The sequence below is a fragment of the Chryseobacterium sp. MYb264 genome (genome assembly GCF_035974275.1).
In the GTDB taxonomy this organism is placed as follows: domain Bacteria; phylum Bacteroidota; class Bacteroidia; order Flavobacteriales; family Weeksellaceae; genus Chryseobacterium.
On sequence record NZ_CP142422.1, the window covers coordinates 3632704 to 3748046 of the forward strand.

At 36.5% G+C, this 115343-nt stretch carries 99 protein-coding genes and 1 pseudogene (2 of these 100 only partly in view); 51 read left to right on the top strand and 49 right to left on the bottom strand.

Annotated features, from left to right (window positions below):
- On the bottom strand, nucleotides 1-1211 hold the 5' portion of the coding sequence (locus VUJ46_RS15745; RefSeq protein WP_326981673.1) for an MBL fold metallo-hydrolase. 199 nt of this gene lie to the left of the window's left edge; 1211 of the gene's 1410 nt are visible here — the first part of the coding sequence; its start codon is at nucleotides 1209-1211; its stop codon lies off the left edge, out of view.
- A 285-nt stretch (nucleotides 1212-1496) separates the two neighbouring features.
- On the opposite strand from VUJ46_RS15745, the gene VUJ46_RS15750 reads away from it, so the two are divergent.
- From VUJ46_RS15750 to VUJ46_RS15825, 16 genes are all read left to right on the top strand, one after another.
- The gene (locus VUJ46_RS15750) at nucleotides 1497-3023 is read left to right on the top strand and encodes a helicase HerA-like domain-containing protein (RefSeq protein ID WP_326981674.1); all 1527 of its coding nucleotides are present in this window, start codon (nucleotides 1497-1499) and stop codon (nucleotides 3021-3023) included.
- Nucleotides 3024-3296: 273 nt separating this feature from the next.
- Entirely contained in the window at nucleotides 3297-4520 is a 1224-nt protein-coding gene (locus VUJ46_RS15755; protein ID WP_326981675.1) for a 3'-5' exonuclease, read from the top strand.
- 17 nt (nucleotides 4521-4537) lie between these two features.
- Nucleotides 4538-4741 carry a DUF5808 domain-containing protein gene (locus tag VUJ46_RS15760; RefSeq protein ID WP_326981676.1) on the top strand — a complete coding sequence of 68 codons (204 nt, stop codon included), beginning with the start codon at nucleotides 4538-4540 and terminating at the stop codon, nucleotides 4739-4741.
- 238 nt (nucleotides 4742-4979) lie between these two features.
- Entirely contained in the window at nucleotides 4980-6182 is a 1203-nt protein-coding gene (gene lysA / locus VUJ46_RS15765) for a diaminopimelate decarboxylase (protein WP_326981677.1), read from the top strand.
- 190 nt (nucleotides 6183-6372) lie between these two features.
- Nucleotides 6373-8106, top strand: coding sequence for a thiamine pyrophosphate-dependent enzyme (locus VUJ46_RS15770; protein WP_326981678.1), 1734 nt, complete (start codon nucleotides 6373-6375; stop codon nucleotides 8104-8106).
- Nucleotides 8106-9350 carry an MFS transporter gene (locus VUJ46_RS15775; RefSeq protein WP_326981679.1) on the top strand — a complete coding sequence of 415 codons (1245 nt, stop codon included), beginning with the start codon at nucleotides 8106-8108 and terminating at the stop codon, nucleotides 9348-9350. The genes VUJ46_RS15770 and VUJ46_RS15775 overlap by 1 nt, the downstream gene beginning before the upstream one ends.
- 99 nt (nucleotides 9351-9449) lie before the next feature.
- Nucleotides 9450-9935 (top strand): hypothetical protein, encoded by a 486-nt coding sequence (locus tag VUJ46_RS15780; protein WP_326981680.1) that lies wholly within the window; start codon nucleotides 9450-9452, stop codon nucleotides 9933-9935.
- A 190-nt stretch (nucleotides 9936-10125) separates the two neighbouring features.
- Nucleotides 10126-10863 carry an energy transducer TonB gene (locus VUJ46_RS15785; RefSeq protein ID WP_326981681.1) on the top strand — a complete coding sequence of 246 codons (738 nt, stop codon included), beginning with the start codon at nucleotides 10126-10128 and terminating at the stop codon, nucleotides 10861-10863.
- Between the two features lie 130 nt (nucleotides 10864-10993).
- On the top strand, nucleotides 10994-12433 hold the full coding sequence (gene miaB / locus VUJ46_RS15790) for a tRNA (N6-isopentenyl adenosine(37)-C2)-methylthiotransferase MiaB (protein WP_326981682.1): 1440 nt from the start codon (nucleotides 10994-10996) through the stop codon (nucleotides 12431-12433).
- Between the two features lie 19 nt (nucleotides 12434-12452).
- A complete protein-coding gene (locus tag VUJ46_RS15795) occupies nucleotides 12453-13493 on the top strand; it encodes a PDDEXK nuclease domain-containing protein (protein ID WP_326981683.1) in 1041 nt (346 codons plus the stop codon).
- Nucleotides 13494-13543: 50 nt separating this feature from the next.
- Nucleotides 13544-14014, top strand: coding sequence for a hypothetical protein (locus VUJ46_RS15800; RefSeq protein ID WP_326981684.1), 471 nt, complete (start codon nucleotides 13544-13546; stop codon nucleotides 14012-14014).
- Nucleotides 13986-14783 carry a tetratricopeptide repeat protein gene (locus VUJ46_RS15805; protein ID WP_326981685.1) on the top strand — a complete coding sequence of 266 codons (798 nt, stop codon included), beginning with the start codon at nucleotides 13986-13988 and terminating at the stop codon, nucleotides 14781-14783. The genes VUJ46_RS15800 and VUJ46_RS15805 overlap by 29 nt, the downstream gene beginning before the upstream one ends.
- A gap of 34 nt (nucleotides 14784-14817) precedes the next feature.
- Nucleotides 14818-16107: a sigma-54 interaction domain-containing protein gene (locus VUJ46_RS15810; RefSeq protein ID WP_326981686.1), complete on the top strand. Its 1290-nt coding sequence runs from the start codon at nucleotides 14818-14820 to the stop codon at nucleotides 16105-16107.
- A gap of 20 nt (nucleotides 16108-16127) precedes the next feature.
- Nucleotides 16128-16823, top strand: coding sequence for a hypothetical protein (locus VUJ46_RS15815; protein ID WP_326981687.1), 696 nt, complete (start codon nucleotides 16128-16130; stop codon nucleotides 16821-16823).
- Nucleotides 16813-17364, top strand: coding sequence for an LPS assembly lipoprotein LptE (gene lptE / locus VUJ46_RS15820; protein ID WP_326981688.1), 552 nt, complete (start codon nucleotides 16813-16815; stop codon nucleotides 17362-17364). Before VUJ46_RS15815 ends, lptE begins: the two co-directional genes overlap by 11 nt.
- Before the next feature lies 1 nt (nucleotide 17365).
- Nucleotides 17366-19468 carry a tetratricopeptide repeat protein gene (locus tag VUJ46_RS15825; protein ID WP_326981689.1) on the top strand — a complete coding sequence of 701 codons (2103 nt, stop codon included), beginning with the start codon at nucleotides 17366-17368 and terminating at the stop codon, nucleotides 19466-19468.
- Between the two features lie 34 nt (nucleotides 19469-19502).
- Here VUJ46_RS15825 and VUJ46_RS15830 read toward each other — a convergent pair whose 3' ends face one another.
- From VUJ46_RS15830 to VUJ46_RS15845, 4 genes are all read right to left on the bottom strand, one after another.
- Nucleotides 19503-20111 (bottom strand): DUF4126 domain-containing protein, encoded by a 609-nt coding sequence (locus VUJ46_RS15830; protein ID WP_326981690.1) that lies wholly within the window; start codon nucleotides 20109-20111, stop codon nucleotides 19503-19505.
- Nucleotides 20112-20218: 107 nt separating this feature from the next.
- On the bottom strand, nucleotides 20219-20599 hold the full coding sequence (rnpA, locus tag VUJ46_RS15835; protein WP_326981691.1) for a ribonuclease P protein component: 381 nt from the start codon (nucleotides 20597-20599) through the stop codon (nucleotides 20219-20221).
- 170 nt (nucleotides 20600-20769) lie between these two features.
- Nucleotides 20770-21495 carry a tRNA threonylcarbamoyladenosine dehydratase gene (locus tag VUJ46_RS15840; protein WP_326981692.1) on the bottom strand — a complete coding sequence of 242 codons (726 nt, stop codon included), beginning with the start codon at nucleotides 21493-21495 and terminating at the stop codon, nucleotides 20770-20772.
- Complete coding sequence (locus VUJ46_RS15845) at nucleotides 21488-22114, bottom strand: TatD family hydrolase (protein ID WP_326981693.1); 627 nt, start codon at nucleotides 22112-22114, stop codon at nucleotides 21488-21490. The genes VUJ46_RS15840 and VUJ46_RS15845 overlap by 8 nt, the downstream gene beginning before the upstream one ends.
- A 98-nt stretch (nucleotides 22115-22212) precedes the next feature.
- Between VUJ46_RS15845 and VUJ46_RS15850 the strand changes: the two genes are divergently transcribed.
- From VUJ46_RS15850 to VUJ46_RS15925, 16 genes are all read left to right on the top strand, one after another.
- Nucleotides 22213-22842, top strand: coding sequence for a TetR/AcrR family transcriptional regulator (locus VUJ46_RS15850; RefSeq protein ID WP_326981694.1), 630 nt, complete (start codon nucleotides 22213-22215; stop codon nucleotides 22840-22842).
- Between the two features lie 103 nt (nucleotides 22843-22945).
- The gene (locus tag VUJ46_RS15855) at nucleotides 22946-23941 is read left to right on the top strand and encodes an outer membrane protein assembly factor BamD (RefSeq protein WP_326981695.1); all 996 of its coding nucleotides are present in this window, start codon (nucleotides 22946-22948) and stop codon (nucleotides 23939-23941) included.
- Between the two features lie 41 nt (nucleotides 23942-23982).
- Nucleotides 23983-24306 (top strand): DNA-directed RNA polymerase subunit omega, encoded by a 324-nt coding sequence (locus VUJ46_RS15860; RefSeq protein ID WP_034681463.1) that lies wholly within the window; start codon nucleotides 23983-23985, stop codon nucleotides 24304-24306.
- A gap of 123 nt (nucleotides 24307-24429) precedes the next feature.
- Nucleotides 24430-25632 carry a bifunctional phosphopantothenoylcysteine decarboxylase/phosphopantothenate--cysteine ligase CoaBC gene (gene coaBC / locus VUJ46_RS15865; RefSeq protein ID WP_326981696.1) on the top strand — a complete coding sequence of 401 codons (1203 nt, stop codon included), beginning with the start codon at nucleotides 24430-24432 and terminating at the stop codon, nucleotides 25630-25632.
- Between the two features lie 37 nt (nucleotides 25633-25669).
- Complete coding sequence (gene porD / locus VUJ46_RS15870; protein ID WP_326981697.1) at nucleotides 25670-26575, top strand: type IX secretion system protein PorD; 906 nt, start codon at nucleotides 25670-25672, stop codon at nucleotides 26573-26575.
- A gap of 56 nt (nucleotides 26576-26631) precedes the next feature.
- The gene (locus VUJ46_RS15875; protein ID WP_326981698.1) at nucleotides 26632-28281 is read left to right on the top strand and encodes a DNA repair protein RecN; all 1650 of its coding nucleotides are present in this window, start codon (nucleotides 26632-26634) and stop codon (nucleotides 28279-28281) included.
- 463 nt (nucleotides 28282-28744) lie between these two features.
- Nucleotides 28745-30211, top strand: a complete 1467-nt coding sequence (locus VUJ46_RS15880; RefSeq protein WP_326981699.1) for a DUF5687 family protein — start codon at nucleotides 28745-28747, stop codon at nucleotides 30209-30211.
- Nucleotides 30212-30215: 4 nt separating this feature from the next.
- Nucleotides 30216-30929, top strand: coding sequence for an ABC transporter ATP-binding protein (locus tag VUJ46_RS15885; protein ID WP_326981700.1), 714 nt, complete (start codon nucleotides 30216-30218; stop codon nucleotides 30927-30929).
- A 19-nt stretch (nucleotides 30930-30948) separates the two neighbouring features.
- Nucleotides 30949-31986 (top strand): S41 family peptidase, encoded by a 1038-nt coding sequence (locus tag VUJ46_RS15890; protein ID WP_326981701.1) that lies wholly within the window; start codon nucleotides 30949-30951, stop codon nucleotides 31984-31986.
- A gap of 520 nt (nucleotides 31987-32506) precedes the next feature.
- Nucleotides 32507-32821: a T9SS type A sorting domain-containing protein gene (locus VUJ46_RS15895; RefSeq protein WP_326981702.1), complete on the top strand. Its 315-nt coding sequence runs from the start codon at nucleotides 32507-32509 to the stop codon at nucleotides 32819-32821.
- Between the two features lie 17 nt (nucleotides 32822-32838).
- On the top strand, nucleotides 32839-39351 hold the full coding sequence (locus VUJ46_RS15900) for an RHS repeat-associated core domain-containing protein (protein WP_326981703.1): 6513 nt from the start codon (nucleotides 32839-32841) through the stop codon (nucleotides 39349-39351).
- A 10-nt stretch (nucleotides 39352-39361) separates the two neighbouring features.
- Nucleotides 39362-40048 (top strand): hypothetical protein, encoded by a 687-nt coding sequence (locus VUJ46_RS15905; protein ID WP_326981704.1) that lies wholly within the window; start codon nucleotides 39362-39364, stop codon nucleotides 40046-40048.
- Nucleotides 40049-40054: 6 nt separating this feature from the next.
- A complete protein-coding gene (locus tag VUJ46_RS15910; RefSeq protein ID WP_326981705.1) occupies nucleotides 40055-40741 on the top strand; it encodes a hypothetical protein in 687 nt (228 codons plus the stop codon).
- Between the two features lie 684 nt (nucleotides 40742-41425).
- Entirely contained in the window at nucleotides 41426-41971 is a 546-nt protein-coding gene (locus VUJ46_RS15915) for a hypothetical protein (protein ID WP_326981706.1), read from the top strand.
- A gap of 6 nt (nucleotides 41972-41977) precedes the next feature.
- Complete coding sequence (locus VUJ46_RS15920) at nucleotides 41978-42703, top strand: hypothetical protein (RefSeq protein ID WP_326981707.1); 726 nt, start codon at nucleotides 41978-41980, stop codon at nucleotides 42701-42703.
- 125 nt (nucleotides 42704-42828) lie between these two features.
- Nucleotides 42829-43458: a hypothetical protein gene (locus VUJ46_RS15925; RefSeq protein WP_326981708.1), complete on the top strand. Its 630-nt coding sequence runs from the start codon at nucleotides 42829-42831 to the stop codon at nucleotides 43456-43458.
- Between the two features lie 387 nt (nucleotides 43459-43845).
- Here VUJ46_RS15925 and VUJ46_RS15930 read toward each other — a convergent pair whose 3' ends face one another.
- Nucleotides 43846-44301 (bottom strand): META domain-containing protein, encoded by a 456-nt coding sequence (locus tag VUJ46_RS15930; RefSeq protein ID WP_326981709.1) that lies wholly within the window; start codon nucleotides 44299-44301, stop codon nucleotides 43846-43848.
- Between the two features lie 85 nt (nucleotides 44302-44386).
- On the opposite strand from VUJ46_RS15930, the gene VUJ46_RS15935 reads away from it, so the two are divergent.
- Complete coding sequence (locus tag VUJ46_RS15935) at nucleotides 44387-46591, top strand: S46 family peptidase (RefSeq protein WP_326981710.1); 2205 nt, start codon at nucleotides 44387-44389, stop codon at nucleotides 46589-46591.
- A 320-nt stretch (nucleotides 46592-46911) separates the two neighbouring features.
- On the opposite strand, the gene VUJ46_RS15940 is transcribed toward VUJ46_RS15935, so the two are convergent.
- The 5 genes from VUJ46_RS15940 to VUJ46_RS15960 form a co-directional block, all read right to left on the bottom strand.
- Nucleotides 46912-47229: a hypothetical protein gene (locus VUJ46_RS15940; RefSeq protein ID WP_326981711.1), complete on the bottom strand. Its 318-nt coding sequence runs from the start codon at nucleotides 47227-47229 to the stop codon at nucleotides 46912-46914.
- Nucleotides 47230-47454: 225 nt separating this feature from the next.
- The gene (locus tag VUJ46_RS15945) at nucleotides 47455-48990 is read right to left on the bottom strand and encodes a YifB family Mg chelatase-like AAA ATPase (protein WP_326981712.1); all 1536 of its coding nucleotides are present in this window, start codon (nucleotides 48988-48990) and stop codon (nucleotides 47455-47457) included.
- Between the two features lie 1445 nt (nucleotides 48991-50435).
- Entirely contained in the window at nucleotides 50436-51794 is a 1359-nt protein-coding gene (gene gdhA, locus VUJ46_RS15950; protein WP_326981713.1) for an NADP-specific glutamate dehydrogenase, read from the bottom strand.
- A 190-nt stretch (nucleotides 51795-51984) separates the two neighbouring features.
- The gene (dprA, locus tag VUJ46_RS15955; RefSeq protein WP_326981714.1) at nucleotides 51985-53094 is read right to left on the bottom strand and encodes a DNA-processing protein DprA; all 1110 of its coding nucleotides are present in this window, start codon (nucleotides 53092-53094) and stop codon (nucleotides 51985-51987) included.
- Between the two features lie 37 nt (nucleotides 53095-53131).
- A complete protein-coding gene (locus VUJ46_RS15960; RefSeq protein WP_326981715.1) occupies nucleotides 53132-53899 on the bottom strand; it encodes a rhomboid family intramembrane serine protease in 768 nt (255 codons plus the stop codon).
- Nucleotides 53900-54178: 279 nt separating this feature from the next.
- On the opposite strand from VUJ46_RS15960, the gene VUJ46_RS15965 reads away from it, so the two are divergent.
- Complete coding sequence (locus VUJ46_RS15965; protein ID WP_326981716.1) at nucleotides 54179-55108, top strand: DUF3078 domain-containing protein; 930 nt, start codon at nucleotides 54179-54181, stop codon at nucleotides 55106-55108.
- 434 nt (nucleotides 55109-55542) lie between these two features.
- On the opposite strand, the gene sufD is transcribed toward VUJ46_RS15965, so the two are convergent.
- The 7 genes from sufD to VUJ46_RS16000 form a co-directional block, all read right to left on the bottom strand.
- Nucleotides 55543-56850 (bottom strand): Fe-S cluster assembly protein SufD, encoded by a 1308-nt coding sequence (gene sufD, locus VUJ46_RS15970; RefSeq protein WP_326981717.1) that lies wholly within the window; start codon nucleotides 56848-56850, stop codon nucleotides 55543-55545.
- Nucleotides 56851-56950: 100 nt separating this feature from the next.
- Complete coding sequence (gene sufC, locus VUJ46_RS15975) at nucleotides 56951-57694, bottom strand: Fe-S cluster assembly ATPase SufC (protein WP_326981718.1); 744 nt, start codon at nucleotides 57692-57694, stop codon at nucleotides 56951-56953.
- 66 nt (nucleotides 57695-57760) lie between these two features.
- The gene (locus VUJ46_RS15980; protein ID WP_326981719.1) at nucleotides 57761-58732 is read right to left on the bottom strand and encodes a S8 family serine peptidase; all 972 of its coding nucleotides are present in this window, start codon (nucleotides 58730-58732) and stop codon (nucleotides 57761-57763) included.
- 26 nt (nucleotides 58733-58758) lie between these two features.
- Nucleotides 58759-59172 carry a hydroxyisourate hydrolase gene (uraH, locus tag VUJ46_RS15985; RefSeq protein WP_326981720.1) on the bottom strand — a complete coding sequence of 138 codons (414 nt, stop codon included), beginning with the start codon at nucleotides 59170-59172 and terminating at the stop codon, nucleotides 58759-58761.
- Nucleotides 59173-59206: 34 nt separating this feature from the next.
- Nucleotides 59207-60655 carry a Fe-S cluster assembly protein SufB gene (gene sufB / locus VUJ46_RS15990; protein WP_326981721.1) on the bottom strand — a complete coding sequence of 483 codons (1449 nt, stop codon included), beginning with the start codon at nucleotides 60653-60655 and terminating at the stop codon, nucleotides 59207-59209.
- Nucleotides 60656-60690: 35 nt separating this feature from the next.
- A complete protein-coding gene (locus tag VUJ46_RS15995) occupies nucleotides 60691-61059 on the bottom strand; it encodes a four helix bundle protein (protein ID WP_326981722.1) in 369 nt (122 codons plus the stop codon).
- 41 nt (nucleotides 61060-61100) lie between these two features.
- Nucleotides 61101-61430 (bottom strand): HesB/IscA family protein, encoded by a 330-nt coding sequence (locus VUJ46_RS16000; protein ID WP_326981723.1) that lies wholly within the window; start codon nucleotides 61428-61430, stop codon nucleotides 61101-61103.
- 197 nt (nucleotides 61431-61627) lie between these two features.
- Here VUJ46_RS16000 and VUJ46_RS16005 point away from each other — a divergent pair, with 197 nt between their 5' ends.
- A complete protein-coding gene (locus tag VUJ46_RS16005) occupies nucleotides 61628-62551 on the top strand; it encodes a GLPGLI family protein (RefSeq protein ID WP_326981724.1) in 924 nt (307 codons plus the stop codon).
- Between the two features lie 15 nt (nucleotides 62552-62566).
- Nucleotides 62567-63433, top strand: coding sequence for a GLPGLI family protein (locus tag VUJ46_RS16010; RefSeq protein WP_326981725.1), 867 nt, complete (start codon nucleotides 62567-62569; stop codon nucleotides 63431-63433).
- Nucleotides 63434-63485: 52 nt separating this feature from the next.
- On the opposite strand, the gene ypfJ is transcribed toward VUJ46_RS16010, so the two are convergent.
- The 13 genes from ypfJ to VUJ46_RS16075 all read right to left on the bottom strand — a co-directional run bounded on the left by ypfJ (nucleotide 63486) and on the right by VUJ46_RS16075 (nucleotide 79418).
- Complete coding sequence (gene ypfJ, locus VUJ46_RS16015) at nucleotides 63486-64343, bottom strand: KPN_02809 family neutral zinc metallopeptidase (RefSeq protein ID WP_326981726.1); 858 nt, start codon at nucleotides 64341-64343, stop codon at nucleotides 63486-63488.
- 116 nt (nucleotides 64344-64459) lie between these two features.
- Nucleotides 64460-66538, bottom strand: a complete 2079-nt coding sequence (locus VUJ46_RS16020) for an LTA synthase family protein (protein WP_326981727.1) — start codon at nucleotides 66536-66538, stop codon at nucleotides 64460-64462.
- 121 nt (nucleotides 66539-66659) lie between these two features.
- Nucleotides 66660-67175, bottom strand: a complete 516-nt coding sequence (gene ribH, locus VUJ46_RS16025) for a 6,7-dimethyl-8-ribityllumazine synthase (protein ID WP_326981728.1) — start codon at nucleotides 67173-67175, stop codon at nucleotides 66660-66662.
- A gap of 3 nt (nucleotides 67176-67178) precedes the next feature.
- Entirely contained in the window at nucleotides 67179-67874 is a 696-nt protein-coding gene (locus tag VUJ46_RS16030) for a tetratricopeptide repeat protein (RefSeq protein ID WP_326981729.1), read from the bottom strand.
- A gap of 229 nt (nucleotides 67875-68103) precedes the next feature.
- Nucleotides 68104-68640, bottom strand: coding sequence for an adenine phosphoribosyltransferase (locus VUJ46_RS16035; protein WP_326981730.1), 537 nt, complete (start codon nucleotides 68638-68640; stop codon nucleotides 68104-68106).
- Complete coding sequence (locus VUJ46_RS16040; protein ID WP_326981731.1) at nucleotides 68640-69836, bottom strand: hypothetical protein; 1197 nt, start codon at nucleotides 69834-69836, stop codon at nucleotides 68640-68642. Before VUJ46_RS16040 ends, VUJ46_RS16035 begins: the two co-directional genes overlap by 1 nt.
- Before the next feature lie 50 nt (nucleotides 69837-69886).
- Complete coding sequence (locus tag VUJ46_RS16045; protein WP_326981732.1) at nucleotides 69887-70906, bottom strand: hypothetical protein; 1020 nt, start codon at nucleotides 70904-70906, stop codon at nucleotides 69887-69889.
- Between the two features lie 102 nt (nucleotides 70907-71008).
- Nucleotides 71009-72340, bottom strand: coding sequence for a quinol:cytochrome C oxidoreductase (locus VUJ46_RS16050; protein WP_326981733.1), 1332 nt, complete (start codon nucleotides 72338-72340; stop codon nucleotides 71009-71011).
- Between the two features lie 8 nt (nucleotides 72341-72348).
- Nucleotides 72349-73029 carry a c-type cytochrome gene (locus VUJ46_RS16055; protein ID WP_326981734.1) on the bottom strand — a complete coding sequence of 227 codons (681 nt, stop codon included), beginning with the start codon at nucleotides 73027-73029 and terminating at the stop codon, nucleotides 72349-72351.
- Nucleotide 73030: 1 nt separating this feature from the next.
- Complete coding sequence (locus VUJ46_RS16060) at nucleotides 73031-73552, bottom strand: DUF3341 domain-containing protein (protein WP_326981735.1); 522 nt, start codon at nucleotides 73550-73552, stop codon at nucleotides 73031-73033.
- A complete protein-coding gene (gene nrfD / locus VUJ46_RS16065; RefSeq protein WP_326981736.1) occupies nucleotides 73539-74936 on the bottom strand; it encodes an NrfD/PsrC family molybdoenzyme membrane anchor subunit in 1398 nt (465 codons plus the stop codon). The genes VUJ46_RS16060 and nrfD overlap by 14 nt, the downstream gene beginning before the upstream one ends.
- A 25-nt stretch (nucleotides 74937-74961) precedes the next feature.
- Complete coding sequence (locus tag VUJ46_RS16070; RefSeq protein WP_326981737.1) at nucleotides 74962-78030, bottom strand: TAT-variant-translocated molybdopterin oxidoreductase; 3069 nt, start codon at nucleotides 78028-78030, stop codon at nucleotides 74962-74964.
- 23 nt (nucleotides 78031-78053) lie between these two features.
- On the bottom strand, nucleotides 78054-79418 hold the full coding sequence (locus tag VUJ46_RS16075) for a c-type cytochrome (protein WP_326981738.1): 1365 nt from the start codon (nucleotides 79416-79418) through the stop codon (nucleotides 78054-78056).
- Nucleotides 79419-79603: 185 nt separating this feature from the next.
- Between VUJ46_RS16075 and VUJ46_RS16080 the strand changes: the two genes are divergently transcribed.
- The gene (locus tag VUJ46_RS16080) at nucleotides 79604-80143 is read left to right on the top strand and encodes an SPOR domain-containing protein (RefSeq protein ID WP_326981739.1); all 540 of its coding nucleotides are present in this window, start codon (nucleotides 79604-79606) and stop codon (nucleotides 80141-80143) included.
- A 58-nt stretch (nucleotides 80144-80201) separates the two neighbouring features.
- Here the strand turns inward: VUJ46_RS16080 and VUJ46_RS16085 are convergent, their stop codons facing one another.
- The 6 genes from VUJ46_RS16085 to ricT form a co-directional block, all read right to left on the bottom strand.
- The gene (locus tag VUJ46_RS16085) at nucleotides 80202-81485 is read right to left on the bottom strand and encodes a DUF6080 domain-containing protein (protein ID WP_326981740.1); all 1284 of its coding nucleotides are present in this window, start codon (nucleotides 81483-81485) and stop codon (nucleotides 80202-80204) included.
- Between the two features lie 75 nt (nucleotides 81486-81560).
- On the bottom strand, nucleotides 81561-82514 hold the full coding sequence (locus VUJ46_RS16090) for a T9SS-dependent choice-of-anchor J family protein (RefSeq protein WP_326981741.1): 954 nt from the start codon (nucleotides 82512-82514) through the stop codon (nucleotides 81561-81563).
- A gap of 85 nt (nucleotides 82515-82599) precedes the next feature.
- Nucleotides 82600-84141: a protein adenylyltransferase SelO gene (locus VUJ46_RS16095; protein WP_326981742.1), complete on the bottom strand. Its 1542-nt coding sequence runs from the start codon at nucleotides 84139-84141 to the stop codon at nucleotides 82600-82602.
- A gap of 75 nt (nucleotides 84142-84216) precedes the next feature.
- Nucleotides 84217-86595: a penicillin-binding protein 1A gene (locus VUJ46_RS16100; RefSeq protein WP_326981743.1), complete on the bottom strand. Its 2379-nt coding sequence runs from the start codon at nucleotides 86593-86595 to the stop codon at nucleotides 84217-84219.
- A 6-nt stretch (nucleotides 86596-86601) separates the two neighbouring features.
- Nucleotides 86602-87066, bottom strand: a complete 465-nt coding sequence (locus VUJ46_RS16105) for a gliding motility lipoprotein GldH (RefSeq protein ID WP_326981744.1) — start codon at nucleotides 87064-87066, stop codon at nucleotides 86602-86604.
- Nucleotides 87059-88537 carry a PSP1 domain-containing protein gene (ricT, locus tag VUJ46_RS16110; RefSeq protein WP_326981745.1) on the bottom strand — a complete coding sequence of 493 codons (1479 nt, stop codon included), beginning with the start codon at nucleotides 88535-88537 and terminating at the stop codon, nucleotides 87059-87061. The genes VUJ46_RS16105 and ricT overlap by 8 nt, the downstream gene beginning before the upstream one ends.
- 274 nt (nucleotides 88538-88811) lie before the next feature.
- On the opposite strand from ricT, the gene VUJ46_RS16115 reads away from it, so the two are divergent.
- From VUJ46_RS16115 to VUJ46_RS16150, 8 genes and pseudogenes are all read left to right on the top strand, one after another.
- Nucleotides 88812-90044 carry an OmpP1/FadL family transporter gene (locus tag VUJ46_RS16115; RefSeq protein ID WP_326981746.1) on the top strand — a complete coding sequence of 411 codons (1233 nt, stop codon included), beginning with the start codon at nucleotides 88812-88814 and terminating at the stop codon, nucleotides 90042-90044.
- Nucleotides 90045-90054: 10 nt separating this feature from the next.
- On the top strand, nucleotides 90055-91620 hold the full coding sequence (locus VUJ46_RS16120) for a G-D-S-L family lipolytic protein (protein WP_326981747.1): 1566 nt from the start codon (nucleotides 90055-90057) through the stop codon (nucleotides 91618-91620).
- 85 nt (nucleotides 91621-91705) lie between these two features.
- Entirely contained in the window at nucleotides 91706-92644 is a 939-nt protein-coding gene (locus tag VUJ46_RS16125) for a ribose-phosphate pyrophosphokinase (RefSeq protein WP_326981748.1), read from the top strand.
- A 56-nt stretch (nucleotides 92645-92700) separates the two neighbouring features.
- Nucleotides 92701-93345, top strand: a complete 645-nt coding sequence (locus VUJ46_RS16130; RefSeq protein WP_326981749.1) for a 50S ribosomal protein L25/general stress protein Ctc — start codon at nucleotides 92701-92703, stop codon at nucleotides 93343-93345.
- 290 nt (nucleotides 93346-93635) lie between these two features.
- A complete protein-coding gene (locus VUJ46_RS16135) occupies nucleotides 93636-94856 on the top strand; it encodes an aminotransferase class V-fold PLP-dependent enzyme (RefSeq protein WP_326981750.1) in 1221 nt (406 codons plus the stop codon).
- Nucleotides 94857-95024: 168 nt separating this feature from the next.
- Nucleotides 95025-95657: pseudogene (locus VUJ46_RS16140) on the top strand (nitroreductase family protein).
- 272 nt (nucleotides 95658-95929) lie between these two features.
- The gene (locus VUJ46_RS16145) at nucleotides 95930-97270 is read left to right on the top strand and encodes an IS5 family transposase (RefSeq protein ID WP_326981209.1); all 1341 of its coding nucleotides are present in this window, start codon (nucleotides 95930-95932) and stop codon (nucleotides 97268-97270) included.
- A 132-nt stretch (nucleotides 97271-97402) separates the two neighbouring features.
- Complete coding sequence (locus VUJ46_RS16150; protein ID WP_326981209.1) at nucleotides 97403-98743, top strand: IS5 family transposase; 1341 nt, start codon at nucleotides 97403-97405, stop codon at nucleotides 98741-98743.
- Nucleotides 98744-98750: 7 nt separating this feature from the next.
- On the opposite strand, the gene VUJ46_RS16155 is transcribed toward VUJ46_RS16150, so the two are convergent.
- The 10 genes from VUJ46_RS16155 to hemA form a co-directional block, all read right to left on the bottom strand.
- Nucleotides 98751-98972: a hypothetical protein gene (locus VUJ46_RS16155; protein WP_326981751.1), complete on the bottom strand. Its 222-nt coding sequence runs from the start codon at nucleotides 98970-98972 to the stop codon at nucleotides 98751-98753.
- Between the two features lie 2 nt (nucleotides 98973-98974).
- Nucleotides 98975-99205, bottom strand: a complete 231-nt coding sequence (locus tag VUJ46_RS16160) for a hypothetical protein (RefSeq protein ID WP_326981752.1) — start codon at nucleotides 99203-99205, stop codon at nucleotides 98975-98977.
- A 279-nt stretch (nucleotides 99206-99484) separates the two neighbouring features.
- Nucleotides 99485-100195, bottom strand: a complete 711-nt coding sequence (locus VUJ46_RS16165) for a hypothetical protein (RefSeq protein ID WP_326981753.1) — start codon at nucleotides 100193-100195, stop codon at nucleotides 99485-99487.
- Nucleotides 100196-100208: 13 nt separating this feature from the next.
- On the bottom strand, nucleotides 100209-100433 hold the full coding sequence (locus tag VUJ46_RS16170; protein WP_326981754.1) for a hypothetical protein: 225 nt from the start codon (nucleotides 100431-100433) through the stop codon (nucleotides 100209-100211).
- Nucleotides 100434-100642: 209 nt separating this feature from the next.
- Complete coding sequence (gene hemE, locus VUJ46_RS16175; RefSeq protein ID WP_326981755.1) at nucleotides 100643-101674, bottom strand: uroporphyrinogen decarboxylase; 1032 nt, start codon at nucleotides 101672-101674, stop codon at nucleotides 100643-100645.
- 43 nt (nucleotides 101675-101717) lie between these two features.
- Nucleotides 101718-102401, bottom strand: coding sequence for a uroporphyrinogen-III synthase (locus tag VUJ46_RS16180; protein ID WP_326981756.1), 684 nt, complete (start codon nucleotides 102399-102401; stop codon nucleotides 101718-101720).
- On the bottom strand, nucleotides 102401-103057 hold the full coding sequence (locus tag VUJ46_RS16185; RefSeq protein WP_326981757.1) for a peptidoglycan recognition protein family protein: 657 nt from the start codon (nucleotides 103055-103057) through the stop codon (nucleotides 102401-102403). Before VUJ46_RS16185 ends, VUJ46_RS16180 begins: the two co-directional genes overlap by 1 nt.
- A 4-nt stretch (nucleotides 103058-103061) precedes the next feature.
- Nucleotides 103062-103643: a DUF1287 domain-containing protein gene (locus VUJ46_RS16190; RefSeq protein ID WP_326981758.1), complete on the bottom strand. Its 582-nt coding sequence runs from the start codon at nucleotides 103641-103643 to the stop codon at nucleotides 103062-103064.
- A gap of 22 nt (nucleotides 103644-103665) precedes the next feature.
- Nucleotides 103666-104574, bottom strand: coding sequence for a hydroxymethylbilane synthase (gene hemC, locus VUJ46_RS16195; protein ID WP_326981759.1), 909 nt, complete (start codon nucleotides 104572-104574; stop codon nucleotides 103666-103668).
- On the bottom strand, nucleotides 104561-105835 hold the full coding sequence (gene hemA, locus VUJ46_RS16200) for a glutamyl-tRNA reductase (RefSeq protein WP_326981760.1): 1275 nt from the start codon (nucleotides 105833-105835) through the stop codon (nucleotides 104561-104563). The genes hemC and hemA overlap by 14 nt, the downstream gene beginning before the upstream one ends.
- 394 nt (nucleotides 105836-106229) lie before the next feature.
- Between hemA and VUJ46_RS16205 the strand changes: the two genes are divergently transcribed.
- The 6 genes from VUJ46_RS16205 (at nucleotide 106230) to VUJ46_RS16230 (ending at nucleotide 112637) form a co-directional block, all read left to right on the top strand.
- A complete protein-coding gene (locus VUJ46_RS16205) occupies nucleotides 106230-107255 on the top strand; it encodes a rod shape-determining protein (RefSeq protein WP_326981761.1) in 1026 nt (341 codons plus the stop codon).
- A 28-nt stretch (nucleotides 107256-107283) separates the two neighbouring features.
- Nucleotides 107284-108138: a rod shape-determining protein MreC gene (mreC, locus tag VUJ46_RS16210; RefSeq protein WP_326981762.1), complete on the top strand. Its 855-nt coding sequence runs from the start codon at nucleotides 107284-107286 to the stop codon at nucleotides 108136-108138.
- Nucleotides 108131-108637: a rod shape-determining protein MreD gene (locus VUJ46_RS16215; RefSeq protein ID WP_326981763.1), complete on the top strand. Its 507-nt coding sequence runs from the start codon at nucleotides 108131-108133 to the stop codon at nucleotides 108635-108637. The genes mreC and VUJ46_RS16215 overlap by 8 nt, the downstream gene beginning before the upstream one ends.
- A gap of 10 nt (nucleotides 108638-108647) precedes the next feature.
- A complete protein-coding gene (locus tag VUJ46_RS16220) occupies nucleotides 108648-110693 on the top strand; it encodes a peptidoglycan D,D-transpeptidase FtsI family protein (RefSeq protein WP_326981764.1) in 2046 nt (681 codons plus the stop codon).
- Nucleotides 110690-111937 carry a rod shape-determining protein RodA gene (rodA, locus tag VUJ46_RS16225; RefSeq protein ID WP_326981765.1) on the top strand — a complete coding sequence of 416 codons (1248 nt, stop codon included), beginning with the start codon at nucleotides 110690-110692 and terminating at the stop codon, nucleotides 111935-111937. The genes VUJ46_RS16220 and rodA overlap by 4 nt, the downstream gene beginning before the upstream one ends.
- Nucleotides 111938-112055: 118 nt before the next feature.
- Entirely contained in the window at nucleotides 112056-112637 is a 582-nt protein-coding gene (locus VUJ46_RS16230) for a pentapeptide repeat-containing protein (protein ID WP_326981766.1), read from the top strand.
- Between the two features lie 549 nt (nucleotides 112638-113186).
- On the opposite strand, the gene VUJ46_RS16235 is transcribed toward VUJ46_RS16230, so the two are convergent.
- On the bottom strand, nucleotides 113187-113900 hold the full coding sequence (locus VUJ46_RS16235) for a C40 family peptidase (protein WP_326981767.1): 714 nt from the start codon (nucleotides 113898-113900) through the stop codon (nucleotides 113187-113189).
- Between the two features lie 339 nt (nucleotides 113901-114239).
- Nucleotides 114240-115343, bottom strand: partial view of a glutamine synthetase III family protein gene (locus tag VUJ46_RS16240; protein ID WP_326981768.1) — the 3' portion only. Its footprint extends 1092 nt past the window's final position; the window shows 1104 of its 2196 coding nt (coding positions 1093-2196); the start codon falls outside the window, past its right edge; its stop codon occupies nucleotides 114240-114242.

Consider the following 115343-nt stretch of genomic DNA (forward strand, 5'->3'; position numbering starts at 1 on the left):
CTGATTAAATCTAAAGGTTTATTGTAAGCATTATCAATATGTTCTGCCGAATATTCTGAAATTTTACGAACATCAACTACTTTTGAACTTACATTAAATTGCTCTGCAAATTCAGTCGGAGAAATTCTTTTTACTTCGTCCGTTTCTTTACCCCCGTTTTTCCAGGCTTCAAAACCTCCGTTCAAGTAACCCACAACATTATCAAAACCAACTCTGCTTAGTCTGGTAATTGCTTCTTCTTCAGTTCCTTCGTCTACTATTAATAATAAAGGGTGTTTTACATCTACGATCAACGTTCCTACCCATGGTGCGAAATCACCTTTTAAACCGATATTTACTGAATTAGGAACAAATCCTTTATGAAATTCTACAGGACTTCTCGTATCAAGAATCAAAGCGCCCGTTTCTTCTGCGTAAGCTTCAAAATCATTAACCTCAATTGGTGTTAAACCTTTGTCCATCACGATATCAAGACTTTCGTAACCGCCTTTATTCATGGCTACATTCATTCCGAAATATTTTGGAGGAGCGGTAAGTCCATCAAGAACTTCTCTCACAAATGATTCTTTATCTGGTTGATTAAGAGCGTAATTCGTTCTTTTTTGATTTCCCAAAATATCAACCGTCTCTTTCTGCATATTTTTTCCACAAGCAGAACCCGCGCCGTGAGCCGGATACACTGTAATACTGTCATCCAGCGGCATGATTTTGCTGTGTAAACTTTCGTATAAAATTCCTGCAAGGTCTTCCTGTGTTACGCTTCCTGCTTTTTGAGCAAGATCTGGTCTTCCTACATCTCCCAAAAATAAAGTGTCACCTGTGAAAATAGCAGTTTCCACACCGTTTTCGTCAATAAGAAGGTAGGTTGTACTTTCCATGGTATGACCGGGCGTGTGAAGCGCTTTTATTTTTACTTTTCCGATTTCAAAAATTTGCTCATCTTCAGCAATCGTTGCTTCGAATTCTGGTTGTGCCGTTGGTCCGTAAACCACAGGAGCTCCCGTTTTTTTGCTTAAATCCAAATGCCCCGAAACAAAATCTGCATGAAAATGTGTTTCGAAGATATATTTTAAAGTTACATTGTCTTTTTCCAGACGATCCAGATAAGGTTTTACTTCTCTTAAAGGATCTATAATTGCAGCTTCATTTTCTGATACAATATAATAGGCGCCCTGAGCCAGACAGCCCGTATATATTTGTTCAACTTTCATTGGCTTTATTTTAAAAATTTAGTTAAAGATACGAAGTATTAGATGAATTGTATGTCAAATGTTAAATCTGCCTAATAGTTTATATCAATTTTACTGTGTTGATCGGGTTTAAATTGCTTTAATTCAAATAAAAAGAACAGCCTAAAAGCATACTAAATTAGTAGACTGTTTTTTATCATGTTTGAAAGATAAAAATAATAGTGTAGATATTCACAAAAGAATATTATTTATCAGAATAAAATATCTTACAAAAACTTTTATCTTTAGATGTCTAAAAAAAATCAAATGGCAAATAAAGTGAAATTTATTGAAGAATTAAATGCTAAATACACTCCGAAAGGAGATCATATTATATTAGGAAAGGCAATGCTCAATGGAGAGGTAGTCCCTGAAGTGAATGTTACCATTCCTTTAAAAACCATCAACCGCCACGGATTGATCGCCGGAGCTACTGGGACAGGGAAGACCAAAACGTTACAGGTCTTCGCCGAACAGCTTTCTCATCAGGGAATTCCGTCTTTGGTGTTGGATATCAAAGGAGATTTCTCCGGAATTGCTGAAGCTGGACAGAAAAATGCTTTAATTGAAGAAAGATATTCTAAAACTCAGCTTCCTTACGAGCCACAGGCTTTTCCGGTAGAGTTGATGACCATTTCCGGAGAAAGAGGTGTGAAACTGAGGGCAACTGTTACGGAATTCGGACCTGTTTTGTTGAGTAAAATTTTAGAATTAAATGATACTCAGCAAAGTATCATGTCTATTGTTTTTAAATATTGTGATGATAAAGGGCTGCCTTTAATTGATCTGAATGATTTGAAGAAAGTTCTTCAATATGTCACTGAAAATGCTCAGGGAAAAGCCGAATTGGCAGGAAATTATGGTTCCATTTCTTCAGCTTCTTTGGGAGCTATTCTGAGATCGATAGTCGCATTGGAACAACAAGGCGCGGCAAGTTTCTTTGGAGAATTAAGTTTTGATGTGCATGATCTGTTGAAAACAAGAGACGGAAAAGGCGTCGTGAATATTTTGCGGGTTGCGGATATTCAAAGTAAACCTCAGTTGTTTTCTACATTTATGTTGTCTCTTTTTGCTGAAATTTATATGACTTTCCCTGAAGAAGGTGACAGCGGAAGACCAAAACTCGTTCTTTTCATCGATGAAGCACATTTGATTTTTGATGAATCTTCCAAAGCGCTGCTTTCCCAAATTGAAACCATGGTCAAACTGATTCGTTCTAAAGGAATCGGAATTTACTTTATCACGCAGGTTCCAGGAGATGTGTCGGAAGGAGTGCTTTCTCAATTAGGGTTGAAAATTCAGCATGCGTTGAGAGGTTTTACCGCGAAAGATAAAAAAGAGATTACAAAAGCAGTTGAAAATTACCCGACAACGGAGTTTTATGATGCTTCTACTTTAATTCAGAATTTAGGAATTGGGGAAGCTTTTGTGACAGCTTTAGATGAAAAAGGAATTCCGACTCCGCTGGTTCATACGTATTTAATTTCTCCGGAATCCAGAATGGATGTGCTGAATGATGCTGAAATCTCTGAACTAACAAGTAAATCTGCCTTAGTTGCCAAATATGAAAAAGTAGTGGATAACGAATCGGCTTACGAAATCTTAGTCAACAGAATGGAACAGGCCGCTCAGAATGCAGCTCCGACTCAAAAAACGAAACCTGTAAAAGAAGAACCGGGAATGCTGGAGCAGGTTTTACAGAGTAAAGCGGGAAGAACCTTCACCAGCACGCTGATGCGAGAAGGGGCGAAGGCTATTTTGGGAATGCTTGGTTTAGGTGGCAGAAAGCGATAGAAATTTTAAATAATTTTTATATATTCGTAACAATAGGAATGGTAAGGTTTTTGACCTGTCATTTTCGATTTTAAATAATGAGGGGTGCTGTGTAACCGTTTGAAAACAAAATCATTTGTTGAAGATTGTTATACAGCATTTTTCTGTTTTTAAACTTATTGTATGAGTTTAGATTCAGCCTTATGCTGAGCAGTAACGGGCAAAATTTTTGAAGGAACGAGGAATTCTATGAATTTATGCCTACATTTATAATTAGATTTTAATTAAGTAAAGTTGTACTCCATAATTGATATAGAAAGTAACGGCGCGGGTTACAGAAAAGAAAGTATTATTGATATTGCTATCTACAGATATGATGGGCAAAAAATTGTTGATCAGTTTATTTCGCTTGTTAATCCTGAAAGTGATATCACACCTTTTGTGCAGAAATTAACCAATATTACTCCAAAAATGGTTAAAACGGCTCCGAAATTTCACGAAATTGCCAAAAGAGTTGTGGAAATTACGGCCAATACTACGTTGGTTGGTCATAATATCGATTTCGATTACCGGATGCTTCGTCAGTCTTTTACCAGGTTGGGCTATGAATTTAAAATCAATACATTAGATACGATTCCTTTAGCTAAAAAACTGATTCCCGATGAGGTAAGTTATTCTCTCGGAAAGTTGGTGAAATCGCTGGGAATTCCTTTAACCAATCATCATCGTGCAGATGGAGATGCGCGTGCGACATTAGAATTGTTCAAGCTTCTCATATCAAAAGATACGGAAAACGAGATTATTCAGAAGCAACATGAGGAGTCTAATGCCAAAACTTATATTAATAAGATCAGGCAGTTAACTCAGGATTTGCCAAACGAAAAAGGTTTTGTTTATTTTCAGGACGAGGCTGGGAGAATCATTTTTTCAGATCATGTTCAGGATATCAATAAATTTTCGAAGAAAGTTTTTAATTCCAAATCAAAAAAATGGGACGATATTCAGCAGGGTGTTGAACAAATTAATTTTGAATTGACCGGAACGGATATTATTGCGAAACTTATTTTAAATTCAAAAGGGCTTAAAAAACGAGATACGCTGCCTTTCGGATTATTTTGCCGAAATAATAAATATGTTGTTGAGAAAAATACACTGAATAAAACGGAGAAGCCTCTTCTGAAATTCAGATCTTTCACGCAAGGTTCAAAAGCGGTTCAGTTTATTAATGGGATTGAAGAATATCAGGATGCGAATGTGTTTAAAAAGAAGATTGATTTCAGGAAAAGAAACGAACTTTGGTTAGGACAAGGCCGAAAATTAGGTGAGAAATTATTTATGATCATTGAAAACGGTAAAGTAATTTCTTACGGATTTTATGAGCTGTTTACTCAGATTCAGACACTCAGTAAACTGGCCAAGCTGAAAATAGATTTGCCTTTATCATCTGCGGACCTAAATAATGAGTTGCAGCTGGCTTTGCTTCGCGGTGATTTTGAAACATTGCCTTTGCCGAAATAATTTAATATAAATACAGCATGAATTCCTTTGATAAAGATTCAGAACATTGGAAATTCGGACTTTTTTATTACAATAAAGAAGATAAAAGGATATTTCCGCCCAAAAGATTCGGATGGGGCTGGACGGTAAATTTTGCCAATCCGTTATCTGTTTCTGTATTTTTATTGATATTAATCGCGATTGGGATTATCACTTGGTTGCTTCCAAAGCAGAATTCCTGATCTTGCTGAAAAACAAACACTTTGCAAATCAGTTTTCTGAAAATGAAAAAGAATTAGTATTTTTGCAAAAAATAAAACAAAGCAATGCAAGATTTTAAACAAAATAAAACCGGAAAAAAGGGAGCTGTAAGGTTCTCTAAGGTTTGGAATATTTAAAAGAGTTGCCTTGCATAAAAATAATAATATTGTGGCGGACTCTTTTCGAAGAATCTGCCTTTTTTTATGCTAAAATGAAATTATGAATTCAAATGAATTATTAAAGATTGCCAACGAATTTGGCACACCGGTGTATGTTTATGATGCTGAATCTATAAAAGAGCAATACGAAAAACTTACATCTTCTTTTTTAAAACACACAAAGTTCTTCTATGCAGCAAAGGCATTGACAAACATTAATATTCTTAAGTATGTCAAGAACTTAGGTGCTTCTTTGGATTGTGTATCGATAAACGAAGTGAAACTTGGGCTTAAGGCAGGTTTCTCAAAAGAAAAAATATTATTCACCCCGAATTGTGTGGATCTTGCTGAGATTGAAGAAGCAATGACTTTCGGAGTGCACATTAATATCGACAATATCTCTATTCTTGAGCAATTCGGAAACAAATACGGAAATACATACCCGATTTTAGTAAGAATCAATCCGCATATTTTTGCGGGAGGAAATTATAAAATTTCAACGGGGCACATCGACAGTAAGTTCGGTATTTCCATTCACCAGGTTCGTCACATCGAAAGAGTGATGAAATCTACCAATCTTAATGTGGAAGGTCTTCACATGCATACCGGAAGTGAGATTAAAGATCCTGATGTGTTCCTGCAGGCTCTGGATATTATGCTTGAATTGTCTGAGCATTTCCCGAATCTGAAATATCTGGATATGGGAAGTGGTTTCAAAATTCCTTATCAAGACAGCGAAGAAGAAACAGATGTGAAAACATTAGGTAAAAAAGTAGAAAAAGTAATCGCTGAATTTTCAAAATCTACCGGTAAAAAATTTGAACTTTGGTTTGAACCGGGAAAATTCCTTGTTGGAAAAAGCGGTTATCTTTTAGTGAAGGCTAATGTGATCAAGCAGACTACAGCAACGGTTTTTGTAGGAGTAAATTCAGGATTCAATCATCTGATTCGTCCGATGTTCTATGATTCCTATCACTATATTGAGAATCTTTCCAATCCAAAAGGGGCAGAAAGAATTTATACCGTGGTGGGAAATATTTGTGAAACAGATACTTTCGCCTGGGACAGAAAACTGAATGAAGTAAGAGAAGGTGATATCTTGGTATTCCACAATGCGGGAGCCTATGGTTTTGAGATGAGTTCAAATTTCAATTCTAGATTAAAACCTGCTGAGGTTCTTTTCTTAGACGGAAAAGCTCACCTGATCAGAAAAAGAGACGAATTCGAAGATCTGTTGAGAAATCAGATTGAAGTGATAAAATAAATAACGGAAACTCTGCAGGAAATTGCGGAGTTTTTTTTGTTCTTAATTAAATTTTAATGGCTAAGAATCTTTAAAATATTAATTATTCCTTACATTTGATAGGCAAATATTTTGAACAAAAAAATAGAATGCCTTCAATCCATATTCACATCCGTTTTTTCAGATACATTAACCACCAAAAATATTAATTATGGCTAAAAACATAGCTGAGCAAATAGTTGAGATGCTCGAGAACGCAAATGTGAAAAGAATTTATGCGGTAACCGGAGATAGTTTGAATCATTTAAATATTGCTGTTAAAAAAAGCAGTATAGAATGGATTCATGTGAGACATGAAGAGGTAGGAGCGTATGCAGCGGCGGCAGAAGCTGAACTCGATGGTTTTGCGGTTTGCGCAGGAAGTTGCGGACCAGGTCATGTGCATTTGATCAATGGGGTATATGAAGCGCATCGTTCGCACGTTCCGATGTTGGTGATTGCCTCCACGATTCCGAGTGAGGAAATGGGAATGGATTATTTTCAGGAAACAAATACCATTAAACTATTTGACGATTGCAGTCATTATAACCAAATGATTACAAGGCCCGAACAGGTTCAGAGAACAGTTCAGACGGCCATTCAGCATGCGATTTCTAAAAAAGGAGTTGCGGTAATCGGGCTTCCGGGAGATGTTTCTGAGCTGAATGCTGAAGAGGCTACGACTTCGAATAAAATATTTAAAACAAATCCGGTTATTCGTCCGTCTGATGAAGAATTGAATCAATTGGCCAATTTAATTAATGAAAGTAAAAAAGTAACCCTCTACTGCGGAATTGGCGCGGAACATTCTAATGCAGAAGTTGTTGAACTTTCAAAATATTTAAAAGCGCCGGTAGGATATTCTTTCCGGGGAAAAATGGCAATTCAGCCAAATAATCCAAATGAAGTAGGATTAACCGGGCTTCTTGGGCTTCCCTCTGCATATCATGCGATGCACGAAGCAGATTTGCTTTTATTGTTGGGAACCGATTTTCCGTATGAGAAATTTATGCCTGTTAAAAATAAAATTGTTCAGATCGATGAAAGTCCGGAACGTTTAGGCAGAAGAGCTAAGTTGGAATTGGGTCTTGCAGGTGATGTGAAAGAAACGATTAAGGCGTTATTACCTTTGTTAAAAGAAAAAACAGACGTTAATTTCCTGAATCAACAATTGGAGTTTTATGAAAAAGTAAAAGAAAACCAGTTGATTTATGTGAAAGACCGAGGAACAGAAAATGCGATCCAACCGGAGTTTGTAGCGCATACTTTAGATCAGTTGGCTAAAAATAATGCCATTTTCACGGTGGATACGGGAATGTGTTGTGTCTGGGGCGCGAGATATATTACAGGAACCGGAGACCGTAAAATGCTGGGATCATTCAATCATGGATCGATGGCGAATGCAATGCCGATGGCGATTGGCGCTTCATTGGCACATCCTGACCGACAGGTGATTGCAATGTGCGGCGATGGTGGATTGTCTATGTTGTTAGGCGATATGGCGACTATTTTTCAGTATAAATTACCTGTAAAGCTGATTGTTTTCAACAACAGAGCATTAGGAATGGTAAAACTTGAAATGGAAGTAGGCGGAATGCCGGATAATGAAACCGATATGATTAACCCTGATTTTGCAATGATCGCACAGGCAATGGGCTATACCGGGAAAAATGTCCACAATCCTGACGACGTTGAAAGTTCAATTAAAGAATGTTTGGAGCATAACGGAGCTTATCTATTAAATATTTTCACGAATCCAAATGCATTAGCATTACCTCCGAAAATCGAATTCGATCAGGTATTGGGAATGACGAAATCTATGGCGCAATTAATGCTTGGCGGTAAAATGGAAGAAGCATTAGATACAGTAAAAACGAACTATAAACATATTAAAGATTTGCTATAATGAATGCATCTTTGAAGAAATTCTACATTATTGCTTGGGTTTTCGGGCTTATTTTCTATTTTTTAGATTATGTGATCCGATCGGCACCCGCGGTAATGATTCCTGAACTGGTCAATAATTTTAATACAACCGAACTGAAACTGATCAGCATGGTAGGGACCTATTATTACACCTATTCTACCTGTAGTTTGATTGCGGGAATTGCGTTAGATAAATTTGGTGGCAAAAAATCACTTTTTGTAGGAACGCTTATTTTGGGAATCGGGTGTCTGTTATTTTTAATTTCCAGTCAGGTGGCCGGAGTTTCCGGAAGATTGCTGCAGGGCGCGGGTTGTGCTTTTGCATTTCCTGGCTGTGTATATCTGGCAAGTAAAGGTTTTTCTTCAAAGTCATTGGCTACGGCAATCGGCTTTACGCAATGTATCGGAATGTTGGGCGGAACGGCCGGGCAATTTGTGGTTGGGCCTTGGGTAGAAGAAGGTGTAAATATTGATACTTTCTGGCTTTGGTCAGGAATTGCCACTATTATCACTGCTTTCGGATTGTTTTTCGTTATTCCTAAAGAGAAGAAAGCAGAGGAATCCACAGAGACGGGAGTAAAACCTATGGGCTATCTGGAGCCTTATAAAATTGTTTTTAAAAACCCTCAATCATGGCTTTGCGGAATTATTTCCGGGCTTTTATTTGCGCCAACAACCATATTTGCGATGACCTGGGCAGTTGCTTTTTTTGAAAAAGATAAGCAGTTTGTCTTTCATGATGCTGCGATTACCAGTGCGATGGTTGCGTTTGGTTGGGTTTTCGGTTGTCCGTTATTAGGTTTTATTACTGATAAAATGGGTCGCAGAAAACCAGTTTTGATTGCCGGAGCTGTGGTGATGATTTTAAGTTTACTACAATTAATTTATCTTCCGGAATTATACCCAGCGAAGATCAGTATGTTTATTCTTGGGTTAGGATCCGGAGCGGCAATGATTCCTTATTCTGTTATTAAAGAAGCTAATCCTGATTTTGTAAAAGGAAGTGCAACGGGAGCGATCAATTTCATTACATTCGGAGTTACGACTTTACTGAGCCCGGTTTTCAGCCGTTGGTTCGGAAAGAGTTTAGGAGATTCTGCGGGAGATTTACATTTTCAGCATTCTATTTTATTTTGGATCTCAGGAATTGTTGTGGCCATCATTGTTTCATTAATGTTAAGAGAAACGGGAATTAAAGCTAAAGTTCAGCCTTTACAGGCATAAATTGTTTTAGTTCTTATCGATCAATTAAAAAAACTTCATCATTTTGTGTGAAGTTTTTTTGGTGTAATTTTGTTTTAATTAATGATAAATAAAAAAAATATGAAGATAATAGCGTTATGTATAGGACTTTTTATTTCAAATCTTGCAATGGCGCAATATGATGTTGAAGATAGAGATGATACGCCTGTAACAGAATCTAATAAAAGCATTTTGAAGATAGATATTAAAGAGCCTCTTTTTCAGATTGCTGCTAAAAATTGTAGCGGGTTTAAAGCTGCTGCTTTTGAAGGCGGAGTCACAGTTTACAAGGAAACACTCAGGAAGTTTATGTATGATTATCTAAATTCGGATTTTTACGTACTGAATGGTGAATTTACATTTACTTTAACAATCGATGAAAAGGGAAAAGTAACGGATATTGTAGGTTCTCCGAAAGTGCCGAATAGTGAGTATTTTTATGATGACATGAAGTATGTCGTAAGAAGAATAAAAAAGAACTGGACGCCGGCTTCATGCAATGGTCAGCCTATTGCTTCACAAATCAAAATTAAAATGAACTTATCTTCTATAGCCACCGATTTGTAAGATCATATTGAAGATGTTATCCTGTTTTCTTTTTGAATTTATCTTAAAACCCCGAAGGGGTTAAAATAATGTAATGGAAATTTCAAAGATAAATGGTAGTACATCTGCTTAAAAAAACAAAAGCAAAATGCCAACAGACAATGCTGTAGGTTTAAAATGTATTTTTAAAGTCAAATTTTCCACTGTAATCATGATTAGCAAAATATTTCCTTTATTGGGAGTGGCCCTGGCATTGCCAATGTTCGGGCAGCAGGTAGCATCCGAGTACTATCATTATCCTCATCTCCAAAATCCTTATGGTGATGGAGAAGTACAGTTTTACAAAGATTTTCACCAGGTTTTAATTGATAAAAATCTAAAACCTTGTGATAATAAAGATGAAGTTTTTTATCTTAAAGTTCTTATCGGGGAAGATGCAACTGTAAAATATGTAAAAGACGATACAAATAAAGAGCTCGCTGAAAAAAATAAATGTGCATACAATCTTGGATTGCAGGTTTTAAGATATATGAACAAATGGAATCCTGCAGAAATAGATGGCGGTAAAAAGAAAGCTGTTGCTGGCTTTTTTGTTCTCCCAAACGACTTGTTTGAAAACTATAAGGAAGGATATATTCCTCAGGCAAATCCTGCTTTATTTGAAAATCTGCCTGGTGGCATCAATCAGTTTCGTAAAGAAGTTGGGAAAAAAATTAATCTTGACGGTTTCCAATGGAAAGAAGCTTTTAAACTGGTAGCCATTTTTGTTGTAAAAGCAGATGGTACTATAGGAGATGTAAGTCTAGAACAATCGTCAGGTGTTAAAGATTTTGATGATAGAATTATCAGAGGGATAAAAAGTATCAAAAAGAAATGGAATCCCGCTACAGTAGGTGGTGTACCGGTAAATTACAGGTTTAGATTGCCCCTAAATTTTGGTCCGATGTAATAGCCCTGCCATTCTGTCTCAATATTTTGTATCTTTGCAAATTCAATAAGTTCAAAGTTTACTATTTTGAGTTCAAAGTGATATGCAATGAACCATAAATTTTAGGCTTTAAACCTTAAACAAGACTATCGTGCAAGAAAAATATATAGACGAAACCAAGCAGGGAGAGGCTTTTGCAATTGCAGAGAGACCTGAAAATTCTAAAAAATTATTTTTGGAAAGCTATGGTTGTCAAATGAATTTCTCAGATTCCGAAATCGTTGCTTCTATCCTTAATGAACAGGGATACAACACAACAATGAAGGTTGAAGAAGCAGATCTTATTCTTTTAAATACCTGTTCAATCCGTGAAAAAGCGGAGCAGACCGTAAGAATGCGTCTTTCTCAGTTTAAAAATCTGAAGAAAGAAAAACCGAATATGACGGTGGGTGTTCTTGGGTGTATGGCAGAGAGGCTTAAAACTAAATTTTTAGAGGAAGAGCAATTGGTCGACCTTGTAGTTGGTCCCGATGCTTACAGAGATTTACCAAACCTTTTGAAAGAAACTGAAGACGGAAGAGATGCAATTAATGTAATTCTTTCCAAAGAAGAGACTTATGCAGACATTAACCCGGTTCGTTTAGGCGGAAATGGGGTAACAGCGTATGTTACTATTACCAGAGGTTGCGATAATATGTGTACGTTCTGTGTGGTTCCGTTTACGAGAGGTAGAGAAAGAAGCCGAGACCCACATTCTATTTTGGATGAATGTAAAGATCTTTGGAACAGTGGTTATAAAGAAATTACATTGTTGGGTCAAAACGTAGATTCTTACCTTTGGTATGGTGGCGGACCGAAGAAAGATTTCGCCAAAGCTTCTGAAATGCAAAAAGCTACTGCTGTTAATTTTGCTCACTTGCTTGATTTGGTGGCTAAGGCCGTTCCGGAAATGAGAATCAGATTCTCAACGTCGAATCCTCAGGATATGAGTCTTGATGTTTTCAAGATGATGGCAAAGCACGAAAATATTTGTAAATACGTTCATTTACCGGTTCAGAGCGGAAGCAATAATATGCTTGAAGCCATGAACAGACAACATACGCGTGAGGAATATTTAGATTTAATTAAAAAAGCTAAAGAAATTGTTCCGGATATTTCTTTTTCACAAGATATGATCATTGGTTTTTGCAATGAGTCGGAACAAGATCATCAGGATACTTTAAGTTTGATGAAAGAAGTGGAATATGACTACGGTTATATGTTCGCCTATTCAGAAAGACCGGGAACGCCTGCTCACAAGAAAATGGAAGACAATATTCCGGCAGACGTAAAACAAAGACGTCTGGCTGAAGTTATCGCTTTACAGGGCGAATTGTCAAGAAAAAGAATGGCTGGTTATGTAGGAAGAGTTCACCAGATTTTAATTGAAGGAACTTCCAAAAAGAATAAAAATCAGTGGAAAGGCAGAAACTCTCAGAATGCAGTTTGTGTTTTCGATATGGCAGAAGGACAGAAAATTGGTGACATTGTGAACGTTTTTGTTTATGATAACACGCAAGGCACGCTTTTAGGACGAGAAGTGGAGAATTAAAGTTTTTGATCCTTAGATAATGAGTAACCTACAGTCACAACAACTCATACAGAATATTTCTGCATTATTGGATAATGCCAGAAAGAATGTAGTTGCTGTGATAAGTCATACCATGGTTCTCACTTATTATGAGATTGGAAGAATGATTGTAGAAGATGAACAGAACGGTGAAAACCGTGCGGAATATGGGAAATCAATTCTAAAAGATCTGTCCTTACACCTTACGGGAAGATTTGGTAAAGGGTTTTCAGTTGAAAATCTTGACAGAATGAGGTTTTTCTATAGAACTTATTCTCACCAGATTTCGTCAACACTGTTGACGAATTCTCAAAATAGCTCAGTTCAACACGTTGATCCTGTTAGTTTTAATCTTTCATGGTCACATTATTTAAAGCTGATGCGTATAAAAGATGAGCATGAAAGAAAATTTTACGAAATTGAAAGTTTTAAAAATAACTGGAGCTTAAGAGAATTACAGCGACAATATGACTCTGCGCTCTATGCAAGGTTGTCTTTAAGCAAAAATAAGGAAGAGATTCTTCAACTTTCGGAAAAAGGACAAATTATAGAAAAACCAAAAGACTTTATCAAAGATCCTTATATTTTGGAATTTCTTGGCCTGCCGGAAAGGTCTAATTATTCTGAAAATGATTTAGAAAGTGAATTAATTAATAAGTTAGAGCATTTTCTTTTAGAATTAGGAACGGGCTTTACCTTTGTGGCAAGACAAAACAGAATAACGTTTGATGAAAAGCATTTCAAGATCGATTTGGTTTTTTATAACAGAATTCTGAAATGTTTTGTATTAATTGATTTGAAAATTGGTGAATTAAAACATCAGGATATCGGGCAGATGCAGATGTATGTTAATTTCTACGATCGTGAAGTGAAGTTGGTGGATGAAAATAAAACAGTAGGAATTATCCTATGCCAGGATAAAAGTGAAGCACTGGTGCGATATACTTTGCCGGAAGATAATGAGCAGATTTTTGCCAGCAAATATCTCACGGTATTGCCTAGTAAGGAAGATTTTGTACATATTTTGAATGCAGATCATTAAAGAAAGTGATGAAGGTTATTTATTTTTTAATATTTTTTTCATTTGTTTTGATGTCATGTCAGACAGAGAAAAATGTCAGTAAATATCCTTCAACAGTAGGAAATATTGAATTTGATTCAGAATTGGATGATGCTGATTTTAAAAAGTGTATTCCAGAGAAGCTGGTACCGATTCAATATTATCAAGGAAATCAGGGCTTTAATTATAGAGGAGAAAAAATTGCCATTGAAGAAAAGTTAAAGAGAGAAAATATTTTCTCTAAAAAAGATATTAACGGTTATTTTACCGTCAGATTTATTGTAAATTGTGATGGAAAGACCGGATTATTCAGAGGGCAGCATATGGATTCTGATTTTAAAGAAAAAAATTTAGATCAGGATTTGGAGAATAAATTGTTGCTCTTTACAAAATCTCTTGACGGGTGGATTCCCAAAGAGATGAAAGGCGGTGTTAAAATAGGCTATTATCAATATTTAACCTATAAAATTGAGAATGGAAAAGTTTCAGAGGTATTACCTTAGCTTTTTATTACTTATCGTTTATACCAATACTATCGCACAGGTTAATTGCAATGCGATAGAGGGTGAAGACTGCAAAAAAGCTTGTGAGCAATACAACTGGGCTTCAGACAGACAGGGTTTAAGAGAGTCTCAGGAAGCATTTGATAAAGCAATAGGCTTATGTCCTACTTTTTCCAATGCCTATATGGAAAAAGCAGTTCCCTATCTGAAAAACGGCGATTTTATTACCTGGAAATTACTGATTGATAAAGCAGTTGCTTTAGATCCAAGAATGCACTTAGGATACAGAGGTTGGTGCAGATTTCAATTTCTAAGAGATTATAAAGGAGCAATCGTTGATTTAGAAGAATTTAAGAAATACTATCCCGAAGATCTGGGAAGATCTTTAAACGGAGATTATAATCTTGAAATCATCAGAGCGCTGTCTTATAGTGCTTTGGGAGAAAAAGATAAGGCAGTACACCTTATTGAAAATCTCTTAGCATCAAAAAATTATTTCAAAGGTCTTTTTGATCATTATCAGTTAGGAGTAACTTATTTTGAATTAGGAAGGTATGATAAAGCCTTAGAAAATTTCGAAAAACAAAGCAAAGAATTCGACTTTGCTGAAAATATATATTTTAAAAGTAAAGTTTCTAAAATTAGAAACAAGGATTATTTGGATTTAAAAAGGTTAGCCTTAAGAACGTACGATGAGGGAAAGATCATGAAGGATGCTTACACTCATCATTTCAACAAAGTCTACAGAAAACAGATTGAAGAGTTGTAGATTAAATTTAAATCAATATTCTTAAAATTTACTTATGAGCAACGAGCTACAAAATATAAAAAACCGCTTTGGTATCATTGGGAACTTTCCGGCTTTAAACAGAGCTTTGGAAAAATCCATCCAGGTAGCACCCACCGATATTTCCGTTTTAGTAATTGGAGAAAGTGGTGTGGGGAAAGAATTTATCCCGAAAATCATTCATTCAGAATCAAAAAGAAAACACCAGCCGTATATTGTTGTTAACTGTGGAGCAATTCCTGAGGGAACGATCGATTCTGAATTGTTCGGACACGAAAAAGGAGCTTTTACCGGAGCAACAACGACGAGAAAAGGATATTTTGAAGTAGCTGATGGCGGAACGATATTTCTTGATGAGGTGGGGGAACTTCCTTTACAGACGCAGGTTCGTTTATTAAGGGTGTTGGAAAGCGGTGAATTTATGAAAGTAGGTTCTTCTCAGGTACAGAAAACCAATGTGAGAATTGTTGCGGCTACCAACGTGAATATGATGAAGGCAATTCATGACGGAAGATTCCGTGAGGACTTGTATTATCGTTTAAATACCGTTCAGATCGATATGCCGGCTCTTAGAGAAAGAAAGGGAGACATTCATTTGTTATTCAGAAAATTTGCAATCGATTTTGCAGAAAAATACAGAATGCCTGAGTTGGAACTGGAGCCAAGTGCCGTTCATTATGTTGAGAATTACTCTTTTCCCGGGAATGTCCGTCAGCTGAGAAACCTGGTGGAGCAAATGACGGTTGTGGAAAGAGACAGGTATGTAACGGTTGAAAAACTGGCGGAATATATTCCCATGGAAACGCATCTTCCCATGGTGGTTAATACACCCAATACCCAAAAACAAAACGATTTTGGCAGCGAAAGAGAAATTATGTATAAGATTCTCTTCGACATGAGAAACGATATAAATGATTTAAAATCCTTAACTTCGGAATTAATAAAAAATCGCGGAGGAGGAGATTTAAGCAATCAGGAGAAAAATCTGATCAACAGAATTTATACCCCTGAAGCACAACAGTCTGTAAGCCAGAATTCTTTATTGTATTTTGAAAACGGAAATAATACGCCTGTTGTGCAGAATTCAACAATCATTGCATCACAGGATGAAAGTTATGAAGATATAGAAGATATTGAAATTGAGGAAAATAAACCTGAATCTTTATCCCTTCAGAATAATGAAAAAGATTTGATCGTTAAGGCTTTAGAAAAGCATAAAGGAAGAAGAAACAAAGCCGCGGACGAGTTGGGAATTTCCCAGAGAACTTTATACAGGAAAATAAAACAATATAACCTGGAAGACTAAATTAATAAAATAACACATACATGACGGAACTGAACGCGAAACCAATCGATTTTAAATTTGGGCAATACCTGAGCAACGGATTTGAATTTCTGAAAAATAATTTCGGAAATCTCTTACTCGCTGTTATTTTTTGTATGATCATGACATTTATTCCGCTTTGTGGGCTGTTGGGGATGGGTAATTTGTATAAATATTGCCGGAAACTCAGAAAAGGGCAAACCACATCAGGACCCGGAGAAATTTTTAATTTTGATGATTTTATGCCTTATTTGATGTTGCAGCTGATTATATTGGGTGGTATGCTTCTGCTTTTCATTCCACTATTTTTTATTGCCCTTCTTACAAGGATTGGCGGTGACGATTCTGCGGTAGGTTCAGTGATGGCCGCGGTTTGTATGATTGTTTTTTATATCGCTTTATTTTATGTTATTTTCAGAGGATTTTATATTCCGGCTCTCATTTCATTAGGAGAAGTAAAAGACATTAAAAAAGCTTGGAATATGTCTAAAATAATGACAAAAGGGAACTTCTGGTCGATTCTGGGGTTTGCAATTGTTGTAGGAATGCTTTCTCAATTGGGGATTTTAGCATGCGGAATAGGTATTTTATTGACATTACCTTTTAATTATACAGCCAACTATTTTGCTTTTGAAGATGCAATGCAGCAGATTGAGCATGACGAAATAAAAGAAATCGGACTAAAAAATGAATATTAAATTAAGCCAAATTAAAATAAATCAGCCTATATTTATAGGGCTTTTGTTTATCTGTTTAGGATTTTTGCAGTCTTGCTACAGTTTTACAGGTTCGTCTTTAACGGATGAAAAGACGGTACAGATCAATGAATTTCCGAATAATGCGGCGTTGGTAAATCCGGCGTTGGCACAACAGTTTTCAACCGATATTCAGAACCGGTTTTTACAGAGAACAACTTTAAAAGGGACCAAAGAAAATCCTGATATCCTGATTGAGGGTGAAATTACAGATTATTCTATTTCGCCAACAACCATCAGTTCTACTACCACGAGTAACAATGTGGGAGGTGTTGTTCAAGAATCACAGAATAAGCTCACGATCACGGTGAAGGTGCATTATGAAAATAAAATCCATCCGGATTCCAGCTTTGACAGAACGTATTCTGACGAGGCCGTTTTCAACAGTAGTTTGTCGCAATCGGATATTGAGGCATCTCAGGTGAAAATTGTGACAGACAGAATTATTAATAAAATATTTAACGATATTGTAGCCAATTGGTAAGATGAATCCCAGAGTTTTAGAATTATTAAAGAACCCGAAACACATTCAGTCGGAAGATCTTGGTCTTTTGAAAGAAGAGATTAATTCTTTTCCCTATATTCAGAATATCAGGGCGCTGCACTTGTATGGGGTTCACCTTTTTGATACAGAAAATTACCGGAAAGAGCTTTCAACGACAGCGGCTTATACTACTGATAAAAAGATTTTGTATCAGTTAATTAACGGTAAAATTCAACAGAAAGAAAAGCCAAAACCTGAAGTCGTTGAAAAGGCTGAAAAACCGAAAGAGGAAGATGTAAAAAATAATTTCCAATATGTTTATAAAAGCAGTAATTTCCCTCTGAAAAGAGAAGATAAGGTTCAGCAAATAGAGATTAATCAAGAGGATATCAATCAAAGCTTATCAATGCCTGTTGAGCCGGAAGCGGTAATCGCAGAACCTGAAAAGCCTGAAATTAGTGAAGATCAGGAATCTTGCGAAACTCAGACCTCTCAAATTGATTCAAATTATATTTACGTAAACGGCGAAAGAAACCGGATTTTATTTGAAGGCGAAGAAGATTTCATGAATGAAACACTTGCTGACAAAAATGCTGAATTTACGCCTGAAGTTATCATTAATAATGATCATATTTCTTCAGAAGCGGTGGAAGAAACCGTCAATGAGGAAGAAAATATAGCTTTCCACGAAACAAAAACATTACATCCTGAAACAGAAGCTTTAGGAAATACTGAAGTTGAAGATGAGGAAGTAAATCTAACTCTAACTCAGGAAGAAACCGAAAAAGAAAATATTGAATCTGATTCTGAATTAAATACCACGGAAGAAGAATTAATTATTGAAGAAGAGCATCATTCAGCAGAGGAAAAAGATACCCAATTTACTTCCGAAACGATTATTCATGAGGAAGAAATTACCTCGGACCTCGCTGAGGAAATGATTGTTGAAGATGAGTCCGAATTAAGTTTTCACGGTACGGATTCTTTTCTTCCCGAAGTTAAAATTGAATCTGAACGTATTGAAGCGCCAATCCAAGAGGAGGAGGTTGCTCAACCGAATATCAATAAACATGAAGACGAAATGCGTCGTTTAATTGAAGAGGTTGAAAAGAAAATGAAGGAAACAAAATCAATAGTTTCTGAAACGAAAGAAGAACCTGAGCCTGTTGTAAACCACGATATAAGTTTTGCTGAAACTCAAAATTTTGAGATTAAATCTGAAGAGGTAAAAGAAGAAGATTCTGTAGCTGAAATCGTTGAAACTATTGAAGGAAATGAGCCGTTGCCTTCAGAACAAACTGAAGAAACAAATAGTGAAAATGATGAAGCGGCTTCAGAAGTTGAAGAAGTAAAATCTTCATGGAAACCGATGAATTTTGAATCTCACGTTCCTGATTCTTTATTGTCAAAAAATCAGCAAAATGAAGTATCTAAAACAGAACCTGTAATTGTTGAGACTCCAGAAGCTGAGGAGGTTAGAGAGGAAGAGGAAACAGAAGAAGTTTTACTGATCGCTGAGGAGGATTCTGACTTGATTGAAGATAAATCAAAAGAAATAAATACTCCGGAAGCGCCTGTAGAAGACAAGGAATCATCTGATTCAGATGAAGAAACTCCCGTAATGAATGTTTCTTTCTTTGGTTCTGATATATCCAGCTGGAAACCAGCCGAGCCTGTTACGGAAGAAATTCAGGAAGAAGAGGCGGAGGAAATTAAACCTGCTTCGGAAGAAAAGAAATTACCCAATATTCTGGACAGTAATGTTCCGGGATTTATCAATACCTGGCAAAGTTGGCTGAAGATTGACAGACCCGAGGAGGAAGAAAAGCAGAAAACACAGACCAAAGCCAAAGCAATAGAGTCCTTTATTGAAAATAATCCCAGAATCAGTCAGTTAAAAGATGAAAGCTCCTATGTGGTTAAAGAAAAAACCGGAGATATTTCCCACCTAATGACAGAAACACTGGCCAATTTATATACAGAACAGAAATTATATACCAAAGCCATTAAAGCTTTTGAAATACTGATCAAAAAACATCCGGAAAGAAAAAAGCATTTCGAAGCTAAAATTCAGGAAGTAAAAGATATAAGAACAAGAAGTTAATAGCAGAAGTCCCGGTTTTTAAGATCGGGATTTTTTATGGAGTGCTGCGGGCTGTGTTTCTTGTTTTTAATTTTTTCCAAAATTTTCGTCCCGAAACTAAAATAAAGATTACTAAAATAATAGCGCAAATACCCGCTAAAATAGGTAAAATCATTGCTAAAACCGCCATAATCCCTGCTCCTGCAGTTTCTGTGGTGCCTACGACTGAATTTCCCAGTCCCCCCGTAGTCATGGTGGAAGCGGCCCGGATTCCGGCAAACCCTGAACTGACGGTAGCTGCCGTTCCTCCTCCGGCAATAAGCGCCAGCGCCCATTGAGGAAAAGTTCCCAAATCTGCAAACTGACTGGCAAAAAGTACAGATCCCGCAATAGTCGCCAGTGGAATGGATAAGGTGTCCAAGAGATGATCTACAAAAGGAATATAATAGGCTAAAACTTCCACGATGGTTGCAATTCCTGTGGTTATTAGCGTGGGAAGTCCGGAAAGCCATTCAAAGTGTTCGTTCATTGGAATCCAACCCATAAAGGAAGCTAAACTTACGGCAAATAGGGGAAGGAATACCCGAAATCCTGTGGCTGCTGCCAATCCGATTCCAATAAAGGCACTTATGACATAAGGTAAATAGGGAATTTGGTCTAACATTTTAATTTTCAGATTAATTGTTTTCCCTAAAGTTACAAAACCCAACAATATAATTCGAAATAATGACAGGTTAAATTGACGAAAAAAATGCTAGGCAAAGGCAAAGATTAATTTTTTTTCTGGTGTTGGGCCTGGCAAAGTTTGATAAACTGCACTTCAACCTCCTGAAATTTCTGTGGTAATTCCGGGGAAACCCAAAACAGCATCGCCGCTGTTTTTTCACCAAAAGCTTCTTTGAAAATTTCTTTGTTTAAACGATAACATTCACGCAAAAGTCTTTTGATACGATTTCGGTGAACCGCTTTTTTGAAATATTTTTTAGAAACCGAAACTGCAAATTTAGTACTTTCAACAGGCGCTGAAGGCTTATCTTTTAGCACAATAATTCTCAAATTCCCATTCGTTTTCCATTTGCCTTTTTCGAAAAGCAAAGAGATCTCTGTGTTTTTTTTGAGTTTTTCGGCTCTGGGATATTTGAAATTTGTCATTTACGGACTGTAAATATAGGGGAAATTTTCTTCTTTTTTGATTTTAATAGATATGCTTCGGGTTCGCTCAGCATGACACCACTACAATTTTACTGCTAAAATAAGACAGTTGGTATTAGAATTGTCAGGCTGAGCAAAGTCGAAGCATCTTTAAATATAATAGAAAAATATTATTTTTTTTCTAATAAATAAGTAATTACTTCAGAAGCTGTGTACAGTCCGAAAATAGCTGGCATATAACTGATGGTTCCGTAGAAAGATCTCTTATAATTGGTTCCGTCTGTCATTTTTAAACTTTCTTCATCCTGAATATCGTTAGCGAAGACACAACGTACGCCTTTGTCGATCTTTACTTTTTTAAGTCTTTTTCTTACCTGTCTTGCAAGGTGGCAATGTTCGGTTTTGCTGATATCTCTAACCATAACTTTGCTAGGATCTGTCTTTCCGCCGGCACCCATAGAGCTTACGATTTTTATCCTTCTTCTTTTTGCTGCAATAATTAAAGTGAGCTTTGGGGTTACGCTGTCGATACAATCCAAAACGTAATCGAATGTGTCGGAATCTAAAACTTCATCCATCCTTTCAGGATTCAGAAACTCATTGATTTTAGTGAGATTAAGATCCGGATTAATATCCAAAAGTCTTTCAGCAACTACCTCTACCTTATGTTTTCCTACAGTAGATCGTAAAGCGGGGAGCTGTCGGTTGATGTTGGTGATATCTACGGTGTCGCCATCTACAATGGTCATGTTTCCAACACCGGCTCTTGCTAAAAATTCTGCGGCAAAAGACCCGACCCCTCCTAATCCTACTACCAGGACAGTTGCTTTGTTCAATTTTTCCAGACCTTCTTCTTTAACAAGAAGCTCTGTTCTCTCCAACCAGTATTTATCCATTTTTTATTAACTCTAAATTTTCTGCAATTTGTTTATTTAAATTTTCCAAAGAAATCTGCTTAATTTCTGAAACCTTCAGATATAATTCTTCGATAGGGAAGTCTTCATTATCGGTTTCTAAAAAGATCCTGTCTAAAGGAATCATTTTCAAAGTATTTTGCAAAGATAAATTATACAAAACGGCTTTTCCAAAACTCAGATAAAAATTATTCTTAAGCAAATCATCGGCAATGCTTTGTTTTTTATTAAAACCATGAATAATCATTGGTTGTCGCGAATACTTTTTTAAAGAGATGACTTCATAAAATTTCCTCACACAATGAATGATGATGGGTTTCTTTATTTCGTTGGCGAGCTGTATCTGTCTCAGAAAGATCCTTTCCTGAATTTCCTGATCTGTTTCTGCAAAGGAATCCAACCCGCATTCTCCAATGGCAAAACAGTTTTCGGTGATATTGTTGTTTAACCAATTTAATTGATTGTCAATATTCTGAGTATCAATGTCTTTTGGGTGGATGCCAATTGAATAAGAAAAGTCCGGCGGAACGGTATTGATATCAAGATTATAGATTCCGTTGCGGGTATATTCTTTATGATGATGAAAATCAAAAAAATCCATAGCCAAAAATACGACTAATTTAGATTTAACGTAAATTTCTTAAACGAACGTTTATAAATTTCTTAAAAATTTCTTAACTTTACCTGAATGCCATATGTATGAGAAAAAAATTCACAGAAAAACAGATCCACATTTTAGATATCGCTGAAGAGCTGATTGCTAAGAAGGGATATGAGGGAACATCGGTAAGAGATATTTGCTCAAAGGCCAATATTAATGTTGCCATGATATCCTATTATTTTGGTTCAAAGGAAAAAATGATGTCCTATCTCTATCAGTATCGCGTGCTGAAGACCAGAGAGAATTTTTCTGAATTTGCAGACACCATAAAAGACGGGAAACCGGAAATGCAGATGAAGGAAATTATTAAATATATCGTTTCTCAGTTATTTAAGTATAATTATTTCCATGGTTTTGTGACGCAGGAGCTTCGGCATACCGAAAACCTAAAGGATGAACTGTTGGATTTCTATCAGCTATTTGTAAAAAAACTGGATGATGTCATCAAAAAGGGTGTAGCATCAGGGGTTTTTACCTATACTCCAAGACCGGAAGACATCTTGACAACAATTATAGGTTCTACTTTATTTGTGATCAGGAATAAAAATTTTTATGAATTGTATGTTCCGAGCAAAAATGAGGAAGCTTACGCAAAAGAAGCAGAAAAAAAAGTGAGAATGAATCTTTTAATGAGTGTTTTTGCTATTTTGGGATACGCAGCAGACTAAAATTACGTTAAATATTCATAAAAAAAAATCTATTGACAAAAAAGTTATATTTTTGCAAATTAATAGATCGGTTATAAAATCCGAAAACTGTTGAACTTTTTATATGAAAAAATATATTTTAGGTCTTTTTGCTGTAGTTGTGGTGTCATCATGTATCAGTCAGCAAGACAAAGCAATGAAAAGTGCTGACAAAGCTTACATCCTGAAAGTAGCCAACGAAAACTTCGCTAAAAAGAAATGGAAAAATGCTTTGGCACTGTATGACAGACTTGCGAATCTTGTTGCCGGAACAGATGATTTCCCTAATGTTGCTTATAATACGGCTTCTGCCAATTATTATGACAAAAATTATAAATTGGCAGGTCATCAGTTCAAAAACTTTGCGATCAATTTTCCAAAAGATCCGAGAGCTGAAGAAGCCGCTTATTTATCGGCACTTTGTTATTATGAAGGTTCAATGGATTATAATCTGGACCAGTCCAGTACAGAGTTGGCTATCAACGAGCTCCAAAGCTTTTTGAATGAATATCCGAATTCTGAAAGATCTAAGAATATCAATACCATGATTGATGAATTGTCTTACAAGCTTGAATTTAAAGCTTTTGAAAATGCAAGACAGTATTTCAAAATGGGTGAATATAAAGCTGCAAATGCCGCATTGGAAAATGTACTGAACGATTTCCCAAGTACTAAGCTGCGTCCGAAAATATATGGTTACATCATGGATTCCAGATACCAGCTTGCTGTGAAATCTGTTTATGATTTGAAAGATGAACGTATCGAAAGTGCTCTGGCATTTACAAGACAGGTTGAAAAAGACCTTCCGGATACAGAATATGCGAAAACAGCCCTGGATCTTAGAAAGAAACTGGAGAGAGAAAAGGCCAATTTTGTTATTGTTAAAAAGAATACGGAAGAAAGAATAGCAACATTAACGGCAAAACAGAAAAAAGAAGCGGATGAGCTCGCGGCAAGGCAGAAATCTGTTGATCAGGAGAAAAATCAGATCGATGCTCAGAAGAAAGCAATGCAGATCCAGAGGGATAGTGCAGCGATTCAGACCCCTCCGCCGGCAGCGACTTTCAAAATTCAAAGATAATTCGTAAATTTGCCATCTTAAAATAAAATAAATTTCTCAAAATGAGTGTAAAAGATACAAAAGCAGAAGTAAATACGATTACTTACGATAAGGATAAGATTGAAGATAAAGTAGGTTCAATCTATGAGGCTATTGTTATCATGGGAAAGAGAGCAGAGCAGATTAATGCTGAAATTCGTACGGAGCTTCATAATAAGCTGGACGAATTTGCTGTTCACAATTCTACATTAGAAGAAGTTTTCGAAAACAGAGAGCAGATCGAAATCTCCAAGCACTACGAAAAACTTCCGAAGCCGACTTCTATCGCAATTGAAGAGTGGTTAAATGAAGATGTTTACTTCAGAAAAACTGAAGAAAGAAAATAAAATACAATATGTTTTTTATAGATGAGGGTCATAAAGGAGTTATTTCTTTTATGACCTTTGTCATTGTATAAAGCTGCGTTCTGAGAAAAAATAAGTAATTTAGTGTTCTAAAATTAAAACTACATGAGCGTTTCAGGGAAAAAGATTCTCATAGCTGTTTCGGGAGGTATTGCAGCCTATAAAATTCATTTTCTGATAAGAGATTTTATAAAAAAAGGTGCGGAAGTACAGGTTATTATGACACCTGATGCGGAAAACTTCGTTACCAAGCTCAGCTTATCCACTTTATCCAAAAAACCGGTGTATTCTGATTTTTACAGTGATAACGGAACGTGGAACAGCCACGTGGAAATGGCGCTCTGGGCAGATGTAATTCTTATGGCTCCATGTACAGCGAATACTTTGGCTAAAATGACTCACGGGATGTGTGATAACTTGGTTATTGCGACCTATATGTCTGCAAAATGCCCTGTTTTTATCGCTCCGGCAATGGATTTGGATATGTACCAACATCCGTCTACAAAACAAAATCTGGAAATAGCGGAAGATTTCGGACATTTTATTATTCCTGCTGAAAGCGGAGAACTGGCGAGCGGATTGGTAGGCCAGGGAAGAATGGCTGAACCTGAAACCATTGCAAAAGCAGTGGAAGATTTTTTTAATTCAAATGAAAATAAAAGTCTTGAAGGAAAAACAGTTTTGATCACTGCCGGACCTACTTATGAAGCCATTGATCCTGTGAGATTTATAGGAAATCATTCATCCGGTAAAATGGGGTTTTCCTTAGCTGAAGAAGCCTCTAAAAGAGGAGCGAAAGTAATTTTGGTTTCAGGACCTAGCTCGCAGACGATTCATCATAAAAATATTGATTTACATAAAGTGACTTCCGCCAAAGAAATGCTGGATAAAGTTTTTGAATTTTATGAAGATGTGGATATTGCAATAGGAAGCGCTGCTGTTGCAGATTATGCTCCGAAGGAAGTTGCAAAAGAGAAGATTAAAAAAAATGATGAAAGCCTGACGATTGAACTGATTAAAAATCCGGACATTCTGAAGACGATGGGCGAAAAGAAAAAACAGCAGTTTTTAGTTGGTTTTGCCCTGGAAACCCAAAATGAAGAAGAAAATGCAAAAGGCAAGCTGGTAAAGAAAAATCTGGATATGATTGTTCTGAATTCCCTTCGGGACAGTGGTGCGGGCTTCAAGAACGATACCAATAAAATAAAGATATTCACCAAAACAGAAAAAAAAGAATTTGATTTAAAATCAAAGGATGATGTGGCAAAAGATATTCTGGATTTCGTTGAAACTCAACTTTTAAAATAATTTTAATAAATTTCCGTTTTCAATTTTTAGTACGACAATGAAAAAAATTATAAGTTTATTTTTACTGCTTTTCATATTTACGACAGGTTTCTCTCAGGAATTACTGGCTACCGTTCAGGTGAATTCTCAACAGGTGCAGGGGAGTAATACCCAGGCATTTAAAGCGTTGGAGAAAAGTCTGCGTGATTTCATTAATAATACAAGCTGGACAGGAAAAAGGCTTCAGAATTTTGAGAAGATCAAGTCGAATTTTGCAATTGTTATTGCGGAAAGAGACGGAAACAGATTCAAAGCCAGTATAGTGGTTCAGGCAGTTCGTCCGGTTTTCAATACCAATTATGAATCTCCTTTAATCAATCTTCAGGATCAACGATTCTCTTTTGAATATGTTGAAAATGAAAATCTTATCTTTAATGAGAGACAGTTTTCAGGTAAAAACCTGATCGATGTGGTGAGTTTTTATGTATATCTGATCTTAGGATACGACGCAGACAGTTTCCAGTCGATGGGAGGAACACAGTGGTTTCAAAAAGCTCAACAGATTGCCCAAAATGGAGAATCTCAGAATAATTATGATGGATGGAAGCAGGTAAATGAACCAAGAAACCGTTCCCAATTGATAAGAGAGATTCTTAACCCTAATATGGCACAGCTTCGTTCTTCATTTTATTCATATCACAGAGCCGGAATGGATAATTTATTCAATCAGGATCAGACTCAGGCTAAAAAAGTGATTTTCGATGCCTTGATGCAGCTGAAAATGTACGAGAACTCATTTACACAGAATTATTTTTTCGATCTTTTCATTACAAATAAGGCAGATGAGATCTTCAACGTTTTCAACTCAACGAATAACGGAGGCATTAATATTGCGGATCTTAAACAGTTGATGATGATGTTCTCACCTAAGAATACGGATGCCAGATGGAGCAAGTGGAAATAATTTTTTCCCGTTCTAAAGTTCTATATTTGCAATATCTAAAGTAATTAGCTTAATCGATGCTGTCAAGAATTTATATTAAAAATTTTGCATTAATTGATACGCTTGAAGTATCATTGAAAAACGGTTTACAGGTAATCACCGGTGAAACGGGAGCTGGTAAATCTATTATTCTGGGAGCACTGAGACTGATTTTAGGAGAAAGAGCAGATGTAAAATCCATTGCAAAATCGGAAGATAAAAGCGTAGTGGAAACGGAATTTGCTTTAAATAATCAGTTCAAAAAGTTCTTTATCGAAAATGATCTCGATTACGAGCATCAGACCATTATCCGCAGGGAAATTTTACCTTCTGGAAAATCAAGAGCGTTCATCAATGACGTTCCGGTAACGCTGGATATTTTAAAAGAGCTTTCTTCTCAGCTGATCGACATTCATTCTCAGTTTGAAACCTCTAATCTTTTTACCTCTGAATATCAGTTTAAAATAATCGACGGGCTTTCGGAAAACAAAAAACTGATCGATGAGTATCAGTTTGAATTTTCAGAATTCCAAAGTTTAAAAAGTCAGCTTAAAAAACTCCAGACTCAGCTGGCTGAAAATAATAAAGAGAGTGATTACAAGCAGTTTTTGCTGAATGAATTAACGGAACTGAATCTGGATGATGTCGATTTTGAGGATCTTCAGAACCAGTTATCTGTTCAGGAAAATGCTGAGATGATCTCGGAAAATCTGAGCCAGGTATTATCGAGATTTCATCAGGAAGAAATCGGGATCCTGTCATTTTTTAATGAAGCCAAAAGCAAAATTTCGAAGATCGCGGAAGTGTCCAGTGGTTTTGCAGAGCTTGACGAAAGGCTGGAACAGTCTTTTGTTGAATTAAAAGATATTATTTCCGAGCTTGAAAATGAATCTGAAAAAATAGAGATTAATCCCGCCAACCTTTTGATTTTAACTGAACTTAATAATAAAATCAATAGCTTATTCATTAAACATAATGTTTCTGATATCAATGAATTAAAAGAGCTCAGAGATCAATTATCGGGTGAACAGAAAGGGGCTTCCGAATTGGAGGAATATATTATAGAAATTCAGGAGAATATTATTAAAAAAGAAAAATCTTTACAGGTTTTAGCGGACAAGCTGGCTAAAAACAGAAATAAAAGCGTTCCTGTATTTATTGCTAAAGCAGAAAAGCTGCTGAAGCAGTTAGGTCTTGAAAAAGCCAAAGTTGATATAGAGCTGCAAGATGCTGCAGAATTCAATCAATTCGGAAGAGAAAATATCCAGCTGCTGTTTCAGGCGAATTCTGGCTTCCCTCTAAAACCGATTCAGACGGCAATTTCAGGAGGTGAAAGATCCAGAGTTATGTTGGCTGTGAAAAAAATTATTGCAGAAAGTGATGATCTTCCCACTTTAATTTTGGATGAAATTGATACCGGTGTTTCCGGAAAAGTGGCTGAAGAAATCGGAAATCTAATGCGTGAAATGTCTAAAGATATGCAGTTGATCGTTATTTCTCACCTCGCGCAGGTTGCAGCCAAAGGAAATAATAACTACAAAGTGGTGAAGCAGGATATCGCCGGAAAAACGCAATCTAATATTGTTCCTTTAAGCGATGCTGAGAAACTCAATGAGATTGCACAGTTGCTTTCAGGAAGCAAAATTACCGAGGCTGCTTTGGCACAGGCAAAAGAGCTTATCGGTTAAAATAAAAAAAATAATTTCAAAAATATATGAAGACTTCTAATTAAGGAGTCTTTTTTTGTTTAAAAGGCTATATTTTTACTAAAAAACGGATTAAGTACAAAAGTTGAGGACTAGGCAAAAGTTTAGATACTATAAGATGAAATTTTTTGCTCTCGCAGATTTTGCAAATGATGCAGATTCTTTTCCTTACACTCTACATATTGAACACGAAGCCACCCCCAATTTTTTTGACAATTCCCGTTTTAAGTCTCACCAAACCGTTCTACCTATAAAAGACCGGAAAAGATAAGCAAAGAAAATCAACGATATCATCTGTGGAAGATCTGCGATCTGTGGGAAATAAAATATTCGCGCATTCGAGTCAAAAAATACATCTAAATAATTTCTCCCCAAATTTTAAAACTGATCCTAAAAAACTGTAACATATTTCACAAAATCGTAACTAATACCTAAAAACTCAACTATGTTTATAAAATTTTTACGGTTAGAGATCAAAAGTTTTTTTCGTGGATCCTCCGTCGGGATGAATCTTGCCATGAAGATCTTCAGATTACTTGGGATTCTCTATTTTATGGCATGTCTTGTGGGAGGGGCGTTTGGGGCTTATTATTATGTTCATAAGGAAATGAGCGCCGATCCCGTAAAAATCGTTTCCCGGTTTTTAATAATTGTCTGGCTCGTCGATCTCATTTTCAAATATATGATGCAGCAGCTGCCAACGCAGAATATCAAGCCTTTTCTGACCATGAATATTTCGAAGAAAACATTGGTCAATTACATGTTGATTAAAACCTTTCTATCTCCTTTCAGCTGGCTGAATTCACTGTTCTTCATCACATTTTCAGTCATTGCCTTGTGGAATGGCTTCAGCATTGTAGGAATGTTAGCCTGGCTTGTTGGTGTTTCTTTATTCTTTTACCTGAATAATTTCATCAATATCCTTTTAAATGAGAAAGAAAAGATAGCTATAGGAATCGGAATTCTGATTGCAGGAATCGCCGCACTGGGATATTATAATATCTTTCCGGTGCTCTCTTATGCTGAAATATTTTTCTATAATTTTTACGAAAGACCTTATTTTATTGTGATTCCCATTTTGCTTTTTTCAGGACTGTGGAAAATATCTTTTAATTCAATTTTTCAAGAATTTTATCTTGATCAGGGGCTTGAAGCAAAAAAAGAAGTCGGTAAAACGGAAAATATCGCTTTTCTGAATAAATACGGCGTTATCGGGACGTTTATCAACAACGATATTAAAATGCTGAGACGTAACAAAGTCACCAAAGGTATTCTGATCGGAAGTTTCTTTTTCCTGTTTTACGGAATGCTGATGTTCTCGTCTCCCATTTATAAAACTCCGGCCATGATGATGTTTATGGGACTTTTCGTAACGGGTGGTTTCCAGTTTTTATTTGGGCAGAGGGTTCCTGCCTTCGACAGTTCTTATTATCCTTTGATGATGACATTGAATGTCCCTTATAAAGAATATATTAAGGCAAAATGGTGGCTGATGAATATTGTAACGGCTGTTTCTATCGTGCTTGCGCTATGTTATGCCTACTTCGGATGGGAAATTTATATTACATTTTTGGCGGCGGGAATTTACAATATCGGTGTTAATTCACAGTTTACCCTATGGTCCGGTGCTTATAACAAAATGCAGATCGATCTTAATTCCAAGGAGAAAAGATTCGGGCAAAAAAATAGTTTCAATATAAAATCTCTGATTCTGTTGATTCCTAAAATGCTTTTACCGATGGCTGTTTTTGCAGGTGCAAAATATTTCTTCGGAATCACCGCAGGTGTTGTAAGTATTGCTGTTGTAGGCTTAATAGGATTTTTACTGAGAGAAAAGATCTTCGATATCATTGTAAGACACTATAAAGTGGAGAAATACAGCACCATAGACGCATTTAAAAATAAAGCTTAAACTCATGATCACAATACAAAATTTATCTAAAACATACGGAAATGCTACCGTTTTAAATATAGAAAATCTCGAAATCCCTAAAGGAGAAACCTTCGGATTGGTAGGAAATAACGGAGCCGGAAAAACAACACTTTTCAGTCTGATGCTTGATCTTATCCAACCAACAACAGGTTTTGTGAGTGTGGATGGAATTAAAGTCAATGAATCAGAAGCCTGGAAAAGCAAAGTTTCGGCGTTCGTGGACGATACTTTTTTGATTGGCTATCTTACGCCTGAAGAATATTTTTATTTTATCGGCGAACTGAGAGGCCAGAACAAAGCTTCTGTAGATGATTTCTTAAAACAGTTTCATGATCTTTTCAATGGGGAAATTTTAAACTCAGGGAAATATATCCGTGATCTCTCAAAAGGAAATCAGAAAAAAGTGGGTATTGTGGGTGCCATTATCGGTAGCCCTGAAATTATTATTCTGGATGAACCTTTTGCGAACCTTGACCCTTCAACACAAATTAAATTGAAGAATTTAATTAAAGAATTATCAAAGCAGGATGGAGTAACCTTCCTTATTTCCAGTCACGACCTTTCGCATACGACAGAAGTCTGCAACCGGATCGTAGTGGTAAATAAAGGGAAGCAGGTAAAGGATATTCAGACGAATCCGGAAACATTGAAGGATCTGGAGCAATATTTTGCAGATCAGGTAAGTTTACCGGTTTAATCCTCAAAAACAGTATTCTATGATTTTAAAACGAATAGCAATTGTCTTTTCAGTTATCGGATTATCCGTTAGTATCAAGGCTCAAAGGGCCAAAACATCAAAAGACAGTATTCAGATATTTTATCGTCAGTTATTTTCTGACCTTAAAAAATCGTATGTAGACCGAAAGTCTGTGGACTGGAAATTGGTGGAATCGGAAACCAATGAGCATTTGAAAGAATATGATCATTTCATGAGCTCTTTAGAGGAGATAAAAGTACTCTTTGGTAAAATTAATGCCACTCATTGCATTATTATGAAAGGAGAGAATAGATATGCCTTAAAATCTGATATACCTTCGAAAGACAAAATGAGTGAGCAGTTTATCAGTAAGTTTAATACCAAACCCGGCTTTGAAGTTAAGGTAATTGACGGTGAGTATGGATATATTCTGATGCCATCTATTTCATCCCTTGACCAGACTTCTGATAAGATCCGTAAAATAGCGCAGCCGCTGTATGATCAGATTGCGGAAACAAAAATTAATAATAAGCTGAAAGGGTGGATTGTTGATTTGCGATTCAATACAGGCGGAAATTCTGAGCCTATGCTCTTGGCCTTATATGATTTTTTAGGAGATCATGAGGTTTGGGGTACGCTTGACTCCGACAGAAAAGCAGGGGATAAAATAAAACTCAGCAAAGGAGCTTATATCTATAATGGGAAAAAAAACTCTGAGATCATACCTAAAGGGGAATTACTGGACCAGACAAAAGTGGCGGTAATTACAGGCTTGCTTACCGCGAGTTCCGGAGAGGTAACCGCATTGGCTTTCAAAGGGAGACCTCATACCATCATGATCGGGGAAACTACTTTAGGATATACTACAAGTAATATCCTTACAAAACTGCCTTTTAATTTTGATATGGCTTTGACTGTGGGCTACGATACAGATCGAAACGGTATTTTTTATGAAAAAATTGTTCCCGATATAGCGGTTACAAAAGGGGATAATTTTGAAAATTTACTCATGGATAAAAATATTCAGGAAGCCATTAAATTCTTTAAGAGCGTATAAGGCTTAAAATAGAAAAGGTCGGAGAAAACTCTCCGACCTTTCTTTTTTTGAAATCGCTTAATCGGGTTTTGACATCGAATTGATATTAAAATATTGAAAAATGATATCCTTCCTACGTTATTTGGTGAAGCTAAAATTTCTAAAATGACGATTTTTTGAAATTTTAGGGATAAATTTCTATTTATGCTATTTTTTTAGACCTTTTTTTACGAAAAAAAATGTGTTTCTTGTTTTTTTCTATAAATTTTAAATTGATCAATAATTTCTGCTTTTAAAAATTCAAAATATTAAATAAAAAGCATTTATTTGTGGTTTTAATTTGTTATTTAGTTTAAATTGTTGTGGAAAAACAAATTTAAATCTAGTAATAATGAGGAAAAAATTATTTTCGCTAATGTCCTTGTCTGTGGTGTTCTTGGGATTTTCACAGACCCATGTATATTTTAAATATGATGAGGCAGGTAACCAACGGTATCGAGGTATAGATTCTAATACTAAACAAGCTATAGATGACAGGAAGATGGTATCTCATCTAAAATCTTCAGCTCAACCTCAAACAATCGATGAAAAAGAATTCTGGAAGCAAATTCGCTTATATCCGATTCCTGTAAATGATGTACTGACCATAGACTGGTCTGAAGATCTCGATCATATCATAGAATCTGTTTCGCTTTATCAACACAATACCTTACACTGGAAATTTCAACAACAAAATATTCCAAGTTTGAATAAGAAATTGCAGATCAATATGACGGGTTATCCTTGGGGTATATATGTATTGAAATTTACGCTAAAAGACGGAAGGACATTTACTAAAAACATTACTAAAAGATAATTTAAAAAAACACCAACATGAATTTTTATCACAAAATAAAGAGATTCTTAGGGTCTCTTATCCTGTGCTGCATTTCTATTGCAGGCATAGCACAGACAATAGAACCCCCAAAATTTTACGATACAAGAGGCAATGTGGATGTAAATACAGCAGGCCAGCTTGTATTTAATCTACCTATTGCTCTGCCACCCGGAATAAAAAACATTGCTCCAAAAGTGGATCTCGTTTATACCAGTGGAGCTTCTAATGGAATTGCAGGATATGGCTGGAATATAGCCGGGATCCATGCTATTTCAAGAGTCGGAAAAAATATTGAAAAAGATGGTGAAATGAAGGTGATTGAATTAGATTATTCTGATTTTTATGATTTCAACGGGCAGAGGCTGATTCTGAAATCAGGAGAATACGGAAAAGAAGGGGCAGAATATGTGACGGAGAATTTTTCCAATACAAAAATAAAATCTGTGGGTGCAGTCGCAGGACAGCAATGGAAAGGACCCGAATATTGGGAAGTAACCTTTGCAGATGGTACACAGGCCTGGTACGGAGCCATAAGTTCGGGGAATAGTAATGCCCGAACACCATTGGAATATAACATTGTGAAATCGAAAGATGTGCAGGGCAACTATATCACTTATACTTATGCACAACCCACAGGAAAAAATGTGGCTGTAATTTCTTCTATTAAATGGGGAGGAAATGAAACTTTAGGGAAACCGCATTTTAATGAGATCTTGTTTAATTATAATGTGGGAGTGAACCGTGGAGTCATAGAACAATCGTATTTGAATGGGGTATCATTTGTTCAGGATAGGCTGTTAAGTAATATCGTTGTAAAAACTAAAAACTCACAGTATAGAAAATATGCGATTATCTATAAAACTGAAGATACGAAATATCAATTTGTAGATAAGATACAGGAATACAATGCGGAAGATCAACCCGCAAATCCGATTGAATTTATCAGACAAGAAAATAGGCCAAATAATGGTAATGTCGGTGCTTCAGAACACATACATGAGCTCTTTTTATCCGGAGATTTTCGTGGAATGCATAGAACGGATTTTATTATAAAACGACAAACAGCCAATGGACAGTATCATTATTATCTGCAAAGTACCGAAGGGGAGCGCTATGTGGGACCGCATGATATTTTTAGAAATGCCGCTGCCATTACTATTAAAGATGCTAATGGTATTGTTGATAGCAAGCAGGGAATTGTTGCTTATTCGGTAGATAATACAACGAGAAATCTCACGATTACCTATTATCTTATTGATTTTACAAAACCGGCTAATGTTAATTCACTTTACGTTGTAGCAACAAAAGTGATCCCCCGTAATCAATGGGATGAAAGTGAAGATAATTACGGGCAGGATTCCAACTACTCCTATGACAAAACAACAATTATCCGAAAAATCATTTCGTATGATATAGATGGGGATGGAGTGCCGGAGGTTCTGATCGAAAAACATAATAATACCGAAACCAGGAGATGTACTCCTTTCTCGGAAAATCACATCCCTACTGAGGAAGAATGCCAAAGAGGTAATTATAATGAGTATAAATATATAGTTCTTAAACAGCAGGATCATGCTTTTCCTCACTTTGAATTTATTTTTGATAATAGTGATAAGGTCTTTTTTGGTGATTTTAACGGGGATGGAATTTCTGATATCGGAAAATCTATTGGTTTAAACTCTAGTACTCTGATAAATGGAGAAACTGTACCTCTCAACAGCTTCAGTGCTTTTAATCTTCGAAAAAATGCACAAGGGAATTTAGGTTTGGTACAGGTTTTTTCTGCCGATTTTTCGGGAGTTTCTTCAGAGACTCAAATCGGTGATTTTAATGGAGATGGGCTTGCTGATCTTTTTGTTCGGACAAATGTTAAGGATCATTATATCATCAATTTAAATACAGGGAAAACTTTTGTTAAATTACCATATTTTACGGGTTTTAATGCCACGGAGAGCTCTGTAACACAAAAAAATGGCTACTATTCAGTTGCTAAAGTATTGGATATTAACAGGGATGGAAAGTCGGATATTGTCAATTTCAGTTCCAGCTATAATATTACATCTTCAGGTTCTGCAACTTCGACCTATACAATTAGAGTGAGCCAGAATGAGGGGTATGCTAATGATAAGATTAAATTCAGCTCCAATACCCCGTTTATATCCAATTATAATGCCCCATTTATTTTTAGAGACATTGTGGGATTAAGCCAAAATGATTTCCATATTTATACTCCTCCCTCTTCACAGAAAAGTTTAGGAAGAATTTTTGAACTTTATTACCCTTCCAATCTTAGAGAATCGCCAATTATGGGGATTAAACAAGGTAATATCGAAACAAGGGTCGAGTATAAATCTGATGCAATACTATATGCGCGAGCTTATAAGCCCATAAAAAAACAGCAGTATCCTTTGATGGAATTGGAGAATACAAATTCACAGATGGTATCGGCAATATACCAAACTCATCGGGGTGACAATTCTCGTAGTACTGGCAGAGCAAAACATTTCTGCTATCGTGGGCTTATCATCAACCTGCACAATAAGAGAATGGTTGGATTTCAACAACAGGCAAGCTCTTCATGGTATTTTATCGCTTACGGATTGCCCCATATTCCGGTATGGTCCGGTATTGAAACAGATCCTCTGAAAGAAGGAGTGCCTGTAAAAGAATGGTCTATAAGAACCAAGGATAAAGATAAAATTTTCCCGACAGATATTTCTGAAAATAATACTCAGCTATTAAGTTTTAAGGCAACTACCTATCAAATAGACAAGCTCCTGAATGGTCAGGTTGTAACAACTATTCCCACAACCGATAAAGCGAAGATCGTGACCGCTGTTCTTCCTAAAACGAATAGAGGAAAAGATTTCTTAACAGGCAATATCGCAGAGGCTTCCACAACGTATGGCGAGTTTTATCTTCCGTCACAAACGGTTTCCAGGATCAATAACTCTTATGCTGTAACGACATCTAATTATCTATACAGCAATAATCCTTCTGGTACGGGAACCGCCTATTATATAGGACGTCCCATATCCAAAACGCAAACCGTTCAGGCGTACGGAGATACCCAATCTGCCAAAGAAGAATATACCTATGAAAACAATCTGCTTAAAACCCTCAAGACCTGGAGTCGTAAAAATACCGACTATCTCCTTGAGACCTATCATTACGATGGTTTTGGAAATATGAGACAGAAAGTACTCGGCAACAGTATCGATTCCCAAGTCCGCACGATAACCTCACAGTATGATTCCAATGGAAGATTTGTTATAAAACAGACGGATCAATTGGGGTTGGAAACTGTTTTGGGGTATAATGATTGGGGACAGGTCATAAAAAAAATCGATCCTTTGGGAAATGTACTCACCAATACCTATAACGGCTGGGGTAAATTAATATCCTCCCATCATAGCTTAGAAGGCGAAACGTCCTACACTTATACAAAAGACGGAGATAATGCCGTGGTTACCAGTACGACCCCCGACGGTAACATATCGCAGGTGTACACCAATGTCTGGGGAGATGAATACAAAACAAAAACCAAAGCCTTCGGACAGGGAAAATTTAGCGCTAAAGAAATACAGTATGACGACCTTTTCAGAAAAATTAAAGAATCGGAGCCGTATTTTGAAGGGCAAACTTCCAGACAATGGAACGAGATTGCTTATGACGATTCAGTATTTCCGTCAAAAGTAACCGTCACTGCATTTAATGGAAAACAAACCCAAACCTCTGTTTCGGGCTCTACTACCATCGTTAAAGAGATGAATGGATATGGAAGAACGACGTCTAAAACAGCGGATGCCCTCGGAAATATCATTTCCACTTCGGATCATGGCGGAACGGTTCAATTCTCATACAATGCAGCAGGAGAGCAGATTCAGGCAAAATATGCAGAAAATATAGTGACGACATTATACGACTCCTGGGGAAGAAAGAAGGAGTTTAATGATCCCTCAAACGGAATATACAAATATGAATATGACGGTTTGGGACAGGCAACAACAACCATAAGCCCGAAAGGAAGGAAAAAATATACCTATAACAACATCGGGCAAATTATTTTACAGGAAGAGCGATCAACAGTAGATGGAGGGCAAGCCACCAATAAGACCATTCATTTTACTTACAATCAGAAAAAAATGCTCACTGCAAAATCCGGAACGGCAAATGGAGAATCATTTTCGAACAGTTTTTCTTACGATTCTGCGGGAAGACTGCTATCGATGGTAGAAAATAGTTTTGGGAAAAAATATTCTCAAAAAGATATTATCTATGACAGTAAAGGAAGGATTGTTTCCTACGAAAAAGAACTGCAGTCTTCGGGGATGGTCACCAAGGTTCAGATTGAGAATGTGTACAGCCCGTGGAGTGGCGACCTTTACCAGATAAAAGATAAGATATCGGGGAACGTGCTGTGGGAGCTCCAAACTGCAACAGCGAAAGGAGAAGTGCTTACTTCAAAACTGGGGAGTACCACGATCACAAATTCCTATCATCAGAATACCGGGTTTTTGGCAGGCATTAACCATTCATCGCAGGTAAAACCATCCATTCTTCAGATATCCTATTCTTTTGATGCCTTGAAAAATGAACTCAAGAGCAGAACTACAGGAGGAGATTTCAATATTGTAGAAGCCTTCGATTATGATGAGAACAACCGTTTGATCAACTGGACAGATCCGGTGACCGGGACAAAACCTTCTGCCAACAGAAATACCTACGATGTCAAAGGCAGGATTACGGCAAACGATCAGGTAGGAAACATCAGGTTCGAAAATTCGGCAAAGATCTACCAACCTACAGGAATGACCCTGAATGCTGCAGGAACTCAAAACTATAATGGTGATCTCATCCAGACGGTGATGTACAATGAGAATAATGATCCTGTGCATATCTTCGGTGAAAAAAATCAGGTCGCTTTTCAGTATGGGTTGGGCAATATGAGGCAACGTGTAGATATCACTAAGAAAGTAAGCTACGGAGGGGAGCCTATTTCGGCTTTCAAAGCACCACGGCATGATGATGAGATTTGGGATCCCAACAATCACTGGAGAGGTACTTTTACTCATTTCTATAATGAGGATGGCAGCTTTCAGATTGTAAGAGATCAGAATACCAATCTCGAAAAGCATATTTTATATATTGGAGGGAACCCGTATGATGCCAATATTGTATATTTGAAAAAAGAAACAGAAAGCAGTGGATCTTATCGGTTTCTCCATAAAGATTATCTCGGAAGCATCCTTGCCATAAGTGATGAAGCCGGGAATAAGCTGGAGCAGAGACATTATGATGCCTGGGGCAGTTTTACGCATCTTCAGCTGGCAGGAGGTCCTGTGGTGACCGATAAAAATACCATTGCCAATGCTGTTTTAATCATAGACCGAGGATACACCAGCCATGAGCATTTCCTGGGTGTGGGGATAATTCACATGAATGGCAGATTGTATGATCCGCTTCTGAGAAGATTTTTAAGCGCTGATGAGCATATACAGGATCCCGCCAATACCCAGAATTATAATAAGTACGGGTATGTGCTGAACAACCCTTTGCTGTATAACGATCCCAGCGGTGAATATTTGGGCTTTATCATCGGGTTTGTCGCAGGAAGCTATATATCGGGAGTACAGGCGAATGGCGGAAATATGAACCCTTTCACCTGGGACTGGAAGAATTCATGGTCTGCTGTTGTTGGAGGAGGTTTTGCGGGTGGAGCCATTGGGGCGGGCATACAGAATATCTCTGTTGCCGGAACCAAATTTATCCAAAACTCCATTGTTGGAGCCGCAGGAAGTATCTTCAACGGGATTGCCAATGGACAGAATGTCTTTAAAAGTGCCTTTATAGGATTCTCCGGATTAAGCTACTCTTTTAATCTCTCCGGAAATACCCAAACCTCTACCGATGCTACAAGTGCAGGATATCGGTATATCATTTCTCCGGATTATAATGCCGATACAAGGGATTACGGAAATGATGGACCACATCCTTTTACTAGATCGGAGATTAACATATTGTTAAGTGGTGGGCTTATAACAGCAGCCACAGCAAAGGTTTTATTATCCGGAGTAGCGTTAGAAGGAATAGGAGCCGGTACTGTTGCGACAGGAGCTGTCTCTTCTTCTATGACTTGGGGAACTTTTGCAACCGTACTTACCCGAGCACTTTCTATAGGAGCATTATTATCTATTAAAAATGATGCTCCACCACAAAGATATTATGTGTATGGAATTGCAGGAAAAGACGAAATGGCGAAATTTGGAGTTACAAAACAAGATGATCCAATAAATCGACCGCAAAGTCAAATTCCAGGACTGAATAGAGACTATGCAGCATTTGGTCCCCATAGTTGGAAATTCTTAAAAGGACCTGTTGATAGGAATACAGCATTCATTTATGAAAAGTATTATGTGTGGGCATATACTGAAAATGCTGGTATTAAGCCATATGCTCAAAAATATCCATATCCTGATGCTATTATAAGATTTAATAAGAAACATTAAATAAAAATAAATGAAAAATATTTGGTTTACCATGTATGTATTACCTAAGCACAATGATAAATATATTAGATTGGGTAATTATAGGACATTGCTTGAAATTCTTATGATTCCAGCTATCCAGAATAAAATTAATAGAAATAAAAAAGCTCAAAAAATTATGTTTTGTCTTATTCCAGAAATGGATGAAGATTTAATAGATAGCTTCCGCTCTAATTATTTTAATAAGGAAAGGCTAAATGGAGGTATTATCAATTTTAATGCAACATCAAAAGGAATAAATTGGAATAGCTATACAGATCAAGAAAGGAAAGATTTTCTGATTGAAAAATGGAAAGTTCTATTCGCAAATTTATCAGATGATTATTTTGTAGTAGATAAATCTGAGATCATCGATTCATTAGAAAAACTGAGAAAAGAAGATTGGAAGCAAACCAGTCTCTTATTCAAGAAAAGACTAAAGTACAACAGAGAAGCTTACAGTGTTGTCATGGATATTTCGGTGGAAAGAGCAAAGCTTGCTTTGGTAAGAGATTCTGATGAAAAATGTTTTGTTCTTAAAGAATATGAAGAAGTCTGGAGAATAATGACAGATGCTAATTTCAAAAATTTCAAGCTTGATGGAGATATTTTATCATTTGAGAATAAAACCTTCTTTTTGGAACCTGAAGTTTTTGATTTGAGAGAACTAATAAAATGATGTTGAATGAGAAATATTTGGTTTACAATATATACAGGTTCAGTTGAAAATTATTCTGGAATAGCTAATTACCGTACTCTGCTTGAGAAGCTACTAATCTCCGTTATTCAGGATAAAATCAATAGAGAAAAAAAGATTCAAAAGTATATATTGATGTTTTCTAATAATATTGAGGTCGATAATATTGAACTTTTTAAAGACCTGCATTATGAAAAGAAAGTAAGAGATGGGATAGTTAGTCTCGATGTCTCCACAAAACATATTGATTGGAATAACCTTTCAGAACAGGAAAAAAAAGATTTTTTAATCGAAAAATGGAAGGTTCTTTTTAATAATCTTTCAGACGATTATTTCTTAACTGATAAATCAGAAGTAATTGCATCTTTAGAAGATCTTAAAACTCAAGAATGGCGAATAACAAGTTCGCCATTCAAAAAAAAGGTAAAATATAATAAGGAGAATTATTCAGTGGTGATTGATCTGTCAACGCAAAGAGCGCAATTGGCTTTGGTGAGAGATTCGGATCAAGAATGGTATGCCCTCCGAGATTTTGAAACAAGTATGATTCATACCAATGCTTATTTTAAAGGTTTTACATTGGAAGGAGATAAGTTGACTTTTCTTTATAAAAATTTCTTTAATGCGATGTTTAAATCCCCGCCGGTATTCAATTTAAAAGAGTGTATTGTATAGATCATTTGATTTACCTTATAAACCCCGCAGGGGTTAAATATCAGTAGCGTCGGGTGAAACCCGATGTATACGTATTCCATGATGTTATAACCCTGAAAGGGTTAAGTAATTTAAAGGAAATTTCAAAGATAAAATGGTATAAAATGTCGGAGAAAACTCTCCGACCTTTCTTTTTTGAAATTGCTTAATCGGGTTTTGACATCGAATTGATATTAAAATATTGAAAAATGATATCCTTCCTACGTTATTTGGTGAAGCTAAAATTTCTAAAATGACGATTTTTTGAAATTTTAGGGGTAAATTTCTATTTATGCTATTTTTTTTAGACCTTTTTCTACGAAAAAAAAATGTGTTTCGTGTTTTTTTTCTATAAATTTTAAATTGATCAATAATTTCCGCTTTTAAAAATTCAAAATATTAAATAAAAAGCATTTATTTGTGGTTTTAATTTGTTATTTAGTTTAAATTGTTGTGGAAAAACAAATTGAAATCTAGTAATAATGAGGAAAAAATTATTTTCGCTAATGTCCTTGTCTGTGGTGTTCTTAGGATTTTCACAGACCCATGTATAAATATACTAATGGGGGTTGGGAAGGTTTGACAAAAAATATTTTACTTAATTATATTCAAAGTAATTTCTGCCCAGAATGTTCATCTGGTTCTCTTCAACGAAAAGCGGGTCTGATGTTTGAAAGTGCTTTTAATGCTATTATGACTACAGATTTGGCTTCATTTAATTATACGAATAATAATAATAGAATTGGAGGAATGTATAAGAACAGACCGAGAAATACAATTCCTGATGGAGTCTACGATTTGGTGCGGGATGAGATAGAATACAGAAAGGATAATTTTAAATTAGGTCCTTTTAATATTAGAATTCCTATTCCTACAGGAATAAATACGCAAAAGTTCCCAAGTGTACTGTATGCTGAAGTAAAGGCAATGGATGGTACTTTATATACCAGCTCCAATCAGGGGCAATTATCAGCCATGATTACCTCAATGCATACTAATAATGGGGTTAATAGCTATGGAGGACAGTTTTTGATAGGGACAACTTCCGACACTGTAATTTCTTCAGGTATTTATTCATTAGGAGCCAGCTTCGGTAAAAGCGCCATTAGTATTGTTCACATGACCAGCCAATACAGGATAATATCAGGAGCGATGCAGATCAGGTTTTCTCAAGGGTGGTTCGGAACAACAAGTGCAACCTTTCTTAAATAATTTATTATGAAAAATATATTAATAGTATTTCTTTTTTTAATTCTAAAAACAAATAGCATAATGGCACAAGACAATTTTAAGGTTTTAACAAAAGATGAAGAGCAAGCAAAATATAATTTAAGGGATTTAAAATTTTATAAGATGTCCCCATATAATGAAAGTCTTGCTTACTTTATTGATGATCGTAGTTTACTTGTTCTGCAAAATTTTCCGGCAGCTGAACATTCTTTGATACTCAGTATTTCTGATTTTGACCATAATAAATTTCCTTTACTCCCTGAAAATGATACTCCTTACTATGGATGTAAGGAATTAATCAATAGGGAAAATTTCACAAAGGAAAATATGTTGAAGATCTTAAATGAACTTAATTTTGTCTATGATGAAGAAACGTTGTATATGGATGCAGAAAAATTTAATAAGAAGCTTTCTCGAAATGATAAAATAAAGTTTTTTATTCCCATGTTATATTTTATCGGTGAAAACCTACACAAAATTTGTCCGAATGCAGAGTGGCAATTTTATACTCTTAATTATTTTCATCCATTTTGTGAAGCAGGTCTTTATTATGAGAAACGACAATTTTCCTTCTATGATTTAAATTTATTGTTAGAGGATAAACTTTTACGTGATAAGAATTTAACATTTAGAAGTATCTACAAAAAAATTCAAAAAAAATTATTAAAGGATAAAGAATTATGGTGGGACTTTGGGAATGTTAAAGGTGACTGATCTAAATTAATTCCATACAGCAAAAGTGGGTAAATCCTGCTTTTGCTTTAATTTTAAAATTTAATATTGTGATGAGTCAGAAATACATAACAATCAATAAAGAGTAAGCTTTTAATAAATATCCTTTGGAAGCTCTACAGATAATAGAGCGTCAGTCAGAGTATAATCTTGCAACAGCAACTCTAGTTGAAGATAATTTATATCTACTAGAACCGATGGAAGGAGATCTAAGTATTTTGGCGTCTAAAGAAGTATATGAGAAAATGTTTTCCAATAATAGTTTCCCTTTATTCACAGATAATAATACTCCTTATTACAGGTATAAAGCATTGATGAATAAAGAAGGATTTATAAAAGAGAATATGTTGAGGATATTAAATGAACTCAATTTTGTATATAAGCCGGATACATTCTATGCCGATGCGGAAAAATTTGTGAAAACACTTTCCATAGAAGATAAGATTAAATTTATTATTCCCATTCAATATTTTATGGGTGAAGACTTCCGTAAAATAAGTCCCGAAGCAGAATGGGAATTTAATATCCGATGTTATTTTCAACCTTTTTTTGAGCCATGTCTTTATTATAAGACCTATAATTTTGATTTTTATGATATCAATTTGTTGTTAAGGGAAAAATTGTTTAAAGATCGAAACATAACATTTAAAACTATTATAAAAAAGGAAAACTTCAGATTTCTTCGAGGTTTTCCGGTATTTATTTTTATAGGTCACAAGATACTTTCATATTCATAAAATACGGTTTGAAACGGATTTATCGCTTATTTTTTCTCTCGCAGATTTCTCCGATTTGGCAGATGATGAAAAATAAATCTGCTTTATCTGTTAAATCTGCGTGAATAAATACTTTGTCAATATGTATTTAACGTGAACTCGATGGTATTTCCCTTGTTTTCAGTTTGTTAAATTTAATGAATAGTGAATTTTGCTTTACAAGTGAATTTACGCACGGCTAAGATTGACCATTGACTCGAAGAAATTCACGATTCACAATTCACCAACCCTCATCTGTTGGGTCTTAAAGGGCTACTTTTTCGTTCTGTTGACAAGAAAAATCCAGCTTCCAACTTCTATCTTCCAGCTCTTTAACTCATGTTTTTTTCATCGAATTCACGTTAAATATTAATCCCAATCAGCAGCAATAAATTTCATTGAATTTCCCTGAGGATCCGTTAATGTTAAAAAATGACCTTCCACTTTAAAATTTGTGATGTTTTTAAATGTTTTTGAAAAATCATTTTCCAGTTTCATATCTTGACAAGCTTTCTCTGTAGAACCTATTCCTGAAATCTTCACTTTACCATTGTTTTTAAATTCAGAAGTAAAAAATATATTGTTGCAGCCAACAAATGCGTTTCCATGAATTTTTCCATCTTTTGCGGATCCGGTTAAATTTATTTTAGCATTCATCTTAATTAAATCAGCTTTAGTAAAATTTTCAAAAGCAATCATCATCCATTCTCGTTGAAGATGAGGGTTTTTTGCCGTGTTTATTGAGTTTTCGGGCATCAGAGAAGAGCAGTTTAGCAACATCTGTAAAACTAAAATCGTAAAAATTGATAAAAGCAGTTTTTTCATAAGTCTCAGTATTCCATTTTTGTACCACTTGAAAACAGAATATCGTAAAAATTAGTAAATTAGCGACACAAAAATTTTTTATAAAATGAAAAGACTATTTCTACTATTCACTTTTCTATTGGGCTTCGCTCAGATGAGGGCGGATGAGGGGATGTGGCTGTTAATGCTCATCAAAAGACTTAACGGTGTCGACATGCAAAAAGAAGGTTTGCACCTGACGCCTGAGGAAATTTATTCCGTAAACAATTCCAGTATGAAGGATGCTATCGTAAGTTTCGGTGGTTTCTGTACGGGAGAGATCGTATCTGACCAAGGATTGATCTTTACCAATCACCACTGTGGTTACGGTGCTGTTGCGGCGGCTTCTACTCCGGAGAAAGACTATTTGAAGAATGGTTTTTGGGCAATGAAGCAAAAAGATGAATTCAACGCAAAAGATCTTTATGTAAGATTTTTAGTAAGAATGGATGATGCTACGCAGAGAATCAATTCTAAACTAAACAACAATATGTCTGCTGACGAAAGAAAAGCTGTAATTGAGGCTGAATCGAAAGCAATCCAGACAGAAAACTCAGAAAACGGAAAATATACAGTAGTAGTAAGAGATTTCTTCAACGGAAATGAATTCTATTATTTCGTTTACCAGGATTATAAAGATATCAGATTAGTAGGGGCTCCACCTTCATCATTGGGTAAATTCGGAGGAGATACTGATAACTGGGAGTGGCCAAGACATACGGCAGACTTCACGGTTTTCAGAGTGTATGCCGATGCTGCAGGAAATCCTGCTGAATTTTCACCAAGCAACAAACCATTGAAACCTAAGCATTTCTTACCGGTTTCTTTGAAAGGAATTAAGCCTGGTGATTTTTCTATGATCATGGGTTATCCAGGAAGAACAAATCGTTATTTGACTTCTTACGGAATTCAACAAATGGTAGGTAAAGATTATCCGGCTTGGGTTCAGGCTTCTAAATTAGCAATGGATGTTATGAAGAAGTATATGGATAAAGACAAAGGAACTCAACTTAATTATGCTTCTCAGTATGCTTCAGTAGCCAACTACTGGAAAAACAGACAGGGAACTATTGATGCTGTTATTAAAAACGGAACAATTACCGACAAGCAGCAACTTGAAGAGAAATTCAGAACTTGGGCTGTACAACCGGAAAACGTTTCTCAATATGAGATGGTTTTAGATGATATTGCAACATACTACAAGCAATCTTCTGACAGAAATGTTGAAAGAAATTACTATTCTCAATTGATGAGAAATTCTAAATATTTCTCTTTAGCATTACAAGTAGGATCTGTTCTTAAGGCTTATGCTGAACAAGATATGGCTGGAAGACTGGCAATGAAACCAAAAGTGGATGCTGCTGTAAAAGCTGCTTACGAAAACATCAATACAAATCTTGAAGGTGAAATGATGAATTCTATGGTTGGTCTTTATCAATCAAAAGTAAGCAAAGATGTGGGTTCTGCTACCATTATGGGATTAGATTCAAAAAATCTTTCAAACGTAGCTTACTCATCTATTTTCGCTAATAAAACTTCGGTTACTAACTTTATTTTAAACCCAGACCGTTTAAAATTAGATGCTGATCCGCTTTTAAAAATCGCTAACGGAATTGTTGCCGATCAAAAAGGATCTAACGAAAGATTTGTAAAAATCGACGATAATTTTGCTAAAAACAGTCGTCTTTTCTTAGCTGGTTTAATGAAAGCTATGCCTGAGAAAAAATTCTATCCAGATGCTAACTCTACCATGAGATTAACGTACGGAACTGTTGATAAATTACCTATCAGAAACGATAGAAATTACTTCGGAGTTACTGATAACTATTATACAGATATGGCTGGTCTTGTTGGAAAATACAAGAAAGGCGACGAAGAATTTGATCTTCCACAAAGAGTGATCGACCTTTACAACATGAGCGACTTCGGTCAGTATGCTGATGCTAAAGGATATATGCCGGTAAACTTCCTTTCAAACAACGATATTACGGGAGGTAACTCTGGTTCTCCCGTTATCGATGGAGACGGAAACCTTATCGGTATTGCATTCGACGGAAATAGCGAAGCATTAAGTGGGGATATCGTTTTCGAACCAGAATGGCAAAAAACAATCAACGTAGATATTCGTTTCGTTCTTTGGACGATCGACAAATATGCGGGAGCAAGAAGAATCATCGACGAACTGAAATTAGTAAGAGATGAGAACACTCCGGCTGATACAAAAACACGTGCTGCTAAGCCTGATCACTTAAAAGCAAAAAATAAAAAATAGTCTTTATTGATCTATTTTCAGAAACCGTGAAAGTTTTCTTTCACGGTTTTTTATTTTTTAAGACTGCGTTTACAAATCAAAGATCTATCTGGTATAATACTGTTTTCTTTTTGAATTTACCTTAAAAACCCAATATCAGTAGCGTCGGGTGAAACCCGATGTATAAGTATTCCATGATGTTATACCCCTGAAAGGGTTAAATAAATTAATGGAAATTTCAAAGATAAAAAGGTATAATCTTGGAATAAGGATTTTGGTGTAATTTTTAAATGATTAAAAAGTATTGAAATGCTGTAAAAAGGCTCAGCGTTCATTTTTATTCACTTAAATACAGTTACGTTATTCAGATTTATTTCAAGATCCTGCTGAATCCCTCCGTTGGTTATAGCCAAAACGCCTTTATGATGAGCAATAGTAGCTCCAAGATCATTTTTTATTTCTTTAAAGTATCCTTTGGATTCGTAACTTTCATTTCGTTGCCATAAAAAATCAGCCATCAAACCTGTACTGCTTTTAATGGATAAGGATTTAAGGGTATTCTTGAAATCAAATTCCACAATATTGATTACAAAACTCTCATGCGCTGCAAATTTTTTACTGAGGATCTGAATAGGCTGATTTGAACCGGTAGTATTCACTGATATTGTTTTAATAGACAAAAATCGATCCTGTATACGACAAAACTTGACGTATAAAATAATATTTTAATAAAACTTTTACACTCTGCTATTCTGCCAATAGCGCTCATGAATATATATTCCAGTACCCGGGAGCGAGAAACGGAAATGAACAGATATTATAAGCAAACCGGATAAAAAACTGATCATTGAATGCTGCTTTGCTTTAACTAATCATGGATTATATTATACATTCCAGAACTCCCGGTCTAAACTCCGATATTGTATAGCTTCAGAAATGTGGTCGGATTTTACAGTTTCAGAATTTTCCAGGTCCGCAATAGTTCTGGCAACCTTTAAAATCCTGTCGTAGGCTCTTGCGGAAAGATTCAGCTTTTCCATAGCCACCTTGATGAGGTCAAAGGAAGCCTGATCCAGCGCACAGTATTTTTCAATTTCTCTTGAACCCATCTGAGCGTTATAACTTATTTTCAGGTCTTCATATCTTTCTTGCTGAATTTCACGAGCCTGTAAAACACGCTGTCGGATATCTTCGCTTTTTTCACCTTTTCTTCTTGTTGATAACTGTTCAAATTCTACCTTCTGCACCTCAATATGAATATCGATCCGATCCAGTAAAGGGCCGGAAAGTTTATTCATATATCTTTGCATCTCAAAGCCGGATGAAGTATTATTGGGATCATCCGGAAAATAGCCGCTGGGACTTGGATTCATGGAAGCAACAAGCATAAAGCTGGAGGGATAGTTAACCGAAAACCGGGCTCTTGAGATGGTGACCTCCCGATCCTCAAGCGGCTGCCGCATCACCTCAAGAACTGTTCTTTTGAACTCCGGCATTTCGTCCAGAAATAATACGCCGTTGTGTGCGAGAGAAATTTCACCGGGTTGGGGATAGCTGCCTCCACCTACCAACGCGACATCCGAAATTGTATGATGGGGATTTCTGAAGGGTCTTGTTGTCATTAGGGATGTATTTGCTCCCATTTTTCCGGCTACGGAGTGAATTTTGGTGGTCTCCAGTGCCTCTTTAAGTGTTAAAGGCGGTAATATACTGGGAACCCTTTTTGCCAGCATGGTTTTGCCACTTCCAGGAGGTCCTATCAGGATAATATTATGTCCGCCTGCTGCGGCTACTTCCATGGCACGTTTTGCGGTTTCCTGCCCCTTAACTTCCGAAAAGTCAAAAGGAAAATCATTGATTTTGTCCCGAAATTCTTTCTGGGCATCAATAATCACTTTCTCCAGCGGTTTATCTTCATTAAAGAATTCAATAACCTGTTTTATATTTTCTGCAGCGTATACATCAAAGTTAGTGACAATGGCGGCCTCACGGGTGTTCTGGACAGGCAGTATAATGCCCTTAAATCCTTCTTCTTTAGCCTGGATGGCAATGGGAAGAACCCCTTTTATAGGCTGCAGGCTCCCATCCAGAGAGAGCTCACCCATGATGATGTAGTCATGGACTTTTTCCGTTTTAATCTGATCGGAAGCGATAAGAATTCCAAGGGCAATACTGAGATCGTAGGCTGCCCCTTCTTTTCTAAGATCAGCAGGAGCCATGTTAATGGTAATTTTCTTTCCGGGGATTTTATAACCTACATTTTTTAAGGCGGCAGAAATCCTGTAGCTGCTTTCTTTAATGGCATTGTCAGGAAGGCCAACAAGATGATAGCCTACACCTTTTGTATCAACATTTACCTCGATGGTAATGGTCTGTGCTGAAACTCCATGGATTGCGCTTCCGTAAATTTTTACAAGCATGTTTGTGTTTTAACGTAAATGTAATTTATTTTTTTTAATTCGTAAAATACCGGAGTGGATGATTATTCTTATTTTCTATGAGAGTAAATGAATAGCATTCTAAACAAATCGTGTATGAATTTCTATTTTACATCATATTGAATAACCTTTGGAAAATTGGAAAGATCTTATATTTTTTGAAAAAAATGATCGGTAATTTTTTGAATAAGTTGGCTGATATGAATGGTGAAAATAAGGATGGGACGAATGACTGATGTACGTGGTTCTGTATCCAGCCGCGTATTTTTTGTAAGAAATTCGGATCAAGTACAAAAGTTGGGGGAGTAGGCAAAAAAGTTTAGATACTATAAGATGAAAATTTTTTGCTCTCGCAGTTTTGCAAATGATATAGATTCTTTTCCTTGTACTTTACATATTGAACATGAAGCCACCCGAAGTTTTTTGACAACTCCCGTTTTAAGTCTCACCAAACCGTTCCACTTATAAAGGGCCGCAAAGGTTAAACAAAGAAAATCAACGATATCATCAGTGAAAATCTGTGCGATATGTGGGAAATAAAAAAATTAGTGCATTCGTGGCGATAATATGCAGCGCTCAATTTTATCTTTGATAAAAATCCTTGCGCCTTAAAAACATCAGGCATTAAAAATATCTTTGCGCCTTTGCGAAAACCAACAGAAACAGCCTCATCCACGAAAATCTGTGCGATATGTGGGAAATAAAAAAATTCGTGCATTCGTGGCGATAATATGCAGCGCTCAATCTTATCTTTGATAAAATCCTTGCGCCTTAAAAACATAAAGCATTAAAAATATCTTTGCGACTTTGCGAAAATCAACAGAAACAGCCTCATCCACGAAAATCCTATCAATCTATGGGAAATAAAAAAATTAGTGCATTCGTGGCGATAATATGCAGCGCTCAATTTTATCTTTGATAAAATCCTTGCGCCTTAAAAACATCAGGCATTAAAAATATCTTTGCGCCTTTGCGAAAAACCAACAGAAACAGCCCCATCCACGAAAATCCTATCAATCTATGGGAAATAAAAAATTAGTGCATTCGTGGCGATAATATGCAGCGCTCAATTTTATCTTTGATAAAATCCTTGCGCCTTAAAAACATCAGGCATTAAAAATATCTTTGCGCCTTTGCGAAAAACCAACAGAAACAGCCCCATCCACGAAAATCCTATCAATCTATGGGAAATAAAAATATTCGTGCATTCGTGGCAAAAAATACATCTAAACAATTTCTCCCCAAGTTTTGAAACTGATCCAGAAATTCTGCAAAGCAGTTTCCGCATTTTACGAAAAGATGTCTAAAAAAAAAGCGTTGAATACTCAACGCTTTCTCCTTTCACTTTTTACTTTTATCCCATTTATAAATCCCGGGAACAGGCTGTATGAAAAAAGGTCGGGAGTTTTTACCCCAACCTTTGTATTTTATACGACTCCTTGAGCTAACATAGCTTCTGCAACCTTTACGAATCCGGCGATATTAGCACCTTTTACGTAGTTTACATAGCCATCTTCCTCTTTTCCGTAGTCTCTACATGCTTTGTGGATTCCGATCATGATCTCTTTCAGTCTTGCGTCAACTTCCTCAGACGTCCAGTTTAGACGGATCGAGTTTTGTGTCATTTCGAGACCTGAAGTGGCAACACCACCTGCGTTAGATGCTTTTCCGGGAGAGAATAATACTTTATTGTCAAGGAAGTAGTTGATGGCATCTAAAGTGGAAGGCATATTGGCTGCTTCAGTTACACAAAGACATCCGTTTTCCACAAGGATTTTAGCATCTTCAAGATCAAGTTCGTTTTGAGTAGCCGAAGGAATGGCTACGTCACACTTCACTTCCCAAGGGCGTTTTCCTGCATGGAATTCTGCAGACGGATATTTTTTAGCATAGTCTTCGGCTCTGTTATTTCCGGAAGCTCTAAGCTCTAATAAATAATCAATTTTTTCACCATCGATTCCGTCTTTATCATAAATATACCCATCCGGTCCGGAAAGCGTCACCACCTTACCGCCAAGCTCAGATACCTTCTTAATAACCCCCCAGGCTACATTTCCGAAACCTGAAACCGTTACTGTTTTATCTTTGAAGGTTTGTCCGATGGTCTTAAGCATCTGCTCCGCGAAGTAAACAACTCCGTAACCGGTAGCTTCAGGACGAATTAATGAACCTCCATATGCCAATCCTTTTCCGGTAAGAACTCCGGTAAATTCATTTCTTATTTTCTTATATTGACCGAATAAATATCCGATCTCTCTTGCTCCCACACCGATATCTCCCGCAGGAACATCCGTTTCAGGACCAATATGCTTGCACAGCTCTGTCATGAACGCCTGGCAGAAACGCATCACTTCCATATCAGATTTGCCTTGCGGATCGAAGTCTGAACCTCCCTTACCACCACCCATTGGGAGAGTAGTTAATGAGTTTTTAAATACCTGTTCGAATGCCAGGAATTTCAGAACCGAAAGGTTTACAGTCGGATGGAAACGAATCCCTCCTTTGTAAGGTCCGATAGCAGAGTTCATTTGAATTCTGAACCCTCTGTTTACCTGAATTTCTCCCTTATCGTCAACCCATGGAACTCTGAAAATGATAATTCTCTCCGCTTCAGCCATTCTTTCAAGAAGCTTCATGCCAGTATATTCTTTCTTATTCATGATGAACGGAATTACGGTAACGGCAACTTCTTTTACGGCCTGTAAAAATTCCGGTTCGTTCGGGTTTTTTGCCTCTATTTTTGCAATAAACTCTTGTATTTTCTGGTCAATATTATATTGTTCCATATAGTAGGGTTGAATATTATTGTCAACAAATTTAATTTTTTTTTCAAAATTCACAATAGCTTAATTGAAGATTGTTGAAAATTTAATAATAATGTGTTCAAATATTATTAAAATAATAATTTTGATGTAAATGTTGTTAAAAATTAAAAGTTCTCTCTTAATTAATGTAGTATTAAGAAATCATTAATTATCAAATTATCATAAATTGCCTCCCGGAAAATGATTTTACTTTCCCTAAAAGTTCTAACTCTAAAATTATTGATAGAATTTTATGAGAAGGAAGGGAAATTTTATCCGCCAGGTCGTCCAGGCTGATACGTGGGTGGTCGGCAATTATACGGTATATAAGATTTTGATTTTCAGTAAGCAAAAGATTGGTTTCACTTTCAGGGAATAATTCTTCTATTTTGTCTGCAGGCTTATTAAATCCTAATGAATCCACGAGATTTTTAAGGGTTGAAATGGTTGTTGCTTTGTTCTGAAAAATGAGGTGATTACATCCTTGACTGTATTTATCCGTAATTTTTCCGGGAAGCGCAAAAACATCCCTGTTGTAATTGTTGGCGAATGTGGCCGTGCTGATAGAGCCTCCCCCAAATGCTGTTTCCACAATGATGGTAGCAGGAGAAAAACCGGCAACGATTCTGTTTCTTTGGATAAAATTTTCTCTGCCCGGCTTTTGGGAAGAATTAAATTCAGTGAAGAGTGCTCCTCCCTGTTCAATGATATTTTCCGATAGCTTTTTGTTTCGGGAAGGATAAATCATCTGAAATCCGTGAGCTAAAACTCCTGCTGTAGGAATCTGAAAGTGAATAGACTGCTCATGAACCTCCTGGTCCGCTCCCAAGGCAAGACCGCTGATGGATATATATCTGGAATGCCGGGTTTCCTGAAAAAAATCCTGGATAAATTTCTTCCCGTAGGAGGTCATATTTCGTGTGCCAACGATGCTTACTGTTGTTAAGGAACGGTCGAAGTTCCCTTTTTGGTAAAGGATTACGGGAGCATCATCACATTCATGGATAAGACCCGGAAGGTTTTTCAGGTGTCTAAGATGAATCAGGATATTATTCTTTTCGCAAAATTCTAATTCTTTTTCTGCAAATTTCAAATGATCCGGGTTTCCAATGTCGGAAACTGTTTTTCTGCCGATGCCGTCTGCTTTTGGATACTCTTTTTTAGCATAAAGCCATGCTTCTTTAGCGCTTTTAAACGTATGGATAAGTTTGATGAAATTAATATCACCAACCAGATTGCATTCACGCAATGCGATGGAATAAAGATGTTCTTCGGAATACATTCGTGTTTTTTTGTGTAACAAATGTAGCAATTAAGTTTTACTTTTTCCTTAATTCTTCCAAATGATCCCAAATATCATCTCTTTTTTTATAAGGGAGTTCCAGGAAATCTTCGGGATGATTTTCTTTATATTCCTGCCATAGTTTATCGTCTTTTTCACTGTAATAATGTGGAAATTCCCAAATGTATTTTTTCTTTCGATCTCCCACATTCTTAAACATAAAGGCAATAATACTTCCGACAACTGCGCCAGAGAGGTGTGCCTGCCAGGAAATCTTACTTGGCTCCTGCAGATTATAGAAAAGTTCTTCAGGCAGCATTCCCCAAACAAGGCTTCCGTAATAAAGAACAACAAGCAGTGAAATGGTGAGAAGCTTCATATTCCACCTGAAAACTCCGCTGAAAAAAAGAAAAAATGCAAGAACATACACCACGCCGCTTGCTCCTATGGTGCAAGTATACATATATTGTCCGGTCATGATATCGATAGGAGGGAGCATCCATACCAGAAGCCCCGTGGCCAGCCATCCGAGGATAAATACTTTGTTCGCTACCATAGGATAAAACTGGTAAAGCAGAAACATTAACGCTCCAATGGGAATGGAATTTCCTATAATATGATCTATATTTCCATGTAAAAGCGGAGAAGTCACCACGCCCAGCAACCCTTCAGGAACCAATGGAATAATGGCTCCGAAACAGCTGCTGAAAAAGCCCATGGTTTGCAGAAAATATCCGAACCACATTGCTGCCAGCATGAATAATGGGTAGATGACTGCTCTTTTGGAGATTATATTTTTAATCATAATTGATATACTAGGAATAGGAGACCACAAATCAAAAGCCAATACACAATTTCGGAAAATTTGGCGATGATTTCCTGTGAAAGAAATAATTTTAAGCCAAAAGGTAATGATTTTTACTATTTTTGAAATTATAATTAAAATTTTGGCATTTACTTTTCTAAAGTGGCTTGTTTTTAGCTGGTTAAAGAAAAGTTTGATGTAAATATAGAATATGCCTGAGGCATACTTTTTTTAACAAAAATTATATTTATACTTTTGTAATTGATAATCTTTAGTCTTATGAAGAAGTTTTTATTCATTCTTTCCCTTACGTTAGGGATTTTTGCCAGTGCTCAGGTGGTGGTTATTGATACCGGATCTGTAAAAATTGATACAATAAAACATTGGTCGGTATTGGGAAAACAATCCGTAATGATTAATCAGGCTGCATTCTCAAACTGGGTTGGTGGTGGTGCCAATAATGTAGGTTGGCTTGCTGCAATTGATTATAATATTACATATGAGAATGATAAAGATCTCTGGGAAAATATTATTCTTCTTAATTACGGACAGAATGATACAAAGGGAATAGGTGTCAGAAAAACCCAGGATGTTATCAACATTTCTACCAATTATGGTCGGAAGATCTCCAAAAGCTGGTATCTTTCTGCCGGAGCTGGCTTCCAGTCGCAGTTTGCAGTCGGATATGAGGACGGAAACAATCCTTTAGCGAAAAAATTGTCGAATTTTATGGCTCCGGGATATCTGAATCTCGGTCTCGGTATCACTTACCGGCCAAATGATAATATTAATATCAATCTTCGTCCTACCAATGCCAGATGGACGTTTGTGCTGGATAAAGATCTTCAGACCGCAGGAAGCTATGGTTTAAAGGCTGATGGAGATACTTCGCTATTGCAGTTCGGTTTTCTGGGGACGGCTTCCTATAAATTAAAGATTATGGATAATGTAAACATGACAAATACGGCTTCTGTTTTCTCTAATTATCTGGATCATCCCGAAAGGCTGGTATTAGCGTACGGAATGGTTCTGAATTTGAAGGTTAACCGATTTATTTCTTCCAATATTACAGTCGATGTTCTTTATGACCATAATCAGATCCAGAAAACGCAGCTTAAACAAACGCTTGGAGTTGGTTTAGCTTATACTTTGAATAACGGTGTAAAACGATCTGAAAGAAAAGACAGCCAGTGGTGGTTGAAAAAGTAATTATTTAAGTACTTAAGCTAAATAATTTTAAATAGAAATTGAAATCAATATATCAATAGGAGCGGACTTTAGTCCGCTTTTTTTATACATGAGAATCTTGGCTTTAGCCAAAACTTATATTTTTAAACACAAATAACACAAATGTTTTTCACGAATAACACAATTCTCAGCCATATTCTTAGTAGTGAAATGGCTTTATGAAACTAAAAATATTTAACATCAAAAAAGTTCAATGATCTTTTTTGCGTTCAAAATTTAAGTTTGTTATCCTATTTTCAGCTATCATTCGCTGAGTGAAACGCCTTCGCGAACAAAAAATATCCTCAATCATTTCAAAAAAACTGGCGATCTTTAGCATCAAGAAGAATATGAGGACAGCTATAAAAACAAAAAGCACCTCAAAGAAGTGCTTTTTTATTATCAATTATATATTGTTAGAACTCTATATCTACTTCAAGTTTCTCCGCCAAAAGCTTTGAAATTTTCTCTTTTAAAGGCTCAATGTCAATATTCTGCATCGCATCATTAGCGAACGCATATAAAAGCAGTGCCTGAGCTTCTTTTTTTGAAATACCTCTTGCTCTTAAATAGAATAACGCATCTTCGTTCAATTGTCCGACTGTACAACCGTGAGAACACTTTACATCGTCTGCGAAAATCTCCAACTGAGGCTTGGTGTCAATTGTGGCGCCTTCGCTTAGTAAAACGTTGTTATTTTGCTGGTAAGCATTGGTTTTCTGAGCAATTTTATCTACAAATACTTTCCCGTTGAAAACCCCGTGGGATTTCCCGCTGAAAATACCTTTGTAGTTCTGATAGCTTTCACAATTCGGCTGATTGTGGTGAACCGCCGTGTGGTGATCTACCAGCTGGTCTTTCCCGATAATCGTGATTCCGTTCATGAATGAATTGATATTCGATCCGTTTTGAATGAAATCCAGGTTATTTCTTACCAATTTACCTCCGAAAGAGAATGTATTTACAGTCGTTAAACTATCTTTTTCCTGCTTTGCGAAAGTATTATCAATTAAATAAGAAGTATCGTTATCGTTTTGCAATTTATGCCAATCTGCTTTTGCATTCGGATAAGTGAAAATTTCCGTCACAGAATTGGTCAACACGTATGTATTGTCAAAATTGTGGTGACTTTCAATGATTTCCACTTTTGCACCTTCTTCTACGATTAATAAATTTCTCGTGTTGTAGAAAGTGTTTTCTTCCTGATTTTGAGAAATATAGAAGATATGGATGGGCTTTTCAATGACAACATTTTTAGGCACTTTCAAAAAGAAACCATACTTGCAGTAAGCCTGATTTAAATTGGTGAAAGCTGACTGATCCGCAGCAATTGTGTTGAAATATTTATCGAAAACATCTTTATGCTTCTCATCATTCAATGCATAATTAAATGAAAGAAACTCAACATTTTCAATCGAAACTTTTGATAACTCTTTACGAAGTTTACCGTTTACGAAAGTAATCCAGTCAAAATTTTCTTCTCCCAAATGTAATTCATCCAATTGTTCTTTGGTGATGTTATGACTTTCCTTTGGGAAAAAGTTGTATCCTTTTTCAGTAATTTCCTTTAGGTTGGTATATTTGTATTCTTCGTCTTTTTTCGTAGGAAAACCAAGATTTTCAAATCTTTGAAGAGCTGCTTTTCTACCGTCATCCAGAAATCTGTGACGAAGGCTCTCCAAAAATTCACTGTGATTTTCAATAATCTGTTGTTGTAATGCCATTACTGGTATATCTGTGGTTTGCACCATTTTTTCTTTTTTGTTTGGCTGAAATTGTTAAACTAAGAGATCATCTGAATCTCTGAATTTCTTAATCTTTTAATTAATTTAAAAGCCAGTCGTACCCTTTTTCTTCCAATTCAAGAGCAAGAGATTTATCACCTGTTTTGATGATTTTTCCGTTTGCTAAAACGTGAACGAAGTCCGGTTGAATATAATTAAGCAATCTTTGATAGTGAGTAATCAGAAGAACTGCATTACCTTCATTTTTAAATGCGTTTACACCGTCTGCAACGATTCTTAGAGCATCAATATCTAATCCTGAATCGGTTTCATCGAGAATAGCCAATTTAGGATCAAGCATCATCATCTGGAAGATCTCGTTTCTTTTCTTTTCACCTCCTGAAAAACCTTCATTCAATGATCTTGAAAGGAAATCTTTTTTAATACCCAATTGCTCAGATTTTTCACGAATTAAAGCCAACATTTCTTTTGCAGGCATTTCACCTAATCCGTTTGCTTTTCTGTTTTCGTTCATCGCAGCTTTGATAAAGTTGGTTACAGAAACCCCCGGAATTTCTACCGGATACTGAAAAGATAAGAAAATACCTTTGTGAGCTCTGTCTTCAGGAGCATCTTCGATGATATCTTCACCTCTGAAAATGATTTCTCCGTCAGTTACTTCATAATCTTCTTTCCCCGCGATTACCGAAGAAAGTGTAGATTTTCCGGCTCCGTTCGGCCCCATGATCGCATGAACTTCACCCGGTTTTATTTCTAGATTGATTCCTTTTAAAATTTCTGCGCCGTCTTCAATTTTGGCGTGCAAGTTTTTTATCTCTAACATTTTAATTTATATAAAATTATCGCAAGGCTAAACCAACATTGCGTATATGTTTCACTACAATTATTTTTAATAACCTGAATTTTCCTTTTCCAGGATCTTCTTCACATTCTGTTTACTGATCTTATTTTTTACAATAAGTTTTGAAAGCTTTCCTGTAATGTATGGCGCAGCCACGGACACGCCGGAAACTGTTTCTTTTTTATTAAGAGCCATTGTTACGGCAATATCCTCAGAAGGAGCATAGAGATCTATGTTTTTTCCTTCATTGGAAAAGTCTGCTCTCTGTTTCAGATCTTTATCAAGACCACCAACCACAATTACGTTGGGCAGTACAATATTGGCAGGCACATCCTGAGATGTTTCTATATTTTTCCCGTCATTTCCGCAAGCTACAACAAACGTTATTTCGGGATGTTCCTTAAAATTCTTTTCTAAAGAGCTTTTAAAACTATTAAGCCACTTTTGGGAATTCTGAGTTTGTTCTTCCAGATTTTTTCCAAAATTAGGATTCTTTTCTATAATTCCTTCAAGAGTCTGCCCAAAACTTATGTTCACAAGCTGGATCTTATTTTTACTAAAATAATCAATCGACTGCCCGATAAACTGATCCATTCTTTCCAATTCCTGTGGCAGCTGCTTTATCCTTTCTTCAACAGAAAGCTGTAACAAACCTGATTTTTCAAGTCTTTCCGTTGTATAAACAAACCCTGCTCCGTACAATTCAACATTTGGGTTTTGTTGAAGGATCACTGAGGCGATTGCCGTTCCATGATCGTAATCGTCCTGATTTCCTTCGTTGGCCACAAATGTTTCCGGAACCAATTTTTCAAACTCATTAAAGCCAATTCCGTGAATATCGTCTACATAACCGTTTCCATCATCATCTTTAGCATTGATGCTTTCTTTTGTGTTCGTATAAACACTGTTTTTCGGAAGCGAATTCACATCAAACCTTTCCCAAATTCCTACTTTTACCTTTTGTGATAAAAGTAAGCTGCCTTTCAGAGCTAATAATAAGAAAAAGCTTTTATAATTCATAGTAAAAGATCTTCTGCTTTTTTATTCTAACTTCCTCTATAAGTAGAATATCCAAATGGTGATAAAGAAATAGGCACATGATAATGCTCTTTGTTCTTTACCTGAAATATAATTTCAATACTCGGATAGAAACTCTCTACTTTTTGAGCTTTATAATAATCTCCGGTTTCAAAGATCAGTTTATAAGTTCCGTTATTCTGATCTCCCTGAGCATAAGGCAGAAAATCGCCAATTCTCCCGTTGCTGTCTGTATACTTCTTGCCCATGGGAACCCACTTTTTGGTGTTTTCGTTAAACTTTTCCAGCGATACTCCCACCTGTCCTGCTGGGTGCCCCTGCGAGATGTCAAGAATATGGCTTGAAAGCTGATAAGTACCTTTTTCCTGAGCTGAAAGCCCAAGGCATAAAACACCAAAAAATACTAATAAAAATTTTTTCATCGTCATCATTACAATTTACAGTTTATGGGATTGATTACCCTACGGATCCTTCCAGAGAAATCTCAAGCAATTTTTGAGCTTCAATGGCGAACTCCATTGGTAATTTATTTAAAACCTCTTTACTGAAACCATTTACGATCAAAGCAATTGCTCTTTCTGTGTCGATTCCTCTTTGGTTACAGTAGAAAATCTGGTCTTCACCGATTTTTGAAGTCGTAGCCTCATGCTCCAGCTGGGCAGAAGGATCTTTGATCTCTATATAGGGGAAAGTATGGGCACCGCATTCGTTACCCATCAATAGAGAGTCGCACTGAGAAAAGTTTCTCGCTCCTTTTGCTGTTGGCATTACTTTAACCAAACCTCGGTATGAATTCTGAGATTTTCCTGCAGAAATACCTTTAGAAATAATCGTAGATTTTGTATTCTTACCGATATGGATCATCTTTGTTCCTGTATCAGCATATTGGTGATTGTTGGTCACTGCGATAGAGTAAAACTCACCGATTGAATTATCACCTTTCAAAATACAAGAAGGGTATTTCCAAGTTACAGCAGAACCAGTTTCAACCTGAGTCCAAGAGATTTTTGCATTCTTTTCGCAAAGTCCTCTTTTCGTTACGAAATTGAAAACTCCACCTTTTCCTTCTTCATTCCCTGGATACCAGTTTTGTACAGTTGAATATTTAATTTCAGCATTATCCATTGCGATTAGCTCAACAACAGCCGCGTGAAGCTGATTTTCGTCTCTTGATGGTGCTGTACAACCTTCTAAGTAAGATACATAACTTCCTTCATCTGCAATCACAAGTGTTCTTTCAAACTGACCTGTACCTGCTTGATTAATACGGAAATATGTAGATAATTCCATCGGGCATTTTACTCCTTTTGGAATATAGCAGAAACTTCCGTCAGAGAAAACTGCGGAATTCAATGCTGAATAAAAATTATCTCCTCTCGGAACTACTTTTCCAAGATATTTTCTTACCAAATCAGGGTGGTTTTTAATCGCTTCAGAGATAGAACAGAAAATAATTCCTTTTTCCATCAATGTATCCTGAAAAGTTGTTTTTACAGAAACTGAGTCAATTACGATATCTACCGCAACTCCTGAAAGTCTTTTTTGTTCTTCGATATTGATTCCTAATTTTTCGAAAGTCGCCAATAATTCAGGATCTACTTCGTCTAAACTTTCAAGCTCAGGTTTTGCTTTTGGTGCAGCATAATATTTAATGGCCTGGAAATCCGGTTTTTCGTACTTAATATTCGCCCATTCCGGCTCCACCATTTTCAACCAGATTCTGAAAGATTCCAAACGCCATTCTGTCATCCATTCCGGCTCTTCTTTTTTAGTAGAAATCGCGCGGACGATGTCTTCGTTTAAACCCGTCGGGAAATCTTCATAATCGATTTTCGTCTCCCAGCCGAATTCATATTTTTTATTTTCTAAGTCGACGCGTAAATCGTCTTCAGTGTACTTTGACATTAATTAAATAATTAAAAAATTAAATGATTAAAAAATTAGTTTCGTTTTCTAACATCTGTTTTAGAGAGATAATCAATAAATTTTGATAATTGTCTTGAAACCAATTTGCAATCATTAATTAAATCTTGTGTGTCCTCTTCATATAGGATTGAGCAAAGATGTAACATATTTCTTACTTCGCCACAACTGCCTTTAGAATATTTTAAAAATCTAATGAATTGTGCATTGTTGTTATACTCGCTCCCTTCTGCAATATTGTTTGAAATTGATAAAACCGCTCTTTTTATTTGGTTACTCAATTCAAATTCTTTCTTGTATTTATCTTGACTTAAAAGATTAAAAACATTCTTAGTAAGATTAATGGCTAATTGATAAACTTCAAATTTTTCGAATTCAACAGCCATTGCTAATTTTTAAATTTTTTAATCCTTTAATCTTTTAATAATTACAAGCTAAAAGATTCTCCACACCCGCAAGTTCTGGATGCGTTCGGATTGTTAAAAACAAATCCTTTTCCGTTCAAACCTCCTGAATATTCAAGAGTGGTTCCTGCTAAATAAAGAATGGATTTTTTATCTACAACAATTTTGATCTCGTTATCTTCAAAAACCTGATCTGTATCAGATTTCTTATTGTCAAATCCCAAAACATATTCTAATCCGGAGCATCCTCCGCTTTTTACTCCCACTCTTATATAGTCTTCAGCAGCGTTGAAGCCATCCTCCGTCATCAGTTGGATTGCCTTTACTTTTGCATGATCTGATACTTTTATCATTGTATTTATTTAGAATGATTTAATGATGCAAAAATACAAACTAATTTCCGCAATCTCAAATCGATGATGTCTATTTTAACGATTTTACGTTCAGATAAGTTTCTGAGTGTTAAAAATTCTATAATTTATTTTTTACAAATCATAGCATTCTGTTTTTGATTTAACTTTGAAATATAATTTTTATCTATACAGTATAAATGGAAAAAAAACTATATTCCTTTTTTGTGTTGCTATTGGTAGTGGTGGCTTATGGGCAAACCACGAGATTTGTCTATGATACTTCAGTGAATCCGGATTCGATTAATCTGGTAAGTCTGAAGAGTGAAAAAACGTTTCTCGATGTTAAAGACAACCGGTCATTATTTATCAGCGAAAATAAATTGATCAAAGATTCTCTTTTTGCTTTTTTTAAACCTGAAGAAAAAGAAAATAATAAGAAAGAAAGGAAAGAACTTTCGAAGCCGGGAGCTAAAAAAACGACTGAACCGACTTTTTTTGATTATTATATTACCAAAAATATTGCGGAGCAAAAAGTTTATTTTCATGATCAAATAGCCAGCAGACAAATTTATTATCAGGAAGATCGACCGGTAAAATGGGAGATAACCAATGTTACGGAACAACAAAACGGATATCCTTCACAAAAAGCGACTGCATATTTCGGAGGAAGAACCTGGACGGCCTGGTTTACAAAAAGTATTGCCATTTCTGACGGACCGTATAAATTTTCAGGTTTACCCGGTTTAATTGTGAAGCTGGAAGATGATAAAGGGGATTATAAGTTTGATTTAATTAAAAAAATCAATATTAAAAATGCTTTTGAAGAACCTGTTAATTCTGATGCTAAATTAAGTACAAGAATTGATTTTAAAGGAGACATGGCTGCGTTAGAACTGGAAGCGAAAAGTAATAGAAGAGCTTTTTCTTCGAGTGATCGAGGTGGAAAGCGTGGTGGCGGAATGTCAGGTGGCGGTATGAGAGGGAATGGACCTCCTAACGGAATGGGAATGCCTCCCGGCGGAAATGACGTTGATGGAATGATGCAGATGTCGAATTCAAGTGTGGGAAATTCAACTTCTTTCACGAGTGAAGTCGGCCAAAATCCAATTGAATTAAAATAAAAAATCATAGATATAATGAAAAAAATAGGAATTATTGTGTTAGGGCTGTTCATGCAGACTGTCTTTGCACAAACCAACAGATTTGTGTATCAGGTGACCATGAAGTCTAATGCATCAGATAAAAACGACGTGAAAACGGAGAATGCATATTTAGATATTTCAGCAGAAAAATCACTTTTTTATTCGGAAAATAGAATTAAAAGAGATTCTATTATGCAGCAGAATTTCCAGAGTGGTGGTGCGAGAGGTTTCAACAGAGATCAAATGGAAAGTTTAAGATCAAACATCAATTATACGGTTGAAAAAGATAAGGCAAACCAGAAAACATTCTTTAAAGACAGATTGGGACGAGATGTTTATCAATATGAAGAAGATCGCTCGATCAGCTGGAAAATTTTATCTGAAACCATGAAAATCGGAGATTATAAAGTACAAAAAGCAGAAACTGAGTTTGGTGGCAGAAAATGGACGGCTTGGTTTACTACAGATTTACCTTATCAGGACGGCCCTTATAAATTCGGAGGGCTTCCGGGGTTAATCGTAAAAGTGGAAGATGCTCAAGGAGAATATTCTTTTGATTTGATGAAAAACTATAAAATTTCAGATTTTCCTTCGATGAATCAGTTTGGAAATACAATTAAAGTAAAAAGAACGGATTTTGTAAAACAACAGGAAAAATTTAAATCAGATCCTGTTTCATTTATGAGTAATCAAGGAGGTGGATTTAGCCAAACCCGAATGGGGGCAGGTGGCGGAATTGCTGCCCCAAGATCCAGCGGCGGTGGAAACCGTGGTGGAAATGGCGGTGATTTCAGGAAAAGAATGGAAGACCGGGTAAAAGAAGATGCTAAGAATAACAGCAACCCGATTGAATTAAAATAAAACAAAACCCCTGAAGAACTTCTTCAGGGATTTTTGTTTTATGGTCTAACAATTATCTTAAAAGCTGATTGAAAGTATCACCTTGCTTGATATCTCCGGTGTTGTAGCCTTTCATAAACCATTCTTTACGCTGGGCCGAAGAACCATGTGTAAAGCTTTCCTGATTTACATATCCCTGAGATCTTTTCTGGATATTATCATCACCCACAGCTTCCGCAGCTTCAATGGCTGACTGAATATCTCCGGGTTCTAAAATATGCTCTCTGCTATCGGTTTGTTTTGCCCAAACTCCGGCATAAAAATCTGCCTGAAGTTCTGTTGCCACAGAAACCTGATTCATTTTTGCTTCAGAAAACCTTCCGCTTCTTCTCATATTATCCACTTCCTGAGTAGTTCCCAAAAGAGTCTGAACATGATGCCCGACTTCGTGAGCGAGTACATAAGCGATTGTAAATTCTGTAACTTTTGCACCAAATCTAGATTGAAGTTCATTAAAAAAGCTCATATCCATATACACACTTTGGTCTGCAGGACAGTAAAATGGTCCCATGGCAGATTGTGCAATTCCGCAGCCAGATTGGGTGGTGTTTTCAAAAAGAATAATTTTAGGAGCCCTGTAAGTCATTCCGTTTTGTTGGAAAATTTTGTTCCATGTTTCAATATTCCATTTTCCCATCATATTTACCATTTCTCCAATTTTTTGCTCATTGGCTGTTAACTGTCTTTGTTCAGTTCTTGGAGCGTTCGCACCAGCACCAGAGGAAAGAATAGAGGAAGGGTCTCCTCCCAGGAAAAATATAATAGCAGCAATAATCAGTGTTCCCAAACCGCCTCCAACGAGGGCGCCTCCGCCCCCGCCGGAACCTCTTCGGTCCTCTACATTACCACCTCTGTCGTCAGTCCATTTCATAATAATAAATTTTGTAAGTAAATTTAAAATTAATATTAAAGTGAATTCAGTATTTTATTAAAAAAATAATCAGAATTGATGAAAATTTAAAATTTAGCCTAAAAAAGATTTGTTAATCAACGATTAAGCTGATTTTTTTTCAACCAATAAGAAGTCGATTGATACGCTGATATCGTTTGATCTACTAAATTTTGTTGTGGAGTTTTCACCGCATTTTCATCATAATAAATATTGAATGCCGGAGCGAGTTTGCTTTCCTGTTGCTTTAATGCATATTGTTTTACCTTTCTTACTGGTGAAATAATCGTTAAATGATCGTCTTTTACAAAACCTAAATCCTGATAAGTGGCGATATATGCTTTCGGTTGGAAATATTCTTTAAAAACATCCTGACCTAAAAATTTAGACTGATAATTAAAATTCAGCAATCCGAAAAGGGTAGGCATCAGGTCGATCTGAGACATCAGCTTATCAAATTTCTGAGGCTGAACAAATCCTTCAGAAAAAATCATCGCCGGAATTCTGTATTTATCCATCGGTAATTCGGTTCCTCCGGCACTTGAAGCACAGTGATCGGCAACAATCACAAAGACTGTATTTTTATACCAATCCTGTTTTTTAGCCATTTCGAAGAACTTTTTAATTGAATAATCGGTATACTTTACGCCACCTTCTCTTGATTTTGCATCTCCCGGAATGTCGATTCTTCCGTCAGGATACGTGAAAGGTCTATGGTTGGAAACTGTCATCCAGTGGTTGAAGAATGGTTTTTCGGATTTTGCTTCCGCATTCATCGTCTGAATGGCTTTTTTAGCCATATCTTCATCAGCAACACCCCAAACGTTGGCGAATGAGATTTCTTCAGGTTTAAAATTATTTCGGTCAACAATTCCGTAGCCGTTTCCTTCAAAGAAATCCTGCATATTATCGAAATAACTGTAACCGCCATACAGGAATTTTACATCATATCCTTTTGATTTGAAAACGCTTCCTGTGGTAAACTTATTTTTGTTGTTTTCTCTTTTAATAATGCTTTCCCCGGCTGTCGGTGGGATACAAAGTGTTAAGGCTTCCAAACCACGAACGGTTCTGTTTCCGGTTGCATATAGATTGGTAAACATCATCGACTTGTCTGCCAGGCTATCCAAAAACGGAGTTATCTTTTGTGTGTTTCCATAATGTTCAAGAAACTCTGCCGATAAACTTTCAATAGAAATTAAAACTACGTTTTTCTTTTGTTCAGGCTGTTCAGTAACAATATTTCTCGTTAATGTATGTTCCGGATATTGGCTTAGGAAGTTTTTTTCTGCCTGGTTTTGATCAATTTGAGAATAGAACTGGAAATAATCAAGTTCATTATGGGTAAAGGCCCAATAGAATTTCGGAACTCCGTTGGCTTCTATTTCTTCGGCAAAGACATTGGATGATTTTATCTGCATCATCGCAGGAATCACCAATAAACTTGTTCCAACCAAAACAGCAAATGTCCCCAGTAAAATTAATTTCTGTTTAAAATTTGGAAGCGTTAAAAGCTCTTTTTTTGTTTTTTTAAAGATCAACCACGTAATCCCGAAAGTAACCGCAAAAATGACTAGGAATAACGGGACTACAGGATAACTTTCCATAATATTCCCGATCACTTCATTGGTATAAATAAGGTAATCTACCGCAATGAAATTGTATCTCAATCCAAATTCGTTATAGAAGAAGTATTCACTCATTGCATTGAAAACAATGGATAAAACATATAGAAATAAAGTGATGAAATATAATGTATTACGAATTTTTATTCTCTTTGAAGGCAAGAAAAGCATCAATCCGAAAAGAAGAGTTTTCAAACCGACAAAAATTAAAGCAATTTTTGTAACCGAACCTCCGTACTGTTTAAAAATATTATTCGGAATGACTAAAATATAGAGGAAAACTAACAAAAGAACCCCGAAAATAATATATCCGTAAGGTTTATTGTATTTTGAGTTTGATAAAAATAAAAAGTAAAGCGCTAAAATAGAGCTTGCCAGGATGAAAACAAAAATATCATTCACAAGCCCGATGGATAAAACTTTTATGACTTCAAAGAAGCCAAAGCTGACATTGGTGATCGGATGAAAGAAAAATACAATCCTTACCAGCAGTGAAATGATAAGGTAGAAGATTCCCAAATACAGAAAAGGTTTAATTTTTTGCGTAAACATTTTATTAACTGTGTATTAATTTATGCAAAGATAGTTTTTATTTACTTTCAGGTCGGAAATGTTTGAGCATCAAAAAAGGACTATCCTGCGATAGTCCTTTTGTATGCGTTAGGCTTGGCAATTAATGTCCGAAACCAATGTTGCCTTTTTTACCTGAAAGATTTTTTCTGAAATCGATCATTTTTAGAGCTGTTACAGCTGCTTCCACTCCTTTATTTCCGAGATCTCCGCCACTTCTCGCGATAGATTGCTCTTTCGTATCGTCCGTTAGTACACAGAAAATAGTAGGGGTATCTGTCATAATATTACAGTCTTTAATGCCCTGTGCTACGGCAGAACATACATAATCGAAGTGAGGTGTCTCGCCACGAATGACACATCCGATAGAGATCACTGCATCATACTTTCTTTCTTTACAAAGCTGCATGCTTGCATAGTTTAGTTCAAATGCTCCGGGAACAGGGAAAAGTTTAATGTTTTCCTTTTTTACGCCTTCTTTTTCAAGAATTTCCAGAGCTGCATCACGAAGATTATAGGTTACAAAATCATTCCACTCAGAAAAAACAATGCCGATAGAAAAATCTTCGGCATTCGTTATATTCAGTGGCTTGTAATCTGAAAGATTAACTGTTGCCATTTTTTAATAATATTTAGTCATTTCAATATAAGAATCAGACATTCCGTTGTCGTAGTCCTGATATTTTTCGCTGATTGCAGCAAAATATTTCTTAGCGTCAGCATTTTTCTTTAATCCTAAAGCTAAAATACCTGCTTTTCTAGTAAAATAATAAGTCGTATACGGATCATCAGAAGCAGAAGCTGCCTTGTCCAATAATTGTAAAGCGTCGTCATTTTTGTTTAGCCCTGACTGAGCGTCAGCCATAGCTCCATATTTCATGGCCATCATCGTTTTGTTGTCCGATGAAAATTTATCCAAAAGATCGAATGCCTCCTGGAATTTTCCTTCTTTAAATTTCAATAAACCTGCATTGTAAGCAGACAATTTACCGATAGAAGTAGAAGAATATTCGTTAGCCGTCCCGATAAATCCTGGATTAGCTGCAGAAGTTCCTCCCAGCGCTTCTTTATCTTTACCGGTGGTAAGATTTTTCTGTGCTGCAAGGAAGCTTTTTACCGCTTCAGCATTTTGAGGTGCCACTACGAATTGCTTATATGCGAAAAAGCCTAAAACTCCCAATACCAAAGCACCGAAAACTATTCCCAATTGCTTAGAATATTTTTCAAGAAATCTTTCTGTGTTTAAAGCCTCTCTGTCAAGATCTTTAAAAAACTCTACTGTTTCTTTACCTTCCTGATCTTTTGTAAGTTTTGCCATAAATTCTTAAAAATTGAAATGCAAATTTAATTGTTTCTGAATGATTTACAAAATACTTTGTACGTATTATTGATGAAATTTTGTCAATTGTGAATCGTGAATGATGAATTTTGTGAAAAAAGTTGCTCCGTTGTGGCTCGGCATGACATTTTTGAGACCAATTTCTTCATGTTAAGGTAAATTATTAGCATTGTCATGCTGAGCTCGTCGAAGTATTTGTATTTTTAGTTTAATATTCTAAAATGTGATAGATCTCGGCATTGAATTTCTTCAGTTTTTCATCACCATTCAAGCCTTTTAAAGCGGTTAAGAAACTGAACTGAGCAACGGTAGCTCCTTGTTTTTCAACCAATTTTGCAGCGGCTTCTGTAGTTCCTCCCGTTGCGAGCAAATCATCATGAATAAGAATTCTTTGTCCGGATTTTATTTGTCCTTCGCGGGTTTCGATGATGGCATTGCCATATTCCAGATCATATTCTTCAGATATAACCGGTGGCGGAAGTTTTCCTGCTTTTCTGATTAAGATAAAGGGCACTTCCAAGGCTACTGCAATGGCAATTCCGAAAAGATAACCTCGGCTTTCGATTCCACAGACAGCGTCTACTTTTCCTCTGCTGAACGCCACCAGATCCTGGATTACCTCTTCGTATAATTTCGGATTAAGAAAAATAGGAGAGATATCTTTAAACTGAATTCCGGGAATCGGAAAATCAGGAATATTCTCGATCGTTTCTTGAAGTTTTGTGATGAGTCCCTGTGAAGCCATTAAGGATTTATTTTATAGCTGGAAATTTTCCAGTCTCCGTTTACATTTTTAAGTCCGAAAGTTACCTTCAAAGAAGTTGTTTTTCCGGATTTATCCGTTACATCATAGGTTGCGTTTACACTTGCATTATTGGTGTTAGTCGCATTGGTGTTGATGTTTTTTACATTTACATTTTTTACAGAGCCAAAACCTGAAGTCGGGTTTGAGAAAGATTCATAGCTTCCCCAACTCGGGTTGTTGGATGCGTCAAATGCTGCTTTTAAATTCTGAGAACTCACATTATTTAAAAACTTACTTATTGTAGCTTTCGGATCAGCAGCCGGTTGTTTCGGTGTTACAGGCGCTGTCGTTGCATTTGGATCTGCAGATACGGGAGGGTTAGCTGTATTTACAGGACTATTCGGATCCACTGCACTTGGATCCTGAATGACTGCGGTAGAGTCTACTTTTGGCGGAGCAGCAACTTTCAATGCAGAAGGGTTTACCTCCAATCCGATTTTAGACATTTTAAAAGTCTTCGCTGTTGTTTTTACAGAAACCGTGATGTCGATTTTGTTATCCACTACTTTCTCAGCAAGAATAGAAGAGAATTTTAAGTTAAATCCTTTAAAATTATTGTCTGTCATTAAGTTTTTGGAGGTAGATAGACGAACCCCATTACTGAACACTTCCAATGTTGTTTCCAGGCCGGCACCTGTAAATGAAACAGGATTTCCGGCGTTGTCGACAAGTCTTGGGATAATCTGAATGGCTGTCGCGCCGTTTCCATCGTCAGCAGAAGGTCTGGTGATGATAGAAAGTGAGTTTGCTTTTACATCATTCGGGTCACTTTCTTTGGCTTTTTCGTCACCGAAAATATTCATTTCACCTAATGAAGGAGGAGCGGTACTTGCCCATTCAATTCCGTTTTTTTGTGCAACTTCGTCTGCCATGGTTAAAATTTCGGGAACTTTTTTCCCATTAACCAATTGTCCGAGTGCTTTTAATTCCGCAACGTCACCGTCAGCTTCCACGCCAAAAGTTTTTAGAATGTAAAGCGCTTCATTAAACTTAATCTGCTTAATAGTCGGCAAACTGGACGTCATATCGTTGATACTTGACTGTAAAGTTTTGGTACTGGTAGCATCCACCGAGTCTTTTTTACAAGCGGTGAAAAGCAACAAGCTGAAAACTAGAAGAAAAGATAACTTTCTCATTTTTATTCTGTTTGCTACAAATTTAATAAAACCTTTATTAATAGTAGATTTTATTTTTTATTTTGTTGTTCTTTTAGATCATCCTTGAAAAACGAACTGAAAATCTGCTGCATATTCGGGAAGTCCTTGCTTTCCCAATATTTTGAAGTATAATTGCTGTTATCGGTATTGAATTTTACTTTTTCAACTGCGTCATCGTTTCCTAAATCTAATTCTATTGGATAAAAATTACTGTAAGTTGCGATAGAATTAAATTCGGGTTCGCTTTTGTGCTTCATTTTTAAAAATTCAATTTCATTATATTCTAAAAGGTCTTTCAATGTTTTTTTTGAGTTTTGTTCATAAGCCATATTTAAGATGGTTCTGAAATCGAAAAATCTATAGCCGAATAAAGCGAATTCCTGTTTTTGCAGAAACTCTCCGGTAACTTCCACTTCATCTTTTCTATCTCCTTTTAATTCTTTGAAAACAGTGTTTTTATTTTTTTTATATTCATCTACATTTCGGACATTTTTAATTTTCGGAATTTCTAAAAACTGGTCATAATCCCAGGAAGACATTTTCTTTCGATCCATTTCAGGATTTTCTAATCTAAAAATGCGATATTGTTCAACTTTAGACCTCTTTAATTTTTTTGATTTATTGTCGAATACATACATAATAATTCCATCGGCATAGCAGTTCAATTTGTCGTTCACGGTGACATAGGTGTTGAAGTTCCCTTTTAAGAAAACATACTTAGCCGGTTTCTTACTTTTAATGACCACGGTTTCGATGTCTTTTACACGATCATTGATTGTAATGATTTCTTTAGTAAAATCAGAATAGGAGAGTGTGGCTACCGGAAAGTTATCATACACCAACTGGAATTTTTCCTGTTCGGGTTTTATCGTTTTCCTATCAATTTTACCATCAATGTCTGAAAAAGCAACAATGTTTCCGTCTTTTCCAAATACAGAAACTTTAGCTAGAGGTTTATTTGTTTTTTCTGAAACGAATGTGATGGATTGAGCGTAAGCAAAATTTAATCCTAATAAAAATAAGATTAAAATGAGAAGTTCCTTTTTCATTATAATTTTTTTATGTGTTTTTAAATATTTTGATCTGCATTAAAAGCAAAAAAGACTGATCATTACAATCAGTCTTTTTCAATATTATTTTGTTACAAGTCCTTAGAAAGGATACTCATAAATTTCAGATTCGTGTAGGTAAGGGTTACCTGTAGGAATCAATTTAAGTTTAGATAATGCAGTAAGCACTGTAAACATAAATAATCCAACTACGAATAACACAGCTCCAACAACAAGAAGGAATACTTCTGGAGTGTTCCAGAATGGTCCTACTGTTCCCGGCATTACCATGTTGAAGTAATCTAAAAGGTGACCTAAAATAACAACTACTGCCATTGTAGTAACCACTTTGTAATTTCTTTTGATGCTGCTGCTCACTAATACCAATAGTGGTAATAAGAAGTTCACGATCAACATTGGTAAGAACGTTACTCCATAATGCTGGAATCTTCCAAAGAAGTAGTTTACCTCTTCCGGTACGTTGGCATACCAGTATAACATAAACTGAGCAAACCATGTATATGTCCAAAGCATACTTGTAGCGAAAAGGAAAACTCCTAAATCGTGTAAGTGATTGTCATTGAACTGAGGTAAGAATCCGTTTTTCTTTAAGTAAACGCTTAAAAGGATGATTACCGCGATACCACTTGAAAGGCAGCTAACCATTGAATACCAGATATACATTGTCGAATACCAGTGAGGGTCAATAGACATCAACCAGTCCCAAGCCCAAGCTGCAGAAGCAAACCCGAAGAATGCGATATATCCAACAGCCCATCTGTAAAGGAATTGATACTCAACTAAAGATTTTGTATCATCTACTTTTTTAGATTGAGCTTTCAGTTTCCAAGCAAAGAAAGAAGCTCCAATTACATAAATGAAAGTTCTGATTGCATAGAAAGGAATATTTAAGAATCTTTTCTTTTCAAACAAGATCACATCGAAATGAGCAGAGTTAGGATCTGTAAGATCCGGATCCATCCAGTGGAAAAGATGACCTTGGTGAAGGATGTTTAATAACATGATGATTACTAAAATAGCACCTCCGTAAGGGATGTAGGAAGCAATAGCTTCCATTACTCTGGTAATGATGATTGGCCATCCTGCGTGAGCAGCGTGCTGAATACAGTAGAAAAACAATACCGCACAGCTCACTCCGAAGAAAAATACAGCTACAAAATGTATTGATGCCAACGGTGAATTATGAACCTGCAGCGTAGCATGTTCTAAATGTGCCGCGTGATCCTGAGGTCCTACCATTTCACTTGAGTGAGTAGGCGCATTATGACCGGCAGAATGTACTGCCTCCATCATGTGCTCTATTCTTTCTGTAGAGATTCCTTTGTTCATAAAGAAACCAACAGCAAATAGAACTAAACCTACAACAAGAAGTATTATAGAAGTTGATTTTAATTTTGGTGAAAAACTATACATTTCTTTTCTTATTTTTTAGTTTCGGTAGTCTCAGTTGTTGCTGGCGCTGCTGCGGCTGCAGGTGCTGCTGCTCCTTTTTTGAAGGCATTCATCACATACATTGCCACTCTCCATCTGTCTCCTGCATTCAGTTGTCCTGCATAAGACCCCATCGCGTTTCTACCGTTTGTTAATACATAATGAACAGATCCTACAGTAATTTCTCTATCAGCATAGTTTGGTACACCAGAGAAAGCGCCTGTTTGTACAATTGGTCCTTGTCCATCACCTCCAGTACCGTGACATGCTGCACACGTTTTATCGAAAAGCATTTTACCTCTTTCAATATCTTTCTCAGCATTAGCAGGGTTCAACGGAGAAACCGTTAATTTCTTAGAAGCATCATAGCCTGCATTGTACTCATCCGGAGTTCTTGGAAGTAAACCTTCTTCGAAAATACCGTCTTTATTTTGAGCCACTGATCCCTCTACCGGAGAAAGACCTGTTGCAAAGCTATTTTTAACGAAAGCAGGGATTTCATTTTCATGATCTGAATAGGCGTCCTGAGCTTTCATCAAAGGATCGTATGCCACAGGGAAATACATATCCGGGAAATAGACTAATGGTGCGTTTTCTTTCGGTCCGCAAGAATTAAGTAACACTGTTGCTAAACCTAAAACTGCTGTAATTCTTAATACGTTCTTTTTCATTTTAAGCGTCTTTAACAGTTATTTCTTCAACTCCAGTTTCAATAAGTAACTGTTTTACAGATTCTACATCTTCAGTTACAAATTCCATCAGGAACTTATCATCCGTTGTTCTTGGATCAGGGTTTTGTGCAGGAGCTCCAGGATACATTTTGTTTCTTACTAAGAAAGTTAATGACATCATGTGAGCGGCACAGAATACCATAAGCTCAAACATGGGTACTACGAATGCCGGCATATTGTGTGCCCAGTCAAAAGCTGGTTTACCACCAATATTCTGAGGCCAGTCATGATTCATAACATACCATGTTACAGTAGCACCTATGGTAACACCATAAAGAGCATAAAGGAAAGCGGCATCAGAAATTCTGGTTTTCTTCAATCCTAAAGCTTTGTCAAGTCCGTGAACCGGAAACGGAGTATAAACCTCGTTTATAGCGATTCCTTTATCGTTGAATGCTTTAACGCCGTTCATTAAATCGTCGTCGTCAGCATAAAGTCCGTATACAATTTTAGTGGTGCTCATCTCCTTCTTTTGCTTTATAAGTTTCACCTGAGATTTTCAGAATCGATTTCAATTCGGCCTGTGCAATTACAGGGAATGTTCTTGCGTATAATAAGAATAATACAGAGAAGAACCCGATTGTTCCTAAGTATACACCCACATCAATGATCGTTGGTTTAAACATTGTCCAAGATCCTGGTAAGTAGTCTCTGGAAAGGTTGATAACGATGATATCAAAACGCTCGAACCACATACCGATGTTAATAATTAATGCAATGATAAATGTTGCAATAATATTTGTTCTTACTCTCTTGAACCAGAATAATGCAGGCACTACAAGGTTACAGATAATTAGTGACCAGAAAGCCCACCAGTAAGGTCCAACAGCAGCACCCGGAGAAAGATACGTAAAGTCTTCGAATCTTGAACCGGAATACCATCCGATGAAATATTCAGTTGCATAAGCTACAGTTACCATACCCCCTGTCAATACAATTACGATGTTCATAATTTCGATATGATACATTGTAATATAATCTTCAAGGTGACATACTTTTCTAGCGATTAACAATAGGGTTTGTACCATTGCAAATCCTGAGAAGATTGCTCCGGCAACGAAGTAAGGAGGATAGATTGTAGAGTGCCATCCTTTAATCACTGAAGTTGCGAAGTCAAAAGATACGGTGGTGTGTACTGAGAATACAAGTGGAGTAGCCAAACCTGCAAGAACCAAAGAAAGTTCTTCGAATCTTTGCCAGTGTTTTGCTTTACCACCCCAACCGAATGCTAGGAATGTATAAATTTTCTTAGTCCAAGGTGTTTTTGCTCTATCTCTGATCATTGCAAAGTCAGGGATAAGACCCATGAACCAGAATACTGTAGATACTGAGAAATACGTTGAGATCGCAAATACGTCCCAAAGTAGAGGAGAGTTGAAGTTCCCCCAAAGAGAACCAAACTGGTTAGGAAGAGGGAATACCCAATATCCTACCCAAACTCTACCCATGTGGATAACAGGGAAGATTGCTGCCTGTACAACCGCAAAGATCGTCATTGCCTCTGCAGATCTGTTTACAGACATTCTCCATCTCTGTCTAAATAATAATAATACCGCTGAGATTAAGGTTCCGGCGTGACCGATACCTACCCACCATACGAAGTTGGTAATATCCCAACCCCAGTTAATAGTTCTGTTAAGCCCCCATGCTCCAATACCTGTTCCGACAGTATAGGCAATACACCCGAATCCATAAATGAATAGAACTAAGGCTGCATATAGTGATACCCACCATAATTTACCTGCTCTTTCTTCGATAGGTCGTGCGATATCTTCCGTAATATCGTGATAAGTTTTGTGACCAATAATTAGAGGTTCCCTTATCGGAGCTTCGTAATGTCCTGACATTTTTTACCTATTTATTATTTAAACTTTATTTTTCTACTCTGTTTCTTACTTTAGCGTGATAGAACACATTTGGTTTTGTTCCGATCTCTTCAAGTAAATAATATCTTCTGTTGCTAGAGTATAATTCTCTTACTTCAGATTCTTTGTCATTCATGTCTCCAAACGTCATTGCTCCGGTAGAACAAGCAGCAGCACAAGCACAAGAATTTTTGAATTCGTTGTCAGTTACTTTTCTGTTTTCTCTCTTAGCAGCTAAAATGGTAGCCTGAGTTTCCTGGATACACATAGAGCATTTCTCCATTACCCCTCTCGTTCTTACCACAACATCTGGGTTTAGAACCATTCTTCCAAGGTCGTTATTCATGTTGAAATCGAACTTGTCGTTTAGGTTATAAGTAAACCAGTTGAAACGTCTTACTTTGTACGGACAGTTGTTTGCACAATATCTAGTACCGATACATCTGTTGTAAGCCATGTGGTTTTGACCTTGCTTACTGTGTGATGTAGCCGCAACCGGACATACTGTTTCACAAGGAGCATGGTTACAATGCTGACACATTACCGGCTGGAAGATCACATCTGGATTTTCAGCGGGGTTATTCAATGCACCTTCACCTCCGAATGCTGTTCCGTATAATTCTGGAACGGCCAATCCTTCTTTTAATCCTTCGTAAACTTCTACTTTCTGAGTCGAAGAGTAGTAACGGTCAATTCTTAACCAATACATATCTCTTGACATTCTGATCTCTTCTTTACCAACAACAGGAACGTTGTTTTCTGCCTGGCAAGCAATGATACATGCTCCACAACCAGTACAAGAGTTCAAGTCAACAGATAAGTTGAAGTGAGGCCCGTCCGTATCATCGAAAGCATCCCAAAGGTCAATCTTTCTAGCTGGAAGTGCACCGCTGATCGTGTGATATTCCAAAGGCTTGTTCCATCCTTTGTGCTCATCATCGAATGCTACGTTTAAGTAATCTGCCAAAGGAACTTCTTTAGCGATCTCATAACGTCCCATCAAAGTATTTTGAAGCTGAATACCCGCAAACTCGTGATCTTCTCCTGTTTTTTCGATCTTAGCTCCTGAAACTGTTAAGTTAGAACCATCGAATAAAGGATAAGCATTAACACCAGTATCTGCTGTAGCTCCAGAATCTTTTTTACCATATCCAAGGGCAAGACCTACAGAACCGTCTGCCTGACCTGGCTGGATAAATACAGGAACATCTTTTATTGTTACTCCGTTTACCGTAAGATTTACGATAGAACCGTCTAACTGCATTCTTGCATTAAGATCGTTTTCAATACCTAATCTTTCAGCATCTTTAGGAGAAATAGTCAAATAGTTATCCCAAGCCATTCTCGTGATTGGATCCGGCAATTCTTGTAACCAAGGGTTATTTGCCTGCGTTCCGTCACCAATAGAAGTCTTAGTGTATAATACCAATTCTAAATCAGAAGCTTTGAAGTTTCCTAATTCTGCAACAGCCTGAGCAGCGTTTCCACCTGTGTAAGATAGAGTAGAACCTCCATCAGTAGTTACGATACCGTTATATAAAGCTTTGTTGAATGAAGTTCCTCCTAAAAGAGAAGCTGCATTAGCTTTTAAATAATCGTAGTAGTTGTTAGCAGAGCTGTTTTTACCGTTTTTCCAAACCAATAAAGACTCTTCAATCTGTCTTGATTTATAGATCTTTTGGATCGTAGGCTGCATTAATGCATAAACTCCACTCTGAGGTTGCATATCTCCCCAAGATTCTAGCCAGTTAGCTACAGGAATTACAGCTTTAGCTGCTTTATACATTGCATTTTTCTTATCAGCAACTGCAATTACATAAGGAACATTTTTAATCGCTTTTTCAAACTCAGCTCCTTTGTAGTGAGAGTAAATAGGGTCTACGTTGTTTGTAATCAATACACCAACCTGTCCTGCATTTACCCATCCTAAGAATTCCTGATATCTTGCTTTATCAAATTCTTTTAGGAAGTTTGCTTTACCGGTGAAAGCAACTGAACCTAATTTTTGATTGATTAAGTGAGCTAAAACCTGAGCACCTTTAGAACCATCAGCGAATACTACCGCTTTGCTTCCTTTAGCCTGTAACTCTTTTACGATTTCAGCAGCAGCTTTGTTTGAAGGAGCCGCTCCTGTAACGATTGCGTTGTAAACATCTACTAAAGCTTTGTTTACATCACTTGGTTTTAGTCTGTATCTTGAATCTGAGTTAGCACCCGTTAAAGACATGTTAGACTCCACTTGGATGTGTCTCAACATGTTTGCTCCCGGTTTTCTAGCCTCAGCATAAGATGTTTCTAAACTTGCTGCGTTGTAATCCCCTAAGAAATCAGCCTGGAAAGAAACTACCAATTCAGTACCTTTTAGGTCATAAACAGGTAATGCTCTTGTTCCGAATACTTCCTGAGCTGCATCTAATGCTGCAGAATGAGGATAAGCATCATACGTTACTAATTCTGCTGTAGGATATTTAGCTTTAAAATCAGCAAATAATTTTTTGAATGTAGGTGAAGCAAAAGATTGTGATAATAACACAATTCTTTTGTTTCCTGCCTTCGCTTCTTCCAATCCTTTAATAACAAAACTATCTACTTTATCGAAAGTTTCGTCTTTCCCTTCAAATTTAGGCTGCTTTACTTTATCATTATCATAAAGAGAAAGTACTGCCGCCTGAGCTCTTGCATTAGTTTTACCTAAATCGCCAGCTGCCGGGTTAGGATCAATTTTGATGGGTCTACCTTCTCTGGTTTTTACTAAAACACTGGCGAAGTCGAAACCGTCAAAATATGTTGAAGCGTAGTAGTTTGGAACTCCAGGAATAATATCGTGAGGTTTTACTACGTAAGGAATCGTTTTAATTACCGGAGCTTCACAAGCAGCAAGTGTTACCGCTGCTGTAGAAAATCCTAATAATTTTAAGAAATCTCTTCTTGAAGTACTGGATCCGTTCTGTTCAGCATCTCCAAGGAAATCTTCTACCGGAATTTCTTCCTGAAACTCTTTTTGAGCCAGCTTATTGTTTAAAGCCGGGTCTTTAAGTTCATGAATACTTCTAAATTGTATTTTGTTTGAAGCCATTTATACTTCTAATTTTTTAGTTATTAATAATGACATTTACCACACTCAAGACCTCCAATTGCGTCTACAGTAATCTTACCACCATCTTTAGGGTATTGCTTCTTAAGCTTGTCATGTAGATTCTTGAAGTATTCTTTATTATAACCGTTGTTCATATCAACTTCAGTAGTTCTGTGGCACTCAATACACCATCCCATAGTGAAGTCATTAGCCATTTGAACAACATTCATTGTGTCAATTTTTCCGTGACAAGCTTTACATACAACATCAATTTTGTTGTCAGGATTCTTTTTGTTGAAAGAACTGATAATTGCCTGCTCACCTGCTACAACGTGCTGAGAGTGGTTGAAGTACACGAAGTCTGGCATGTTGTGGATTCTTGTCCATTCTACCGGCTGTGTTTTTCCTGTATACTGTTGTTTAGCAGGATCCCAACCTGTAGCTGCGTAAATTTTCTGGATCTCTCCATCATAGAAAGCCTTGTCTTTTCCTGGCTCCATGTAATGATCTGCATTGTACTCAGAAATCGTTCTGTGACAGTTCATACATACGTTCATTGATGGGATTTCAGAAACTTTACCGTATTTAGCACTGGAGTGACATAATTGACAGTCAATTTTCTGTTCTCCAGCGTGAATTTTGTGTGAGAAATAGATAGGCTGCTCTGGCTTGTATCCTTTGTAGACCCCGATCCACATGATCCAGTTCCAAATTCCGTACGTTGCCAAAAGTGCCAGGATTGCGATTAACCCTTTACCAACATAGTGGTATTTTGCGTAGATTTCACTGAAAGATTTTACTCTCGTTTCATTGAGTCCCGCTAAGTCTTCAGATTGCCCCAGTTTCACTAATTGTCTTAGTTTTAAAAGGATCCATACTAATAAACCTGCGATGGCTAAAAGTGAAATGATTACTACATTTGTCGTGGTTTTGTCTGCAGGGCCTGCATTTGCTCCGGCTGCAGGTGCAGCTGTCGCGTCATCCTTCTTTGCCGGTTCCGGCTCTGGTGGATTAGTTGTAAAAGCTAAGATATCATCGATGTCCTTCTCAGAAAGATTCGGGAACACCTGCATCTCAGTTTTGTTAAACTTTTCAAAAATCTCATTGGCGTATTTATCCCCAGAAGCTCTTAAAGCTTTGTTGTCTTTGATCCACTTATGAAGCCAATCTCTGTCCACACCACCTTCAGTTTTCACTCGTTCTACAACCCCCTTCAGCGGTGGTCCTACAACTTGTTTGTCTAAAGCGTGACATGCCGTACAATTTGCCTTGAAAAGTTTCTCTCCATTCTTAGGATCGCCGTCTTGCCCGTAAATTGAAGCACTGGTTGATAGCAATAAGCCTATTGCGATCAACGTTTGTCTATAATGCTTTCTCCAACTAATCATTTAAATTATCTTATGTTAGTAAAATATTGAACATTCAATCAATCCCGCAAAAATAATATTTTTAACAGGAATTTAACGGCTTATGGAAAGGTGAATATATCATTTCTGTTTAATTTGTAATTATTCTAAATAACTGGGTTTGGTATAAGTTTTTAATTTGTATAAATTTGCGGAAACAAGTTTAAATGAAAAATTTAATCAAAATATTTTCAGTCGTATCATTACTGGCTTTTTATCATATTGATGCACAACAGGTTGTAAAGAGAGATACGTTGAGCGGGACGGAACTTATTATTTCTATGGATCCAAAGGTGGACGCTGCTTTGGGAAGCATTGAAGATAAATGCTCCAGGGTAGCTGTTAACACGTCTACCAGGGATACAGATAGTGACAGTGATTATACAAAACCGGCGAAGATTTTTGTTCCAAGTCGCGAGCTTACGAATGCGGAGATCTGTAGAAAAAATCCAAGAATTTTAGGGTTTAAAATACAAATTACGACCGTGAAAAGTAATGATGAAGCGAACGAGGTAAAATCATATTTCAGAAAGAGGTTCCCCAACCTTAAAGTGGAGACAGATGCTTCTTTACGACCGAACTATAAGATTTTAGCAGGAAGTTATTTCACAAAACAAAGTGCTTCTTCGGACTTATCGAAAATCAGAGAATATTTTAAATCTGCTGTAGCGGTTCAGTATAGAATTTTCTGTGCAGAGGCAAAATAATATCAACAAAATATAAAATAATAAAGCTGAGAATTTTAGGGTTCTCAGCTTTATTATTTTACAGATAATATTGATTTAAAAACCAGAAAAATTCCGTCATCCTGTAATAATTGTTAAATGCCAGATAAGTAAAGAGAATTCCTGTGATGACCACCAGAATGGAAGTTATTTTTACTGATGAACGATAAGTGAAAAAGAGCCATCCCAACAGTAAAGGATAAACAAAAACAAAGTGACCACCGTAGATGTAAGAAGTATGAAGTCCAAACCTCATCAGGCAATGGATGATGATGTCAATAATAAAAGAAATCATCAACATTTGTACTAGTTTGTTTTTGAAATTTTTATAATAACTCCAACTTATTAATGCTAATAAGGTAATGATGAAAATATACGGGATCCATGATGAGTAAACGTACATGAGCAAGGCTTTAAAGTGAAAACCCTTCATATTGTGTTTATTTCGGATAATAAAATCTGAGAACAGAATATTACCTCCAAAAAAATAGGAAGAGATCATGTCCCATGCGGGCGTATTTTTTACATTTGAAAATTTCTCATACTGCTGACTTGTTTTGCTGAAAATAGTTTTATACTTAAAATCAATTCTATTCAAATAAAGTAAGACAAAGCATATGCAAGTAATTAATCCTCGTATAGCTGCGTTTAATATTTTTTTCCAGTCCTTAAAAAGATCGTTTTCAAAAATAACTGGGATAAATACTTTAACGATATTGGTAACGGTCAATCCTCCAATCGTAACACCGGCAAATGCCAAAGGCAATGCAGGAATTTTTTGATCAGACTTAATTTTAGTCGCTGCATAATGGTTATACAGACTCAATAAAAATAGGGTATAAGTGAAATTTTCCGGAGTGAAAGAAAGAAGAATATTTGTTGAAAAAGCCCCGAAGAAAAAAATTAATAAAAGGCTAATATGATCGGGAAGGTTAATGATGTTCTTTAAATATTTAAAAACCTGTAAAATACTTAAACTAACCATTAAATTACTCATCCAGGCTAAAGCCAATCTGAAAACTGCATTGGTTTTGCCGTCGGAAAGATATAATGCAATTTCTCTTATCCAATTGAAGAAATAATAGGAAAGTGGATGTCTTTCGAAGCTTCCGCCCGTCATAACAATCGCTTTATTGTCAAAACTGAAATACGCATCCCAGGGGATTCTTTCATCGTAAATAATATGGTAATCTAAAGCGATATACCATCCTAAAATTCCATAAGAGACTAGAAAGAATGTGAACACTCCGAGCTCCGTATATGAAGAAGGGAGAAGGAGTCTGAAAAAGCTGTTCAGTTTTGATTTAATTGTAGGAATAAACACCTTCGAAAATTTTTACAAAAGTAAAATAAAAAACTCACCAATTTTGGTGAGTTTGTAAGATTATAATAATTGAAATTATTGCTTGATAATTTTTTCTGAAGTTTTTGTTCCGTCTGCAAATTCAACTTGTAATAAGTAGGTTCCTTTTGGAAGTGCAGATAAGTCGGCGTTAGCGGTATTCGTGTTTAATAAAGATCTTCCTGTCATATCAATAACAGTAGAAGATTTAACCTTTTTATCTGTTTTAACGGTTACTTCTCCTTTCGTAGGATTAGGATAAACAGAAACTTCTGATTTTGATTTTGAGATTTCGCTGGTCGCAAGAACTCCTGATGTTGTTACTTTTACATCATCCAACATAAACATATATTGGTCGGAAGACATGTAATTGAATCCAATTCTAACGGTTTGCCCTGCGTAAGCATCTAAATTAATTGTTACCTCTGTCCAATTCGCATAAGGTGCTGTTAACGTAGCTGGTGTTGAGATTGTTGTAAAGTTGGCAGATGATGTTGGTGTTCCTGTTCCTGTATAAATTCCTACTTTGTAATCTTCAGTGAAATCAGGAGATAGTGCTTTCACCCAGAATGTTAAAATGTTTGAACTGGCTCCTAATGTTAAAGAAGGAGTGATAAGCCAGTCATTATTCGCGTCATCTGGTGCTTCAGGTACTCCCGCCCAAGATACAGCGCATTTTTGTCCGCCATGAGGGCTGAAATTTCTAACTTCTTGATCACTAGGTGTGGAGGTCGCGTTGTTAGTGGCATTGCTATTTGTAAGATTGAAAATTTGGAAAGCCATAGGATCTCCTGCATTGTCCCAGTTAGGTAGAACTGTTGTCGTTCCGTTAACTACGGGACCTCCTCCCGTGTAGGTATCTAGTTCATCTAGATCTAGAGTTAACCAGCTTCCAAAACCTGAAATAGAAAAATCAGTGTAATTTTCAAATCCTTCATCCAATAAGACGGTTTGTGCTTGAATAAAAGCTCCTGTAAGTAGTAAGCTTAAAGACAGTAGAGTTCTTTTCATAAAATATTTTTTATAAATTTAATAAAAAATATTGATTTAAGGTTGTGATTTGGTGAAAAATATGTGTTAAAAATGTATTTTTGATTTAAGAACTACAAGAAAGCATAGAGCATCCCGAAACATCATCATATTTCGAAGGGCGTTTTTTAGAAAATTCAGGATAGATTTCCTGGTATGGATTTTCCAAAGCTTTGGTTAGCTTTTCTAAAAGTTCTGTTTTTCCGATATTAATTTCTTCAATACATTCAAAAAGTAAATAATTTCTCAGGATGAATTTCGGATTTGCCTTTTTCATCAATTCAATAGAGTCTTCTTTTGAGATTGCATTCTTTTCAAGTCGTTTTTGATATGTTGTTAAAAAATGATCCAACTTTGAAAGTTTTTCCTCATCCAATAATAGATAAGAAACATTTTCAAACTGAGATTTTAAATCAACTGAATTATTGAATCTTTCCAGTTGAGTGAAAAATAAAGTGTAATCTAACTGCAATTCCTGCATCAAGCCTTGCCAATTGGTGAAGAAATCTTCATCATCTTTTAAGAGTACGTCAAAACCGAATTTTTTACAAAGCATCTGGTCGTGCGCATTCCAGAAATAATCTCCGAAATCGTTTAATGTTTTCTCTAAAAACTGTTCATCCTTAATAATAGAGTGGAGTGCATTGGCAAGTTGCCAAAGATTCCATTGTGCAATCTGGCCTTGTTTTCCGAAAGCATATCTTCTGCCGGGAAGATCGGTTGTGTTGGGGGTGAAATTCAGATCATATTCATCCATCATTGAATACGGACCGTAATCGATCGTTAATCCTAAAATCGACATATTATCGGTATTCATCACTCCATGCACAAATCCTACGCGATACCATTCCACCATAAGATCGGCAGTTCTTTTGCAAATGTCTGAAAAGAAGTCTTTGTATTTTTGAGATCCCTCGGAAGCTATTTCTTTAAAATAATTTTCAATGGTAAAATCAACCAGATCCATCAAAGTATTAAGCTCTTTTTGCGCAGACATCAATTCAAAATGCCCGAAACGAAGAAAACTTTCTGCGGTTCTCACCACTACAGCTCCTTTTTCTGCTTTTGGATCTCCGCTGTACATGATGTCTCTTACTACATCTTCTCCCGTAAATGATAAACTTAATGCTCTCGTGGTCGGAATTCCTAAATGAAACATCGCTTCACTCATCAGGTATTCGCGAACTGAAGACCTCAGCACGGCTCTTCCGTCAGCGTGTCTCGAATAAGGGGTTGCTCCGGCGCCTTTCCATTGGATTTCGTTTTTCTGACCTAAACTGTTGGTGATTTCTCCAGCTAAAATGGCTCTTCCGTCTCCCAATTGTCCTGCCCAGTTTCCAAACTGATGTCCGGCATAGGCTGTTGCATAGGTTTTTATATTTTCAGGCAAATTATTTCCAACCAAAAAATCAAGGTCTTTCTCTTCAAATTGTCCCAATCCGATTTCCTCTGAAAGTTTTTCATTAAAAGCAATCAGTTTAGGCTGATCAAAACCAACTGGTGAAATGGTGGAAAATAAAACTTTTGGCGTATTTCTCTGAATGGTATTTCCTGAAAAATCACCAGGAAATATTTTTATAAAGGGTTGTTGAATGTTTTCAATTTTCATAATCTCAAAGATAGTGATAATAAAAAAAGACCTTTCAATTTGTTTGAAAGGTCTGATGTATTTCTAAAAGAGAATTTATTTATTAAAATCTATTTCTTCTGATGTATTTAGATTTTCGTTTACATTTTCTTCTTTTTTACCTGAATTGTTTTTTGGAGTTGGATCTGCAGGTCTAGGATTTTTGATCTCATCGATTGTCTGAAGGCCTCCATCGTCTCCATAACCTCCGCCAAGTCCTTTTAATCCTGTACATCCGTCTTTCCATTCAGAAGGTTTGATGAATTTATCGTCTGGTGAAACACCAAGCGTTTTATCTGCCCAAACTTTCTTCATATAGATCGCCCAGATTGGCAATGCCATTTTTGCACCCTGACCTTCACCGGTTCCAAAGAAGTGGGTGGCTCTGTCTTCCCAGCCTACCCAAGCTCCTGTTGCCAGTTTTGGAGTGATCCCCATAAACCAACCATCGGAGTTGTTCTGTGTAGTACCTGTTTTCGCTGCAATTTCCACTGCTTTTGAAATTCCTCTTCTTCCCAATTCTCCGGAAGCTGTTCCGTACTGTGCAACACCTTTCATCAGTTCGATCATCGTGTAAGCATACAGAGGATTCATTACTTCCTTAGGTTCTACATTTACTTCTTTAATCACTCTACCGTTGGCGTCTTCAATTCTCCAGATCATTTCCGGTTTATTGTGGTTACCGTAGTTGGCAAACGTACTGTAAGCACCAAGCATTTCAAAGATGGTAATATCTGACGAACCTAAAGCAATGGTATTGTTTCTAGGGATGTCTTCTGTTACCCCTAAATCTCTTGCCGTTTGAATTACTGCATCAACACCCGTCATTTCAATCAATCTTGCTGCAATAGGGTTTTGAGAGTGTGCCAAACCGTCTTTTAAGGTTAACATTCCTCCTCTTCCCGGAATATGCCATCCTTTATGATCATACGTTGCATTGGAAACTGCTGAACAAGGGGTCATTCCTAGTTTCATAATAGCAGTAGCATATACGAAAGGTTTAAATGTGGAACCTACCTGTCTTTTTCCTTGTTTGATGTGATCGTACTGGAAATGCTGCCAGTCGATACCTCCAACCCAGGCTTTAATTTCACCCGTTCCCGGAACCATAGACATTAGACCTGCCTGAGCAATTTGTTTGTGATATCTGATAGAGTCCCAAGGAGACATTTCTACCTCTTCTTCTCCGCCCCAAGTGAAACGGGAAGTTTTGATCGGCTTGTGGAATTCCATTAAGATTGAATCTTCAGAAACGCCCGCCGCTTTTAACTGCTTGTAACGCCCGGTTCTTTTCATTGCCTGAGTCATTACATCGTTTACCTGCTTATTGGTTAAGTAATAGAAAGGTCTGTTTTTTCTGCCTCTTTGTTCGGCATCAAATCTTTTCTGAAGATCTGTTAAATGCTCACGGATTGCTTCTTCTGCGTACTTCTGCATTTTAGAATCAAGCGTCACATATATTTTTAAGCCGTCTTTGTAAAGGTTTAATTTTTTACCCGTCTGCTTCTCGTAATCTTTAAGGTAATTATCAATCTCTTTTCTTAAATAAAACTTATAGTAGGCAGAATAATCATCACTGATATTTTTGATAGGGTGATAATCTACTACTACCGGAGCTGATATTGCTTTTTCGTATGTTGCATTGTCAATATAGCCTGTTTCAAGCATCTGAGTTAAAACTACATCTCTTCTTCTTTTTGCTCTTTCAGGATTTCTCATGGGATTGTTGGCAATAGGTGCTTCAAGCATTGCTACAAACATAGAGGCTTCCGGAAGAGTCAATTCGGAAGTTGTCTTATTGAAGTATATTTTAGATGCCATTTCAATACCATTCGCATTATATGTAAAATCGAATTTATTGAAATACAAAGTGATAATTTCTTCTTTGGTGTATAGTCTTTCAAGGCTCACCGCAACAGACCATTCTTTTAGCTTTTGAATAACTCTTTTCACTGGATTTTTGGAAGGTTCCTTTGTAAATAAAAGTTTAGCTAGCTGTTGAGTAATTGTAGAACCTCCACCTCTGTCTCCTCCATATCTAAGGGCTCTTAAAATAGATTTTAAATCAATTCCTGAATGCTCTTTGAATCTTTCATCTTCTTTTGCCTGTAACGCATAAATAAGATAAGGAGGGAGTTGCTTGTATGTGATAGGTTGGGTTTTTTCTTTCTCAAATTTACCCAGTAATACACCATCTGAAGAATAGATCTCAGAGGCCACGTAGATGTCAGGATTTTCCAGCTCCTTTACATCGGGCATTTCTCCAAGAAAACCTTGGGAAACCGCAAAGAAAAGTCCTGAAATTCCTAAAACAACAACAATGAGCCCAAGCCATACAAACCCGACCCACCTTTTCCATGCGTTGCTTTTCTTTTTTTTAGGAGGAAGCGGGAATTTTTTTCCTTTGCTTCCGGCATTTTGTTTGTTTACTTCCATATAGGGTTACGGTTTAGCCGTTTCTATTTTTACGCCAATATCTTCAATTCCGGGGAGGTTGTCATTTCTCATGGCCTGTACCAATCCAATTTCGTACTTTCCTTTTGCCGGGAATTTATAATTCAGTTTATACTGAAAGAGAGTTTCCTTCGTGTCACCAAATCCTGTACCAAGCCATTCGCCGTTAGGTTTAGCCAAAACATAGTTCATTGTGTCGGTCTCCTTTTTCTTCGTTTGAAGATCAGTGAAATTCACGATGAATCTTATATTGCTGTATGGATATTCATTGTTATTTCTTACAACAAATATAATATTTTTAGGATTCTGCGGATCTGAAATTTCAAGATTAAATTTTTGTTCACTCTTCTTATCCCATTTATTATCAACGGAATTCATTGTGACTTCTCCTTCTGAGGAAGAAGTACAGCTAAAGAAAAGGATAAGGGTAAATAATCCTAAAATTTTACGCATTATTATCTTTTTTTGGAGGAAACTTCTTTTTGAATTTTTTCTTGTTTGCGTTTGGCTTTTTTTCACCGTCAACGGATGCTTTTTCTACCTGAGCTTTCGGCTGTTGCTGTTGTTGCGGCTTTTGCTGTCTGGATTGGTTGTTGTTAGACTGTGCATTCGGTCTGTCCTGTTTTTCCTGTCTTTCCGGACGAGGCTGCCTTGCTGGTCTGTCAGATCTTTCTGGTCTTTCCGCTCTCTCAGGACGATCGGTTCTTTCCGAACGCTCCTGTCTTTCAGGGCGGTTATTTGGTCTGTTGTTTCTATTTTGACCTTGCTGTTGACCCTGATTATTCTGATTGCTGTTCGGTCTGTTCTGATTTCTGTTTTTGCTGTTCCCTCTGTTTTTCTTTTCGAATCGGTCAACACTGTTTTCCTGAATCAAATCGATGGTTGCCAAAGGAATATCCGGTTGTTTAAGTTCTTCAAGAGGCAGTGTTTTTTCGCCTCTTTTGTTTTTAGCAATGAGTTTTTTTACCAGATCAATATCAAAGTCGTACCAAGCCATAGAGCTGTCTACATAGGCAAACCACATTTTCTTTTTGAAAACGTCGATTTTAATACAAAAAGCTCTTCCTTTCTCGGTGTCCAACATTGTAGATGAAGACGGGAAGTTGCTTAAAGCATCCAGATAGCTGTCTAATTCGTAGTTTAAACAACATTTTAGTTTACCACATTGCCCAGCCAATTTTTGAGGATTGATACTCAGTTGCTGATATCTTGCCACATTGGTGTTTACCGATCTGAAATCCGTTAACCAGGTTGAACAGCAAAGTTCTCTTCCGCAGGATCCAATTCCTCCCACCTTTGCAGCTTCCTGTCTGAAGCCGATCTGTTTCATATCGATCTTCGTGCGGAAGGCACCCGCATATTCTTTAATCAGCATCCTGAAATCTACACGATTATCAGCGGTATAATAAAACGTAACCTTAGAAGCATCACCCTGATATTCAACGTCCGTGATCTTCATTTCAAGCCCTAGCCTGTGAGCGATCTTTCTCGCATCAATTTTTACGTTATCTTCTTTTTTTCTTGCTTCCTGCCATACCTCAAGATCTTTTTGGTTGGCCTGTCTGTATATTTTAAGGGCAGATTCTTCAGAAAATTTCTTCTTTTTCATCTGAATCTTTACCAATTCACCGGTGAGACTTACCACACCTACATCATGTCCGGGACTAGATTCTACTGTTATTACACTACCTATATGTAATGGGATATTATTTACATTTTTATAAAACGATTTTCTGTCATTTTTAAATCTAACTTCCACAAAATCACATCTGTTAGATGCGGGATTGTTGATGTTAGAAAGCCAGTCAAAAACACTTAATTTATAACTATTACCACAGGTATTTACATTTTCACAGCCATTCGCGGTTTTCTTGGGACCGCAAGAATGTGCAGAATCGCCGGATGTTTTGCATCCACAACTCATATATTATATATTTAATCTTGCAAATTTATGATTTTTATCTTTATGAGGTCTAAAATAATCAAATATTAAGAAACTCTGTTGTTTAATATTAAACAGGTGTTAGGTATGTCAACTTGATTTTAATTAAATATTTAATAATGTTTGGTTTAAAAGGAATTTAGATGAATATGTTATTTTAAACATAATTTTCTTTGAGGGGGATGTTTAAAAATTTAAGATTTATTAACAGCTGTAACCAAAATAATTTTATATTTGGGTTATATAATAATAGTCTATGAAAAAAATCTTAGTATCAACTGCATTGTTGGCGGGTGTTTTATCGTATGCGGGAGGCTTCAGGGTATCTTTGCAAGGGGTAAGACAGTTGGCAATGGCACACACCAGTGCGCATGCTGAGGATGCAAGTATAGCATTCTTCAACCCGGCGGGTATGTCCTTTATTCCTTCGAAGCTTAGTATTGCAGTCGGAGGTTTTGCGGCAGGTAACAAAGTGACTTTCCAGAATACAAATACGCTACAGAGTACAGAAACGGATAACCCTATCGGGACTCCTATTTATGCTGCGATCGCGTACAGACCTGTGGAGAAATTATCAATCGGGTTCAGTTTTTCAACACCTTTTGGTAGTACCATTAAATATCCGTCTGATTGGGAAGGCAAGGAAATGGTGCAGAAGTTAGAGCTGAAAAGCTACTACTTCCAGCCTATGATTTCTTATAAATTTAATGAGTGGTTTGCTTTCGGTGCCAGCTATATCTATGCGAGAGGAGATGTTAAGTGGGATAAGGCTGTTACACAATTCAGTGGCTCTCTCAATTTAGACAGTAAGGCCAGTGGACAAGGATATGGTTTTGGATTTTATTTCAGACCCGATCCTAAATTAGACGTAAGTATCGCTTACCGTTCACCGGTTGATATGAAGGCTAAAGATGGTAAGGCAACATTTAACGTACCTACAAGCGTTTTCCCTTCTTTAGGACTGAACAGCTCGGGGCAGGATAGCTTTTCGGCAACTTTACCATTGGTTGAAGAATACACGGTAGGGTTGACCTATAAAATTACTCCTAAATGGTTGGTTTCGGCAGATTTCAACTACCATGGCTGGGAAAGATACAGCCAGTTGACATTAGATTTTGGTCAGGCTCCGGTTGGTAATTCACCATCAGATCCCACAAAGTCAATATCTCCTAAAAACTTCAGAAATTCAAAGACTTTCAGATTAGGTACTCAGTATGCGTTTACCAATATGATTTACGGACGCTTAGGTGCTTATTATGACGAATCTCCATACTCTGATCAACACTTTATCCCGGAAACACCTTCGTATAATACCTATGTGTTTACTGGTGGGGTTGGATTTAAATTAAAACAGTTCGGGATTGATATAGCCGGCGGATATGCTTTGCCTCAGGCAAGAGATGTGAAAAATGATAATCTACAGTTCTACGGACAATCTACTGCAACTGCATTTTATTTAGGTTTAGGTTTATCTTACAATCCTTTTTAATTGAAAAACTATGAAAAAAATTATAATTTCAACATTAGCTGTTTCTGCTCTTTTTTTTGTGACGAGCTGTGAACATGATTTTGATACGGATGTAAAAGATATTACGGTAACAAGTGGCGAAGCAGATTTTACGACCTATGTTTCTTTAGGGAATTCATTAACATCGGGGTACCGAGATGGTGCGCTTTATAGTTCAGGGCAGAATGAATCCTATCCGAGCATGATTGCCGGACAAATGAAGCTTGCCGGCGGAGGTGGTTTTACTCAACCTCTTATGCCTAATGATACCGGAGGATTTGTGGGTTTTAAGGGGTTTCCAGGAAAACTGACTCTACAGGTTGTTAACGGTAGTCTGTCTCCCGTAGAGAGCCCGGCTGCTGCGGCATTAGATAATGTGTCAGCAGGAAGACCTTATAATAATATGGGGGTCCCGGGGGCTAAATCTTTTCACTTAGTAGCTCCTGGATATGGTAGCGCCGCAGGATTGACAGAAGGAACAGCGAATCCGTATTTTGTAAGATTTGCCTCTTCAGCATCCGCGAGTGTTTTGGATGATGCTAAACTCCAGAAACCGACATTTTTCTCTCTTTGGATAGGAAATAATGATGTCCTTTCTTACGCTACTAACGGAGGAACAAATTCTCAAACAGTGGGAACGGTAACCACTTACTCGGCAGCAACGGTTCAAAATGGAAATTTAAATCCAGCGACTTATAAATCGAATGACATCTCAGACCCTAATGTTTTGGCAGGTTCCATCAAAAATGTTTTGGATGGGCTTAAAAGTGTGGGGACAACAAAAGGAATTATCGGAAATATTCCGGATGTAACAAGTATCCCTTTCTTTACCAGAGTGCCGTATAATGCAATTCCTTTAGACGCTACAACGGTTCAGAAACTGAATACGAGTCTTTATGGCCCTTTAAAGGCTGCTCTGACTTTCTTTGGACAAGGAGATCGAATAAATCCTGTTGCGGTAGGAAATAATCCTGTTTTAATTAAAGATAATAAATTAGCTAATCTTTCTCCTCAGCTTACGGCAGCATTAACGTCTGCCGGATACCCTGCTGACCAGGCTGCTTTTATAGGGAACGCTTTCGGGCAGGCGCGCCAGGCAAAACAGGGAGAGCTAATTCTTCTTACAGCCAGTAAGGTTCTCGGGTTGGATGCTACAACAAATCTGCCTCCTACTGCCAGCTCTGTATTTATCTATGGGGCGAGTTTTCCAATTGGAGACGAGCTTTCCTTAACGGCGGATGAAGTGAATAATATTTCAACAGCAGTAAAGGCATATAATGTAGCCATTAAAGGATTGGCAGATTCTTATAATTTAGCTTTTGTGGATGCCAATGCTAAAATGAAAGAACTGGATTCTAAGGCAGGGATTACCTGGAATGGGGTGAAGTATACGGCAACTTTCGTTACCGGAGGTGCTTTCTCCTTAGATGGAGTACATTTAACAGGAAGGGGATATGCTATTATTGCGAATGAATTCATAAAATCCATTAATGCAAAATACAAATCTACTTTGCCACAGGTAGATCCTAATAAATATTCGGGAGTAAAATTTCCGTAATAATTGATAAAATAAAAACTTAGAAACCACAGGATAGATTCTTGTGGTTTTTTTTTAAATTTGCAAAATCTTTTAAAAAGTAAAAATGGCCGATCAGTTAAGTTATCTATTTTGCACAAGAACGAGTAAGGACTTGGCAGAAAAAATTGCCCATCACTATGGGAAAGAATTAGGAAAAATCAACTTTCAGACGTTCAGCGACGGGGAATTTGAACCTGTTTTGGATGAATCTGTAAGAGGTGGAAGAGTATTCCTAATCGGATCTACGTTCCCTCCAGCAGACAATTTGTTAGAACTTCTTTTAATGATTGATGCAGCGAAAAGGGCTTCTGCTAAGAGCATTACAGTAGTACTTCCTTACTTCGGACTTGCAAGACAGGACAGAAAAGACAAACCAAGAGCCCCAATCGGAGCGAAATTGGTGGCAAATCTTTTGACAGCTGCAGGAGCAACAAGAGTAATGACTATGGATCTTCACGCAGACCAGATTCAGGGGTTCTTCGAAATTCCGGTAGATCATTTGTATGCATCTACCATCTTTGTAGATTATATCAGAGATCTGAATCTTGAAAATCTTACCATCGCTTCTCCGGATATGGGAGGTGCAAAAAGAGCGAAAAACTATGCAGGACACCTTGGTGCAGATGTAGTAATTGCTTACAAAGAAAGAAAAAAGGCAAACGTAGTTGAAGAAATGTTCCTTATCGGAGATGTAGTAGGAAAGAACGTGATCCTTATTGATGACATGATCGATACTGCAGGTACGCTTTGCAAAGCTGCAGATATCTTAATGGAGAAAGGAGCAAAATCTGTAAGAGCAATGGCTACTCACGGAGTGCTTTCAGGGAAGGCTTACGATAATATTGAGAACTCAAAATTATTGGAAGTTATTGTAACTGACTCAATTCCTGTTAAAAATAATTTGTCAACTAAAATAAAAGTGCTATCTTGCGCCCCATTATTTGCGGACGTTATGAAGATGGTTCATGAGCATCAATCAATTAGCAGTAAATTTGTTATTTAATTGATATTTAGAAGTTTGCAAATTTAATTTGAAACAATTTTTTAAATTTTTTATAAATGAAATCTATTACAATTCAAGGTACAAAAAGAGAAAGCGTGGGCAAAAAGTCTACAAAAGCTTTACGTGATGCTGAATTAGTTCCTTGTGTTGTTTACGGAGGTGGCGAGCCATTGAACTTCTCTGCAGAAGAGAGAGCTTTCAAAGGTTTGGTATATACTCCTGAAGCACACACGGTATCTATTGAAATCGACGGACAGGTAATTCCTGCTGTTCTTCAAGATATTCAGTTCCACCCAATTACAGACAGAATTCTTCACGTTGATTTCTATCAATTAGCTGACGATAAGCCAGTTGTTATGGAGGTTCCTGTAAGAATCACTGGTCGTTCTAAAGGTGTTGTAGCTGGTGGTGTTTTACGTCAGTCTTTCAGAAAATTGAAAGTAAAAGCTATTCCTGCAAACTTGCCAGATGAGGTAGTTGTAGATGTTACTCCATTAAGAATTGGTAACAAACTTTACGTTGGAGGTATCAAAACTGAAGGATATTCTTTCGTACACCCAGACAATGCAGTTGTTGTAGCTGTTAAGATGTCTAGAAATGCAATGAAAGGTGGAGCAGCAGCTCAAGATGATGAGGATGAAGAAGAAGGTGCAACTGAAGAAGGTGCAGCTCCTGCAGCTGAAGAAGCTTCAGCAGAATAAGAATTACTTATTTGAAAATATGAAACCTGTCAATTTTTTGGCAGGTTTTTTTATTTAAAAGGTGAGTATAATCAACTTTTATAAGTGAAACGCCCTTGCGAACCAAAAATATTCACAATAAAATTTCCATTCTCCATGATCTTAGCGTTAAAAATTAAGTTTAAAGTTAAAATCAAATCCATCGAATCTTTCTATCAACCAACAACAATCAACTCTCAACCACAATCCGAAAAAAAGCCGTAAATTTGAAGTGTTCTAAATAAGAGCGTTTTAATTTAAAATTGTAATAAATGTTTGACATTCAGGAAATCAGAAGTCAGTTTTCTATATTAGATCAGAAGGTGAACGGTAAGCCGTTGGTTTATCTAGACAATGCAGCAACATCGCAAAAACCGAACTCCGTTTTAGAAGTTTGGAATCAATATTATACAGAGCTTAACGCCAACGTACACAGAGGAATCCATACTTTGAGCCAATTGGCAACTGAAGAAATGGAACTTTCAAGAAGAAAAGTTCAGAAATTCATTAATGCTAAACATGATTTCGAAGTAATTTTTACGAAAGGAACGACAGAAGGATTAAACCTCATCGCTTATATTTTAACTCAGAAATTAAAAAAAGACGATGAAATCATCATTTCTTACCTTGAGCATCACTCGAATATTGTCCCTTGGCAAATGCTTTGTGAAAGAACCGGCGCGAAACTAAGAGTAATCCCAATCGACGAAAACGGAATTCTTCAATTAGAAAAATTTGATGAATTTTTAAACGAAAAAACAAAAGTTGTTTCTGTTAATCAGGTTTCTAATGCTTTGGGAATTGTAAACCCAATCGAGGAAATTATTGCAAAAACAAGAAAAAATACAGACGCATATATTGTAATTGATGGCGCTCAATCTGCGCCTCACTTTACTATTGATGTTCAAAAAATGGATTGCGATTTCTTTGTGTTTTCAGGGCATAAAATGTACGCTCCGATGGGAACCGGGATTTTATATGGAAAACAGGAAATTCTGGAAGATTTGCCGCCTTTCCATGGAGGAGGAGAAATGATTGCAACGTGTTCTTTTGATGGAACAACGTATGCTGGACTTCCGTTTAAGTTTGAAGCAGGAACGCCAAATGTAGGTGGAAATATCGCTTTAGGAGCTGCCATTGATTTCATTCAAAAAGTAGGGCAGGAAAATATTCAAAATCATGAAAATGCTTTGTTGGAATATGCTCAAAGACAACTTTTAGAAATTGAAGGAATTAAAATTTACGGTGAAAAAGCAAACAGAACAGGGGTGGTCTCTTTCAATTTGGAAGGGGTGGGAATTGCTTCTGATGTAGGAATGATTTTAGATAAACTAGGGGTTGCGGTAAGAACGGGGCATCACTGCACGCAACCAATTATGGATTTCTTTAATATTGCAGGAACGGTAAGAGCCAGTTTTGCGGTTTACAATACTTTCAACGAAATTGACGTATTGGTGGAAGGCGTAAAGAAAGCTCAGAAAATGTTGTCATAAAATAATCACGATATACATTGAACTCCTGAAATTCAGGAGTTTTTTGTTTTTTAATACTGTTATTTAGATTAATTTTAAATAATAGATATTAACAATGAGTCAAATTTAAAAATCCATTCCTTTTATTTCTTTGACTTCCTTTAATTTTGTCCGGTCTAAATATAACACATGGAATTAATTGAAAAACTAAACTGGAGATTTGCTACCAAAGCAATGAACGGTCAAAAAGTACCACAGGAAAAAGTGGATAAAATATTAGAAGCAGCAAGATTAGCGCCTACTTCAAGCGGTCTTCAGCCTTTCGAGATCGTCGTGGTGACGAATCAGGAGATCAAAGAACAGATCAAACCTCACGCTTGAAATCAGCCACAGGTTACAGATTGTTCGCATCTTTTGGTCTTTGCCGCTTGGGATAATTATACGGAAGAAAGAATCAACAAAATGTTTGATTTAACCAATGATATCAGAGGTTTCAAAAACGAAGGCTGGGAAAATTACAGACAGATGTTGTTGGGAATGTATCCTCAAAGATCTGCTGAAGAAAACTTCACACACGCAGCAAAACAAGCTTATATTGGTTTTGGAGCAGCAATTATCGCAGCAGCTTTCGAAGAGGTAGATACAACGCCAATGGAAGGCTTTGTACCTGAAGAAGTGGATGCTATTTTAAATTTAAAAGAAAAAGGTCTGAAAAGTGTAGTTCTGCTTCCAATCGGTTACAGAGGCGCTTCGAATGACTGGTTGGTAAACCTTACGAAAGTGAGAAAACCAAAAGAAGATTTCATTACTGAAATCAACTAATTATTAATTATTTTACTCATAAAAAACACCCTTTCAATTACTGAAAGGGTGTTTATTTTTCTCGATCTATTTTTTCAAGATTTTGCCTTGTGTCAAAAACGTCGGCAATTTTTAACCATTTTCTTCATCAATAGAATAAATGATCTTATAATTAGTCATTCCTTAAAAACCAAGTAATATTTTGATTATCAGTTTTATGCACTTATATTTCGTAAAAAATCGTTGTAAAAAATTGCAATAAATTGTATTTTTAGGATATAAAAAGTGGCAAAATGTTAGGCAAAATAAGAGAGGATTTACAGCAGAATTTATTCAAGACCAGGCTTACGGAGCTTATTAATATGGAGCATCCGGTGGTAAAATTAGCTGGGGAGATTTCCTGGGATAAAATGGAGTCAGAGTTTGAGAAATTATTTTCAGAAAACGGAAGACCTTCTATTGCTATCCGTAAAATAGCAGGAATGCTTTTGCTCAAGGAAATGTTTAAAGAAAGTGATGAAAGTGTAATAGAGAGATGGATTGAGAATGCGTATTGGCAATATTTTACCGGAGAAACCTTTTTCCAGACAGAGCAGCCTTTCGATCCGAGCAATTTTGTACACTTCAGAAAAAGAATTGGAGATAAGGGTTTGGAATTTCTTTTGGGACAAAGCGTTTCTCTCCATCCCAAAGCCAAAACAGAAGATGAAGTTCAGGTAGATACGACGGTTCAGGAGAAGAACATTACCTTTCCTACCGATGCCAAATTAGCAAAAAAAGTAATCGACAATTGTAGAAAAATAGCAGAAAAAGAGAGCGTTGTACAAAGACAAAGCTACAGAAGAGTGAGCAAACAATTATTGCGGGACGCTTTTTTTGGACATCATCCCAGAAGACAGAAGAAGGCAAAAATGGCGAGGAAAAAGCTCAGGACGATTGGTAAAAGAGTTCTTCGGGAATTGGAAAGAAAACTTCCTAAAGATGTTTTGAAAGGCTACGAAGACGTTTTTAAAATTTACCTTAAAGCACTCACCCAAGAACGTACCACGAAAGATAAAATTTACAGTCTTCACGAGCCACAAGTTGCGTGTATTGCGAAAGGAAAATCGGGAAAAGCATACGAGTTTGGGACAAAAGTAGCAGTAGTAAGAGGTCGGAAAACAGGGATCATCAGCTCGGTAAAGAGATTTTCTGGCAATCCTCACGATAGTAAAACTCTTGAAGAATCATTGGCACAGAGTGAGAGGGTAAGAAAATCCGTTGGCGGAACAAGACCTACGAAAGCCACTACAGACAGAGGATTTAAAGGAATCAAAGAAGTGGAAGGAACAGCAATTTTGCTTCCCGCAAAAAAAGAAAAAACAAAATATGGGCAACAAGTAGCCAGATTAAGATTCCGGGCAAGAGCAGCCATAGAACCTTGTATCTCTCATTTAAAAAGAAACCACTCCTTAGGATTAAACTTCCTGAAAGGAGTGGCTGGAGATATTAATAATGCATTATTAGCAGGGATTGGATACAATTTGAAGATGAGATTGAATCAAATCAAACAACAAATTCTTCTTTGGCTCGAACTTGTTCTCCGAATCTTTTTAGGCAAATATAATTTTCAAAGTCAAAAAACAGCTTTTTAAGGAGCGACTAATTAGTCATTCCTTAAAAACCAAGTAATATTTTGATTATCAGTTTTATGCACTTATATTTCGTAAAAAATCGTTGTAAAAAATTGCAATAAATTGTATTTTTAGGATATAAAAAGTGGCAAAATGTTAGGCAAAATAAGAGAGGATTTACAGCAGAATTTATTCAAGACCAGGCTTACGGAGCTTATTAATATGGAGCATCCGGTGGTAAAATTAGCTGGGGAGATTTCCTGGGATAAAATGGAGTCAGAGTTTGAGAAATTATTTTCAGAAAACGGAAGACCTTCTATTGCTATCCGTAAAATAGCAGGAATGCTTTTGCTCAAGGAAATGTTTAAAGAAAGTGATGAAAGTGTAATAGAGAGATGGATTGAGAATGCGTATTGGCAATATTTTACCGGAGAAACCTTTTTCCAGACAGAGCAGCCTTTCGATCCGAGCAATTTTGTACACTTCAGAAAAAGAATTGGAGATAAGGGTTTGGAATTTCTTTTGGGACAAAGCGTTTCTCTCCATCCCAAAGCCAAAACAGAAGATGAAGTTCAGGTAGATACGACGGTTCAGGAGAAGAACATTACCTTTCCTACCGATGCCAAATTAGCAAAAAAAGTAATCGACAATTGTAGAAAAATAGCAGAAAAAGAGAGCGTTGTACAAAGACAAAGCTACAGAAGAGTGAGCAAACAATTATTGCGGGACGCTTTTTTTGGACATCATCCCAGAAGACAGAAGAAGGCAAAAATGGCGAGGAAAAAGCTCAGGACGATTGGTAAAAGAGTTCTTCGGGAATTGGAAAGAAAACTTCCTAAAGATGTTTTGAAAGGCTACGAAGACGTTTTTAAAATTTACCTTAAAGCACTCACCCAAGAACGTACCACGAAAGATAAAATTTACAGTCTTCACGAGCCACAAGTTGCGTGTATTGCGAAAGGAAAATCGGGAAAAGCATACGAGTTTGGGACAAAAGTAGCAGTAGTAAGAGGTCGGAAAACAGGGATCATCAGCTCGGTAAAGAGATTTTCTGGCAATCCTCACGATAGTAAAACTCTTGAAGAATCATTGGCACAGAGTGAGAGGGTAAGAAAATCCGTTGGCGGAACAAGACCTACGAAAGCCACTACAGACAGAGGATTTAAAGGAATCAAAGAAGTGGAAGGAACAGCAATTTTGCTTCCCGCAAAAAAAGAAAAAACAAAATATGGGCAACAAGTAGCCAGATTAAGATTCCGGGCAAGAGCAGCCATAGAACCTTGTATCTCTCATTTAAAAAGAAACCACTCCTTAGGATTAAACTTCCTGAAAGGAGTGGCTGGAGATATTAATAATGCATTATTAGCAGGGATTGGATACAATTTGAAGATGAGATTGAATCAAATCAAACAACAAATTCTTCTTTGGCTCGAACTTGTTCTCCGAATCTTTTTAGGCAAATATAATTTTCAAAGTCAAAAAACAGCTTTTTAAGGAGCGACTAATTAGATTCAACAATATAATGATATTCAACCTCTCGATTTTCTAAAAGAAATTCTCTTTGACCAATTTTAGGATTATGAATTAATTGATCTGGAGCCAACAGAATTTTAGTGATGATTTTTAATGCAACTCGATAACTTTTAGAACTTTGTTTATAATAATTAAAGATATCATCAATTTGTTTTTCAGAAAATTCCGACCAGATAACTTTATATTTCACTATTAATATTTTGAAAGAAGATCGGAAGTTGTTTTAAACTTTTTATTTTTAAAATCATTTTCCGATTGTGAAATTCTGTTATTCAGTTCTTCGACAGTCAATGGTTCCAACGTATTTCCTGCTTCAATGTTTTTAGCATTCCTGAGGAGTTTTTCAAACTGAGCAATAACTTCCTCACTTTGTAATTTGAGGAAATCCTGTATGAATTCTAATTTTCTGGTTTGAATATCCATTTTATAAATATTTGATAATCAAAATTATAAAAAATATTTTAAATCTGGAATCTGTTTAAATTTTATTATGACAGTCTGTTGGGTATCATGGCATTAATAAATTAGGTCATATAAATATTTTGACAAAAACAAGCATTCATTTAGTCTTATTAATAGTCTGTGATTTTATAATTTTTTATTAACTGTTCTTTTATTGGGCTTTCAGACCACTCCGACCACTCTCCTAAATATGGATTATATCCACATTTTAAAGGTTTAGATAAATCAATACCTTTATGGTCAGTATTTTTTTGTTCTGTCTTTCATTAACTTAAATTCTATTTCTTTGTTATCTATGGTTTTAAAATTCATATAGACAAACCCATAAATTTTGTTGTAATAAAAGACTGAATTTGTTTCTCCTAATCCATCAATTTTCGTATTTGCGGTAATTTTGATACAATTTATAATATCGTCATTATATTTAAAATTTATAGAACCGTCTACAGTGTAATTGCTTACAGAGGTTTTAAATCCATTCCAGGTTTTCCACTTTATACTACTAAAATTATCTCCAAAGGTCACTTTATATTGCCAAGTGTCTACATCACCTCTGTAAAATGGAAATGCATTTAGCTCAAGTATCTTAAAATTATCAGATCGGGGAGGGTGTATGTAATAGGAATTATCGGATTTTCGCAGACCTGTATTTTCATAATGAGAATAATGTATTAGACCATTTTCTTTCTTTTCGTATTTCTTGTCGCAATCTACCAAATTATCACAATAATCATAAAACATTATTTTTTGATCAGTTCTTGAATCTAAAATGTTTGTTGATTCAAATCGTAAAATTTTTTTTGTGCTAATGCTGCTGTCAGCTTTAATAGAATAAAACAGAACTAGACTTGTATTATCCTTATTTTGTGATAAGAGAATAGACGAGGTATTAAATAACAATAGAAGAAAGAATATATTCCTCCTTCTATTATTGTGTGTTGAATTTTTCATCAAAATACAAAAATTAATCCCAATCTGGATATTCAACTCCGCTTCCTTGTGTCCAGGTTCCTGTACTAGTGTCTAATGTGCCACTGCATCTGCCTGTACATGTCCATGTAGTAGCCACTGCGATCGGGTGATTATTAGCAGCAGCGCCTATACCTCCAATTATTAACGCGAGATTAATCTTGCTCAATTTTTTCAAAGATGAAATTTTTGCTACCTTTTTTTCTTTTTTTGTTTTCATTATTAGGTGAATTTAAGGCGTAGATGTAATAAAAATATTCAGATGCTACAAATATAAATATTCGTAAATATTTTAATACTGTATTTGATTTGTAAATATTTGATTCCGCGTGTTTTGTATTTTATTTAATCGAAGTTTTATCTTGAAAAATTCAAGATAACCATGAGCTATTTTTGTATATTTAGTTGTTAAAAAGATTTCAATCTTATTTAAGGATTCGGTTTCCAATCCACCACCGCTCTGATAAACGCTTCTGCATTTTCCAAAGGAATATTAGGTAAAATTCCGTGTCCTAAATTGGCAATATATCGGTCTTTTCCAAAACGGTTAATCATTTCAGTCACCATTTTCTTGATCGTTTCTGGTGTAGAATGCAACCTTGCAGGATCAAAATTTCCCTGAAGCGTCATGGTGTGATTCGTCAGCGTTCTTGCGAATTCCGGCTTGATCGTCCAGTCAACACCTAAAGCTGAAACCGGAGACTGTACCATGTCTTCCAACGCAAACCAACATCCTTTTCCGAAAACAACAACGTGCGTTAACGGACTTAAAGCTTCAACAATCTGGTTGATGTATTTCCAAGAGAATTCCTGATAATCAGCTGGAGAAAGCATTCCGCCCCAAGAATCGAAAACCTGAACGGCAGAAACGCCTTTTTCAACTTTTCTCTTCAAATAAGCAATCGTAGTATCTGTAATTTTCTGCAATAACAAATGCGCTGCTTCCGGTTGTTGGAAACAGAAAGATTTAGCAATATCAAAAGCCTTGCTTCCTTTTCCTTCTACGCAATAGCAAAGAATCGTCCAAGGTGAACCTGCAAAACCGATCAATGGAATTTCGTTGTCTAATTTCTGTAAAGTCAGTTCAATCGCATCAAAAACGTATCCTAAAGTATCATTCACATCCGGAACAACTACATTCTGCACATCTTCCATTGTTCTGATCGGATTATCCAACCACGGACCCACGTTTTCCTTCATCTTAAAATCAATCCCCATCGCTTGCGGAACTACCAAAATATCAGAGAACAAAATCGCAGCATCCAAAGGATATCTTCTGATGGGTTGTACCGTGATTTCGGAAGCCAATTCCGGAGTCTGACATCTTGTGAAGAAATCATATTTATCGCGCAGCGCAATGAATTCCGGCAAATATCTTCCGGCTTGTCTCATCATCCAAACGGGTGGTCTTTCTACGGTTTCTCCGCGAAGTGCTTTTAAATACAGGTCGTTTTTAATCATAATTTATTAGACTAATATTGCCACGAATGACAATTAAAATATATCAATTTTTGTTTACAATTTCCCTTTTTATTACATCCAAAACGGAAATCAAATTGTTTCCTTCTGAAGTAAAAATAGGTTTTGAAGTATGCTTTCTCAGCTCTCGGGAAGTAGTTTCTCCAATCGAAAAAAGCATAATATCCTGCAGGGAATTTTGTTTTGCAAAACTACGAACTCCGCTCGGACTAAAAAATACAGCAGCATGATATTTTTCAGTTATTATAGGATTGGTTTCTTCGGTATTGTAAACGGTAACTTTTTTATATTGAATGTTTTGCAACGGAAGATCATTATCCAGCACATTAATGGCTAAGTTTCCGCAAAAGTGAATAAAGCTTTCGTGCTGGCAGTTTCCGATGATAAATCCCGAAAGCGTTTCAGCGTTTTTTAATACTTTAAAAGTTCCGAAGCCGTGTTTTCTGAGTTCACGTTTTGTTTTTTCGCCAACGCAATAGATTTTATTGTAATTTTTTGCCGTAAAATCTTCATTGGGTTGAAATCCGTTTTTGAAAAAAGAAATAATTCCATTTACGCTGGTGAATATGAGAGAATGGTTCTTCAGATCAAAAGAATTTACTTGTATAGGAGTGGTTTTAATTACCTCAACACAATCAACCGAAACTTCTTCTCCCAAAGATTTAGAGATAACAGTTTGGTCTATATTTTTGGTAAATAAAATCTTCATTATGGTTGGTCTTTTAAATGTAAATCGGAGACTAAAAGTCTTACTTTATTCATAAAATCTTTTCCGGGGTCTTCTTTTATGGTGAAATAATTAGGATCTGTCTCTTTCCAAAGCTTGGAATTTCTGAAAGCTCCGTATTCCGAATGCCCGATGAGATATTCTATATTGTATTTCTTGGTTAAATATCTTACCAATTGTGCATTGGCAGTAACTTGCTGTTCGGTAAGCGGTTGTTTTTTGCTTCCGATGTTTTCAATCCCGATGGCGCAATAATTTAAACCAATGGTATGTCTCGCAAACATGTTGGGTTCCATCATCTGATAAATCGTTCCGTCTCTGTCTATAATATATTGTGAGGAAACATTCAGTGTACTTTGCTTTTTCAAAGTATTTCTGGCGCTTTCCAGATGGGTTTTATTAAAGTATTTAAAATTAGTTTCCACCGTTCCGCCTGCTGTATAATGAAGAACAATCATTTTTGGCGAAATGGTTGCTGTATTTTGGGTAATATTATAATGAGATTTAAGATAGTCAATACTTAAATTTGCCCTTTCAGCAGAATAATTTATTGGCTTTTTAATAATTTCAGGGTCACCTTTCTGAGCGTATGTAAAACCTACGATCGATAACAACAAAAAGCAAATAATAGTCTTCATTCTTTTATTTAGGATATTGATAATGTCCGGTGATGGTGAATTTGAAAAGGCAATCTTCAATCACTTGTCCGGCACCGATATTATGTACAATTAAATATCTTTTCCCGTCCGCCGATTTCTTATTCACCACAATTCCGATATGCGTTAAATTTCCGGGTAAAAGCCAGGTTACGATGTCTCCGGGAACATAAAGTTCCGGTTTTGTTTCTGTAGGCTTCGATTTCCCGAATTTAGCAAAGAAAACTCTCAGGTTCGGAACTCGGCGGTGGTCAATATTGGTATCTGGTGTTTTCAGTCCCCATTTTTTCGGATAAGATGAAAAGTTTTTCTTCATATCTTCATGTACTTCCTTTTGAAGATCGATTCCTAATTTTCGATACGCCCGAATCACCACGTCAGTGCAAACGCCTTTATCTGAAGGAACATCTCCATTCGGATAATTAATGACGAAATAAGCGGGATCATAAGTTACCCTGTCTTTCGTTAAGCTTAAAGCTGCTGAAGACAATTTCTGAGCAAACTGATTTTGTGCTTTAGCGGTAAAAGCACAACATATAATGATAAGGATAGTGAAATACTTTCTCATTACGCGCGAAATTTAGGATTAATTAAATCTGACTCTTAATCTCGGCCATCAGCTCCTTCCCACCATTTTCAAGAACTATGTTTGCGAACTTTTTCCCGAAATTTTCTTCTTCATTATAAACGAAACTTTCATCGGTCGCGATGCAGTTTTTGCCGTCCAATGAGCAAAGTGCCGCCTTGAAGCGGATCTGATCTTCAAAGATCTCAGCAAAAGCCCCGATAGGTGCTGTACAGCCTCCTTCCAGTGTATTCAGGAAGGTTCTCTCCATTTCTACACAGATTTGGGTCGGTTGATGATTGATTGAACTAAGAATCTCGTTGATGGCTGGTTTGTCTGAATGTCCTGCCACTGCGATTACCCCTTGTGAAGGTGCCGGAATTAAAAACGGAAGCATTTCATGATCAATGTCCATTTTCATTCTTTTGATACCTGCCAAAGATAAGATCGTTGCATCAAAGTCACCATCTTCCAATTTCTGAAGACGTGTCTGGATATTTCCGCGGATGTCAGAAAATTCGGCATTTGGAAAATTCTTTAGCCAAAACGCTCTTCTTCTCAAACTGCTTGTTGCCAGTTTAAGCTCGTGGAATTCTTTATTTTTTGCAGATTCTTTTCTGATCAGGACGTCCTGAGGGAAGTCTCTTTCCAGATAAGCAATCAGTTCTATCTTTTCGGGAAGTACAGTCGGTACATCTTTTAGGGAATGCACCGCAATGTCGATCTCGTCATTCAGTAATGCGATATCTAAATCTCTTGTGAAAACTCCCGTGATTCCTAAAGCGTAAAGCGGCTGACTAAGGTTTTTATCACCCGAAGATACAATAGGAACAATTTCCGTTAAATAATTATTGTTTTGAAGATGCCTCGCAACTTCTCTCGCCTGCCAAAGGGCAAGTGCGGAATTTCTGGTTCCGATTCTAATGCTTTTCATTGAATTCGTTGTTTGGTTGTTCAACTAATATTTCGTGCATTAATTTACTAATTTCTTCAGCTTTTAACGGATTATCGATGATATATTTTGCAAAACGGTTGGTGATTTTCTGAATCATTTTATCGGAAAGTTCCATGTCCGTGATGTTTATGTATCTGTTTTTTCTGTAAAAATTGTGCATTTCGTTGCGTTCCATATTTTTTAAAACCGCTTTGAAATGATGAATATTGGGAGCCAATTTTCTTTTTTTCTCCCATTCAAGGAAGTCTTTTGTCATTTCCTTGATGATTTTTTCTGCTTTCGGAATTTCTTTTTCTCTTTGCTGAATAGTCTCCTGAATCTGTTTTGAGAGCTCATCAACATCAATCAACGTTACATTTTCATTTTCCGTTACATTTTTTTCAACGTTATGCGGAATGGAAAGGTCGATTACCAAAGTTTCTTTTCCATTCGGGAAATGAGATTTGTTAACGATCGGGTGTTTGGCCCCGGTGGCAACAATCAGGATGTCGGTATTTTTTAATTCCTGATCAAAATCTGCATAATTGATACTCGGAATATTATATTTTTCAGAGATTTTTGCCGCTGTTTCCTGAGTTCTGTTGGCAATCTTTATTTTTGGCTGGTAAACATGTTTTACCAGATTTTCAACGGTGTTCTGGCCAATTTCTCCCACGCCCAATAAAAGAATGTTTTTTTCAGCAATTCTTTTCTGACTGTTTAAGATATAATGAACCGCCGCATAAGAAACAGAAGCTGCTCCGTTGGAAATCCCCGTTTCATTTTTAATTCTTTTGGAAATCTGAATCGCAGAATTAATAGATCGCTCCAAATAAGGATTAGAATTCTTTCTCTCTTTTTTAAAACGGGCGTAGGCTTTTTTTATCTGTCCGATAATTTCAAAATCCCCGATGATCTGGCTTTCAAGACCTGCTGCTACCCTGAATAAGTGTTTTAATGCTTCTTCCTTTGTCAGGATGTTGGCAAACTGTAAAAAGTCCATCAGCTGTACGCCAATGGTTTTACAATATTCTTCAGCAACTAAAAGATAATTGGGAGAAGTGGTGTAGATTTCAGTTCTGTTACATGTGGAAACCACAAATGCATCCCCTAAGTCTTCATTATGAATTCGGGTAACAAAGTTTTTGATATTTTCATCGAAGAAGGCAAACTTACCTCTCGTTTCTACATCGGCTTTTTCGTAGCTGATAGAAAGAACGGCAAAGTTTGACGTTTGATGTATGTTGGAATACTGTAACATAAGCGGGGCAAATTTACATCTTTTTTAATAAAATAAATTCTGATGCTGTATATGATAATTATCGTAAAAAACTATTTTGGGATGGTTCTAAATAGCGGATATTACGATTTTGTTTTTACTATTCTATCAGAGGGTGTTTTATTAAATTTTGTTAAATATTTTAAGGTGTAAGGCTTTGTCTTATCATTAATTTCAGTTCTTTTTTGAAGTATTTATTTCTCCAAAGCGCGAATGTTAAATTTAGTTGAACTCAAAGTTCGTAAATATCTAAAGTAAAAGTTAATAGATTATTGGAAATTTTAATAAAATTTTAACCAAATTATATGCTTGTGGAATTTCTTCGGTTGCCTTAAATTTATATCTTTGTAAATCTTTAAAAAATCAGAAGGAAAATATGAGTTTATTCGATATGTTTACGCAAGAAATTGCGATAGACCTTGGTACTGCCAATACCCTAATCATCCATAATAATAAAATTGTTATAGATCAGCCGTCAATTGTTGCAATTGAGCGTTCTACGGGGAGGCCTATTGCCGTCGGGGAGCAGGCGAAGCATATGCAGGGTAAAACTCATGAGGATATTAAGACTATTCGTCCACTCAAGGACGGGGTGATTGCAGATTTCCATGCTTCTGAACACATGATTAAAGAATTTATCAAAAAAATCCCTGGAATTAAAGGTAAATTTATTCAGCCTGCATTGAGAATTGTTATCTGTATTCCTTCTGGTATCACTGAGGTTGAAAAGAGAGCGGTTAGAGATTCTGCTCAGAAAGTAAACGCTAAAGAAGTACGTCTGATTTACGAACCAATGGCTGCGGCAATTGGAGTTGGAATCGATGTTCAGAAACCTGAGGGTAATATGATCATCGATATAGGTGGTGGTACTACGGAAATTGCTGTAGTAGCATTGGGAGGTATTGTTTGTGACAAATCTGTGAAAATTGCAGGAGATGTATTTACAAATGATATCGCTTATTTCCTGAGAACACATCATAATTTATACATCGGAGAAAGAACGGCAGAGAGAATTAAAATCGAAGTGGGTTCTGCTGTTGAAGATCTGGATGTGGATATCGAAGATATTCCGGTACAGGGTAGAGACCTTATTACAGGTAAGCCAAAAGAAATCATGGTAGGTTACAAGGAGATTGCCAGAGCATTGGATAAATCAATCATCAGAATTGAAGATGCGGTAATGGAAACTCTTTCTCTTACGCCTCCGGAATTGGCAGCTGATATTTACAAAACAGGTATTTATCTTGCTGGTGGTGGTGCTTTACTTAGAGGTCTTGCCGACAGATTACACAAAAAGACCGGTCTTCCCGTATTTGTTGCAGAAGATCCGTTGAGAGCTGTAGTTCGCGGAACAGGAATTGCCCTTAAGAATATGGATAAATTCAATTTCTTAATTAAATAATACTAACCTTTTACGAATACACATCTGAATGGGATTTTTGCTGAGATTATTTTCAAAGAATGCGCTTTTTGTCTTCTTTATATTCCTGCAAATCATTGCTCTTGTTCTGATATTCTCTAAAAACTCTATGCAGAAATCCTGGATTGCGGGCCAGTCGGCTGCGGTGAATTCGTGGGTTTCGGGATATATTGATGAAGGAGTTTCATACCTTAAGCTGAAGCAGATTAACGAAGATCTTGTTGCTCAGAATAAAGATCTTATGGTGAAGCTTTACGGAAAACAGGGTGCTGCAGATCCCCAATTCAGAAAAGTTCATGATACATTAGGAGGAGGACAAATTTATACATTTGTAGATGGGGAGATTGTTTTCAACAGTATCAATAGAAGAAACAATTATTTTACGATAAATAGAGGTAGAAGAGACGGTGTATTTCCTCAGATGGGTGTTATGGCGCCACGAGGAATTGCCGGTATCGTGATTAATTCTACCGATAGTTATGCATTGGTTCAGTCGGTTTTAAGTGTAAATAAAATCAGGATCAATGCAGCGCTTAAAAACTCCGGATACTTTGGAACATTAACCTGGAATGGAGATAATTCCAGAGTAATGCATCTGGCTGATATTCCTAAATATGTGGCCTTGAAAGTAGGAGATACCGTAGAAACAGACGGTAAATCTGCTATTTTCCCGAAAGGTGTAATGATTGGAACAATTGCTGGATATTCTGTTGATAATAAAACAGGTTTCTGGGATATTTCAGTGGAATTGAGCGAAAAAATGGGTGCCTTAAACAAGGTTTTCGTTGTTAAAAATCTTAAAAAAGCTGAGGTTCAAAAGATTCAGGATACAATGCAGACTGTAATAAAAAAGGAAAATGATTAGTAGAACATTATTTACCGACATATTGATCATGATTTTCTTGGTGGCATTACAAGTCTTTGTTTTGTACAAGATTACTATTTTCGGAAAATATACGCCGGTGCTGTACCCTGTCTTTGTCATGTTTTATCCTTTTTTCAGGAATAAATTTCAATTTTTAGCATTAAGCTTTCTGATCGGGTTAGCGGTGGATTCATTCCTTTATTCATGGGGAATCAATGCGTTTGCGACCACTCTTATTGCTTATTTCAGAACATTAATTTTCAGGACATCCACCGATACTTCTACAGACTTCTTTTCATTTCAGTCTCTGCAATGGTCACAGTTTCTGCTGTTTCTGTTCTCAAGTATCTTCCTGCATCAGCTGTTGGTGCAGTACGTCGAATTCTTCAAATTTAGCCGATTTTTTGAAATATTACTTAATGTGTTGGTAACTAGTATAATTTCCTTTATATTTATCATTATTTACGCATTAATATTTAAGATCAAACAAAAAGTTTGAAAAGAAGAGTTTGAACACACGTTATTTAAAAGTTTTTTCCGTGCTCGTAGTCATTGCCCTTATTTTTGTGGCGAGGCTAGCGTATTTGCAGTTATTGACAGACCGATATGCCTTAAATGCGGCCAATACCTCCATTAAAACCGAATATGTAATTCCGCAACGTGGCGTTATTTTTGACAGAAACGGTAAAATTATGGTGGGAAATCAGCCTGCCTACGAAATTTCTTTCACTCAGGCATTAATGAAGCCGGATTTTGATACGGTGGCTTTCTGTAATTTAATGAAAATCTCAAAACCTGATTTCATTAAAAAAATTGATCTTATTAAAAAGGAGAAGTATTATTCTAAACTGACTCCGATGACTTTTCTGAAAGATTTAAGTAGAGAAGACATCGCAAGAGTTCAGGAAATTATATTTAAATATCCGGCGTTTAACATCGTTCAGCGTCCACAAAGGGAATACGAGGTATCCACTTCTGGTAACCTTTTAGGGTATACGAGTGAAGTTAACGAAAGGGAAATTAAAAAAGATTCAACCTATTATCTTCCGGGTGACCTCATCGGAAAGACCGGAATAGAAAAAGCTTACGAAAAAGATCTTCGTGGGGTAAAAGGGATAAAATACATCCAGAAAGATATCAAACTTAGAAATGTTGGACCTTATAAAAACGGTTCTCTGGATAAAGAGGTGATCACCGGAAAAGATATTACGCTAACCATTGATTATGATCTTCAGAGAACCGCTGAAGAAATGTTGGTGAATAAACATGGAGCCATTGTCGCTTTAGATCCCAATAACGGAGAAGTTTTAGTTGCTGCTACCGGACCCGACATTGACCCGAATCTTTTTACTGGTCCCAATAAATCAAAAAATCTATACGCTTTATCAAAAGATACCATCTACGAAAATAAACCTACTTTTGACCGTTCTTTGCAGGCAGGTTATCCTCCAGGGTCTACTTTTAAATTGCTGACTGCTTTGGCGGCGATGCAAATGGGAGTAATGACGGATAAAACCATTTTTCCCTGTGGTGGCGGATTTTTCTACAAAGGGAAAAGAATTAAAGGTCACGGTGGTGCAGATCCTCTGATTCCTTCGATTCAGGTTTCCAGTAACTGTTTCTTTACTTATGCGTTTATTGCAATCATCAAAAAATATCCAGGAAATCCTTCAAAAGGGGTCGATGAATGGAAAAAGATCATGAGCAGCTTTGGCGTTGGTGAGTTTTTAAATAACGACTTTGCAGTAGGAGCAAAAGGAAGAATTCCTTCGGGAGATTTTTATGAGAAAAGGTTTAAAGCCATCATGAAAGCGAGCGGATCCCAAAGGACAGATTTTAAAAACTGGGATGAGATGTCAACAGGAGCCATTTATAACGGAATGGGACAGGGAGACGTTCTGGTAACGCCTATTCAGCTGGCAAACTACGTTGGTGCCATTGCGAACCGAGGTTGGTATTATACACCACACATCGTAAAATCTATTGACGGAAAACCAAATCCTGATCCAAGATTTAAAGTTAAACATCAAACGCTGGTAGATCCAAAGTATTTTGAACCTATTTTAAAAGGAATGGAAGCCGTAGTTCTAAGAGGGACGGCAAGAAGTTTGAAATCCAACGACTTTACACAGTTGGCAAAAACAGGTACCGCGCAGGTTCCGCAAGGAAAAGATAACTCTATTTTTGTATTGATTGCTCCCGCTGAGAAACCTAAAATCGTTGTTGTTGCTGTGATGGAGCATGCTGGTTTTGGAGCTACATGGGCCGGCCCGGCATGTACAGTTATTGCGGAAAAGTATATTACGGGAGATCTGAAACGTGAGAATCTTTACAAGAAAATGATTACATCGAGCTTTATGCCTGAATATAAAAGGCAGTGGATTTTCGATCTGAAACGTAAAGGTCTTTATGTAGATCCGAAACCGGATTCTATTAAACAGAAAAGAATACAGGACAGCTTAAAATTCATAAAAGAACAGAAAGCGAAACTGCAGAAAAAAATAGACGAAGAAACAAAAAATTCAAAGAACACTACAAAACCTGCTAAAAAATGAAATGGACGGAAGGAATAGATAAATTAGGTCTGGGTCTTTATTTCGTGCTTTGCATTTTTGCGATTGCAAATATTTATAGTGTAGACCAGAAATTGGGAGAAAAACAATTGATTTTCTTCGGGATTTCTGTTTTTGTAGGGCTGATTATTTTTGTTGGAAGAAGTAAGTTTTTTGAAAACATGTCCGGTATTATTTACATCGGTGGTGTTTTAATGCTTGCTGGTCTTCATGTTTTTGGAACGGAGATTCTAGGTCAGAAAAACTGGTATAAGTTTGGGAGCTTCACTATGCAGCCCGTAGAGTTTTCAAAAATAGGGACATCTCTTATGCTAGCAACATATGTATCCAATGCAGAATTTAATCTTAAAAATACCAAATCACTAATCACTTCCTTTGCCATTATCGGTATCCCTGCGGTAGTTGTACTTTCGATTCCTGATGTAGGGTCATTACTTGTATTTGCTGCATTTTTTATCGCCTTATACAGAGAAGGTCTTTCAGGAAAGTTGTTCTTGGTGGGAGCACTTTTTGGAGCTGTTTTTCTAATTGCAAATTATCTTAACGATCCCCTTCATTGGAGCTTATGGTATTTTACATTGTTTATCCTCATTATGGGAGGAATTTGGTTTGCATTTAATGCTGCTTTTCTTCGTAAAAATATGTATACACTTTTGCCCGGAGCAGGAATTATTCTTCTTCTAGCGATTTTGTCATTTGTATCGCCTGTTATTTTTGAGAAACTTCCTACTCACCAACAGGAGCGTGTTGAGGTTTTGTATAAAGGGGAGAGAGAGTTTAGAGATACTTCTGGTTACAACTTATTATATTCTAAAACTGCCATCGGTTCTGGTGGACTTTTGGGTAAAGGATATCGTGAAGGTTCTGTTACACAAGGGAAATTCGTTCCTGAGCAGGAAACCGATTATATTTTCTGTACGGTAGGCGAGGAGTGGGGCTTTGCAGGAAGCGCTATTCTGATTCTTTGCTATATGATTTACATTGGAAGGATTTATTACCTCGCAGAAAAACAGAAGTCTGCTTTTAATCGTGTTTTTGGGTATTGTTTTGCTTCGATTCTGTTGATGCACTTTTCCATCAATTTAGGGATGGTTATGGGGCTTTTCCCGACCGTTGGTATTCCGTTGCCATATTTTAGTTATGGTGGAAGTTCGTTGCTTGCCTTCTCGATGATGACTTTTATTTTCTTTAAACTGAATTATTCGGATAAGAATAGCTTGGTGTAAGGGCTGGAAGTTGGAAGCGGGATGATGGAAGTTTAAAAACTCGATGTTTTATTTTTCACATTTAAAAATCTGCGCAATCTGCAAAATCAGCGAGATAAAAACCTCAACAAATATTTCCATGAAAAATACATACGTTTCTGAAGAGAATTTCGAAAACATTGATTTCACTAAAAATTCTCTGGAGCACGGTGAGTACGAAAACTGTACTTTCCTGAATTGTAATTTTGAATATTCAGATCTTTCCGGGTTTAATTTTAACGACTGCGAATTTATCGGCTGTAATCTGAGCATGGTAAAACTTGTTTCAACAGCTTTTCGTGATGTTAATTTTAAGGAAAGTAAAATGTTCGGACTTCAGTTTAACGATTGTAATGAATTCGGAATGTCTTTCAGTTTTGATGGCTGTTCGCTAAACAATTCCATCTTTTATCAAACCTCCATCAAGAAAACTTTATTTAAAGATTCAAAATTAATAGAAGTCGATTTTGCTGAATGTGATTTATCAAATTCTGTATTTAATAATTGTGATTTTTCCGGAGCTGTTTTCGATAAAACAAACCTTGAAAAAGCAGATTTAAGAACATCTGTCAACTATTCCATAGATCCGTCACAAAACAGGCTTAAAAAGGCCAAATTTTCACTTTCTCAAATCTACGGTCTGTTATATAAATTCGATATTGAAATTGATAAGAACGGGTGATTCTGGTTGCTGGTTGCTGGTTGCTGGTTTATAGTTTATAGTTTATAGTTTATAGTTTGTGATTGGAATGAGAGTGATTTCGGATCATTATCAAAACTTGGGGAGAAATTGCTTAGATGTTTTTTTTGCCACGAATGCACAAATACTTTTATTTCCCCACAGATCGCAGATTTTCCACAGATGATATCGTTGATTTTCTTTGTTTAACCTTTGCGGTCTTTTATAGGTAGAAAGGTTTGGTGAGACTTAAAACGGGAGTTGTCAAAAAACTTGGCGGGGCTTCGTGTTCAATATGTAAAGTGTAAGGAAAAGAATCTGCATCATCTGCAAAATCTGCGAGAGCAAAAAATCTCACCTTATAGTATCTAAACTCTTTTGCCTTGTCCCCAACTTTTGTACTTGATCCAATTTACCTTAATAAACCCCGCAGGGGTTGAATAATTTAAAGGAAATTTCAAAGATAAAATGGTATAAAATCCTAGCGACCTTGGCAATAAAAAAACCATCAAAATTTTTGATGGTTTCATTATTTAAATCAATTATTTAAAATTAAAAATTTGTTCCGTTTGATGCTGGAGTGGTAGTGGCCAGGTTATTTAAAGATTCACCGTTTTCATTAATCACTCTTTTTCCGAATCTGTATTTTGGTCCCCAATAAGAATCATTCAGTGAAGAAACCATTACTCCTTTCGACGTGGCTGCGTGAATAAACTTCACTTCTCCATCTTCTTCTACGCTTTCTACAATTCCTACGTGAGAAATTCTTCTGCCGTGAGAAAAGAAGATCAAATCTCCTTTCTGAAGTTCAGATTTTTCAATCTTTTCACCTTCCTGAGCCTGAGAAGCGGCTACTCTTGGTAAGCTAAGCCCTGCTGCTGCACCGAAAACAGAAAGAACGAAAGCTGAACAATCGATACCGTTTCTTGTCATTCCTCCATATCTGTAAGGAGTTCCAAGGTATGTTGCTGCTTCCGTAAGGATGTTGTCAACTGTTTTATTATGTCTGATTACTTTCGCAATCTCAGAATTTTTAACTGCGTTTTTCGCGTTAGCGATAGATGCTGCTTTTTCAGCAAGGAAAGAATCAATTAGTCTCTGCTTATCAAGCTCAGCTTTCTTTGTATCAAGAGAGGCGAGTTTGGCATCTGTTTTGTATTCTTTTGTGTAAGTTGCTGGTTTTGAAACTACATAATTAGTAGCACACGATTGCATAGACACTGTAGTAACTAAAGCAACTAAATAAAACAAAACTCTTTTCTTCATATATATTTGATTATCCGTGTTAAAAAGGAATATTTATTTTCAAAAGCATTACAAAAGTATGTATTCCCGCCAAAAAAGTCCTGATATGATTATTGTCAGGTTTGGTTTTTAACACATTTTAACATATTATTTAAGTATGTTAAAGAAAAATAAACCGTAGCCCCCTATTTTAGGTGAGTGTACGGTTTTTTTTATTAAGATTCTTTAACAGAATCTGTAGATTTTCTTCTACAAATCAGGTTTCGTTACTAACAACTCTAATTTTCGTTACTGTTAATAAAACAAAAAAAACTCCCCGAAAATACCGGGGAGCTTAACTAATATGGAACTTTACAGATGTTACTTTGTAAATAACATTTCTCTATATTTCGTCATTGGCCAAAGTTCATCATCCACCATCATTTCCAATGCATCAGAAGCTTCTCTGATCACATCAAATAAAGGTTTTACTTTGTTACAGTATTCTTCTGCCTGCGTCTGACTTTCTGTTACCGCTTTTGCGGCTTCTCTTGCTTCAATTAAGTCTTCAACACCTAATTTAATTGAAGAAACGTTTTCAGAGATGCTTGTAATCAAACTCATTTGCTCTTTCGCTAATGTTTTGAATTCTTTATCTCCGAAGATCTCTTTAAGACCTTTTACGTTCTCAATTAATCTGTTTTGATATTTTAAAGCAGAAGGAATAATGTGGTTTCTAGCGATATCACTTAAAACTCTTGCTTCAATATCAATAACTGTAGAATATTTTTCTAGTTTGATCTCGTTTCTAGCTTCAACTTCTCTATGGTTAAAAACTCCGATTTCTTCATATAAGTCAAGGAATTTCTGGTTCATTTCCTGCTTTAATGCTTCAGGAGTTGTTTTCCAGTTGTTCAAACCTCTCTTTTCAGCTTCTTTAGCCCAGTCATCAGAATATCCGTCACCTTCAAACATAATGTTTTTACACTGCTTGATGTATTCTCTTAAAATATTGAAGATGGCTTCATCTTTCTTAAGACCAGTTTCAATTAAAGCATCCACCTCTTTTTTGAAATCGTTTAATTGTTTTGCAGCAATCGTATTCATTACCGTCATAGATTCAGCACAGTTTGCTGCAGAACCTACCGCTCTGATCTCGAATTTATTTCCTGTAAATGCAAATGGAGAAGTTCTGTTTCTGTCAGTATTATCCAACAAAATTTCAGGAATTTTTCCAACTACATTTAGTTTAAGGTCTGTTTTTTCGTCTGGAGAAAGTTTTCCTTCCGTTACTTTTTCAAGCTCTTCCAAAACTCTGAATAACTGACTTCCGATAAATACAGAAATAATGGCCGGTGGAGCTTCGTTGGCACCTAATCTATGGTCGTTACTTGCAGACGCGATACTTGCTCTTAAAAGGTCAGCGTATTCATAAACCGCTTTAATCGTGTTAACGAAGAATGTTAAGAACTGTAAGTTTTTCTT

Coding starts and splice junctions, on each gene's coding strand:
- VUJ46_RS15750 (WP_326981674.1), top strand. CDS start 1,497: ATGGCAAATAAAGTGAAATTTATTGAAGAATTAAATGCTAAATACACT.
- VUJ46_RS16135 (WP_326981750.1), top strand. CDS start 93,636: ATGTTTGACATTCAGGAAATCAGAAGTCAGTTTTCTATATTAGATCAG.
- VUJ46_RS16095 (WP_326981742.1), bottom strand. CDS start 84,141: ATGAAAATTGAAAACATTCAACAACCCTTTATAAAAATATTTCCTGGT.
- VUJ46_RS15830 (WP_326981690.1), bottom strand. CDS start 20,111: ATGTTAGACCAAATTCCCTATTTACCTTATGTCATAAGTGCCTTTATT.
- VUJ46_RS16235 (WP_326981767.1), bottom strand. CDS start 113,900: ATGAAGAAAAGAGTTTTGTTTTATTTAGTTGCTTTAGTTACTACAGTG.
- VUJ46_RS15850 (WP_326981694.1), top strand. CDS start 22,213: ATGAGAAAAAAATTCACAGAAAAACAGATCCACATTTTAGATATCGCT.
- lysA (WP_326981677.1), top strand. CDS start 4,980: ATGAATTCAAATGAATTATTAAAGATTGCCAACGAATTTGGCACACCG.
- VUJ46_RS16030 (WP_326981729.1), bottom strand. CDS start 67,874: ATGGCAAAACTTACAAAAGATCAGGAAGGTAAAGAAACAGTAGAGTTT.
- dprA (WP_326981714.1), bottom strand. CDS start 53,094: ATGTATTCCGAAGAACATCTTTATTCCATCGCATTGCGTGAATGCAAT.
- VUJ46_RS15860 (WP_034681463.1), top strand. CDS start 23,983: ATGAGTGTAAAAGATACAAAAGCAGAAGTAAATACGATTACTTACGAT.
- mreC (WP_326981762.1), top strand. CDS start 107,284: ATGGGATTTTTGCTGAGATTATTTTCAAAGAATGCGCTTTTTGTCTTC.
- ribH (WP_326981728.1), bottom strand. CDS start 67,175: ATGGCAACAGTTAATCTTTCAGATTACAAGCCACTGAATATAACGAAT.
- VUJ46_RS15810 (WP_326981686.1), top strand. CDS start 14,818: ATGAGCAACGAGCTACAAAATATAAAAAACCGCTTTGGTATCATTGGG.
- ypfJ (WP_326981726.1), bottom strand. CDS start 64,343: ATGAAATGGACTGACGACAGAGGTGGTAATGTAGAGGACCGAAGAGGT.
- VUJ46_RS16185 (WP_326981757.1), bottom strand. CDS start 103,057: ATGAAGACTATTATTTGCTTTTTGTTGTTATCGATCGTAGGTTTTACA.
- VUJ46_RS16230 (WP_326981766.1), top strand. CDS start 112,056: ATGAAAAATACATACGTTTCTGAAGAGAATTTCGAAAACATTGATTTC.
- VUJ46_RS16130 (WP_326981749.1), top strand. CDS start 92,701: ATGAAATCTATTACAATTCAAGGTACAAAAAGAGAAAGCGTGGGCAAA.
- VUJ46_RS16150 (WP_326981209.1), top strand. CDS start 97,403: ATGTTAGGCAAAATAAGAGAGGATTTACAGCAGAATTTATTCAAGACC.
- uraH (WP_326981720.1), bottom strand. CDS start 59,172: ATGAAAAAATTTTTATTAGTATTTTTTGGTGTTTTATGCCTTGGGCTT.
- hemE (WP_326981755.1), bottom strand. CDS start 101,674: ATGATTAAAAACGACCTGTATTTAAAAGCACTTCGCGGAGAAACCGTA.
- VUJ46_RS15805 (WP_326981685.1), top strand. CDS start 13,986: ATGGAAAAGTTTCAGAGGTATTACCTTAGCTTTTTATTACTTATCGTT.
- VUJ46_RS16115 (WP_326981746.1), top strand. CDS start 88,812: ATGAAAAAAATCTTAGTATCAACTGCATTGTTGGCGGGTGTTTTATCG.
- VUJ46_RS16000 (WP_326981723.1), bottom strand. CDS start 61,430: ATGATAAAAGTATCAGATCATGCAAAAGTAAAGGCAATCCAACTGATG.
- VUJ46_RS16060 (WP_326981735.1), bottom strand. CDS start 73,552: ATGAGCACCACTAAAATTGTATACGGACTTTATGCTGACGACGACGAT.
- VUJ46_RS15885 (WP_326981700.1), top strand. CDS start 30,216: ATGATCACAATACAAAATTTATCTAAAACATACGGAAATGCTACCGTT.
- VUJ46_RS16035 (WP_326981730.1), bottom strand. CDS start 68,640: ATGGCTTCACAGGGACTCATCACAAAACTTCAAGAAACGATCGAGAAT.
- VUJ46_RS15930 (WP_326981709.1), bottom strand. CDS start 44,301: ATGAAAAAACTGCTTTTATCAATTTTTACGATTTTAGTTTTACAGATG.
- VUJ46_RS16040 (WP_326981731.1), bottom strand. CDS start 69,836: ATGAGAAAGTTATCTTTTCTTCTAGTTTTCAGCTTGTTGCTTTTCACC.
- VUJ46_RS16055 (WP_326981734.1), bottom strand. CDS start 73,029: ATGAAAAAGAACGTATTAAGAATTACAGCAGTTTTAGGTTTAGCAACA.
- VUJ46_RS15960 (WP_326981715.1), bottom strand. CDS start 53,899: ATGATTAAAAATATAATCTCCAAAAGAGCAGTCATCTACCCATTATTC.
- VUJ46_RS15840 (WP_326981692.1), bottom strand. CDS start 21,495: ATGGATAAATACTGGTTGGAGAGAACAGAGCTTCTTGTTAAAGAAGAA.
- sufC (WP_326981718.1), bottom strand. CDS start 57,694: ATGTTAGAGATAAAAAACTTGCACGCCAAAATTGAAGACGGCGCAGAA.
- VUJ46_RS15815 (WP_326981687.1), top strand. CDS start 16,128: ATGACGGAACTGAACGCGAAACCAATCGATTTTAAATTTGGGCAATAC.
- VUJ46_RS16090 (WP_326981741.1), bottom strand. CDS start 82,514: ATGAAAAGAACTCTACTGTCTTTAAGCTTACTACTTACAGGAGCTTTT.
- VUJ46_RS16165 (WP_326981753.1), bottom strand. CDS start 100,195: ATGAAAAATTCAACACACAATAATAGAAGGAGGAATATATTCTTTCTT.
- VUJ46_RS16170 (WP_326981754.1), bottom strand. CDS start 100,433: ATGAAAACAAAAAAAGAAAAAAAGGTAGCAAAAATTTCATCTTTGAAA.
- VUJ46_RS15875 (WP_326981698.1), top strand. CDS start 26,632: ATGCTGTCAAGAATTTATATTAAAAATTTTGCATTAATTGATACGCTT.
- VUJ46_RS15795 (WP_326981683.1), top strand. CDS start 12,453: ATGAGTAACCTACAGTCACAACAACTCATACAGAATATTTCTGCATTA.
- VUJ46_RS15915 (WP_326981706.1), top strand. CDS start 41,426: ATGTTTGAAAGTGCTTTTAATGCTATTATGACTACAGATTTGGCTTCA.
- hemC (WP_326981759.1), bottom strand. CDS start 104,574: ATGAAAAGCATTAGAATCGGAACCAGAAATTCCGCACTTGCCCTTTGG.
- coaBC (WP_326981696.1), top strand. CDS start 24,430: ATGAGCGTTTCAGGGAAAAAGATTCTCATAGCTGTTTCGGGAGGTATT.
- VUJ46_RS15770 (WP_326981678.1), top strand. CDS start 6,373: ATGGCTAAAAACATAGCTGAGCAAATAGTTGAGATGCTCGAGAACGCA.
- VUJ46_RS16050 (WP_326981733.1), bottom strand. CDS start 72,340: ATGTATAGTTTTTCACCAAAATTAAAATCAACTTCTATAATACTTCTT.
- rodA (WP_326981765.1), top strand. CDS start 110,690: ATGAAATGGACGGAAGGAATAGATAAATTAGGTCTGGGTCTTTATTTC.
- VUJ46_RS16080 (WP_326981739.1), top strand. CDS start 79,604: ATGAAAAATTTAATCAAAATATTTTCAGTCGTATCATTACTGGCTTTT.
- sufB (WP_326981721.1), bottom strand. CDS start 60,655: ATGTCAAAGTACACTGAAGACGATTTACGCGTCGACTTAGAAAATAAA.
- VUJ46_RS15935 (WP_326981710.1), top strand. CDS start 44,387: ATGAAAAGACTATTTCTACTATTCACTTTTCTATTGGGCTTCGCTCAG.
- VUJ46_RS16125 (WP_326981748.1), top strand. CDS start 91,706: ATGGCCGATCAGTTAAGTTATCTATTTTGCACAAGAACGAGTAAGGAC.
- porD (WP_326981697.1), top strand. CDS start 25,670: ATGAAAAAAATTATAAGTTTATTTTTACTGCTTTTCATATTTACGACA.
- VUJ46_RS15775 (WP_326981679.1), top strand. CDS start 8,106: ATGAATGCATCTTTGAAGAAATTCTACATTATTGCTTGGGTTTTCGGG.
- VUJ46_RS16145 (WP_326981209.1), top strand. CDS start 95,930: ATGTTAGGCAAAATAAGAGAGGATTTACAGCAGAATTTATTCAAGACC.
- VUJ46_RS15880 (WP_326981699.1), top strand. CDS start 28,745: ATGTTTATAAAATTTTTACGGTTAGAGATCAAAAGTTTTTTTCGTGGA.
- sufD (WP_326981717.1), bottom strand. CDS start 56,850: ATGGCATTACAACAACAGATTATTGAAAATCACAGTGAATTTTTGGAG.
- nrfD (WP_326981736.1), bottom strand. CDS start 74,936: ATGTCAGGACATTACGAAGCTCCGATAAGGGAACCTCTAATTATTGGT.
- VUJ46_RS16160 (WP_326981752.1), bottom strand. CDS start 99,205: ATGGATATTCAAACCAGAAAATTAGAATTCATACAGGATTTCCTCAAA.
- VUJ46_RS15995 (WP_326981722.1), bottom strand. CDS start 61,059: ATGGCTGTTGAATTCGAAAAATTTGAAGTTTATCAATTAGCCATTAAT.
- hemA (WP_326981760.1), bottom strand. CDS start 105,835: ATGTTACAGTATTCCAACATACATCAAACGTCAAACTTTGCCGTTCTT.
- VUJ46_RS15800 (WP_326981684.1), top strand. CDS start 13,544: ATGTCATGTCAGACAGAGAAAAATGTCAGTAAATATCCTTCAACAGTA.
- VUJ46_RS15780 (WP_326981680.1), top strand. CDS start 9,450: ATGAAGATAATAGCGTTATGTATAGGACTTTTTATTTCAAATCTTGCA.
- VUJ46_RS16070 (WP_326981737.1), bottom strand. CDS start 78,030: ATGGCTTCAAACAAAATACAATTTAGAAGTATTCATGAACTTAAAGAC.
- VUJ46_RS16045 (WP_326981732.1), bottom strand. CDS start 70,906: ATGAAAAAGGAACTTCTCATTTTAATCTTATTTTTATTAGGATTAAAT.
- VUJ46_RS16180 (WP_326981756.1), bottom strand. CDS start 102,401: ATGAAGATTTTATTTACCAAAAATATAGACCAAACTGTTATCTCTAAA.
- VUJ46_RS15920 (WP_326981707.1), top strand. CDS start 41,978: ATGAAAAATATATTAATAGTATTTCTTTTTTTAATTCTAAAAACAAAT.
- VUJ46_RS15760 (WP_326981676.1), top strand. CDS start 4,538: ATGAATTCCTTTGATAAAGATTCAGAACATTGGAAATTCGGACTTTTT.
- VUJ46_RS15785 (WP_326981681.1), top strand. CDS start 10,126: ATGATTAGCAAAATATTTCCTTTATTGGGAGTGGCCCTGGCATTGCCA.
- VUJ46_RS16190 (WP_326981758.1), bottom strand. CDS start 103,643: ATGAGAAAGTATTTCACTATCCTTATCATTATATGTTGTGCTTTTACC.
- VUJ46_RS16010 (WP_326981725.1), top strand. CDS start 62,567: ATGAAAAAAATAGGAATTATTGTGTTAGGGCTGTTCATGCAGACTGTC.
- VUJ46_RS15900 (WP_326981703.1), top strand. CDS start 32,839: ATGAATTTTTATCACAAAATAAAGAGATTCTTAGGGTCTCTTATCCTG.
- VUJ46_RS15855 (WP_326981695.1), top strand. CDS start 22,946: ATGAAAAAATATATTTTAGGTCTTTTTGCTGTAGTTGTGGTGTCATCA.
- VUJ46_RS15965 (WP_326981716.1), top strand. CDS start 54,179: ATGAAGAAGTTTTTATTCATTCTTTCCCTTACGTTAGGGATTTTTGCC.
- VUJ46_RS15945 (WP_326981712.1), bottom strand. CDS start 48,990: ATGCTTGTAAAAATTTACGGAAGCGCAATCCATGGAGTTTCAGCACAG.
- VUJ46_RS15910 (WP_326981705.1), top strand. CDS start 40,055: ATGAGAAATATTTGGTTTACAATATATACAGGTTCAGTTGAAAATTAT.
- VUJ46_RS16205 (WP_326981761.1), top strand. CDS start 106,230: ATGAGTTTATTCGATATGTTTACGCAAGAAATTGCGATAGACCTTGGT.
- VUJ46_RS15845 (WP_326981693.1), bottom strand. CDS start 22,114: ATGGATTTTTTTGATTTTCATCATCATAAAGAATATACCCGCAACGGA.
- VUJ46_RS16100 (WP_326981743.1), bottom strand. CDS start 86,595: ATGGAAGTAAACAAACAAAATGCCGGAAGCAAAGGAAAAAAATTCCCG.
- VUJ46_RS15890 (WP_326981701.1), top strand. CDS start 30,949: ATGATTTTAAAACGAATAGCAATTGTCTTTTCAGTTATCGGATTATCC.
- VUJ46_RS16075 (WP_326981738.1), bottom strand. CDS start 79,418: ATGATTAGTTGGAGAAAGCATTATAGACAAACGTTGATCGCAATAGGC.
- VUJ46_RS15905 (WP_326981704.1), top strand. CDS start 39,362: ATGAAAAATATTTGGTTTACCATGTATGTATTACCTAAGCACAATGAT.
- VUJ46_RS15895 (WP_326981702.1), top strand. CDS start 32,507: ATGGTATCTCATCTAAAATCTTCAGCTCAACCTCAAACAATCGATGAA.
- VUJ46_RS16120 (WP_326981747.1), top strand. CDS start 90,055: ATGAAAAAAATTATAATTTCAACATTAGCTGTTTCTGCTCTTTTTTTT.
- VUJ46_RS15980 (WP_326981719.1), bottom strand. CDS start 58,732: ATGAATTATAAAAGCTTTTTCTTATTATTAGCTCTGAAAGGCAGCTTA.
- ricT (WP_326981745.1), bottom strand. CDS start 88,537: ATGAGTTGTGGATGCAAAACATCCGGCGATTCTGCACATTCTTGCGGT.
- VUJ46_RS16215 (WP_326981763.1), top strand. CDS start 108,131: ATGATTAGTAGAACATTATTTACCGACATATTGATCATGATTTTCTTG.
- gdhA (WP_326981713.1), bottom strand. CDS start 51,794: ATGGAACAATATAATATTGACCAGAAAATACAAGAGTTTATTGCAAAA.
- rnpA (WP_326981691.1), bottom strand. CDS start 20,599: ATGACAAATTTCAAATATCCCAGAGCCGAAAAACTCAAAAAAAACACA.
- VUJ46_RS16105 (WP_326981744.1), bottom strand. CDS start 87,066: ATGCGTAAAATTTTAGGATTATTTACCCTTATCCTTTTCTTTAGCTGT.
- VUJ46_RS16020 (WP_326981727.1), bottom strand. CDS start 66,538: ATGTTTACGCAAAAAATTAAACCTTTTCTGTATTTGGGAATCTTCTAC.
- VUJ46_RS15825 (WP_326981689.1), top strand. CDS start 17,366: ATGAATCCCAGAGTTTTAGAATTATTAAAGAACCCGAAACACATTCAG.
- VUJ46_RS16005 (WP_326981724.1), top strand. CDS start 61,628: ATGGAAAAAAAACTATATTCCTTTTTTGTGTTGCTATTGGTAGTGGTG.
- lptE (WP_326981688.1), top strand. CDS start 16,813: ATGAATATTAAATTAAGCCAAATTAAAATAAATCAGCCTATATTTATA.